The sequence below is a fragment of the Mesorhizobium sp. CA16 genome (assembly GCF_020165175.1).
In the GTDB taxonomy this organism is placed as follows: domain Bacteria; phylum Pseudomonadota; class Alphaproteobacteria; order Rhizobiales; family Rhizobiaceae; genus Mesorhizobium.
Window position 1 is genome coordinate 55,415 of sequence record NZ_JAIUHP010000015.1, and the last position, 113,067, is coordinate 168,481.

The following is a 113,067-nucleotide window of genomic DNA, read 5'->3' on the forward strand; positions in this document are numbered from 1 at the left end:
TCACGATCGGTCCGCCGGAGCTGGTCGGCATCGGCCATGGCTCGGCCATCCTGCGCCAGTTCGTCGAGGAGCTTTTGGAGGAAGGCGCGCCGCGCGTCATCATCGATCCGCATCCCGACAATGGCCGCGCCATCCGCGCCTATGAGAAGGCCGGCTTCAGGCCGATCGGGCGCAGGCATTCGCAATATGGGGACGTCGTGCTGATGGCCGTCGATTCGGCCAACGACGATGAACATCTGGGGGACTGATTGAATGACCGCATCCGGAGGGGACAAGACGCTTTCGGCCTATGAAGACAGCTGGCGCATGGGCCTGCTGCTCGTGCTCGCCTTTATCATATTCCAGGCAGGCGCCTTGTACGGCATGGGCCATCCGCCGATCTGCACCTGCGGTTACGTCAAGCTTTGGCATGGCGTGGTCAACAGTTCGGAGAACTCCCAGCACATCGCCGACTGGTACACCTTCTCGCACATCATCCACGGCTTCCTGTTCTATGCGCTGGCCTGGGCGCTGTTCCCGCGCTCGCCGGTGGGCTTAAGGCTCGCCTTCGCCGTCCTCATCGAAGGCGGCTGGGAGATCCTGGAAAACAGCCCCTTCATCATTGACCGCTACCGCGCCGGCACCATCTCGCTCAACTATTACGGCGACTCGATCATCAACTCGGTGTCCGACACGCTGTTCATGGCGCTGGGATTTGTGATGGCGCGAAAGCTACCTATATGGGTGGTCGTGGCCCTGGCGCTCATCTTCGAGTTCGGCACGGGTTACATCATCCGGGACAATCTGACGCTCAACGTGATCATGCTGCTGCATCCGTTCGAGTTTATCAGGCAGTGGCAAAGTGGAATTTGAGTAATATGAGCACATTTTCTCCCCGCGAAATCGTTTCGGAACTCGATCGCTTCATCATCGGCCAGAAGGACGCCAAGCGCGCCGTGGCCATTGCCTTGCGCAACCGCTGGCGCCGCCAGCAGCTGGAAGGCCAGATGCGCGAAGAGGTGATGCCGAAGAACATCCTGATGATCGGCCCGACCGGGGTCGGCAAGACCGAGATCTCGCGGCGTCTGGCGCGGCTCGCCGGCGCGCCCTTCGTCAAGGTCGAGGCCACGAAATTCACCGAGGTCGGTTATGTCGGCCGCGATGTCGAGCAGATCGTGCGCGATCTCGTCGAGGTCGCCATCGGCCTGACGCGCGAGAAGATGCGCGAGGACGTCGCCGCGCGCGCCCAGATCAACGCCGAGGAACGCGTGCTGGAAGCGCTGGTCGGCAAGACGGCGAGCCCGGCGACCCGCGACTCCTTCCGCAAGAAGCTGCGCGACGGCGAGCTCGACGACAAGGAGATCGAGATCGAGGTGGCCGACACCGGCACCGGCGGCATGCCGGGCTTCGAGATCCCCGGCATGCCGGGCGCCAATGTCGGCGTCCTCAACATCAACGACATGCTTTCGAAGGCGATGGGCGGCCGCAGGACCAAGACCCGCAAGACCACGGTGCGCGATTCCTATGCGCTGTTGGTCAACGACGAGTCCGACAAGCTGCTCGACCAAGACGAGGTGGTGCGCAGGGCGCTGGAATCGGCCGAGAATGACGGCATCGTCTTCCTCGACGAGATCGACAAGATCGCCGCCAGGAGCGACATTTCGGGCGGCCCGTCGCGCGAAGGCGTGCAGCGCGACCTGCTGCCGCTGGTCGAAGGCACCACGGTCGCGACCAAGTATGGGCCGATCAAGACCGACCATATATTGTTCATCGCTTCGGGCGCCTTCCATGTCTCCAAGCCTTCCGACCTGCTGCCGGAGCTGCAGGGCCGCCTGCCAATTCGTGTCGAGCTGCGCGCGCTGGAGAAGGCGGATTTCATCCGCATCCTCACCGAGACTGAGGCTAGCCTCATCAAGCAGTATATCGCGCTGATGAAGACCGAAGGCGTCGAGCTGACCTTCACCGACGACGCCATCGATTCGCTCGCCGGCATCGCCGTCGACCTCAACGCCAGCGTCGAGAATATCGGCGCCCGGCGCCTGCAGACGGTGATGGAGCGTGTGCTGGACGAGATTTCCTACGACGCGCCGGACCGCCACGGCACGGCGGTCACCATCGACGCCGCCTATGTCGAGAAGCATGTCGGCGACCTGTCCAGAAACACCGACCTGTCGCGGTTTATTCTTTAAGCTCTATCTGGGTTTCGGGCTGGCCTTCGAGCCGGCCTGAAACGCCCGCCCAATGCCCCGATTTCGGGCCGGCTCAGGCCGGCCTGAAACGCCCTTCGAATCCAAAGTGTGGCCAAATGGAAGCATCTGGCCACCATTTTCGCTGACAGCTCGAAGCCGTCTCTCGACTCTGCCATGCGCTTTACCTAGTTTGCCGCGCATTCGAAGGCGGCGGCGTATGAAGAAACTTATCCTGCTTTTTCTCGGCATGGCCCTGGCGGCGGCGGTGGCGACCGCCGATGCCGCGACCATCGTGCCCCCAGGCAACCGCAACAGCGTGCAGCCGGATATTCCAGGCGCCTCCAGCCGGCGCACTCAGGCCACCAACACCACCTTCCAGGCCAAGTACCGCAAGGTCTACGCGCTGTTGCAGAACGACGCCGAGCTGCGCGGCAAGATCAGGAAGGCGGCAGCAGCCTACGGTATCGATCCCATGCATATCGTCGGCGCCATCGTCGGCGAGCATACCTACAATGTCGACGCCTACGACCGTCTGCAGACCTATTACGTGAAGGCGATCTCCTATTTGTCGAGCAAGCTCTCTTTCGCCTATCACGGCGAGGACGTCTCGGATTTCATCCAGCGGCCGGAATTCGAGAAATGCGCCGGCATGGACGACAGCTACGACCTTTGGGAATGCCGCGAGCAGGTGTGGAACCGCGCCTTCCGCGGCAAGAGCGTCGGCGGCGAGGATTTCCCCAACGATCGCTTCGGCGCCACCTTCTTCCAGCCTTATTATGCCGGCCAGACCTTCGGCCTCGGCCAGTTGAACCCGCTGACTGCGTTGCAGATGAGCGACCTCGTGCACAAGGTCTCGGGCTTGCCCAGGCTCGACGTCGGCGATCCCAACGCGGTCTATAAGACTATCATGGACCCGGACCTGACGCTGCCTTACGTGGCCGCGACCATCAGGAAGTCGATTGACGCCTACCGCGGCATCGCCGGCTTCGACATCTCGAAAAATCCGGGCCTCACCGCCACGCTCTACAATGTCGGCAACCCCGAAGAGCGCGCTTATGCTCTGAAGGCCGAGAACGACAAGCGCCGCGCCGCCGGCGAGCCGGAAAGGCTGCCCGAGGAAAATTATTACGGCTGGCTGGTCAACGACAAGCTGGATGAGTTGAAGGCGCTGTTTTAGGGCGTCACATTCGCGCTGCCCCTCAAGACCCGCGACCCCATCCTTTCGTCATTCTAGGGCGGAGCAAGGAGCGAAGCGACGCGCGCAGACCCTAGAATCCATGCCGTGACATTGGCCGGAGAATGCAGCGGTCCAGAATAGCCGCCGATAACGGCGCCAGCTAAGATCGCCAGATGACCGGCTATGTCTACATGACCGCAAGCCAGAAAGGCGGCACGATCTATATCGGTGTCACCAACGACCTGGCGCGTCGGATGTCGGAGCACAAGACTGGCCAAGGCTCCAGCTTCACCAGCCGCTATGGTGTGCAGCGTTTGGTCTGGCACGAGGAGTATTTCGACCTCGCCGATGCCATTCAGCGTGAGACGTCGTTGAAGCGCTGGCCACGGCGATGGAAGGTCGAGCTCATAGAGAAAGCCAACCCGGAATGGTTCGAGCTCTTTCGCGGAATTGGCTGGTGATCGTTCTGCGCCGCTGCGGTGCTCGTGCGTCACGGCATGGATTCTAGGGTCTGCGCGCGTCGCTTCGCTCCTTGCTCCGCCCTAGAATGACGAAGGATATGCCGGCAGGCAGATGAGGGGCAGCGCGACCTCCCGCGATTAGGGAAAATCACGCCGCCAGCAGCGACTTCAGCTTGACCGCTTGCGAGCCGAGCGCTTCCGGCGCCGGGCTCGCCCGCTTGGCGATCAGCATTTCCGCCAACCGGATGTCGCGCGCCACCGCATTGCCGGGGCCGATGCCGCTGGCGGCCACCAGCCTGCCATCCTCGGCCAGATGGAACAGGATGAAGGCGCCGTCGTCGAGGTCGCGCCGCACGATACTCTTGCCTTCGTCCGACAGCCCGGCGATCTGCAGGGTCAGCCCATACTGATCCGACCAGAACCACGGCACGGCGGCATGCGCCTCGCCGGCGCCCAGCATGTTCTTCGCGGCCAAGGCGCCCTGTTCCTGGGCGTTGCGCCAGGCTTCGAGGCGCACGCGCCGTCCGCCATAGACGGCGAGCGGGAACGAGCAGCAATCGCCGGCGGCGAAGATATCCGGGTCGGCGGTGCGCAAATATTCGTCCACGGCGATGCCGTTGTCGATGGCCAGCCCCGCCTCAGCGGCAAGCGCGGTCACCGGCACGGCGCCGATGCCGATCACCGCGAGATCGGCGACGATGGCCTGCCCGTCGGCCAATGTGATGCCGACCTCCGCGCCGTCATCGGCAATCGCCGCGATCCCCTGGCCGGTGCGGATCGCAACGCCCTCGGCCTCATGCGCCTTGTGGATGATCTCGGCGATCTCGGCCGGCACGCCGCGCATCAGGATGCGCGGCTGCGCCTCGATGACGGTGACGGCCGCGCCTAGCTTGCGCGCCGCGGCGGCAAGCTCGAGGCCGATGAAGCCGCCGCCGATAATGGCGACGCGGTTGCCGGCGCCGAGATGAGCGCGAATGGCCAAAGCGTCGTTGAACGTCCTGAGATAGACGCAACGCCCCCCGAGACCCGGCATCGGCAGCGTGCGCGGCACGGATCCGGTCGCCAGCAAAAGCTTTTGATATGGCAGGGAGGATCCGTCCGACAGTTGCACGACATGCGCGGCACGATCGACCGCGACGGCCCGGACGGAATGGATGTGGCGGATCGAGCGTTCGGCGAACAGCGCGTCGGTGGCGATCGCCTTGATGGCCGGCGCCTCGCCGGTCATCGCTTCCTTCGACAGCGGCGGCCGCTCGTATGGCAGATGCGGCTCATCGCCGACCAGCGTCACCGGCCCCTCGAAGCCGAGATCGCGCAGGGCGAGCGCGGCGCGCCCGCCGCATTCGCCGGCTCCGATGACCACCATTCCTCCCGTCATCAGCGTCACCCGACCTGAACAAGAACTTTGCCGGCGTCGACCTTGACCGGATAGGTCTTGAGGTTGACGCAGACCGGCGCGCCGCGCGCGTCACCGGTCTTGTAATTGAAGCGGCCGTTGTGCTTCGGGCATTCGATGATGTCGTCCATCACCAGCCCGTCGGCCAGGTGCACCTTTTCATGCGTGCACAGCCCGTCGGTCGCGAAATATTCGTCGTCGGGGCTGCGGTAGATGGCGAAGGTGCGGCCGGCATGGTCGAACCGCATCACGTCCTCTTCGTCGATGTCTCCGGCCGCGCAGGCCTCGACCCAGTCGCTCATCTCGTTCTCCGCGAAAATCGGTTGGTTACGCTACTCGGCCGCGGCCGCCACCGGATTGTCGTTGTGCAGCTCTTCCCGGTAGGGCTTCGCCGTCGGCGGCAGCGCGCGCTTGAGGAAATAATCCTCGTTGCGCAGCTGGCGCAGGAAGGCCGGGATCATCTCGCGATAGCCGGCCAGGATCGACGGCGTCGGCGCCGGCAGATCGTGCTTGATCATCTCGTGCAGCTTCGGCAGCGCGTGATAGGGCACCATCGGGAACATGTGGTGCTCCACATGGTAATTCATGTTCCAATAGATGAAGCGGCTGATCGGGTTCATGTAGACGGTGCGGCTGTTCAGCCGGTGATCGATGACGTTCTCGGCCAGCCCGCCATGCTGCAGCAGTCCGGTCATGACGTGATGCCAGGCGCCGTAGAGGCGGGGCAGGCCGATCAGCAGCGGCGGCAGCCAGGAATGCAGATAGAGCGCCGGGGCGATCGTCGCGATATAGATGGTGAGCCATATGCGGGCGACGCGGATGGCCTTCGGCTGTTCCTGTTCGGGGATGAAGGTCTTTTCCGCCGCGCTGATGACGCCAGCAGCGTTGCGCAGCATGTCGGTCATGGCATGCGAGGCATCGAGAATGCCGAAGAAGTTCAAGACGACGCGCAGCAGATCCGGCGGCCGCATGACGGCGATCTCCGGGTCGCGGCCGACGATGATGGTGTCGGTATGGTGGCGTGTATGGCTCCAGCGCCATGTCACCGGATTGCGCATGATCATGAAGCAGGCGAGCTGGTAGACGGCGTCGTTCATCCACTGGGTGCGGAAGGCGGTGCCATGGCCGCATTCGTGCCAGCGGGAATCGGTCGAGGAGCCGTAGAGCGTGCCATAGACGAAGAAGAATGGCACGCACCACCAGCTGCCCCAGAACCAGGCACCGCCCGCGCCGCTGAGGATCAGCGCGCCGAGCCAGATGATGGTGTCGCGGATCGCCGGCTGGTCGGAGCGCTGCATCAGCTCCTTCATCTGCTTGCGCGGGATCTCGGTATGGTACCACTCGGCCGCCGCCAGCCCGTTCTCGACCGCGAGGTTGGCGTCGCGGCCGGTCAGGCTGTAGTCGCGTGGCGACGCCGACGAAGACGTCATGGCAGTCATTGAGCTTCCTCCAACAGCGCCTGGCGAACGGTTTAGCAGGTCTGGGCTCGTTCATGGCCGGCTTCCACTTCACCATACCGCCGGCTCATGATAGTCTCAACATCAGGAAGATAGTTTCTATCATTTCCTATCAGAGTGAGATATGCTGAGTCGGACAAGCAATGGAGCATTCATGGCAAAGCGGCCGACCATTAGCGATCTCGCGCGCGTCTCGGGCGTCAGCGTCGCCACCGTCGACAGGGTGCTGAACAGCCGCCTGCCGGTGCGCGAGGAGACGGCGCGCCGGGTGTATGAGGCCGCCACCGAGATCGGCTACCACGCGGCGGGGCTGATCAAGCAGCGCATGCGCCAGGAATTGCCGGAATACCGGCTCGGCTTCCTGCTGCTGAGGGGCAATGACGTCTTCTATGGCGATTTTGCCAGGGAGCTCGAGCTGGCGGTTTCGCAGTCGCAACGTTTCCGTGGCACTGCCGCGATCGACTTCGCCACGTCGCTGGCGCCCGATGAGATTGCGGGCCAGATGCGCAGGCTGGCGGCCAAGTCGAGAGCCATCGCCGTTGTCGGTCCGGATCACCCGACGCTGACGGCGGTGGTGGAGGCGCTGAAGGCGAGGGGGCAGCCGGTCTTCTCCCTGCTGTCCGATTTTGCCGCCGGCATCCGCGAGGGCTATGTCGGTCTCGACAACCGCAAGGTCGGACGCAGCGCCGCATGGATGATCGCCAAGGCCGCCAGGAAGCCGGGCAAGGTGGCGCTCTTCGTCGGCAGCCACCGCTTCCATGGCCACGAGCTGCGCGAGATCGGCTTCCGCTCCTATTTCCGCGAGCACGCGCCGGATTTCACCGTGATGGAGACGCTGGTCAACCTCGAGGCGAATGACGTGACGCATGACGCCATGCTCGATCTTCTGGCGCGCCATCCCGATCTTGCCGGTTGCTATGTCGCCGGCGGCGGCATGGAAGGCGCCGTCTCGGCGCTGAGAACGGCAAACCCGGCGGTTATGCCGGTCGTCATCTGCAACGAGATCAACGCCGTCTCGCGCGCAGCACTTGCCGACAACATCCTCACCATGGTGATCTCGACGCCGCTCGCCGCGCTCTGCCGGGAACTCCTGGGGCTGATGGCTCATGCCATCGAAAGCGGCGCCGCCAATGCGCCGGGGCAGACCTTCCTGCCCTTCGATATCTATCTGCCGGAAAACATCTAGAAGCTCCGCCGCAGGAATTGTGATCGGTCGCCCGTTTGCGTTGGCAGGCGGCACGCGTTGGAGATTGGTCGAAACGCCCATCGCGTCGATTCGCTCCTTGCTTCGCCATAGAATGACGAGGTTGGGGCGGCTTCAGCCAATTCCCGGCGTTTGCAATCGGGTCGATGTGAAAGAATCCATCAGGCTGATGGATTCTTTCATGGCGATTTGCTTCGATTCGGGCTCGGGTTTCGACGATCGGGACCGAAAAACCGGCCAATCTCGTCGGAATCGCCCTTGACGTTTCCAAAACGAAATGGAATGAATATTTCACTAACTAGGCTTTTTGGTTCTTTCGTTCCGGAACGCCTGTGCGAACGGAGGAAGAGGCGTTCCAGTCGAGTTGGGACGCCGTATGGCCGCAGGGAGAGATTCCCCGGGCAAACCGGGGATTCCGGTCCAAATGGGTGCAGCCGGACACCAAGTGGAGGAGAATAAAATGAAGAAACTGCTTTTGGGCGTCACGCTTTCGGCGCTGATGTGTTCATCCGCCTTCGCCGCCAAGATCGGCGTTTCGATGGCCAAGTTCGACGACAACTTCCTGACCGTGCTGCGCAACGGCATGATCGCGCAGGCCAAGGGCATGAGCGGCGTCGAATTGCAGGTCGAGGATGCGCAGAACGACGTGGCCAAGCAGCTCGACCAGATCAAGAACTTCGCCGCCTCGGGTGTCGACGCCATTATCGTCAATCCGGTCGATACCTCGGCCACCCAGGCAATGTCGGACGCGGCCGCCGCGGCCAAGGTCCCGCTGGTCTATGTCAACCGCCAGCCGGTCAATGTCGACTCGCTGCCGGACAACCAGGCTTTCGTCGCGTCGAACGAGGCGGAATCCGGCACCCTCGAGACCAAGGAAGCCTGCCGCCTGTTCAAGGAAGCCGGCAAGAAGGAAGCCAATGTCTACGTGATCATGGGCGAGCTCTCGAACCAGGCCGCGGTGCAGCGCACGAAGGACATCGAGGAAGTCATCGCCACGCCGGACTGCAGCTTCATCAAGATCATCGACAAGCAGACCTCGAACTGGGATCGTGACCAGGCGCAGAACCTGATGACCAACTGGTTGTCGTCGGGCAAGGCGTTCGATGGCGTCATCGCCAACAACGACGAAAGCGCCATCGGCGCCATCCAGGCGATGAAGGCCGCCAACATCGACATGAAGTCGGTGGTCGTCGGCGGCGTCGACGCCACCCAGGACGCGTTGGCCGCGATGCAGGCAGGCGACCTCGACGTGACGGTCTTCCAGGACGCTGCCGGCCAGGGCGCCGGTGCGCTCGATGCGGCGCTGAAGCTCGCCAAGGGCGAAAAGGTGGAACACAAAGTCTATATCCCGTTCCAGCTCGTCACTCCGGCGAACATCGACAAGTTCTTGAAGAAGAACTGAGGCGCGCCGGCGCAATTCCAGGAACGATTTTCGGTACGGAATTGCGTGAAGACAAACCGCGGGGTGGTGCCGCGACGCATCGGCCTGGCTGAAATCGGCTGCTGGCGAAGCGGCGCCGCTCTGTTCCTCTCCCGCCCGACAGGGCGGGAGAACGGGGCGCGGTCATTCGGAGGAAGAAGACGTGTCACAGACATCGCATGGCATTGGCGGGTTGAGCTATGACGCCAAGAAGCGTCCATGGCCGGCCGAGTTCAACGTGTTCCTGGCGCTGGTCATCCTCGTCGTCGCCTTCGAGCTGATCGGCCGCATCTTCCTCGGCGACAGCTTCCTGTTCAACACGCGCGAGAATGTGTCGGGCCTTTTCAACGAGCAGCGCCTGCAGATCATCATCCTGCAGGTCTCGATCGTCGGCATCATCGCCATCGGCGTCACCCAGGTGATCATCTGCGGCGGCATTGACCTGTCCTCGGGCTCCATCGTCGGCGCCACCGCCATGATCGCCATGAGCTTCGCGCAGGTTGCGACCGTCAACGGCAATCCCAATCCCAAGGCGATGTTCATCGACTATGGCTGGACCGACCTGCCGGTCATCGTGCCGGTGCTGGTCGCGATCGGCTGCGGACTGATCGCCGGCCTGATCAACGGCCTGTTGATCGCCTATACCCGCATTCCGCCGTTCATCGCCACGCTCGGCATGATGGTTACCGCCCGCGGCATCGCCAAATGGTGGTCGAAGGGCCAGCCGATCTCGTTCCCGACCGACAGCTTCGCGGCCATCGGCAAGGGCCTGATGCCTGTCGTCATCTTCATCTCGCTGGCGCTCCTGTTCCAGCTCATCCTGAGCTATACGAAATACGGCAAGCATTGCTATGCGATCGGCTCCAATGAGGATGCCGCGCGCATGTCGGGCATCAAGATTGCCAACCACAAGGTACTGGTCTATGCCATTGCCGGCATCCTGGCCGCCCTCGCCGCCGTGGTGCTGTCGTCCAAGAATCTCACCGCCCAGGCCGGCATGGGCGTCATGTACGAGCTCGACGCCATCGCCATGGCGGTCATCGGCGGCGTCTCGCTGTCGGGAGGCCGCGGCTCGATCATCGGCACCGTCATCGGCTCGCTGATCTTCGGCGTCATCATTTCCGGCTTCACCTTCCTGCGCCTCGACGCCTATTATCAGGAGATGGTCAAGGGCGTGATCATCGTCGGCGCGGTCGTTCTCGATCAATGGCGCCAGCGCCGCCGCGCGATAGGAGCTTGACCATGTCCGACATCGTTCTGAAGACCGAAAACCTCACCAAGCATTATGGCGGCGTGCACGCCTTGCAGGAGGCAAATTTCGAGCTGCGCAAGGGCGAGCATGTCGCCATCATGGGCGACAACGGCGCCGGCAAGTCGACCTTCGTGCGTCAGATCACCGGCGTCGAGCAGCGCACCGACGGCAAGATCTGGTTCGACGGCAAGGAGGTGAACTTTGCCGGCCCGATCGAGGCGCGCGAGGCGGGCATCGAGACCGTGTTCCAGAACCTTGCGCTGGCCGACGATCTCGACGTGCCGTCGAACCTGTTCCTCGGCCGCGAGAAGGTGCTCTTCAACCTCGGGCCGTTCTCGATTCTGGACCGCAAGGCGATGCGCAAGGCGACCGAGGCAGCGCTTGTCCGCACGGCGGTGAAGATCCCGAACCTGTCCAGCACCATCCGCCACATGTCTGGCGGCCAGCGCCAATGCGTCGCGATCGCCAGGACCGCGACCTTCGCCTCCAAGCTGATCATCATGGACGAGCCGACGGCGGCGCTCGGCGTGCAGGAAACCGCGCAGGTCGAAAACATCATCCGTACGCTGAAGGAAAACGGCGAGCCGCTGATCCTGGTCAGCCACAACATGCGCCAGGTGTTCGACCTGGTCGACCGCATCGTCGTCTTCCGCCGCGGCCGCATCGTCGCCAATTTGCGCAAGCAGGACACCGACGGCAACGACATCGTCGCCTACATAACCGGCGCCAAGACCGGACAGGCGGAACTGCAGGCCGCCTGACGGACGCCGCGACGGGATCAACCAATCATCCGCGCCGGCGCGCGGACAGCTTTCTGAACCATCTCGAAGGATATTCCATGACTCTCCGCTTCGCTCTTCTCGGCGCCGGTCGTATCGGCAAAGTGCATGCCCGCGCCGTCGGCTCAAATCCGCAGGCAAAACTGGTTGCCGTGGCGGATGCCTTCGAGAAAGCGGCGACTGAGCTCGCCTCCGCCTACGGCGCCGAAGTCCGCACGATCGATGCCATCGAGCAGGCCAAGGACATCGACGCCGTCATCATCTGCACCCCGACCGACACCCATGCCGATCTGATCGAGCGCTTCGCCAAGGCCGGCAAGGCGATCTTCTGCGAGAAGCCGATCGATCTCTCCGTCGAGCGGGTCGAAAAATGCCTGGCCGTTGTCGAGAAGACCAAGGCCACGCTGATGGTCGGCTTCAACCGCCGCTTCGACCCGCATTTCGCCGCCGTGCGCAAGGCGATCGACGACGGCGCCATCGGCACGGTCGAGATGGTCACCATCACCTCGCGCGATCCGGGCGCCCCGCCGCTCGACTACATCGCCCGCTCCGGCGGCATTTTTCGCGACATGACCATCCATGATTTCGACATGGCGCGCTTCCTGCTCGGCGAGGAGCCGGTGGCGGTCAGCGCGCACGCTTCAGTGCTGGTCGACAAGAAGATTGGCGAAGCCGGCGATTTCGATTCGGTCAGCGTCATCCTCGAGACCGCCTCCGGCAAGCAGGCCGTCATCTCCAATTCGCGCCGCGCCACCTATGGCTACGACCAGCGCATCGAGGTGCATGGCTCCAAGGGCATGGTCGCGGCCGAGAACCAGCGGCCGGTGTCGATCGAGCTCGCCAACGACAAGGGCTACACCCGCCCGCCGCTGCACGACTTCTTCATGACCCGCTACATCGACGCCTATGCCAACGAGATCGCCTCCTTCATCGCCGCGGCAACTGCCGGCAAGAAGGCGGCGCCGAGCGGCAAGGACGGGCTGATCGCGCTGAAGCTGGCCGACGCGGCCTTGCAGTCGGCCAAGACGGGCAAGACCATCCGCGTCGATTGACTTAATGAGGCAGGTATTTCGATGGCGGTCGGATTGTCCGTCTCCAGCGCTTGGCGATTAGCCGGAACGCTTATCACGTCGTCATCCTCGGGCGGAGCAAGGAGCGAAGCGACGCGGCGAAGACCCGAGGATCCATTCCGTGACGTTGAGGCGTTGCTTCGGTGCAGAATTCTGCGGCGCGGCACTCTTCGCGCGAGATCACGGAATGGATTCCAGGGTCTTCGCGACGGAGCTTCGCTCCTGCTTCGCCCTGGAATGACGAATCTCGCAAGACCATCGAAACGTAACCAAGGAGCACAGCGATGAACGGTTTGGCCGGTCGCAATTCGGAAACGCGCGCCATCGTCACCGGCGGCGCGCAGGGCATCGGCTTCGCGGTTGCGGAAGCCTTGGCCGACGAGGGCTGCCGCGCGCTGGCGCTGGTCGGCCGCTCGCAGGAGAAAGGCGACAAGGCGGTCGCGGCACTGAAGAAGAGCGGCGTCGACGCCATCTTCATCAGCGCCGATGTCGCCAAGGTCGCCGACTGCAAGCGCGCCGTCGAGACCGCGATCAAGCATTTCGGAACGCTGAACGCGCTGGTCAACGCCGCCGCCACTTCCGCGCGAGGCTCGCTGGTCGAGACATCGGAAGAACTCTTCGACCAGATCTTCGACACCAATGTCCGCGGCCCCTTCTTCCTGATGCAGGGCCTCGTCGCGCATCTCCTGGAGCGCAAGGCGCCGGGCTCGATCGTCAACGTGCTGTCGATGTCGGCGCATGCCGGCCAGTCCTTCCTGACCCCCTATTCGACCAGCAAGGGCGCGCTGATGACGCTGACCAAGAACGTCGCGAGCGCTTATCGGCGGAACCGCATCCGCTGCAATGCGGTGCTGCCGGGATGGATGGACACCGAGGGCGAGGCGATCGTCCAGAAAAAATGGCACGGAGCGTCGGATGACTGGTTGGAGAAGGCCGAGGCCGCGCAGCCCATGGGCCAGCTGGTCAAGCCCGCGCAGCTTGCCCGGCTGATCACCTATATGCTGAGCCCCCAGGCCGGTGTGATGACCGGCTCGTTGGTCGATTATGACCAGAACATTGCCGGCGTGATCGGGGAGTAGAGCAATTCCAGGAAAAGTGTGAGGCGGTTCCCGTTCGGAATTGCGTTGAACGAGACACGTGACAAGCGCTTCGGCATCGACTATATGAGCCGCATGATCCACCTGACCGCCTCGTTTTGGTACTTTAGCTACGGTAGCTCGCTGGCGGCGGGAGGATTGCGCTCGATCTGAAAACTCCAGATCGAAAATCCGACAAGCCGCCAGACCTGGCGGCTTTTTTTGTTTCAGCCGGCAGGTCTCCTAAACCAGGAGCAGAAAGCCGTGTTGACCACCACAGACGACCTTCGGGTCACCGAAATCAGAGCCTTGAGCACGCCGGACGAGGTGATGCGCGAGATACCGCGCTCGCTCACGGCGACGCGCACCGTTGCCGCTTCGCGCAACGCCATCCATTCGATCCTCTCGGGGGCCGACGATCGACTGCTTGTCATCGTCGGCCCATGTTCAATCCACGATCCGGTCGCGGCCGTTGACTATGCCAGCCGTCTGGCGGCGCTGCGCGAGGCCCTGGCCGACCGGCTCGAGATCGTCATGCGCGTCTATTTTGAAAAGCCGCGCACCACGGTCGGCTGGAAGGGCCTGATCAACGATCCCGACCTCGACGGCAGCTTCAACATCGAAAAAGGGCTGCGCATGGCGCGCAACGTGCTGTCGGCCGTCAACAATCTCGGCCTGCCGGCGGCGACCGAGTTCCTCGACATGACCATCCCGCAATACATCGCCGACCTCGTCGCCTGGGGCGCCATCGGCGCGCGCACCGCCGAAAGCCAGATCCATCGCGAGCTGGCCTCGGGCCTGTCCTGCCCGGTCGGCTTCAAGAACGGCACCGACGGCAATCTCAGGATCGCCGGCGAGGCGGTGAAGTCCGCCGCCCAGCCGCATCATTTCATGGCGGTGACCAAGGGCGGCCGCAGCGCCATTGCGGCAACCACCGGCAACGAGGATTGCCATGTCATCCTGCGCGGCGGCGTCGCGCCGAACTATGAGGCCGCAAGCGTCGAGGCCGCCGCGGCCGAGCTCGTCCGCATCGGCATCGCGCCGCGGCTGATGATTGATGTCAGCCACGCCAACAGCGCCAAGAAGCCGGAGAACCAGCCGAAGGTCGCGCATGACGTGGCGGGCCAGGTTGCCGCGGGCGACGAGCGCATCATCGGCGTCATGATCGAGAGCAATCTCGTCGCCGGCCGGCAGGACGTCGTGCCCGGCAAGCCGCTCGTCTACGGTCAGAGCATCACCGACGGCTGCATCGACTGGGCGACCACGGAAACGGTGCTGCACGGCCTCGCCGGCGCGGTCGAATGGCGCCGGTCGGTGAAGCGCGAGATGCTTGCCAGCCGGCAGGGCGCGGCTTGAGCGAAATGGAGAGAGGGGCGGCGATCACGCCGCCCTCAAACCTTCCCAGGCCGTGAATATCGAGACCGCGAACAGCAGCAGCCCTGCCATGCGCCCGGCGAGAACGGTCGCGCGGGGATTGGCCACAAGCATCTGCCTGCTGCGCCCCGCCGTGACGGCGAGCCCGCCATAGATCGCGGCCTGCGTGGCGACCGTCAGCAATCCCATGATCGTCGCCTGCATCCAGATCGGACCGTAGGCCGGCTTCAGGAATTGCGGATAGACGGCAAGGATGAAGAGATAGGCCTTCGGATTGATCAGGCAGGTGACCAGACCCTGGCGAAACGCCTTCCAGGCCGAGCGGCTCCCCATTGGTCCGTTGTCGCCGACGGTGATCGAGCTGCGCATCAGCGAAATGCCGATATAGGCCATGTAGGCGGCGCCGGCGACCAGCAGCGGCGTGAACAGGATCGGCACGAAATGCATGAGCAGGCCGACGCCGATCGCTCCGTTCAGCGTATGCACTGCACCGCCCAGCATGATGCCGGCAGTCGCTGCCAGGCCCCTGTTGCTGCCGCCGGTCAGCGCATTGGCCAGCACGAACAGCATATCCATGCCCGGAACGGCGATGATGCCGAACAGTAGCACGAAGAACAGCCAGAGATTTTCGCCATAGCTCATGTCAGTTGCCTGTCGCATTATCCGCCTGCACGCAAAGGAATCCGTTGATTTTCAAGCGGGTAGGCGGCCCTATAAGGCATTCCAACTGACGGGGCTGTGTCAGTTGCATTTCAGCCGGGTGAGAAAATGCGCAAGGCCTCGCGCCTGTTCGAGATCATCCAGATCCTGCGGCTGGCCAGGAAGCCGGTAACGGCGGCGACGATCGCCGAGCGGCTGGAAGTGACTGCACGCTCGGTCTATCGCGACATCGCGGCCCTGCAGGCAATGCGCGTGCCCATCGAGGGCGGGCGCGGCATCGGCTACATCCTGCGCCCAGGCTTCGACATGCCGCCGCTGATGTTTTCCATCGAGGAGATGGAAGCGATCGTCCTGTCGCTGGCGTTGCTGGAGCGCACGGGCGATGACGAGCTCAAGCAGGCCGCCAAACGTGTCGGCGCCAAGATCGCCGGCGCCGTGCCGCCGCCTTTGCGGCAGACGCTCGATGCCAACGCCCTCCATGCCTGGGGCTTTGCAGCACCCTCCGCGTCGGCCGTCGACCTCGCTCTGGTCCGCCGCGCCATCCGCGACGAGGAGAAACTCGACCTCTCCTATCGCGACGAGGCGGGACGTCCGACCGGCCGCATCATTCGCCCGGTCGCCCTGATCTACTATGCCGAAACCGCCAACATCGTGGCCTGGTGCGAGTTGCGGCAGGCCATCCGCAATTTCCGCAGCGACCGCATCGAGGATTGCCGGGCGGCCGGCCAATGGTTCAAGGGCGAAGGCGACCGGCTGCGGCAGGTGTGGGTTGACGGCTGGGAGATCAATGCCCCGGCGGCCGCCGGCAACTGACGCGTTGCCGCCTTACGTCTCAGGGAACGATGCCGCGGCAGGCCCAGGCGACATTGGCGAAGGATCGCGGGCCATCCGGTCGGCCGGCTTGATAGGCATCGCGGACGGCGGCCTCGACACGCTCCCGCTCGGCTGCATCCAATGTGGTCATATATTTGCCGAGCGGGCCTTCGCCAGCGCCGATCGGCGTCCAGAAGTCGTCGAAATCCGCGTAGTCCATGCGGATCATCAGCTCGGCCTCGGTGACATCGACGAGACCCTGCTCGACAAAGGTCCGCTTCATCTCGCCCGGCTGCATCATCGGCTGGAAGCAATAGCGGTTGCGCAGCTGACGCCCGCTTTCGCTGAGCGCCGCAACTGTGTCGATCATCATGCGCATGCCGGTCATGCCGCCGTAATGGTCCCAGACCACGGCCGCGACCACACCGCCCGGCCGCGTCACGCGGCGCATCTCGGCCACCGCCTTGCCGGCTTCCGGCACGAAGTGCAGCACCAGCAGCGCCAGCGCGCGGTCGAACGCATCATCGGCGAACGGCAAGGCGGTGGCATCCGCCTGCTGGATGGTGACGCGCGGATCGGTGTTCCTGTCCTTCGCCGCCGCGACGAAGACCGGCGAGAAGTCGATGGCATGGATATCGGTGAGATCGCCTGACTTCGCCAGCTCGAAGGTCAGGCTGCCGGTGCCGCAACCCACGTCGAGGACTTTTTCGCCGCCGGCCAGACCGGCGAAATCGATGAACTTGGGCGCGAGCCTGCGGCTCCAGCGCCCCATCAGTTGCTCATAGCCCGACGCCGCGTGAACGGTGAAACTTGATGTCATCTCGCCCTCCCTTCGTTGAAGTCAACCTAGACTTCCACGGAAGCCATGCCAAGCAGCCAAAGCAGCGGATCGTTCCGTGACCGCACACAAGCGGTGGGCCTGGCGGCCCGGCACGTTGCCGGGACTGTGCGCAGAAGCTAATATGGCGCCTAACCCTCGCGGATATTGGGGGACGGGGTGAGCAAAATCCTGATTTGCGGTGGAGGCGTAATCGGGTTGTGCACGGCGGCCATGCTTGGCCGCGATGGTCACGACGTGACGGTCCTCGAGGCTGATCCGGCGGACCGGCCTTCGAGTTCCAGTCAAGGATGGGACTGGGAGCGCCCCGGCGTTGCGCAGTTCAGGCAGCCCCACAACCTCAGCTCGCGTTTCCGGATGGTCGCCGATCAGGAGTTGCCGGGGCTGACGGATATTTTGCTGCGCGCCGGCTGCGTCTGGATGGATTTCTTCGACCCCCGATCGTTGCCCCCGACGATAACGGACAGGGCGCCCCGCCCGGGCGACGAAGCCATGCGCTTCGTTACCGGCCGGCGGCCGGTGATCGAGTGGGCCGTAGCCGAGATGGCGCAAGCTGCGCCCAATGTGACGGTCCGGCGGGGGATCAAGGTTCGCGAGCTGATCACGGGAGCCTCAGCCATTCCCGGCGTGCCGCATATTGCGGGCGTTCGCACGACGTCCGGCGAAGAGATTCGCGCCGACCTGGTGATCGATGCGATGGGGCGGCGAAGCCCTGCCTGCGAATGGATCGTTGCCGCCGGAGGCCGCAGTCCGAGCGAGGAAGCCGAGGACAGCAATTTCGTCTATTTCACTCGCTATTTCACGGGCAAGCAGCGGCCGCGCCGAAAGGGCCGCCTGCTCACTCCGATGGGGCTGTTCTCGATTCTCACCCTGGATGGCGACAACGACACCTGGTCGGTCACTCTGTTCACCTCCGCGAGAAACAAGGCCATGCGCGCTTTGCGCGACACCGCCACGTTCCACCGTGTCGTTACGGCATGTCCGATGCAGGCCCATTGGCTGGACGGCGAGCCGATCACGCACGTCCTGCTGATGGCGGGCGTTCTCGACCGCTACCGGCGGTTTGTCGTCGACGGCCAGCCTGTCGTCACCGGGTTTGCGGCTGTGGCCGATGCCTGGGCCTGCACCAATCCGTCCGCCGGGCGGGGGTTGAGCGTCGGCCTTCTGCACGCGCAGGTGCTCAGGAATATCGCTCGCCGGCACATCGGCGACCCTGCCGAATTCTCGCGGGAATACGATGTCGAGACCGAGCGCCAGGTCGGCCCGTTCTATCGCAACCAGATCGCCGCCGACCGTGCCCGGATCGCGGAGATGAACGCCTTGGCCGACGGCCTTCCTGTTCCGCCGCCGAATCCGGTCATGGCCCGGCTTTTCGCCGCCGCTAGCGAGGATGCCGACGTGTTTCGCGGCGTGATCGAGATCGCCATGTGCGTTTCGCTGCCGCAGGATGTCGTCGCCAGACCGCATATCGCGGCGAAACTGGCCGAACTGGACGGTCGCCCTTTGCCGCCGAATCCCAACATCATCGATCGCGACCGTATGGCATCGCTACTTGCCGGCTGATCTTTTCGCAATCCGGCGTCGACGCTCGGGGTTAAAAGCTCATCGCGGACGTCGACGACGAAGACTTCGCTCACGCAGGCGTCGTTTTGCCGGTCGAGAGGGCGTCGAACACTTCGCCCGTTTCGGCCACGAGCGTTCGCACCAGTTGCCCGGCCGGAAGCTCCCTGTTCAGGGCCGCCGCCTGCCCATAGAGATGGAAGGCGAAATCCTTGTCGCCGCCGAGCGGAGCGCTGAGCGCGACCATTTGCGGGAAGTCCGGAAGGGGCACCCTGCTCTCCTCCATTTCCAGGGCGTAGCGGGTGCGTCTCGCGCGCGCCGCGCGGCCGGTGAAGGCATCGGTGATCATCGTGTCCATGTCGGTCGCCGTGCGGATCAGGGCGCGGCGCGGTGCGTCCGTGCCGGCTTCGTCGCAGGACAGGAAGCCGGTGCCGATCTGCACGCCGCTGGCGCCAAGCGCGAAAGCGGCCGCTATGCCGCGGCCGTCGGCGATGCCTCCCGCGGCAATGACCGGGAGCTCGACGGCATCGACGACCTGGGGAACCAGCGCCATCGTTCCAACGCCGTCGCCAGGACCATTGGGAGCGTGCGAACCGCGGTGACCTCCCGCCTCCCAGCCCTGGGCTATGACCGCGTCGGCTCCACCGTCGGCGAGCTTGCGCGCCTCGGCGACATTCGTCGCGGTGCCGATGATTGCGATCCCGGCCTGCTTCAGCCTGCCGACGGCAGCCGCATCCGGAATGCCGAAATGAAAGCTCACGACCGGCGGCCGGATCTCGAGCAGCAGTTCAAGCTTTTCTTCATCGAAGCCCGGTCCGATCGGCGGAAGCCTCCGCGAGGGTTCGCCGAGCGACAGCTCCTCATAGTAGGGCCGCAACCTGTCAATGACCTGGGTCAGCACGGTGTCGCCGGTGTCGGGTCTGGGAAAAACAAAGAAGTTGAGGTTGAAGGGACGCACGGTCAAGGCGCGCATCTGGCGCGCAACGTTGCGCAGGCCATCCGGCAGCATCGATGCGCATCCGAGCGACCCCAGCCCACCGGCATTGCTCACCGCGGCGGCGAGTTCCGGCGTCGCCGAGCCCGCCATCGGCGCCTGGATGATCGGATGCTCGATCTTGAAAAGATCGCATAAACGGCGGTTCGGCCACATGAGCGTTTTTCCTGTTGGGAAGGAACACACGCTCACTCATCATAGGCCGGTCTCGGGGCCGGGTCATCGGAATTGTGCGGGTACACTCCCCACGCTCTCCCGCTCCACCAGCGGGCACTCCAGCTTGGTGATGGGATAGCGGCCGCGGCCAGGCGTCGGCGGCGTTTCGAGCTGCTCGATCGCCCATTGGCCCATCGCCAGATGCGGCAAGGTCGTCAGCGGCGGGAAGTGATGGCGGGCGATCTCCTCATCATGCAATGGCCTGCACAACTCGCCTCAAGTTTTCGAGAACAGCGCCTGTATCGTCTCGATCGGCATCAGCATGACGCGCTCGCCCAGCGGAGACATAGTGAAGCCGTGACGCTGGTAGAAACCAACGGCGTCGTCGTCGATGGCGTGTGCCACCACGGCACGAACCCCGGCAATGTCCGAAACCGCGAGGCAACGCCGCAGCGCATCGGAAAGCAGGTCGCCCCCGAGGCCCATTCCCTGGAACGCCTGATCGATCGCCAGACGGCCTATCAGCAGCAAAGAAACCTGTTCAGGCATGCCCCGGCGTAGCTTGGCGCTTGGCAGCGCGACCCGTTCTTCCATCGCCGTGGAGATCGCGTAGTAACCGACGACACGATTTTTCGTGCCCGCGTCGCAGACGACATAGGTTCGGGCAGACAATCCCTCGCCGGCGAGGGCACGGTTTCGCAGCCAGTCATCAAGGGTGGGATGCCTGCCGTTGCGAAATTCTGCGACATCATGACTGATGGTCAGCCGTTCCGGAGCGCGGACTCGCGGGCCATGCGATTGCCCAGCGGGCATCAGCGCTCCCAGGCTGGCTTGCGCGTCATGCGGGCGCGAAGCTCTTGCGACGGTTTGTTCGGAGCATCAAGCAGGTCAAGAAATTTCTCATGCGCGTCGGCATCGAGAAAGAAGGCACGCTGGTCCAGAATGGTCTCCTCGGCCTGCTTGCGCGCACTGTCCAGCATGAACTCCGACAGTTTTTGCCCGCGCAAGCTCGCGGCGCGGTTGAGAATGGCCTTCGTCTCGGCCGAAGCGCGGATCTGAATCATATCATCCTTGCGAACTGCGTTGCGATTGCTGCCAGCATGACTGGACTGCGCCATCGAAATCCTCCTGTGTCAGGGTCAGATATCTAGCGATTGTCAGTACAATGTCAATACGTTCCAAGTCTTGAAGCGGCGATCTGGGACATCCTATCCCTCCACGCCTGCCACGCTCTCCCGTTCCACCAGCGGGCACTCCAGCTTGGTGATCGGATAGCGGCCGCGGCCGGGCGTCGGCGGCGTCTCCAGTTGCTCGATCGCCCATTGGCCCATCGCCAGATGCGGCAGGATGGAGGTCGTCAGCGGCGGGAACAGATGGCGGGCGATCTCCTCATCGTCATAGCCGACCACGGAGATGTCCTGCGGGATGTGCAGGCCCGCTTCCTTCAGCGCCTCGTAGCAGCCGATCGCGGTGCGGTCGTTCTGGCAGAAGATGGCGGTCGGTCGCTCCTTGAGCCCGAGCAGCTTGACCGTCGCGGCATAGCCGGCGCTGGCCGACCAGTCGCCCTCCACCACCAGTTCCGGGTCGAACGGGATGTCGGCGGTGGCTAGAGCGCGGCGATAGCCCTTGAGCCGATCCTGAGCGGCCTGCATCCACGGCTCGCCGGTGATGGTGGCGATGCGGCGATGGCCATGGCCGATCAGGTGTCTCGTCGCGCTCTGGCCGCCGGCGATCTCGGAGGGAACCACGGCCGGGAAGGCATAATCGGCGGTGTAGCAGTTGAGCAGGATGACCGGCATCTCGAGGCTGTAGAGGAAATCCGGCGCGGCGATCTCGCGGGTGAAGATGGTCATATAGATCAATGCCGTGATGCCGCGCCCCGTCAGCGCCTGGATGGCGCGCGGCTCCATCACCGCGTCGCCCATGGTCTGCGCCACCAGAAGCACGTTGCCGGCGTTCCACGAGGCCTGCCGCGCGCCCTCGATGGCGACCACCGCCTCGGGGCTGGTGGCGAGCTGGTCGACCGCGAAGCCGATGACGCCATCCAGGCCTTCGAAGGGCGTCACCGGCGGCCGCAGCGCGGAAAAGACCGGCGGCGAATAGCCCAGCGCTCTGGCCGCCTCGATCACCCGGTCGCGTGTCTGTTGCGACAGCCTGATGCCCGGCGAATTGTTGAGCACGAACGAGACCGTCGCCTGCGAGCAGCCGGCGGCGCGCGCGATGTCGGTCATGGTGACACGTCCTTTGGGCTTGGCGGCCGGCTTGCGGCGCCTGGAAGCCCCGGGAGGATCACGCAGTTCCGTCGGTTCACTCATGGTCGATTCCCAAACCCGGCCGGCTCCAAAGCAAAGGCCGATTGCAATGGCAAGATGGTCGGCACGCTCATCTGAAACGCACTATTGATAATAAGTATTATCAAGCGCGACATGCAAATCGCCGGCCGCGCCGCGTCGCGACGAAATCAGTCCGATAAGGTCAGCAGCGCTGACAATTCCTACGGGTTTCCGTGCGGTAGAAAGCTTTTGCGCACGTGCTCTCCTCACTCCCGGCGCATCTTTCGACCAGCGTCTCCTCCGCTTCGAAAGCACGCGCCTCAGCCCAAAACTAATACTCTTTACTAATAGCTGTAAGCGTTCTACTGTCAACTCGTCGTAACCGTCCGGGCTTCCGCTCGGTGCCGGCAAAGTGCGAAGGATGCTCGCTCGAAAGCCGGCGGATCGCCGGTTGGGGCTCGTGTCCATCCTCACGAAAATGTCGGACAAATCGGACTATTTACGAATGCCACATGAGTGTCTAGTGTCTCGACCGCGGCCGGATCGGAACCGTTCTTAAGTCGGCGGACCTTTGCGCCACACCCTTGAGGAGGAGGGTTATCCGCGCCGCAGCCGAGACATCAGCGAAGAGTTCTACAAGGGAGGTTGAACTATGAAATCCATGATACGCAACGCATCAGTCGCCGCGGCGGCCTTGGCATTAGGCCTGTCGGTAAGCGCCAGCGTGCGCGCCGACGACAAGCCGACGCTGGCCTTCGTCGTCAACGGTGCGTCAGACTTCTGGAAGGCGGCGGAAGCCGGCGTGAAGAAGGCGCAGGGCGAACTGCCCGACTACAATCTCGAGCTCAAATATCCGGAACAGTCTTCGGTCGCCATCCAGCAGCGGCTGATGGACGATCTGGTGACGGCAGGCGTCAAGGGCATCATGGTCTCGGCCGTCGATCCCAAGACCTCGACCGACGGACTGAACAAGATCGCGTCGGAAACCGCGCTGTTCACCACCGACTCGGATGCCCCGCAGACCAAGCGCGTCGCCTATATCGGCTCGTCCAATGTCGATGCCGGCAAGCAGGCGGCCGAGATCGCCAAGAAGGCGATGCCCAACGGCGGCAAGTGCCTGGGCTTCGTCGGCCTGCTCGGCGCCGACAACGCCAAGGAGCGCATCCAGGGCATGAAGGACGGGCTCGCCGGCAGCAAGATCGAGCTGGTCGACGTACGCGGCGACGACATCGACCAGGCGCGTGCCAAGAAGAATGTCGAGGACGCGCTGGTCGCCAGCCCCGACATCACCTGCATGGTCGGCTTCTACTCCTACAACACGCCGCGCATCTATGAAGCGCTGCGCGACGCCGGCAAGCTCGGCCAGATCACCGTCGTCGGCTTCGACGACGATCCGATCACGCTGGGCGGCGTCAAGGAAGGCACCGTCGCCGCGACCGTGGTGCAGCAGCCGTTCGAATGGGCCTATCAGGGCATGAAGCTGATGGCTTCCTACCTCAAGGGCGACAAGTCGGGCATCCCGGCCAACAACCTGATCATCATCCCGACCAAGATCATCGGCAAGGATGATGTGGACGCCTACGCCGCCAACCTCAAGGCGATGCAGGGCAAGTAAGCTCAGCACAGTTGCGCCGGCTCAAGGTGCGCCTTGAGCCGGCGTTCGTATTGACGGACCCGCCAAGGCCCGTCAGTCTGTGGCCACCGGCTGTTGCCCCGTGCGGTAAACTATGGCGTGATGACCTCTACCGATTCCACTCAACCGACCACTGCTCCGTTCCTGAGCCTCGAGGCCGTGCGCAAGACCTATCCGGGCGTTGTGGCGCTGGACAGATTCTCGATGGAGGTCCGGCCCGGCGAGGTCATAGGCCTGGTCGGCGAAAACGGCGCAGGCAAATCGACGCTGATGAAGATCCTCGGCGGTGTGACGCGGCCGGACAGCGGCACCATCACCGTCGATGGCGCGGCGCACGATGCGCTGACCGTCGAGCAGAGCATCGGCTCCGGCATCGCCTTCGTGCACCAGGAATTGAACCTCTTCGAAAATCTCGACGTCGCCGCCAACATCTTCTTCGGCCGCGAGCCGCTGCGTGCCGGGCCGCTGAGGCTGGTCGACCGCGCGAAACTGCGCGAGATGGTGGCGCCGCTGCTAAAGCGCGTCGGCGCCAATTTCTCGGCCGACGCGCCGGTGGCGTCGCTGTCGCTCGCGCAGCAGCAGATGGTCGAGATCGCCAAGGCGCTGTCGATCAAGGCGCGCCTTGTCATCCTCGACGAGCCGACTTCAAGCCTGCCGATGGCAGAAACCGAAAAGCTGCTCGACGTCATCAAGGGCCTGAAGGCGCAAGGCATCAGCGTCATCTTCATCTCGCACCGGCTGCATGAGATCGAGCGCGTCGCCGACCGCGTGGTGGTGCTGCGCGACGGCACGCTGGCCGGCACCCTTCCCAAGAGCCACATCAACCACGACGAGATGGTCAGGCTGATGATCGGCCGCATGCTGAAGGAGCGCGAGAAGGCCGGCGAGGCCGCGCGGGCTCCGGGCAGCGTAGCCCTGTCGGCGGATGCGATCCGCACCAGCACCTATCCGGACCGGCCGGTCAGCATCGAACTGAGGCGCGCGGAGATCCTCGGCCTGGCGGGCCTGGTCGGCTCCGGCCGCACGGAGCTGGCGCGCGTGCTGTTCGGCATCGAAGAGCGGTTGGCCGGCAGCGTCACGCTCGACGGCAAGCCGCTGAATGTGACATCGGCGGCGGATGCGGTGGCGAATGGCATCTTCCTTGTGCCGGAGGACCGCAAGCTCACCGGCATACTGCTGGACCTGTCGATCGCGCAGAACATTTCATTGCCCAACCTGCCGGCCCATGCCAGGCGCTCGCTGGTCTCGGTCGGCGCCGAGCTCGCGACGGCCGAAAAGCAGAAGAAGAACCTCGGCATAAAGGCGCCGTCGGTGCTCACCCGCACCGGCACGCTGTCGGGCGGCAACCAGCAGAAGGTGGTCCTGGCCAAATGGCTGGCGATGAACCCCAAGGTGATGATCCTGGACGAGCCGACGCGCGGTATCGACATCGGCGCCAAGGCGGAGATCTACGGGCTGATGCGGGCGCTCGCCGATGCCGGCGTCGCCGTGCTGATGATTTCCAGCGACATGGAAGAAGTGATCGGCGTGTCGGACCGCATCGCGGTCATGCATGAGGGGCAGATCTCCGGCATCCTCGACAAGGACGATTTCAGCCAGGAGAACGTGCTTTTGCTGGCGGTCGGCAAGAAGCCGAAACTGCTGCAGGCGGCGGGAGGAGCGCAATGAGCAAGAAAGATCTCGGCCTGCTGATCCTGATCCTGGTGGTCGGCGCGGTGGTGACGGCCATCAACCCGCGCTTCCTGTCGGCGATCAATCTCGCCAACACCTCCAACCTGGTCGCTCTGTTCGGCATCCTTTCGATCGGCCAGGCCTTCGTCATCATCACCGGCGGCATCGAATTGTCGGTCGGCTCGGTGATCGCCCTGCTCGGCACGCTGTTCATCGACTTCATCGCGGTGCGCGAGGTGAGCTGGCCGCTTGCCTTCGTGCTGATCCTCGCGCTCGGCGCCATCATCGGCTTCGTGCATGGCTGGCTGATCACGCGGCTGAAACTGCAGCCCTTCGTGGTGACGCTGTGCGGCCTGCTTATCTATCGCGGCGTGGCGCGCTTCTATACCGCCGACGGCACGGCCGGCTTCGCCTTCGGGCAGAACTTCCCGACGCTCGAGTTCCTGACCGCGGGCCGCTCCTACGGCCTGCCGAACAGCTTCATCGCGCTGATCGTCATCGCCATCGTTATGTGGGTGGTGCTGCACCGCTCGGTCTTCGGCCGCTATCTCTATGCGATCGGCAAGAACGAGGAAGCGGCGAAATATTCCGGCATCCGCACGGGCCGGGTGATCATCGCCGCCTATGTCATCTGCGGCGTGCTGACGGCGCTGTCGGCGATCTATTTCGCCATGTACACGCGCTCGATCTCGCCCGCGAGCCACGGCCAGTTCTATGAGCTTTATGCCATCGCCGCGGCGGTGCTGGGCGGCTTCTCGCTGCGCGGCGGCGAAGGGTCGCTGGTCGGCGCTGTCCTCGGCACCGTGCTGCTGCAGGAGTTGCAGAACCTCGTCAACCTGCTCGGCATTCCTTCCTCGCTCAACTTCGCGGTGATGGGCGGCGTGATCCTGATCGGCGTGCTGGTCGACCAGCAATGGGGCGTCTTCCGCGCCCGGCGCCGGATGCTGGAGGCGTCTCGCAGGGGCGTCGCCGGCGCGCCGGCGGAGTAGTCTCGCTCTTCCGTCCACATCGGACCGGGTTCCGATTGGATCGATGCTCGCGGTGAAGCCGCGGGCAGGGCCGGATTCGTGGGCGGATTGCAACAACGCGTGAACCGGAAAACAGCCCTTGTCGCAGAATCGGGGCTGGGCTAAGCAAATGGTATCTGAGGGATCCAAGAACAAAATATGGGAGAAATTACCGTGACATCATCACGTTGGATCGCGTTCGCCGCGCTGGCGTTGACCTGCTCGACCCCGGCTATGGCCAAGGACTGGAAGACCGTGACGGTCGCGATGGAGGGCTCCTACGCTCCGTGGAACCAGACCGATGCCAGCGGCAAGATCGTCGGCTTCGAGGTAGACATCCTGAACGACGTCTGCGCCCGCGCGAAGCTGGAATGCAGCATCGTGGCGCAGGATTGGGATGGCGTCATTCCCGGTCTCACGGCCGGCAAGTTCGACATCGTCATGGACGGCATGTCGATCACCGAAGAGCGCATGAAGACCATCGACTTCTCGATCCCCTATGCCTCTTCGCCGGTGGCTTTCCTGGCCGACAAGAACGGCCCGCTGGCGCAGATGTCCAACACCGGCAAGATGATCGATCTGTCGAAGGACGACGCCGAATCCAAGGCGGCGCTCGACACGCTGCGCAAGGAGCTCACCGGAAAGAATGTCGGCCTGCAGGTCTCGACCACGGAGGCGACATTTGCCGACAAATATCTCAAGGATGTCGCAAACATCCATGAATACAAGACGACCGACGAGCACGACCTCGACCTGATGGCGGGCCGCATCGACGTCGCCTTCGCCGACACCACCTATTTCCTCGGCACGCTGGCCAAGCCCGATGCGAAAGACCTGGAATTCGTCGGCCCGCAATTCAAGGGTGGCCCGATCCTCGGGCCGGGCATCGGCGCGGCCTTCCGCAAGAGCGACAAGGACCTGCAGGACATCTACAACAAGGCGCTCAAGGCCGCGCTCGACGACGGCTCGGTGTCGAAATATTCCATGCAATGGTTCAAGATCGACATTACCAAGTAACGTCGCAACGGGAGCAGCCAAGGCTGCTCCCGTTTTGCATTGAGCGTAGACGTCGATGCCTATCTCGGCGCCCGCAGGAGCCGTAAGTGGAGTTTCTCAACGATCTCAAGGATCAGGTTTCGACGGCCTATGAGCTGTTGGCCGCCGGCTGGGGCGTGCAACTGCTGTGGGGCATCGGCTGGACGCTCGCCGTCACCGTCGTCTCGATGCTGATCGGCGCCGTGCTGGGCTCGCTGGTGGCGGCGGCCAAGCTTTCGCATCGCGGCGGATTGAGATTCATCGGCGAGAGCTACACCACCGTCTTCCGCGGCGAACCGGAACTCCTGATCATCTACCTGTTCTACTATGGCGGCACCCAGGTCCTGACCGGCGTGGCGCGCTCGACCGGATCGATCGGCTCGGCCGATATCTTGAACATGCCGAGTTTCCTTGGCGGCGTTCTCGCGGTCGGCATCATTTCCGGCGCCTATCAGGCCGAGGTTTTTCGCGGCTCGTTCCTGGCGATCCATCGCGGCGAGCTGGAAGCGGCGCGTGCCTACGGCATGTCGGCCTGGCTGCGTTTTCGCCTCGTGATCATGCCGCAGGTCCTGCGTCTCGCGGTGCCGGGGCTGGGCAATGTCTGGCAATTGACCATCAAGGACTCGGCGCTGATCTCGGTCACCGGCGTCGCCGAGCTGATGCTGACGGCCAACAAGGCGGCGCGCTCGACGCATCATTCGCTGCTTTTCTACACGCTCGCCGGCATCCTCTATCTGGTGATGACCTCGATCTCGACGCCGATCTTCGACAAAGCCGAGCGCTACACCTCCCGAAGCTTCACACGGCCGAAATAAGAGGTGGCGGTGGATTTCGACTTCTACCTTTCAACCATGTGGAGCGTGCTGAAGGCGCTGCCGCTGACGCTCGAGATCTGGTTCTTCGGCATCGCCTTCGGGCTCATCATCGCCACCGGCCTGACCTGGCTGCGGGCTTCCGGCTACAAATCGGGCGAGTATTTCACCCGCGCCTATGTTTTCGTCTTCCGCGGCTCGCCGTTGCTGGTGCAGCTCTATCTGGTCTATTTCGGGCTCTCCCAGTTCGACTTCGTGCGCCACAGCCCGATCCTGTGGCCGATCCTGCGCGATCCGATGTATTGCACGATCGTCGCCATGGCCTTGAATACTGCGGCCTATGAGAGCGAGATTTTCCGCGGCGCGCTGCGCGCGGTGCCTGTCGGCCAGATCGAGGCGGCCAAGGCGTTCGGCATGTCGGCCTTCACCCGCTTCCGCCTCGTCACGCTGCCGATCGCGCTGCGGCTTGCGTTGCCGGCCTATTCGACGGAAATCATCCTCATGACCAAGGCAACCGCGCTGGCGTCCGTGGTCACCATCATGGAGATGATGGGAACGGCGCAGAAGATCCAGCATGACACGTTCCGGCCGATTGAGGTGCTGACCTGCGCCGGCGTGATCTACCTGCTTCTCAACCTGTCGATCGCCCGGCTGTTTGCCTGGGTCGAATACCGGCTGTCGCCGCATCTGCGTCCCCCGCCCGAGCAGAGCCAGCAAGTCAAACCCGTACCGGAGGTGTTGTGATGTCGGCAAATGTCGCCGCTGCCGCGAAAGCCGCGCCGTCCTCCGATGAGACGCCAGCCATCAGCGTAAAGGATCTGCGCAAGTGCTTCGGCGATCATGAGGTGCTCAAGGGCATTTCGCTCGAGGCCCACAAGGGCGACGTCATCTCGATTCTCGGCTCCTCCGGGTCCGGCAAGAGCACGATGCTGCGTTGTATCAATCTCCTGGAGACCCCGGATTCCGGCGAAGTGCGGGTCGACGGCGAGCTCATAAAGATGAAGCGGGGTCGCGACGGCCACCAGATGCCCGCCGACATCCGCCAGGTGGAGCGGATCCGCGCCAACCTCGCCATGGTTTTCCAGAGCTTCAATCTATGGTCGCACATGACCGTGCTGGAAAACCTCGTCGCCGCGCCGACGCATGTGCTGAAGCGGCCGCGCGCCGAGTGCCTGGAGCAGGCCGAGGCATTGCTGAAGCGCGTCGGTATATGGGAGCGCCGCAACTACTACCCGCCGCATATGTCGGGCGGCCAGCAGCAGCGCGCGGCAATCGCCCGCGCCCTGGCGATGAATCCCAAGGTGATGCTGTTCGACGAGCCGACATCGGCGCTCGATCCGGAACTGGTGGGCGAGGTGCTGCGCGTCATGCGCTCGCTCGCCGAAGAAGGACGCACCATGCTGGTCGTCACGCATGAGATGGGTTTTGCCCGCGACGTGTCGAGCAAGGTGATGTTCCTGCACAAGGGGGAGGTGGACTCGGCCGGCGAACCGAAGGAGATGTTCGCCAGGCCGCCGACGCCGCAGTTCAAGCAGTTCATCGCCAACTTCAATAAGTGAGGCGCGGCGCCCCCTTCTCCCCTTGTGGGAGAAGGTGGCCGCGAAGCGGCCGGATGAGGGGTGCTGGAAGAAACGAGGCGCTGAAGAATAGGATGCGCACAGCGCTCATTTCGTCATCGCAGCGATCCTTCCAACACCCCTCATCCGTCTCGGCGCTGCGCGCCGATCCACCTTCTCCCACAAGGGGAGAAGGAGAAGGTCTTAGATCATGTCCGACAGATCCGAGAACGCCATCGCCTTGCGCAGCACCTCGGCGAAGCGTTCGCCGGCGATTTCCTTGTCGCCGCTGTTGTCGATCGAGGTCACGTCCGGTCCCGTCAGCTTTACGCTGGTGCTGCGCGCCAGGCGGGCAAGCACTTCGCCGCGCGATTCACGGCCGCGCGCCGCCAGCCGTTCGGCGAGGATCTCCGGCGTGGCGGTGATCTCGACCACGGCCAGATTGGCGTAGCGCTCGCGCAGCGCCGGGATGACCGCGCGGGAGACGTTCGCCACGGCCACGTGGCCATTCGCCACGGCCCAGTCGACATCGGCCGGCAGGCCATAGCGCAGGCCGTGCGCGTCCCAGCACAGCGAGAAGGCGCCGTCCGCCTCCGCCTCGGCAAAGGCGGCATCCGCCAGCGTATCGTGGTCCTCGCTTGCCGTGTCGCTCGGCCGGGTGATGACGCGGCGCACGAATTCCAGCCGCGTCTCGCCGGCAAAGCGCTGCTTGGCGTAGCCGATCACCGTGTCCTTGCCGGCGCCGCTCGGCCCCACCACCGCGACGAAGACGCCGTTGCGGATCGGCAGGCTGTCGGCCAGCTCGCGCTCGATGAGGGCCGAGACCATCATGCGACCCGGCCGCCCTGACGCCACACGGTGCGAACGACCGGCACATGGTCGTCCACGCGCACCCGCACCAGGTCGGCCCGGCGGCCGGGCTCGATGACGCCGCGGTCGGCGAGGCCGATCGCTTCGGCCGGGTTCTTCGAGACCATGGCGACCGCCTGCGGCAGCGAGATGCCCTCGACGACATCGCCGAGGAAGAAGGCCGACTGGATCAGACTAAAGGGGATGTAGTCGGACGACAGGATGTCGAGCAGGCCGTCAGCGGCAAGCGTGCGCGCCGAGACATTGCCGGAATGCGAGGCGCCGCGCATGACGTTCGGCGCGCCCATCAGCACGCCGAGGCCTGCGGCTTTCGAGGCCTTGGCCGCCTCTTGCGTCGTCGGGAACTCGGCGACGCGCACGCCCTGCTCGATCGCTTCGTCGACATGGCCGGCGGTCGCGTCGTCATGGCTCGCCAGCACGATGCCGCGCTCCTGGCAGGCGGCCGAGATGAAGACGCGGTTCGGACCGGAATTGCGGGCCGATTCGGCCATCCGCTTCTCGCAGAATTTCTGGAAGTCGCGGTCCGTCAGCTTCAGTTTGCGCTGGTAGTAGTAGGCATAGGTCTCGAGGTTGACGAACTGGCGCTGTCCGGGCGCATGGTCCATCAGCGAGGCGAGCTTAACCCGCTCGTCGGCCTCGAAATTAGCGAAAGCCTCGAGGCAGTCCGGCGCCGAGACCTCGCAACGCAGGTGGATGAAATGGTCGGCCCTGAGCCGATCCTGGCGCACGCTGTCCTCGATCGCGTCGGCCAGCTTGCGAACGTCGTCGGATTTCAGGTCGGCATCCTCGTCCATGCCGACGCGCAAGGCGTCGAGCACCGTGGTGATGCCGGCGGTCGCCACCTGGGCGTCATGGGCAAGCACGGCGGCGATCGGGTTCCAGCGCACTTTCGGGCGCGGCGCGTAGTGGCCTTCGAGGTGATCGGTGTGCAGCTCGACAAGACCTGGGATGATGTAGTCGCCGCCCATGTCCTCGCCGGCGCGGACGGCACCCGGCTCGACGGCGGCAATCAGGCCATCGCGCAACAACAGCGAGCCCTCGACGATTTCATCGGGCAGCACGATGCGGGCATTGGTGAGAACGGTTTCGGCGGTCATCTCGGGCGGTCCTATCTCAAGCAGTCGTTTCAGAGCAATTCCAGGAAAAGTGCTTTGCGGTTTTCCGTCCGAAATTGCGTAAACAAAAAGATGGGGCGGTTCAGCGTTTCCGCTGATCCGTCCTATGCGGTCTTGCGGGCAGGCCTGCGGCCAAGCGCATGATGGGAAAGCACCATGAACGGGGCGCCGGGCTCGCTTTCGACGAACAATGTCAGCGCATCCACCGGCACCGGCTGCCGCAGCACATCGGCGAACAGGCCGTCGATCGCTGCACGAAGACGTGGGCTTTCCTGTGGCCCGACCCGCCCCGATAGCGTCATGTGGAAGCGGAACGTGTCGAAGACGTAAGGGTAGCCCCATTGGCAGAGATTGCGGAACTCGTCCGGCTTCAGCGCATCGGGGCTGCGGCGCTCGATCTCGGCCTCCGTCAGCGGCGCGCGGAACGGATCGAAGGCGCGCACCACCTCGCCGGCGAAATCGTTGAGCGGCGCGAACTGCGTTTCCGGCACCAGCGCGAAGAAGCCGTCGATCTGGCCGACGACGAGACGTGGGATGATCACAGGCGGCGTCGCCTCGGCGAAAGCGTCGAGCGCGGCGCGCAGCGAAGCTTCCGTCTCGTTCGGCGCCAGCCGGAACGGGGCTTTCAGCGTCGCATGGAATCCGTAGCGCCGGGCAGAGGCAGTATGGAAAGCGACTTCCGCGGCCGAAAGATCGCCCACGGCCTCGACCAGCCGCGTCGCCGCGCCGAACGGGTCGCGGCCCAGCCAGTTGGCGGCAATGCGCGCCAGCTTCTCGTCCTGCCCCGGGGTGTAGTAGATCGCGTAGCGCATGGGCGTTCCTCGTCAAGCGCGCTGCGCGCCCCAAAGGAATATGCGACGCGCTTCAAGTCATTGTCTTGGCAAGTCGTGGCCCAAACGCCGGAGCGCTTGCGGCGACATGCACCGGAACCGCTGCCATAGGTGATTTCCATGACGGATTGACGAAGCTTTCGTGGGTTTTCGAAGGCAAGTCCAGCACGGAGCTCGTTAGCCGACGATTTTTCCGGGCTGGACCAACGGCTTTGCCGGCGTGCCGATCAGGCCTTCATCAGCCATTCATGCTCGGCCGCGTTGTGGAATTTCCACGTCCGCTTCGGTCCGGCCATGACGTTGAGGTAATAAAGATCGTAGCCGTGGCAGGCGGCGCAAGGGTGATAGCCCTTGGGCACCAGCACGACATCGCCGTCCTCGATCGCCATCGCCTCGTCCAGCTCGCGCACGCCGTTGCGGTCGGCATCGGTGTAGACGCGTTGGAAGGCAAAGCCCTGCGGCGGGCTGAGGCGGTGATAATAGGTCTCCTCGAGATAGGATTCGGCCGGTAGGTTGTCCTGGTCGTGCTTGTGCGGCGGATAGCTCGACGTGTGGCCGCCGGGCGTGATCACCTCGACCACCAGCAGCGAATCCGCCGGCTTGCCCTCGGGCAGGATGTTGGTGACGTAGCGCGTGTTGGTGCCCTTGCCGCGCACCTCCTGGCCGAGATCGTCAGGTCCGATGACGCGCACCGGCAGACGGCCACCGAGGCCGGGCGCCGAGCAGACGGCGAGTTCCAGCTCGGTATCGGCGGTCACCGACCAGTCGGCGCCTTGCGGCACATAGACCGACCACGGCTTGCCTTCGAAGGGCGACATGCGCTCGCCGAGCAGGCCGAGATCCTTGCCGCCGGCCGATGCCTTGCCCTTGCCGGTGACGAACACCAGGCAGACCTCGCGCTCGCCGGTTTTGCCGGACACCGTCTCGCCCGGACGAAGCCGATGCAGATCGAAACCGACATAGGTCCAGCCGGCGCTTTGCGGCGTGACATGAGCGACATGGCCGTGGCCCTTGTCGGCCTTGACGAGCAGTTTCGACATTTTTGTCTCTCCTATTCCGTTGGCCTTCGTTGGTTGCGGATCAAAGATCTTGCCGGCTGACAGAACCAGCACAACCTTCGAGATTGGCCGAGGCCTCCAAACTTCGTCATTCTAGGGCGAAGCAGGAGCGCAGCTCCGTCGCGGAGACCCTAGAATCCATGCCGTTACCTCAATCGAAGGGCGCTGCGGAGCAGAATTCTGTACCGCAGCGGCTGCTTCGAAGTCGCGGAATGGATCCTAGGGTCTGCGCTACGTCGCTGCGCTCCTTGCTCCGCCCTAGGATGACGAAGCGAGAGGCGTTTCGGCTAATCGCCAACGCATGCGATCCGCCATGCACGCAGTATCCGATCCGTAGACGCTTCTGAGCCATGGATTAGTCACTCCTTCGGTCCGGGTTCGGCCTTGTTCTCCTCAATCGGCTTATAGAGGTAGAAAAACTGCCACACGGCATAGCCGGCGAAGCCCAGCGCGATGACGCCCCAGAACGGCGTGCCGGACGCGAATTCGATCACCGACCAGACGAGGCAGACCGCGACGACCACGATACGGCGCCACAGCGGCCGGAAGAAGGGATGCTCATAGTCTTTCATCGCGCCAATCCAGGATTTGCCCAAAGCACAACGGATAAACCGGGCGCCCCGACTAATCCACTGCTCAGGCCGGAAAACCCTGCGTCTCGACCGTATAGCCGGCGGCCGTCATCACCCGCATAAGTTCCTTGTGGCCGACCTGGGCCATCTTGAGCGGCGGGTTCTTCTTCGGATCCTGCTCGGCCTCGACCACGAACCAGCCTTCATAGCCATGATCGGCGAAACGCTGGACAATCGCCCCGAAGTCGAGTGAGCCGTCGCCCGGCACGGTGAAGGCGCCGAGCGCCACGGCGTCGAGGAAGGACTGTTTCGTGCGGTCGAGCCTGTCGATCACGCCCATGCGAACATCCTTCACATGGACGTGGTTGATGCGCTTGTGGTGATTGTCAATGGCGCGCAGCACGTCGCCGCCGGCAAAGGCGAGATGGCCGGCATCGAGCAGCAGCGGAATGCCTTCGCCGGAGTTGCGCATGAAGGCGTCGAGCTCCGGCTCGGTCTCGACCACCGCCGCCATGTGGTGATGGTAGGAGAGCGGCATGCCTTGCTCAGCGCACCACTCGCCGAACTCGGTGACGCGCCGGCCATAAGCCTTCATCTCGTCGGCGGAAAGTTTCGGCTTGGTGGCCAGAGGCTTGGAGCGGTCGCCCTGGATGGACCGGCCGACCTCGCCATAGACGATGCAGGGCGCATCGACCGCCTTGAACAGGTCGATCATCGGCTGGATGCGGTCCTTGTTCCGGGAGATGTCCTCGTTGACAAGCGTGCCTGAGAACCAGCCGCCGCAAAGCGTGACGTCGGCCTCCTTCAGGATCGGCAGCATCACCTTCGGATCATTGGGGAAGCGGCGGCCCATCTCCATACCGGTGAAGCCGGCCGAGCGCGACTGGCGCAAACATTCCTCCAGCGACACATCATCGCTCAATTCCACGAGATCGTCGTTCCACCATGCGATGGGGGACATGCCCAGTTTGGCTTTCAAGTCGTCACTCCAATGTCGGTTCGTTGCGAGCCGGTTCAGCCCTGACGGCTGTCCACGGCTTCCTCGTATTTCTTGCGCGCGGCATTGACTTCGCGTCGCGACGAGACTTCCGGCACGGCGACATCCCACCAATGGCCGCCCGCCTCGGTCGAGACCAGCGGGTCGGTGTCGATGACCAGCACCGTCGTCTTGTCGTTCTTCTTCGCCTTGGCCAGTGCCGTCTCCAGCTCGGCGATCGACGCTACCTTCTCGGCCACGGCACCTAAGCTTGCCGCGTGCGCGGCGAAGTCGACGTCAGGCATCACCTCGTGGCGGGCGTCCTTCAAGAGGTTGTTGAAGTTGGCGCCGCCGGTCGCCATCTGCAGCCGGTTGATGCAGCCATAGCCGCGATTGTCGAGCAAAACGATGGTGAGCTTCAGGCCAAGCATCACCGAAGTGGCGATCTCGGAATTGAGCATCAGATAGGAGCCGTCGCCGACCATGACGACCACCTCCTGGTCGGGCTTCGCCATCTTGACGCCGAGCCCGCCGGCGATCTCGTAGCCCATGGTCGAGAAGCCGTATTCGGCATGGTAGGAGCCCGGCGCGCCGGCCTGCCAGAGCTTGTGCAATTCGCCGGGCAGACCGCCCGCGGCATGCAGCAGCGTGACGCCCGAGCCCATGGCGCGCTGCACGGCGCCGATCACTTGCGCATCGGACGGATAGGCGGCGTTGGTCGATGCCGTCACCTTGGCGGCGGCGGCCTGCCACTCCGTCTTGCCCTTCAATGCATTGTCGGTCCACGCGGCCGGCGCTTTCCAGCCCTTCAGCGCGGCGGACAGCTCGGCAAGCCCTTCGGCCGCGTCGGCGACCAGCGGCAGCGCCCAATGCTTGCCGGCGTCGAAACCTTGCGTGTTCAGGCCGATGATCGTGCGGCCGGCATTCTTGAACAGCGCCCAGGAGCCGGTGGTGAAATCCTGCAGTCTGGTGCCGACGGCGAGCACGACATCGGCCTCTTCCGCCAGCCGGTTGGCGGCCGACGTGCCGGTGACGCCGACCGCCGCCATGTTGAGCGGATGGTTGTCGGGCAACGAGGATTTGCCGCCCTGTGTCTCGCAGACCGGAATGCCAGCGCCCTGCACCAGCTTGGCGAGCTCGTCCGAAGCCTGCGAATACAGCACCCCGCCGCCCGCGATCACCAGCGGCTTCTTGGCGCCCTTCAGCGCCGCGACGGCTGCCGCCAGCTCGTTGCGGTCCGGGCGCAGCCGGCGCGGTGTCCAGACACGCTCGGCGAACAGGCTTTCGGGATAATCATAGGCCTCCGCCTGCACGTCCTGGCAGAGCGACAGCGTCACCGGGCCGCATTCGGCCGGATCGGTCAGCACCTGCATGGCGCGGTTCAGCGCCGGGATGATCTGCTCCGGCCGCGTGATGCGGTCGAAATAGCGCGATACGGGACGGAAGCAGTCATTGACGCTCGCCGTGCCGTCGGAGAAATCCTCGGCCTGCTGCAGCACCGGGTCGGGCAGGCGGTTGGCGAAGACATCGCCGGGCAAAAACAGGACGGGCAACCGGTTCACATGCGCGAGCGCGGCCGCCGTCACCATGTTCAGCGCGCCGGGGCCGATCGAAGAGGTCGCCGCCATGAAGCGGCGGCGGAAGTTCGCCTTGCCATAGGCAATCGCGGCATGCGCCATCGCCTGCTCGTTATGGGCGCGGAAAGTCGGCAGCTCGTCGCGGACCTGGTAGAGCGCCTCGCCAATGCCCGCGACATTGCCATGGCCGAAGATGGCCCAGACGCCGCCGAAGATCGGCACCTTCTTCCCGTCGATCTCGGTCATTTGCCGGCTGAGGAAGCGGGTCAGCGCCTGCGCCATCGTCAGGCGGATTGTCTTGCTCATGGTGTCTCCTCCGCAGTCCTTCAGCGGTCTGTTATGCGGCCTTGCGGCCGCGCGCGGCAAGCCATGCCTCGGTCAACTGCTCGAAACGCGCGGCCATGTCGGCGATCGCCTCGTCATCCGACATCCTGCCGGCCAGCCATCGTTCGGCGGCGTTGACGAAGATGGTGCGGCCGACGGCAAAGCCCTTGACGATCGGCGCATTGGCGGTGGCGGCAAACGCCGCGACCAACTCGTCCTGCGGCGCTTCCAGCCCGAGCAGCACCACGCCACGGCACCAAGGATCGTTCCTGACGATCACCTGTTCGATCTTCGCCCAGGCGCCTGCCGAAGCCTGCGGCTCGAGCTTCCACCAGTCCGGCTTGATGCCCAGCGCATAGAGCTCCTCCAGCGCGCGCGGAATGGTGGTGTCGTCGAGCCTGCCGTGCTTGCCGGCGATGATCTCGACCAGCAATTCGCGGCCGACTTTCCGCGCCGCTTCGAACAAAGCGCGCAGCTTCTGCTGCTGCTCGGTCTTTAGCGCTTCCGGGTCATCGGGGTGATAGAAGCACAGGCATTTGATGCAGTGGTCGACCGGCCATTCGGTGAGCTGCGAGCCTATGTCCTGCGAGAATTCGAAACGCAGCGGCCGCGACCCGGGCAATTCGACGGGGCGGCCGAGCCAGGCGAAGGGATGGCGGGCGAATTCGAACATGGCGTCGCGGCCATATTTCTCGTCGATCAGCATGCCGTAGCCATCGCGGCCGGCGGCGACCTTTGCCGCCGCCTTGACGGTGAGCACCTTGAAGTCGGGAATACGCGAAACATCTGCGCCGACCTTCGCGGCAACGTCTTCAAGCTGGACGCGATGATCGCAGGCCAAAGCCATCAGCGAGGGGATGTCGCGCCGCCGCGTCGTTGCCCAGTGGACGTGGTTGATCGCCTCGTCCTTGCGCAGCGCCAGGTGTTTGCTGCCGTTCTTTAAAAAGAACTGCAGCTCCTCGAAGGTCGGGTATTCCGGCGCGCAGAGCAGGCGCGACACCGCGAAGGCGCCGCAGGCATTGGCCCAGGTCGCGGCGGTGGCAAAGCTCTCGCCGCCGAGCCAGCCGCGCAGGAAGCCTGACATGAAGGCGTCGCCGGCTCCGAGCACATTGTAGATCTCGATCGGAAAACCCTTGCCGACGATGCCGTCCTCGAGGTCGTCGCTGATCGGCCCGTCATAGACGATGCAACCCTTGGCGCCGCGCTTCAGCACGATGGTGGCGGCGGACAGCGCGCGGATCGTCTTCAGCGCGCTCAGGCAATCGTCGGCGCCGGAAGCGATCATGATCTCTTCCTCGGTGCCGACGATGAGATCGCAATCCGGCAGCACCGTCTTCAACTGCGCCGAGACGCGGTCGGACTTGACATAGCGCTCGAAACCCTCCGCGTGGCCGGCGAGGCCCCAAAGGTTCGGGCGGTAGTCGATATCGAACACAACCTTGCCACCCTGGGCCTTCATCAGGCGGATCGCCTTGCGCTGCGCGGCATCGGAATTCGGCCGCGAGAAGTGCGTGCCGGTGACGACCACCGAGCGCGCCGAGGCGATGAAGGCCTCATCGATATCCTCCTCGGCCAGCGCCATGTCGGCGCAGTCCGAACGATAGAAAATCATCGGCGAGACGCCTTCGCTTTCGACCGAGAGCAGCACCAGCGCTGTCAGCCGCTCCTTGTCGGTCTTCAGCCCGTCGACCGAGACGCCCTCGCGCCGAAGCTGCTCGCGGATGAAGCGGCCCATCTGCTCGTCGCCGACGCGGGTGAGCAGCGCCGAGTGCAGGCCGAGCCTTGCCGTGCCGACGGAAATATTGGCCGGGCAGCCGCCGACGGACTTGGCGAAAGAGGTGATGTCTTCCAGCCGCGAGCCGATTTGCTGGCCATAGAGATCGACCGAGGCGCGGCCGATGGTGATGACGTCGAGCGGCGGGTATCTCCCTTCCACGGCTTCGCCCATTCGAACCTCCCATCGGCCTTGTTTTGCAGAGCAGCGTCGTTTTGGACAGCGCGCGCCGGCGACGGCGTGGTGTCGTCAATATGAAATATTAATTCCAATCTACAGTCAATATGGAATGAGTGTTCCCGAGCCGAAAAGCGCTCATTCGGGAGGCTCAGCCCTTGCGTCGGCGCCCGGTCTCGCGGCGTTTCTCGCCCACGGCGACAGTCAGCGCCATGGCCAGCGCCATCGTCGCCGAGATCGAGCGGAAGCCGCCGAAATCGGCCTCGGCGACCTCGAACCAGACCCTGGCGAATTGCGCCAGCGGCGAGAAGGACGAGTCGGTGATCGCCACGATCGGCACGCCCTGCTCGGCGATCGAGCGCGTCTCCTCGATGGTCGCCGGCGCGTAAGGCGAGAAGCTGATGGCGATGACGGCGTCGCGCGGCGTGGCGAAGCCGATCATCTCGGCGTTCAGCCCCGCGGCCGATTCCACCAGCTGGTTGCGGATCTTGAGCTTGCCCAGCGCATAGGCGATGTAGGACGCCACCGGATAGGAGCGGCGCTTGGCCAGCACATAGATCGTCTCGGCTTTCGCCAGAAGCGCCACCGCCTCCTCGAAATGGGCATCGTTGAGCGAACGTGAGATGTCGCCCAGCGAGGTGCTGGCGGCGGCGACGAAGCCGTCGAAGATCGCCCGGTGCCCGCGGCCTTCCTCGGCCTTGGCGCGCAACGCCGCCAGCCGCTCGTCATAAGAGGAGTTGCGCTCGCGCAGACGCTCGCGGAAAACCTGCTGCAGGCTGGTGAAGCCGTCGAAGCCGAGCTGCTGGGCAAAACGGATCAGCGTCGAGGGCTGCACGCCGGCCGAGGCGGCGATGCTCGCCGCCGTGCCGAAGGCGATGTCGTCGGGATTGTCGAGCGCATAGGCGGCGATCTGCGCGATGCGCTTGGGCAGGCTCGCGCGTCTGTCCAGGATCGTCGCGCGCAGCGTTTCGAAATCGCGAGGCACCCGTTCGTCCATCGTCGCTCCGCCCACGCTCATAAGGTTTGTCTCTCTCCTGCCTCATCATAGCGAGTTCGCGCAAGAACACCATAAAAAATGATTTAGATATTCCATTCTTTATCAAAATAGACTAATTCATCCACGCATACTTTCCTTTATCCTGGAGACAATCGACATGGTCGGAGTGGGCCTCATCGGCACTGGCTTCATGGGCAAGTGCCACGCCATCGCCTGGAACGCGGTGGGCACCGTCTTTCCCGATGTCGACAAGCCGAAACTGGTGCATCTGGGCGAGGTGAATGACGAGCTTGCCAAACGCAAAGCTGCCGAGTTCGGCTTCGCAAAAGGCTCCGGCGACTGGCGCGCCGTGGTCGAGGATCCGGACGTCGAGATCGTCTCGCTGACCACGCCGAACCAGTTCCACCCGGAAATGGCGATCGCCGTCCTCGAAGCCGGCAAGCATCTGTGGTGCGAGAAGCCGATGGCGCCGAGTTTCGCCGAGGCCGAGGCGATGGCGAAGGCCGCGAAGCAATCCGGCAAGGTCGCCGTGCTCGGCTACAACTACATCCAGAACCCCGCCATCCGCCATATCGGCGCGCTGCTCGAGGAAAAGATCATCGGCGACGTCAATCTCGTGCGCATCGAGATGGACGAGGATTTCATGGCCGATCCGGAGGCGCTGTTCTTCTGGAAACACGAGGCTTCGTCCGGCTATGGCGCGCTCGACGATTTCGCCGTGCATCCGCTGTCGCTGATCAAGGCGCTGTTCGGCCGCGTCTCGCGCGTCATGTGCGACATGGTCAAACCCTATCCCGATCGCAGGACCGCGTCCGGCGCCCGCCGCGCGGTGGAGACCTATGACATCGCCAGCGTCTTGATGCATCTCGAGAACGGCGTTGCCGGCACGCTGCTGGTCAACCGCTCGGCCTGGGGCCGCAAGGGCCGCATCGCCATCCAGATCTTCGGCTCGAAGGGCTCGATCCTCTACGACCAGGAGCGGATGAACGAGTTCCAACTCTACCTCACCGCCGACCGGCCGACCGAGCAGGGCTACCGCACCATCCTGGTGGCGCCGCACCACAAGCCCTACGATTCCTTCCTGCCGGCGCCCGGCCACGGCCTCGGCTTCAACGACCTCAAGATGATCGAATGCCGCGAGCTCCTGATGCGCACCGCCGGCAAGCCGGCCCGCATCATCGACTTCGACGAGGGGCTGGAGATCGAGCGCACCGTGCATGCCATGGCGCGCTCCTTCCAGGAACAGCGCTGGGTCGATGTGAGGTAGGGCTGGCGACCATCGAGACCGCAACGGGCGGCGATCACCTACCAATGCAGGACCGGATCTGAACAATTCAGGCCAGGTTAATGGCAACGTTGCGCAGCAGCGCCACGGATTTGCGCATGCCTTCCATCGGCGACAGCATCATGTCCTCGTGCTCGATCGACAGCACGTCGTCATAGCCGGCCTGCTTCAGCGCGGTGCAGAACTGCCGCCACCAGGTTTCACCGTGGCCGTAACCGAGCGTGATGTAATTCCAGGCCCTTTCGGCATAATGATTTGGCGGGCGCGCATCGAGCACGCCGTCGATGGCCGCCGGTATCGGTTCGATGCGTGTGTCCTTGGCGTGGACATAATATATGGCCGAGCCAAGCTTGCGCACGGCGGCGATAGGATCGGCGCCCATCCACATCGGATGGCTCGGATCGTAGTTCGCGCCGACCGTCTCGCCGACCGCATCGCGCAGCCGGAACAGCGTCTGGACATTGTACACGGCCTGATGCCCATGCAGTTCCAGGCAAAGCTTCCTGATGCCCAGATTGTTCGCAAATTCGATGAGATCGCGCCAATACGGGATGATGCAATCGTCCCACTGGTAGCGCTGGATGTCGGCGCATTCGGGCGGCCAGTCGGTGATGATCCAGTTGGGATTGGTGTCGCCGGGTCCGCCCGGCAGCCCGGACATCATCACCACCCGGTCGATGCCCATCAGGCTCGCCAGCCGGATCGTGTCCTCGGTCACTTGGCGATGCTGCTTGCCCTGCGGTCCCGGATGCAGCGGGTTGCCGGAGCAGTTAAGCGCCGCGATCGTCAGCCCGTGGTCGCGAACCTTGGCGACGAATTCGGTTCGGGTCGTCTTGCTGTCCAGCATGGCGGCCAGATCGATGTGCGGCGCCGACGACCAGTTGCCGCAGGCGAACTCCAGCGTCTCCAGTCCGAGATCGGCCGAGGCGCGCAGCATCTCGTCGAAGGACAGGTTGCCGAGGCTGTCGGTGATCATGCCAATCTTCATTTCGTAAACTCCCGCTTATTTCGGACCATCCGCTCACAGCTCTACGGGTTCGAACCTGCCGGACCGGGCCGACGCTAGCGCTGCCTCGCAGAGGATCATGGCCTTGCGCCCATCGCTGGCCGTGACCGCCGGACTCCTGCCCGTCTCGACACAGGTGATGAAGTGATCGATCTCGGCGGCGTAGGATTCCGCATAGCGTTCGACGAAGAAGTAGTAGGGCTTGTCGCGCGATATACCTTTGCCGCCGTACCTTTCCACAGAGGTCGGCAGCCGGTTGCCGGCCTGCAGCATGCCGTCGGCGCCGTGCACCTCGATGCGCTGGTCGTAGCCATAGGCGGCCCTGACGCTGTTGTTGATATGACATTGCCGGCCGGATGCCGTTCGCAGGATGAACATCGCCGTGTCGTAATCGCCGAGCTTCCTGTATTGCGGCGCCACCAGCGAGGAGCCGGTCGCGAAGAGCTCCACAGGCTCTTCGCCAAGCATGTTCCGCGCCATGTCGAAATCGTGGATAGTCATCTCGCGAAAGACGCCGCCGCCTCCGGCCAGCGCTTCCTCGGTCTCCGGTTCGGGATCGCGGCTGGTGATGATGACCTGCTCGACGGCGCCGATCTCGCCGCCATCGAGGCGCTCCTTCAGCGCCCGGAAGCTCGGATCGAAGCGGCGGTTGAAGCCGATCTGGAACGGCACGCCGGCTTTCGCGACAGCGGCCAGGCATTCATCCGTGCGCTTGAGGTCGAGGTCGATCGGTTTCTCGCAGAAGATCGCCTTGCCTTGCGCCGCCGCGGCCATGGCAAGCTCCGCGTGCGTGCGCGTGGCCGAGGCGATGAACACCATTTTCACTGCCGGATCGTTCATAACGGTCTCGGTATCCACGATCTCGGCGCCGGTTACGGCGGCGACCTTCTCGGCCGCCTCGCGATTGGGATCGACGACGTAGCGCAGCCGCACCTTCGGGTGGCGCGCGAGATTGCTCGCATGCACGCGGCCAATCAGCCCCACCCCGAACAGACAAACATCCATCATGCGTTCGACTTTCTCATCAGGCCGCTCCAGCGCTGCCGGCCGGTTCGTATATCCGAGCGGCAATCATTTCACCGCGCCCATGGTCAGCCCGCGCACCAGATGCCGCTGCACCAGGAGTGCGAAGAAGACGATCGGCAACGCGCCGATGACGCCGGCGGCCGCCATCGAGGCCCAGTCGGTATCGATGCGCCCGATGAGTGTGGCGGTGCCGCGCGGCATGGTCATCGCCCGCGGCGTCGCGGTCAGCGCCAGCGCGAAAAGGAATTCGTTGAAGGTGACCAGTACGGCGAAGATCGCGGTGGCCGCGAGCCCCGGTGCCGCCAATGGCAGCGTGATGCGGCGGAAGGCGCCGAAGCGTGAATCGCCGTCCACCATGGCCGCCTCCTCGAGATCGACGGGGATCTCGCGGAAGAAGCTCTCCATCATCCACACGCAGAAGGTGACGTTGAAGGCGGTGTAGGTGGCGATCAGGCCGAGCCAGCTGTCGAGCAGCCCGAGGCTCAGCATTAAGAGATAGACGGGTATCAGGATCACCACCGGCGGGATGATGCGCAGTGTCAGGAGGAAGAGACCGATCTTGCGCTCCGCGGCGAATGGCAGGCGGAACCTCGCGATCGCGTAGGCGCCCATCGCGCCGAAGACCAGCGCTATCGCGACCGAGAAGAAGGTCACCACCACCGAGTTCGTCAGGTAGGAGCCGAACTGCTTTTCGGTGAACAGCCTGACGTAATTGTCGAGCGTCGGCACATGCGGATAGAGCGTGCCTTCCTGCGTGATCTCGCGGTTGGATTTGAGCGAGGTGGACACCAGCCAGTAGATCGGCAGCAGCACCACTGCCAGCACGAAAATGGTGGTGAGGATGCGCGCCAGGCGGGTGCTCATGACGCGTCGATCCTGCGCAGGAGCCTGATGGCGCTGAAGGCGAGCGCGAGCACGACGAGGCCGATCGTCACGAACAGCGCCGCCGCGTATCCGGTCTGCTGGAATTTGAAAGCGGTGTCATAGCCATAGATCGAGATCAGCCTCGTCGCTTCGCCCGGCCCGCCCCGGGTCAGCACGAAAACCTGGTCGAAGGTGCCGAAGGCATCGATGGTGCGGAGCACGATGGCGACCGCCAGCACCGGCCGCATCATCGGGAAGGTGAGATCGGCGAAGACGCGCCAGGACCCGGCGCCGTCGACGCGCGCCGCCTCGAACGGCTCGTGCGGCAGCGACTGCAGGCCGGCGAGCAGGATCAGGAACATCAGCGGCGTCCACTCCCAGACGTCGAGCACGACAAGGCCGATGAAGGCATTGAGCGGGTTTCCGAGGATCTGGACCCCGCCGCCGCCCATGGCCTCTGAGAGCGCCGTCAGCATGCCGGCATCGCTGGCGTAGATCAGCCTGAACAGGATGGCGACGACGACCGGCGTGATCACCATGGGAATGATCAGCACCGTCCTGAGCAGCCGAATGCCGCGGAATTCGTGCAGGCAGAACAAGGCAAGCGCGAAGCCCAGCACTGCCTCGATCGAAACCGACAGCGCCACGAACTTGACCGTGACCCACAGCGAATTCAGGAACTGTGCGTCGCTCCAAAGCTGCACATAGTTCCGGAAGCCGACATGGGAGACCGGCGAGCCGTAGCGGTAAGCCCTGGTGCTGGCGCGCAGTCCGTCCCAGAGCGGATAGACAAGCACGCCGAGCACGATCGTCAGGCCCGGCGCCAGCATGAGATAGGGGAGGGCGAGGTCGAGCCCCGCCCCCTGCAGGCGATATTTGCGTGCCTGCATGCCGGTTTGCATCAGTAGTACCCGGCCGTGGTCAGATAGTCCTTGACCTGCTTGGCCGCCGTGTCCAGGGCCGCACCGCCGCCGGAGCCGGCCTGCAAAGCCTTGTTGAGCTCGATGCCGAGCAGTTCCTCGACCTTCGCCCAGTCGGGGGTGCGCGGCCGCGGCAGCGCGCCGGCGTCGAGCTGCTGCAGGGCGACCGGTATCAGACGGTTGCCGGGCTTGGCGATGCCGAAGGCGCTGCGCTTGACCGGGATCGAGCCCGCTTCCGAGAGCTTGGCCTGTGTTTCGGCGCTGACATACCACTTCACGAACTCGATCGAATTCGCCTTGTTGGGCGCTGATTTCGGCACGCCGGCGATGAAGATGCCCATCTGGGCGATCGCCTTTTCCTGCTTCGGCACAACGCCGAAATCGAGCTTGCCGGCCACCTTGGTCTGGGCGGGGTCGTCCGCCTTCAATGCGTTGCCCGAATATTGGATGATCGCCCCTGCCTCCCCGCCGAGGATCGCCGCGCCCTCTTGGTCGGAGTCGAACTCGACCACGCCGCTCGGCGCGTTCTGCTTCATCGTGCCGACGAAGAAATCGGCCGAGGCCTTGCCTTCGGCCGAATTGAAGATCGGGTTCCACTTGTCGTCGAAGAAGGAGCCGCCGAACGACAGGAAGACCGGATACCAGCTGGTGACGATCGGGTTGCCGGAAACGCCGCGGAAGACGACCGGGTATTTGATCTTGCCGGCCGCGACGCCTTCCTTGCCCTTGGCGATCACCTCGTCCCAGGTCTTGGGCGCACCGCCGGTGAAGACGTCGTTGCGATAGGTCAGCGTCTGCAGGTCGCCGACGAAGGGCACGCAGATCAACGTCGGCTTGGCGTTCTCGAAGCCCTTGACGCGCGGCCCCTTCTGCGGCGGCCAATAGCCCATGTCGATCATCGCGCCGATCCAGTCCTTGTCCGACCCATCGATGCCTCCGGCGCCAAGATCCTCGAGCACGTTGGCGGCGCCGAACTGCGGCACCCATGGGTCGTCGAGCAGGTAGAGGTCATACTGGCCGGCGCCGCTCTGGGCGTCGGCGAACCACTTCTCGAGCGTCACCCCGTATTCGTCCTCGAGGAACTGGATGTCGAAGCCCTGCTCCTTGGCCAGCGGGATGATCTTTTCCTTGAACGGCGTCAGGCCGCCATCGGCGAAGGCGCCGATGATCACCTTCTTTCCGGCGGCGCGGGCAGGCATCGGCAGGCCAAGCGTGGTGAGGGCGGTGGTCGCCAAAGCCAGGCCAAGCCCACCCTTGATGACGGAGCGGCGAGTAAGTCTGCTGGAATGCATCATGTCACTCTCCCATTGTTGTTGACCCTGTGGACGGCTGTCAGGCCGTCCGAATTGAAGAAACAGGCGTTCGCCGGGTCGAAGGCGACGCCGATGCTTTCACCCACTACGCCCCTGAAATCGCGGCCGGCCCGGACCGAGACGTTGCCGCCTTCGAGGCGGACATTGACCAGCGTCTCGTTGCCCATCGGTTCGACGACGTAGATTTCGCCGGGCAGGGCATCGGGCGTGGCGACGGCGGCAGCGCTGCAGTCCTCCGGCCGGAGGCCTATTTCGGCGACGGAGGCGGCGCGGCAGGCAGCAAGCCGCGCGGCGTCCAGTGGGACGACCTTGCCGGCCACGATGACGCCTTGCTCGCAAAGCGCTGCCGGCAGAATGTTCATCGGCGGGTTGCCGACGAAGGTGGCGACGAAGCGGTTTGCCGGGCGGTCGTATATCTCGATGGGCGGCGCCATCTGCTGCAGCTCGCCGCCATGCATGACGGCGACGAAGTCGGCCATGGTGAGCGCTTCGACCTGGTCGTGGGTGACATAGATGGTGGTGGCGCTGAGGCGCTGGCAGAGCCGCTTGATCTCGCCGCGCATCGTGAGCCTGAGCCGCGCGTCGAGATTGGAGAGCGGCTCGTCCATCAGGAAGGCCGCCGGGTCGCGCACGATGGCGCGGGCCAGCGCCACGCGTTGCCGTTGGCCGCCGGAAAGCTGGCGCGGACGGCGGTCGAGCAGATGGCCGATCTCGAGCACGGCGGCGACCTCGCCGATCTTGGCCTTTCGTCCGGCTTCGGGCGTGCCGCGTATCCACAGCGGGTAGCCGATATTTTCGGCGACCGTCATCTGCGGATAAAGCGCGTAGCTCTGGAAGACCATGGCGATGTCGCGGTCGCGCGGCTGCAGCCGGGTGACGTCGCGTTCGCCGATAAAGACCTTGCCGGCGGTCGGCATGTCGAGCCCAGCCAGGATGCGCAGCGCCGTCGTCTTGCCGCAGCCCGACGGGCCGAGCAGCGCGAGGAATTTGTGGTCCGGCACCGCAAGGTCAAGTGATCGCAGCACGTTGAGCGCGCCGAAGCTCTTGACCACCTTCTGGTACAGAACCGAGCTCATCTGCCTCCCCGGCGCCCCATGCTTTCTTCAGGCCTTGCGCTCGTGGACGTAGAAGCCCGCGCCCTCGGCCAGCCTCTTCAGATTCCGATACCCCATCGTCGCATAGGTCAAGGGATGCGCCTTGGCCGGATCCTGCTCGGCTTCCACAACCAGCCAGCCGGAATAGCCCTGGTCGGCGAGTATCTTTAAGAGCGTCGGATAGTCGATCGCGCCGTCGCCCGGCACGGTGAAGATGCCTTCCATCACCGCGCCCATGAAGCTCATGTCGGCCTCGCGCGCTTTCTTTAAGATGGCCGGGCGCACATCCTTGCAATGGACATGCACGACGCGCTCCACGTGCCGGCGCAGCAACTGCTCCGGGTCGCCGCCCGAAAAGGCGCAGTGCCCGGTATCGTAAAGCAGGCTGACCGCCTCGCCGGTGCTGTGCATCAGCCTGTCAATCTCCGCGTCGGTCTCGACGATCGTGCCCATGTGATGGTGGAAGGCCATGCCGACGCCGAAATCGGAAAACCGCTCGGCGAGCCGGGTGATCTTGGCGCCATAGGCCTTCCATTCCCCGTCCATCAGCTTCGGCCGCTGCGAGATCGGGTCGTGGATGGCGCCATGCCGGCCGCGCGAGGTGTCGGCATAGACGACGCGCCTGGCGCCGAGGTCGCGAAGCAGCGTCAGATGCGGCCGGATCGCCTCGAACTCCTCGTCCACCTCCTTCTCGCAGATGCGACCATCATACCAGCCGGAGACCAGCGCCAGTCCGTAATGGTCGAGGATCGGCCTCAGCGCACGGCTCTCGCGCGGGAACTTGCCGCCAAGCTCGGTGCCGGCATAGCCGGCCTCCGCGGTCTCGCTGAGGCAGGTCTCGAGCGGCGTGTCGCCGCCCAGTTCCGGCACGTCGTCATTGGTCCAGGTGATCGGGTTGATGCCAAGTCGAACTGTCGTCATTGCTCGCTTTCCGCCCCGCAGCCATGATGGCTGCGGGGTGTCCTGTCTCGGGAGGAGATGGCTGCGGTTGCCGGCGGCGGGGCGAAACCATGCCGTTTCGTTCGGCAAGACGCCCTCCCAGCGCCGCGCCTCACATGTCCCCTTACATGTCCTTGTCGACGTCTTGCCCCAACGTCAGTGCGCAAAGTCTACCCCGCTCTGTCTCCCTCGCGAGGGCCAGTTTTCTGGAAAATAAAGGAACCAGTTTGTGCGGAGAGGCGGGTGTGGCAGGATGGATAGATGGGCAACCTCGAAATCATTGATCGTCGGCGCGAGGCCCCCCTCTCTGGCCTGCCGGCCATCTCCCCCTCAAGGGGGGAGATCGGATGTCGCGCCGGCTTTCGCCAATCGCCGACGTCGCAAAGAAAAGCGAGACGCCTGAACTGCCAATCTCCCCCGTTGTGGGGGAGATGGCCGGCAGGACAGAGAGGGGGGCGAAGGAACTCGACCTTGCAGCACAAGCGTGTCGCGGCACGCCATTGCCATTGCATCCACGGGTGGGGATAAACGATGCGCTCCCACCCCAAACCCCAGGCGTTCCCGCTCGACATGCTGGCCGTGAACCGCTCGAGCCCCGAGCACCTTTCGCGTCAGCTCTATCACGGCCTCGTCGCCATCATCCGCAATCGCACGCTGGCGCCAGGCTCGGAGCTCCCGTCCACCCGCGCCTTGGCCGCCGAACTCGGCCTTGGCCGCAACACCATCGTCGCCGCATATGACCAGCTCGTCACCGAAGGCTATCTCGCCAATCGCCAGGGCGCCCGTCCGGTCATCGTCGACCTGCCCGAAGGCCCGCGCGAGACACCGGCCGAGGAGCCGCCCGTGCCGCTGCGCCAGCCCTCGCTGCGCGGCCAGCAGCTGCTGAGCCAGCCCTATCATCACGGCAGGCCGGGGCATGTCGCCTTCCACCCCGGCATGCCGGATGCGCAGAGCTTTCCCTTCGGCGTCTGGGGTCGGCTGGTCGCGCGCCGCGCCAGCCATGGCGGCGAGACGCTGTTCGGCACCTATGACGTCACCGGCCACCCGGCGCTGAAGGAGGCGATCGCCGGCTATCTTTATTCCGCGCGCGGCGTGCGCTGTCGTCCCGAGCAGATCGTCATCACCACCGGCGCGCAGGCCGCCTTCGATCTTCTCGCCCGGCTTCTGCTCGACCCCGATGACACGGTGTGGATGGAGGAGCCCGGCTATTACGGCGCCAAGGCCGCCTTCACCGTGGCCGGCGCAAGAATCCTGCCGATTGCGGTCGACCAGGAGCGCGGCTGGCGGCTCGATGCTCCGGATTTTTCGCCCCGTCTCATCTATGTGACGCCGGCCTGCCAGCATCCGCTCGGCATCACCATGCGCATGGAGGAGCGGTTGCGCCTGCTCGACATCGCCGAGACCGCTAACGCCTGGGTGATCGAGGACGATTTCGACGGCGAATACCGCTTTCAAGGGAGGCCCGTGCCGGCGATCCAGAGCATGGACCGCTCCGGCCGCGTCATCTATGTCGGCACCTTCGCCAAGCTGCTGTTCCCGGCGCTGCGCCTCGGCTTCATGGTGCTTCCGCCGGAGCTTGCCGGCCGCATCGTCAACGCGCTATCCACCACCGGCCAGTTTGCGCCGCTGCTGCTGCAGGCCGCCTTGGCCGACTTCATCACCGAAGGCCATATGAGCCGGCATCTGAAGCGCATGCGCCGCATCTACGCCCAGCGCCGCCAGCTTTTTCGCGAGATCGTGACCGAGCGCCTGCGCGACGAGATCACGCTGTCCCCCGCCGGAGCCGGCATCCAGGTGGTGGGCTATCTCAAGGATGGCATCGACGACATCAAGGTCAGCCAGGCCGCAGCAAAAAGGGCGATCAACGTCTCGCCGCTGTCGAAATATTTCCAGAACACGGCCCCGACGCAAGGCCTGGTGCTGGGCTATGCGGCGTGTGATGCCGCGCAGACGCGGGACGGGGTGGAGCGGCTGGCGCAGGCGATCCGCGAGACGCTGGGGTGAGGGTTTCGCGGCGCCGGTAAATGGCGCACCCGACGTCCTGCTTGGCTAGGTCGCACGAGGCGGCAAGCCTGCCGAGGAACAAATGGCCTCTTCGCGGCCGCTCAACCAAAAAGGTGCATGGAGTGCCGCCGCCGCATTGATTGAATCAATTATCCCGATATACAAGCTGATTTCGGGTGCAAATCGCATAGGCTGGCAATCCATTGAGTCGCAATTTTCTGGTGATCGACCCTGAGGAGGGCATGGCCGTCCTCAAGGGCCTTGCCTCTTCGGCGCGCATTTCCATGCTGAGGCTGCTGCATGAGAAGGGGCCGATGAATGTCAACGAAATCGCCTCCGTGCTGTCGCTGCCGCAGTCGACGGTCTCGACCAATATCCAGGTGCTTGAGGATGCGGGCCTGATCCGCACCGAGAACCAGAAGGCGAAGAAAGGCAGCCAGAAGATCTGCTATCCGACCGCCGAGGAAGTGCTCGTGGTCTTCAAGAGCGAGTATCGTGCGGTCAAGAACGACGCGATCGAAGTGTCGATGCCGATCGGGCTTTACACCGGCTTCGAGGTCACCGCGCCCTGCGGTCTCTGTTCGCCGGACGGGATCATCGGCCTGCTCGATGTGCCCAACACCTTCCTGGATCCGGACCGTATGAAGGCCGGTTTGTTGTGGTTCACGCGCGGCTTTGTCGAATATCAGTTTCCGAACAATGCCAAGCTCGCCAATACCGAGATTACCGAGCTCGAGCTGGTGGTGGAACTGTCCTCGGAAGTTCCAGGCACCAGCGCCGACTGGCCCTCCGACATCACGCTGACGATCAATGGCGTCGACGTCGGCACCTGGACGTCACCCGGCGATTTCGGCGACAAGCGCGGCGTTTTCACGCCCTCCTGGTGGAAGCTCAAGGGCTCGCAATATGGCAAGCTGAAGAACTGGCGGGTTTCCGCTGACGGAACCTATGTCGACGGTGTCAGGATTTCCGAGACCAGCCTCGCCGCCCTCGACCTCAAGGGCCATCATTCGATCCGGGTTCGTATCGGCGTCAAGGATGACGCCGAGCGCCCCGGCGGAATCAATATTTTCGGCAAGGGATTTGGAAATTACGATCAGGACATTCTGCTGAGGATCAAAACCGGTTGATATCATCAAATCGGGTCTCAAAAATAGTGCAATAATTTCAAACATTTGGCAGCATTTTCGGCTGAGGCTGCCGGTCAATTGTCAGACTTTTGGCGGTTTTTCGCTTGACGAACGGATGCTGTTTCCCTTTGATATCTAATAAGGTGATTTAAATCATCATTTATGATATTCTCGGAGGGAATGCATGAAGGCGGCCGTCACGGCGCATCCGCGTTATATCGTCTCGAAGATCGATCCTAGGCTCTATGGATCCTTCATCGAGCATCTTGGGCGGGCGGTCTATACCGGCATCTATGAGCCCGGCCATGCGACGGCGGATGACAATGGCATGCGTCGGGACGTCATCGATCTCGTCAGGGAGCTCAGAGTTCCGATCGTCCGCTATCCCGGCGGCAATTTCGTATCCGCTTACAATTGGGAAGATGGCGTCGGCCCCAAGGGAGGGCGCCCGGTGCGCCTTGACCTTGCCTGGCACACTTCGGAAAGCAATGAAGTCGGCCTGCATGAATTTGCCGACTGGTGCGCCTCGGCGAACACCGAGATGATGCTTGCCGTCAATCTCGGCTCGCGTGGGCTCGATGAAGCCCGCAACCTTCTGGAATACGCCAATCATCCCGGCGGCAGCGAGTGGAGCGACAAGCGCATCGCCAACGGCCGCAAGGAGCCCTTTGACGTCAAGCTCTGGTGTCTTGGCAACGAGATGGATGGCCCCTGGCAGATCGGCCACAAGACCGCCGACGAGTATGGCCGCCTGGCCCACGAGACCGCCAAGGCCATGCGTGCCTTCTCCAAGTCGCTCGAGCTCGTGGTCTGCGGCTCGTCAAATGCCAAGATGCCGACATACCCGGAATGGGAAGCGACCGTTCTCGATCATACTTACAACGAGGTGGATTACATCTCGCTGCACATGTATTTCGACAATGAAGCCAACGACGCGCCAAACTATCTAGCCATGAGCGAGAAGCTCGACGCTTACATTGTCTCGGTCGCCGGCGTCATCGATTATATCAAGGCCAAGAAGCGCTCCAAGAAGCAGGTCTACATCTCGTTCGACGAATGGAACGTCTGGTACCATTCCAAGGAGCAGGACAAGAAAATCCTTGGCGGCAATGAGGGCTGGCCCTTCGCTCCGCCATTGCTCGAAGACATCTACAATTTCGAGGACGTGCTGCAGGTCGGCCTGATCCTCAACACCTTCATCCGTCGTTCCGACGTGGTCAAGATCGCGTGCCTGGCGCAACTGGTCAACGTCATCGCGCCGATCATGACTGTTCCCAACGGCCCAGCATGGCGTCAGACGATCTTCTATCCTTATCTCTATGCCTCGAACTACGGCCGCGGCAATGCGCTGGATCTCAAGGTGGAAAGCCCGACCTACAGCTCCACCGTTGCCGGCGACGTTTCCCATGTCGACGTCGCCGGCGTGCATGACGCGGAAACCGGACATGTCACCTTCTTTGCCATCAATCGCCATTCGAGCGAGGAAATCGAAACCGCGATCGACATAGCGGGCTTCGGCGCGGCTGAGATCGTTGACCATCAGCTGATGGCGCATGCTGATCTGAAAGCCGTCAATTCGGCGCAGAACCCAAGCAATGTCAGTCCCAGGAAGGGGACCGGCGCGTCGGTGGTGGGCGGCAAACTGAGCCTGCCGCTGCCGCCCTATTCCTACCAGATGGTCCGCCTGAAGCTCTGACTTCAGGCGCATCGTCGTGCATGGGCTGAGGAGGAGGAGCCTCGACGTGACGGCCGATATCGAGATCAGGAATGTGAGCAAGCATTTCGGCGCCATGACGGTGCTGGATGATCTGTCTCTCTCCATCAAGGCACGCGAATTCATCGTGTTTCTCGGACCCTCCGGCTGCGGGAAATCGACGCTTCTGCGCATGATCGCGGGGCTCGAAACTGTCGATACCGGCGAGATAGCCATCAACAACGAACGTATCGATCATCTGCCGCCGGGCAAGCGCGGCATTGCCATGGTGTTCCAGTCCTATGCGCTTTATCCGCATATGAGCGTGCGCGACAACATGGCATTCGGGCTTGAGAATATCGGCATGCCGCGCGACGTCATCGATGCGCGCATAAAGGAGAGCGCCCGCATCCTCGAGATGGAGCACCTGCTCGAGCGCAAGCCGGGCCAGCTCTCCGGCGGCCAGCGGCAGCGCGTCGCCATCGGCCGTGCGATCGTCAAGGAGCCAAAGGCCTTCCTGTTCGACGAGCCGCTCTCCAATCTCGATGCGGCATTGCGGACCCGTACCCGCATCGAACTTGCCCAACTGCACCAGCGCCTGCAATCGACGATGATCTTCGTCACCCACGACCAGGTTGAGGCCATGACGCTCGCCGACCGTATTGTCGTCATGAACAATCGCAAGATCGAGCAGATCGGCTCTCCCATGGAGATCTACGACCGCCCCGCGACCAAATTCGTCGCAGGCTTCGTCGGCGCGCCGGCAATGAATTTTGTCGAGGCGACGCTCGACAGGTCGAGCCGGAATGCCACGGCCAGGTTTGCGGACGGCATAGCGGTTCAGACCGAGATTGCTTCCGGCCAGACGACCGATGGCAAATACACTTTCGGTATCCGTTCGGAAGACGTGCGCATCGCTCCCGCCGGGCAGGGCAATGCCGATGGCGTGGTCGATGTGCTTGAGCGGCTCGGCGAACGCACCTTGGTCTACGCCCGGCTTGGCGACGGCCAGCAGATCGTCGCCTCGGATGCTGGCAACAGCCGCGTTGCGGTCGGCGACAAGGTCGGGCTCGCCTTCGATGGCCGGAAATCGCATCTGTTCGGCGAGACCGGTCGCGCCTGGCACGCGAGGGAGGTCTGACATGGACGACCGACGGGCGACCCCGCGCACCGCGCTTCCGGCCGCCGGCGCCAGAGCCGCGAGCGTCGATATCTACGCGCCGCAATGGCGAAACTTCATTTTCGTCGCGCCGTTCCTGTTCTTCTTCACGACGCTCCTGCTGGTCCCGCTGTTCTGGGGAATGTGGCTGAGCTTCCACAAGGCTGACACGTTCTCGTCCGGAAATTTCGTCGGTTTCGGCAACTATATCAGGCTGTTTCACGACAAGGTGTTCCTGCAATCGGTCTGGAATACCTTCTACTTCGTGCTTCTGACGGTGCCGACCCTGGCACTGATCGGCCTTTTTCTCGCGCTTTGCCTCAACCGCCGCACGCGCACCGCCGCGGTGCTGCGGACCCTGTTCTTTTCTTCCTCCGTGCTGTCGGTCACGATCGTCACGCTGATCTGGCGCATCGTGTTCATTCCGAATGTCGGCCTTCTGTCGACGATCTACGGATGGTTCGGCGCAACCGCCCCGGCTTTCATTTCCGATCCCAGCCTGGCGATGATCGGCATCGCCATTGCCACCGTCTGGTGGTGCATCGGCCTGCCGATGATGCTCTTTCTCTCCGCCCTCCAGCAGATTCCGCAGGATATTTACGAAGCGGCAGCCCTGGACAATGCCAATCGCTGGCAGACGTTACGCTCGATTACGCTGCCGTCGATCAAACGCACCTTCGTCCTGGTGGTCATCGTCCAGATCGTGCTGCAGTTCCAGCTGTTCGGCCAGGCCTGGCTGATGACACGCGGCGGTCCGAACAACCTGACTAAGCCGATCGTGCTCTACATCTATGACACCGCGTTCCGCCGCTGGGATCTCGGCATGGGCGCCGCGGCTTCGGAGGTCCTGTTCATCCTGATCCTGATGGCGGCCATGGCCCAGTACCTGGTCACGCGCAACAAGGCAGGTCAGGCATGAGGGCTCCAGCCATCTCCATCAAGGGACGCGCATTCGGCGACCGCGTGTTGCTGGCTCTGGTCATCCTGCTTTCCCTGGTCATGGTCGCGCCGGTCCTGTGGGTTATCGGCCTGTCGCTCAAGGAAAATGCCGAGCTGATGGCAAATCCGAATTCGGTGTTTCAGGCGCCCTATACGCTCAAGAACTACATCAACACCATCGGCACCTCGTCGGTGTTCGTCTGGGTGCTCAACAGCATCATCGTCTCCGGAGGATTGACGCTCGGAACGCTGATCCTGTCATCGCTTGCCGGCTATGGCTTTGCACGGCTGAATTTCCCTGGCCGAAACATCCTGTTCGTGATCGTCCTCTTCGGCCTGGCGGTTCCGGAACAGGCCGTGCTTGTCGCCCGCCATCAGATCTTCAGCATGCTGAACTTCCACAACACCTATCACGGGCTCATTCTCCCGGGCCTGTCGGCTTCTTTCGGCGTCTTCCTGATGACCCAGTATTTCAAGGCCATCCCGAAGGAGCTGGATGAAGCCGCCATGCTGGACAATGCCGGCCGGTTCAGGACGTTCTGGAAGGTTCTTTTGCCGCTCACGGTGCCCGCCCAGGCAACACTCGGCATCTTCACCTTCCTCGGCGCGTGGAACGACTACTTGTGGCCGCTGATCTCGGCAACCAAGAAGGATATGTACACGCTGACGGTCGGCATGGCCTCGACGCAGACCAATTTCGCCCAGTCGGAAGGCATCGGCTTCTTGATGGCACAGGCGGTGTTCGCAGGCGCGCCGATCCTGATCGTCTACCTGTTTTTCCAGAAATACATCGTCACGGCCGTCTCGGGCGCCGCGGTGCGATGACGAGATGGCCTGACGGCGGGCGTCGCAGCGATTGAAGCATGAAGCCAGTCCAGCGTGGAGTGGCGCAGACTCAGGAGGAGGAACTGATATGAAAATGAAGAAAGTCCTGTTTGCAGCGGTCTCGGCGGGCGTGCTGATGCTCGCAAGCCCGAGCCTTGCAGCGACGGAATTGACTGTGCAGCGGTTTTTCGGTGCCTGCGATGCCGATTTCGGCACCAACACCGATGTCGCCAAGGCAGTAGGCGAATGCGGCATCATCACCTCGCTGATCAACAAGTTCAACGCCGACAACCCCGATGTCCACGTCAGTGTCAGCACTGTGGAATGGCCGGGCTATGACCAGCTGACCGCACAGTTTGCTTCGGGCGATGCTCCCGACATCGTCACGATCCATGAATCCGCGCTTTCGGATTACCAGTCCAAGGGGCTGTTGATGCCGCTTGACGATCTGTTGAAATCCGTCGGCGTCACACCCGATTCCTTCACGGACGCGGCGCGCAACGGCGCCACCAAGGACGGCAAGATCTATGGCCTGCCGATCGACAGCTGGACCATGCTCTATCACATCAACATGGATCTCTTCAAACAGGCTGGCCTCGTCAATGCCGACGGCACGCCGATCCTTCCGACGTCGCCCGAGGAGCTGCTCGCCCAGGCCGAGCAGTTCAAGCAGAAGACCGGCAAGCCTTACTTCGTTCAGAACCTGGCCAACGAGACCGCGCTCTACACGCGCAATCTCTACACCTATCTCTTCCAGCAGAATTCTGACTTCTTCGCCGATCCAAAGCATGTGAAGCTGAACACGCCGGAAGCCAAGAAGGTCGTCGAGATGTACAAGGCGATCTTCGACAAGGACTACACCACCAAGGACCTCGATTACGGCGGCGCGATCAACGCCTTCCTTGCCGGTGGAGGTGGCGTGCAGCTCAACGGCACGTGGGTCGTCGGCGACAACAACGCGCAGTCCGAAACCAAGGGCACGGCCCTTAACAAGGGCGGCTATGCGGTTTATCCGTATCCGCAGCTATTTGCCGGCGCCCACGCGCAATATGCCGATGGCCACACCTGGGCAGTCTCGCAGAAGGACCGCACACCCGAACAGACCGCGGCTATCGGCAAGTTCCTGAAGTTCTTCGCCGACCATGACTTCGATTGGTCGCGCACCGGCCACCTGCCGGCCTACAAGGCCATTATCGCCTCGGACGCCTTCAAGGCACTGCCGCATCGCAACACCATCGCCGCGGTCGCCGATCTCGGCAGGCCGCTGCCGTCTGCGGTACAGCGCCAGTTCGCGATCCAGGACATCGTGGGCGAAGAGATGAGCGCTGCAATCACCGGCCAGAAGGACGTCGATGCCGCGCTTGCCGGCATGGAAAGCCGCGTCAACGAATTGCTCGCCAACATTTGACTGCAGGTTTCTCGAAAACGCTCTCGATGCCCGCGGCTGAAGGCCGTCGCGGGCATTCTTGGTCAATGAAGCAGCACCGCTTCTTCGGACCGTGCGGAAATTTTCAGGCCACATCCCGCCGATTTGGCTTGCGATCGTCAGCCGCGAACACCGCGCTCGCCTCACTGACGATAGAGACATGGTCCCTGGCGGCCTTGCCCGCAGCCACGCTGTCTCCGCGCATGATTGCGGTGACGATCAGGTCGTGTTCCTGCCAGGATTTGGCCAGCCGTCCGGGCAGCATGAACTGGGCGCGGCGGAAGGGTGCCAACCGGCTGCGGGTCATCACGGTGAGTTCGTGGATATGCGCATTGTGGGCGCCACGATAAAGCCGGCTATGGAACTCGGTGTTGAAATACTCATAGTCCTCCTCGGCGCCCAGCTGCACCATCCGCGCCGAAGCCTGGTGCTCGATCTCGAGCCCGCGACGCTCGCTGCTGGTCATGCGCTCGGCCGAGAAGCGCGCGCAGATCGCTTCCAGTTCGGCCATGCTCTCGAACATCGAGGCGAGATGCTCCTGCGTCACGACGGCGACTATAGCGCCCCGGTTGGGCCGCCTCTCGACCAGGCCCATGGCGCTGAGCTGGCCGAGCGCCTCCCTGACAGGGGTGCGTGATACGTCGAAGCGAGCGGCGAGCGCGGTCTCGTCCAGCTTTTCGCCCGGGCGCAGGTAGCCGGTGACGATCCGGTCGCCGATCGCCCGAACCATCTGATCCACGGTCGTGCCCGACCTGATCAAGCTGCGCTTCCCCGACAATTTCCCTCCGTCGCGTCTTCTCGTGGAGTCGGCCGACTCATTGGCCCTCCAACTCGGATATGCCCTCTATGCCTCTATTTTAATCTGCCTGTCAAACTGGCTACTTTCGAGGCAAAAAGTGCATGCAATTGCCTCCGGCATAGGCATAAGCGCTCGAGCTGGTGGCTGATTTTATTGAATAAATTTCAAGACACAAACTGGCACGGCGGTTGCATGCACTTTCTTGGACGGCATGTTAACCGACCCGGAAAAGGGTCCCAAAGGGGAGCATTCACCATGACCGACAGATTCATGCTTAACCGCCGCCAACTGCTCAAGACCTCCGCCGCGGGAGCCGCGCTCGGCCTCGCCTCGGCATCCTTTCCGATCAGCCGTGCCTTCGCCGCCGCCGCCACTGTCGGCTTCATCTATGTCGGCCTGAAGGACGACTATGGCTACAACCAAGCGCATGCCGAGGGGGCGGCCGCGCTGAAGGGCATCGAAGGCATCTCCGTCGTCGAGGAGGAAAACGTTCCCGAGACGGTCGACGTCCAGAAGACGATGGAATCGATGATCAACCTCGACGGCGCTTCGCTGATCTTCCCAACCTCCTTCGGCTATTTCGATCCGCACATGCTGGCCATGTGCGCGAAATTCCCCGACGTGCAGTTTCGCCATTGCGGCGGCATGTGGGACAAGGCCAAGCACCCGATGAATGCCGGCTCCTATTTCGGCTATATCGGCATGGGCCAGTACCTGAACGGCGTCGTCGCCGGCCACACATCGAAGTCGAAGAAGCTCGGATTCGTCGCCGCCAAGCCCATTCCGCAGGTGCTGCTCAACATCAATTCCTTCCTGCTCGGCGCGCGCTCGGTCGATCCGTCGATCACCTGCCAGGTCATCTTCACCGGCGAATGGTCGCTGGCGGTGAAGGAAGCGGAAGCCACCAACGCGCTGGTCGACCAGGGCGCCGACGTCATCACCTGCCACGTCGACAGCCCGAAAGTGGTGGTCGAGACGGCCGCGGGCCGCGGCGCCTTCGTCTGTGGCTACCACGCCAACCAGAGCCCGCTGGCGCCGGAAAAATACCTCACCGGGGCCGAGTGGAACTGGGCCAAGGTCTACAAGATGTTCGTCGACGATCTCATCGCCGGCACCCCCCTGCCCAATTTCACCCGCGGCGGACTGGCCGACGGCTTCGTCAAGATGAGCCCGCTCGGTCCCGCCGTCGGCGAGCCGGCCCGCAAGCAATTCGACGCCACCCTGGCCGAAATGATGAAGGGCGGCTTCTCCGTCATCAAGGGCCCGCTGAAGAGCAACAAGGGCGCCGTCGTGGCGACGGAGGGCCAGGCCTTCGTCGAGACCGCCATCGAGCTCGAAAGCATGGACTATCTCGTCGAGGGCGTCGTCGGCTCGACCGCCTGAAGCCGAGCGGAGACGGGGACCATGACCGATACGGTCAGCAGTGCGGAGGCGCCGGCCCTGCTCGGCGCCAGGGGATATCCGGCGGCGCTGGAATGGATCGCGCGGCGGGCGGAGGCTTTCGTCATTCCGCTCGCGGCCCTTGTCGTCGGCATGGCGCTGTTCAGCCTGTTCATTGCCCTGGTCGGCAAGTCGCCGGTCCTGCTCTACGAGACCATGTGGCGGGGCGGCTTCGGCTCGTGGTTCTCCATCCAGAATTCGCTGTCGCGGGCCGCACCGCTGCTGCTGGCGGCGCTGTGCGTGGCACTGCCGGCGCGGCTCGGCCTCGTCGTCATCGGCGGCGAGGGCGCCATCGTGCTCGGTGGCGTCAGCGCAGCTGCCATAGGCGTGATGCTGAGCGGCGCGCCTTCCTTCATCGTCATTCTTGCCATGGGCGTGGCGGGCCTGGCCGCCGGCGGCATCTGGATCGGTGCCGTCGGCGCGCTCCGCCACTACCGGGCCGTCAACGAGACCATTTCCAGCCTGCTGATGGCCTACATCGCCATCGCCCTGATGAACCAGCTGGTGGAAGGGCCGCTGCGCGACCCAGCCTCGCTCAACAAGCCCTCGACCCAGCCGCTCGCCGACATCTACCGCATCGGCAACATTCCGGGCATGGAGGTGCATTGGGGGCTTGCCGTCGGCGTCGTCGCCTGCGTGCTCTCCTGGGTGCTGATCGAAAAGACCCGCTGGGGCTTTGCCGCCCGCATTGCCGGCGGCAATGTCAGGGCAGCGCAGGTGCAGGGGCTGGCCGTCGGACCGCTCATCGTCGGCTTTACCGCGCTTGCGGGCGGCTTTGCCGGTCTTGCCGGCATGCTGGAAGTCGCAGCCGTGCAAGGCAGCGCCAATGGCTCGCTCGCCGCCGGCTATGGCTACACCGGCATCCTCGTCGCCTTCCTCGCCCGCCACAACCCGCTGGCCATCATCCCTGTCGCCATCCTGCTTGGCGGCATCGACGCATCCGGCGGGCTGATCCAGCGCCGCATGGACCTGCCCGACGCCACCGTGCTGGTGCTGCAAGGCATGCTGTTCATCGTCATCCTGCTCAGCGAAACCCTGTACGGCCGCTTCAAGGCCTTCGATCCCGATTTGTGGCGGAGGGCCTCGTGATGGATGCGACCGGGATCGGCCTCTGGGGCGTGCCGCTCGCCATCCTCGGCGGCGCGATCCGCGTGTCGACGCCCTTCATCTTCGTTTCGCTGGGCGAAGCCATCACCGAGCGCTCCGGCCGCATCAATCTGGGGCTGGAAGGCACGCTCGTCTTCGGCGCCATGACCGCATATGCGGTCGCGGTCATGACCAGCTCGCCATGGCTCGGCCTGCTGGCCGCCGCGGCCGCCGGCCTTTGCTTCGGCCTGTTCCATGGCTGGATCTGCAAATTCCCGAAAGTCAACGACATCGCCATCGGCATCGCGCTGATGCTGTTCGGCTCGGGGCTCGCCTTCTTCTTCGGCAAGCCGTTCATCAAGCCGAAAGCGCCCAATCTTCCGGCCATTCCCTTCGGCGCCTGGTCCGACATTCCGCAGGTGCAGGCGGCACTCGACGTTAACGTCCTGTTCCTGATCGGTGCGGTGCTTTCGCTGGTCCTGTGGTGGGCCTTCCGCAATACCCGCGCCGGCCTCATCGTGCGCGTCGTCGGCGACAGTTCCGATGCCGCGCGCGCCATGGGCCTCAACCCGAACACAGTGCGCCTCATCGCCACCGGCGTCGGCGGCGCGCTGGCCGGCATCGGCGGCGCCTATCTATCGCTCTACTATCCCGGCAGCTGGACCGAGCGCATCTCGTCCGGTCAGGGGCTGATGGCGGTGGCGCTGGTCATCTTCGCGCGCTGGAATCCGATCGGCTGCTTTGCCGCCGCGCTTCTGTTCGGCGGCGCCGGAGCGCTCGGACCGGCGCTGCAGTCGGTCGGCGTCACGCAAGGCTACTATTTGTTCTACGCCGCCCCCTACATCCTCACCCTCATCATCATGATCGCCACCTCGTCGCCGACACGCTCGCTGGCGGGTGCGCCGGGCGAATTGTCGATCACCAAATAGCTAGAGTTTTTGCCATGAACGCCAGAGCCGAAATCACCCAGCGCTATATCGACGCCGACCCGTATCCATGGCCCTATAATGGCGAGCTTCGCCCCGACAATACGGCGTTGATCGTCATCGACATGCAGACCGATTTCTGCGGGCCGGGCGGCTATGTCGATCATATGGGATACGACCTGTCGCTGGTTCGCGCGCCGATCGAGCCGATCAAGTCCGTGCTGTCGGCCATGCGCGCGAAAGGCTACACCATTATCCACACCCGCGAGGGCCACCGGCCCGACCTCGCCGACCTGCCCGCCAACAAGCGTTGGCGCTCGCGCCGCATCAATGCCGGCATTGGCGACCCCGGCCCCTGCGGGCGCATCCTGGTGCGCGGCGAGCCGGGTTGGGACATTATCCCCGACCTCTACCCGATCGACGGCGAGCCGATCATCGACAAGCCCGGCAAGGGCTCGTTCTGCGCCACCGACCTGGAGCTGATCCTCAACCAGCGCGGCATCAAAAACATCGTGCTCACCGGCATCACCACCGATGTCTGCGTGCACACCACCATGCGCGAGGCCAACGACCGCGGCTTCGAATGCGTGATGCTGGAGGACTGCTGCGGCGCGACCGACTACGGCAATCATCTTGCCGCGATCAAGATGATCAAGATGCAGGGCGGCGTCTTCGGCGCGGTGTCGAGCTCGGCGTCCTTCGTCGCCCAGCTGCCGTAAGGAAACCAGGATGAGCGCGATCACCGGCAACAAGGCCGTCGGCGTCGAGACGATCGGCATGACCATGCGTTTCGGCGCCTTCACGGCGTTGGGCGACGTCTCCATCAAGGTGCCGGCCGGATCTTTCCACGCGCTGCTTGGCGAAAACGGCGCCGGCAAGTCGACGCTGGTCAAATGCATGATGGGTTTTTATCACCCGACCGCCGGCGACATCCTCGTCGACGGCCGCGAGGTGGCGATCGCCAGCCCCAGGGACGCCTCGGCGCTCGGCCTCGGCATGGTCTACCAGCATTTCACGCTTGTCCCCTCGCTCACCGGCGCCGAGAATCTGGTCATTTCGCGTGAGAAGGTTCCCGGCGTGATCGACTGGCGCAAGGAGCACGGCGAGCTTGCCGCGTTCATGGATCGAATGCCGTTCAAGCTGCCGCTCGACGTCAAGGTGGCCGAGCTCGCTGCCGGCGAGAAGCAGAAGCTGGAGATCATCAAGCAGCTTTATCTCGGCCGCTCCTTCCTCGTGCTGGACGAGCCGACCTCCGTGCTCACTCCCGGCGAGGCGCAGGAAGTGCTTGGCCTGGTGCGCGCCATGACCAGGGCTGGCGATCTGACCGTGCTGATGATCTCGCACAAATTCCACGAGGTGACGGCATTCGCCGACGACGTCAGCGTGCTGCGCAAGGGCAGGCTGACCGGCACTGGCCGCGTCGTCGACCTCGACCGCAAGGCCATGGCGGCGATGATGATCGGCGACCAGCCGATCGCGGTCCTCGACAGCCGCGCCGAGCCCAGGCCGGACGCCGAGATCGTGCTCGAGGTCAAGGCGCTGAAGGCGCCGGACCGCACCGGGTTGAAGTCGATCCGGATCGAGGATCTCGGCGTGCGTGCCGGCGAGATTGTCGGCATCGCCGGCATTTCCGGCAACGGCCAGAAGGAATTGCTCGAAGTGCTGGCCGGGCAGCGCCCCCGCGATGCCGGCGAGGTCATGGTGCGCGGCACCGCCTATGCGGCAACGCGGGCCGAGGCGCGCGCTCTCAATGTGCGGCTCATTCCCGAGGAGCCGCTGAAGAATGCCTGCGCGCCGAAAATGACGGTGGCCGAAAACATTTCTTTCCGCACCTTCGATATCGACGCCAACGGCAAACCGGTGAGCTGGATCAGTGCCGGCGCCATCAGGGCATTCAGCGCCAGGCTGGTCGAGCAGTTCAAGGTCAAGACCGCATCGCTTGCCTCGCCGATCGCCTCGCTGTCGGGCGGCAATGTGCAGCGCGCCGTGCTTGCCCGCGAGCTCACCGGCAAGGTCGACCTTCTGATCGTCTCCAACCCGTGCTTCGGCCTCGACTTCTCGGCCGTGGCCGAAATCCGCGCCCGCATCATGAAGGCGCGCAATGCCGGTGCCGCCGTGCTTCTGATGTCGGAGGATCTTGACGAACTGCTCGAGCTCTCGGATCGCATCTTCGTCATGTCGGACGGTGCGCTGGTCTACGAGACGCCGATTGCGCAGGCCAGTGTCCAGACTATCGGCGAGCACATGGCGGGACATCACTAATGGCGGAAATCGCAGCGCAGCCATTTCCGTTCGCCTTCAAGCCGCGGACCATGGCGCTGGTCGTCATCGACATGCAACGCGACTTCGCCGAGCCCGGCGGCTTCGGCGCCAGCCTCGGCAACGACGTCAGCCGGGTGACCGCGATCGTGCCGACGGTGAAGCGGTTGATCGACGGCTTTCGCGCCGCCGGCCTTCCGGTGATCCACACGATGGAGTGCCACCGGCCCGACCTTTCCGACCTGCCGCCGGCCAAGCGCAATCGCGGCAATCCGTCGGTTCGTATCGGCGATGCCGGGCCGATGGGCCGCGTGCTGATCGCCGGCGAGCCGGGCACCGCGATCCTCGACGAGCTTGCGCCGCTGCCCGGCGAGATCGTCATCGAGAAGCCGGGCAAGGGCGCCTTCTATGCGACCTCCTTCGGCGATGACCTGAAAAGGCTCGGCGCCGAGCAGCTCGTCTTTGCCGGCGTCACCACCGAAGTCTGCGTGCAGACGACGATGCGCGAGGCCAATGATCGCGGCTATGAGTGCCTGCTCGCCGAGGACGCCACGGAAAGTTATTTTCCCGAGTTCAAGGCGGCGGCGATCGCCATGATCAGGGCGCAGGGGGCCATCGTCGGCTGGACGGCGACGACCGACCAGGTGCTCGAGGGAATTGCCAATGCCTAATCTTGCCTTTGCCGGCCTGCTCGACGGCGGCTGGCGCGATCTGGCGTTTGAGCCTTTCCGCGACGGCATCGGCGTGCACTGGTTGCTGAAAGGCGGGCCGGTCGAGCCGTCCGTCGCGATCCTGAAATACCGGCCCGGCGCTGGCGTGCCGCGCCACCGCCATGCCGGCCTGGAGACCATCGTCGTGCTGGAAGGCACCCAGAGCGACGAGAACGGCGACTATCCTGCCGGCAGCGTGATCCTCAATCCGGTCGGAACCGAGCATTCGGTGTGGACGAAGGACGGCTGTGTCGTGCTGATCCAATGGGACCTGCCGGTGATCATTCTGGGGGAGACGAAATGAGCGATGTCCACTTCGACATAGCGAGCCTGCGCGCCGCCTATCGTGGAGGTGTCGGCGTTGGCGATGTGATCGCGGCGATTTATGCCCGCATCGAGGCTGCCGACGATCCGGGCATCTTCATCCATCTCGCCGCCAGGGCGGATCTGCTTGCGGCGGCCGAAGCGCTCGGCCCGTTCGACCCGGTGGCAAAACCGCTGTGGGGCATTCCCTTCGCCGTCAAGGACAACATCGACGTCGCCGGCATGCCGACGACGGCGGCTTGCGCGCAATACACCTACTGGCCCGACAAGGACGCCGCCGTGGTGGCACGGCTCAAGGCGGCCGGCGCGCTGGTCGTGGGCAAGACCAATCTCGACCAGTTCGCCACCGGCCTCGTTGGTGTGCGCACGCCTTGGCCGATCCCGCGCAACGCCATCGACGCGGAGCTGGTGCCGGGCGGCTCCTCCTCGGGCTCGGCGGTGGCGACGGCGCGCGGCATCGTCTCCTTCGCGCTTGGCACCGACACCGCCGGCTCCGGCCGCATCCCGGCCGGCCTCAACAACATCGTCGGGCTGAAGCCGACCGTCGGCGCGTTGTCGACGGGCGGCGTCGTTCCGGCCTGCCGCACGCTCGACTGCGTGTCGGTGTTCGCGCTGACCGTCGACGACGTCTATGCAGTGTTCTGCGTCGCGGCAGCGCGCGATGCGGCCGATCCTTATTCGCGCGACATCGCCGTCCGGCCGCTCGCCGCTCGCCCGCCTGTGCCGAGCGTCGGCATCCCGGCAAGAGCCGACTGGAAATTCTTCGGCGATGCGGCGATGCAGGCCGGCTTCGAGGCCTCGCTCGCCATGCTGTCGCGGCTCGGCTGCCGGCTGGTCGAAATCCCGTTCGGCGACTTCTACGCCACCGCCAACCTCCTCTATGAGGGCGCCTGGGTGGCCGAGCGCTATGCCGCGATCCGCGATTTCATGGAAGCCAACGAAGCCGCCATGCATCCGGTGACGAGCAGGATCATCGGCGGCGCCAGGAAGCTGTCGGCGGCGGACGCCTTCCGCGGCCTTTATGCCTTGCAGGCCTACCGGGCCAAGCTCGCCCCGCTCATCGCCTCGGTCGACCTGTTCTGTGTGCCGACCGCGCCGACGCATTACACCACCGCCGCCGTGCTCGCCGATCCGGTCGAGACCAACAGCCGGCTCGGCACCTACACAAATTTCGTCAACCTGCTCGACATGTGCGGCATCGCCGTGCCGACCGGCACGCGCGACGACGGCCTGCCGATGAGCGTGACACTGCTTGCGGCCGCCGGACTGGACGGCTTTGTGGCGTCCATCGCGCGCGATCTCCATGCCGCGAGCGGTCTCACCCTCGGCGCGACCGGCTGGCGCCAGCCGAGCGTGCAGCCTGTCGGCGCGTCGGCCGAAGACGGCACGATCGAATTGGTGGTGGTCGGCGCTCACCTCTCGGGAATGCCGCTCAATGGCCAGCTCAAGCAGGCCGGCGCCCGGTTCTGCCGGGCGATGAGGACGGCTTCTTCATACAAGCTTTACCAGCTCGCCGGCCAAGCCACGCCCAAGCCCGGACTGGTCCGTGTGGAGAGCGGCGGCACTGCGATCGATGTCGAAGTCTGGCGGCTGCCTGCCGAGGCCTTCGGCCACTTCGTGGCCGCCATCCCGCCGCCGCTGGGCATTGGCAACATAGAGCTTGACGACGGCAGCAGCGCCAAAGGCTTCCTGGTGGAATCCGTGGGCTTGCTGGGCGCTTCCGACATCTCGTCATTCGGCGGCTGGCGCCGCTTTCTGTCTGGATCGCGTTCCCATTTGAACGCGTTGTCAACGGCCTCTGCGAAGCAAGAGTAGCAGGCGGCACCGACCGAGGCAGTTTGAACTTCTGATATCCTTCGTTGCGAAGTCGGCAATGCGCCATTCCGCTTGCGGCCCACTCACGACGTTGGCCATGCTGTCACTAAGCGTCTGCAATTGGGCAGCCGCGACGCACATCGGAGTTATATGGCGCCCTTCGCCGGGGGCTGTCGGTCCCGCATCCCGCCTTACGGCGGCGCTATGCGGCGCGAAAAATCATAGCTAGAGATCTCAGGTCGCTTCGGCCCGACGAAGCAGAACCTGCGCCGCTGGAAACCAATACGCTTATAAAGCCCGCTTCCCAGATGTGCGACCAACGCGCTCCGCCGGGAAATGCATGCAGGTGTCTCCTAGCTTATCGGATTCGCATGATAATGCTCATCCTCGATGTTCCGCCAGCAGGCATCCGAGGGACGACGTCACTTATGAAAATCGTCGAAATTGATGGGTATAGAGAAGCCGACCTTCACACGATCCATGATGACCATCGTCTTGAATCCCTTGATGTCCGGATTCTCGTAAAAGAACTTCCGCGTGAAGGCCTCATAGTCTTCCATGCTTCGGGAGGTCACAATGAGGACGAAATCCGATTCCCCTGTTACATAGTATCCGTTCATCACTTCCGGCGTCTGGCGGATTGATTGCTTAAAACGGTCGACAATGTCAGCCCGTTCGCGCTCCAGCGAGACCAGCACCAGCATCGCAACAGGCCGGCCAACCATTTTAGGTTTCACGATCGAGACGTCTGCCTCGATTACACCTCCGTCACGAAGCCGCTTGAGACGACGCTGGACGGCAGTTGCCGAGAGTCCCACCATCTGGCCAAGCTCTTCTGTGCTGGAGCGGTTGTGGGTTTGCAAAATGTCGAGCAAGCGGGAATCCAGCCGATCGAGTTTCATGGGTCTCCGCATATTTTCCTCTCTTGGGCCTAAACTAAGCAGAAATACTGCGAAATTTTATCCGAATAAGCGGAAAATTCCCGCCGCATGTACATAGCCTTAACTCATGAACGCAGCCGTTAAGAGGGGAAGGCGAATCACTGCAACGAAAGCGCAGGCAGCACTCGGCCAATTCGAAGTCCCGGGCCTGGGCTCGCAACGATCGACCTGTCCTGAAGGTCGCGGCCCGGATCTCGCCGATGGCGCATGATCGCGATTTAATTTGCCTGCGCCCTGCCGCATGGGGGCATCTACGGTTTGCGCCGCCTCCGAAATTGACGAGATTGTCTCGATCTCCAAGGCAGCCGTAAACGAAGTCGCGCAACCGATCGAAGGCTAAGGCGCAGAGCAACGGGGGAGTGGTGGAAACGACAAGTATGCAAGACGCCTCCACGATTTCGCCTGTTCTGAAAGTTCACGACCTTCGCAAAGCCTTCGGCGCGACCAGCGTTCTCAACGGGCTGAGCTTCCAGATGGGACAAGGCGAGGTCATCTCCCTCGTCGGTTCTTCCGGCTCAGGAAAGAGCACGGCGCTGCGATGCATTAATTTCCTGGAGACCCCGAGCTCGGGCGAAATCGAGGTGATGGGCGACGCGATTTCGGCCGTCCAGAACGAACGCTACGAAACGGAAATCGTCAATGCGGTCAATATCAGGGTTTTTCGCCGCCGCATCGGCATGGTGTTTCAGAGCTTCAATCTGTGGCCCCATCGGACCGTGCTCGGGAATGTGACCGAAGCACTGATTTACGTGATGCAGCAGGACAAGCGGGAAGCGGAAGAAGCAGCGCTTTACGCGCTCTCGAAGGTGGGCATGGCCGACTTTAGGCACCGATATCCAAGCCAGCTTTCGGGCGGCCAGCAGCAGCGCGTGGCAATCGCGCGCGTCCTGGCGATGCGGCCTAAACTGATGCTTTTTGATGAGCCAACCTCCGCGCTCGATCCCGAACTGGTCGGCGAGGTCTTGAAGGTCATCAGAACGCTTGCCGGCGAGGGGGCGACCATTCTTCTCGTCACGCATGAAATGAGGTTCGCAAGGGAGGTGTCGAACCGAATGATATTCCTGCACAAAGGTACCGTTGAGCAGGATGCCGTGCCGGAAGAACTGTTTTGCAGCCCCGCATCAGAGGCGGTGAAGCGGTTCCTCTCCAGCGTTACTTTAACCGCCGCCTGATGGCGGCCATCAACCAAAAACAAAAGGGGAAATTACATGCTAGCAAAGAACACATATCGTCTTGTCTGCGCGTCCGGCGTCGTCCTGATCGCTGCAATGAGCACTGCATGGGCAGAGGACGGCGTCTTGCGCGTAGGCACCGAAGGCGACGCGCCGCAGTTCAGCATGGCCGACGCCAACGGCAACGTCACTGGCTTCGACGCCGATATCGCCAACGGCATCTGCGCCGAACTCAAGGTCAAGTGCAAATTCGTGGTTCAGACGTTCAGTTCCCTGGTTCCATCAATGGACAGTGATCGCTTCGATGTCATCATCTCGGGTCTCGGCATCACGAACGAGAGAAAGAAGAAGATCGACTACTCCATCCCTTACGCTACCACTCCCCAGTATTTCGTGGTTCCAAAGGATTCCGCGTTGACTGGGCTGAAAAGCCTTGCGGAAATTGAGAAGGCTTTGGCCGGCAAGACCATAGGCGTCGTGAATGGCACCACATACGCGCAGTTCATCAAGAAACATATTCCAACCGCGGACCTGAAGACCTACGACGCCACGACGCAGCAGAATTCCGATCTTGGGGCAGGCCGGCTCGACGCTGCCTTCGGCGATTCCCCGACCTGGGTCGACTTCCTCAGCACTCCGGAAGGCGCCAACTTTGCCCGCATCGACGTCAAGGTCACCGGCGCGGACGATCACGACACGCTGGGTTATGGCATGGGCGTCGGCCTGCGCAAGGGCAATACCGAGCTGAAGGCCAAGCTGGACCGCGCGCTCTGTGACATGATCAACAGCGGGAAGGTAAAGGCGGCGTCGGAAAACTGGTTCAAGGACGACTACACCATCGCCTGCAACAAGTAGTCCCGATGGGCAACAGATCGTCGCGGCAATGCCGCGGCGGTCTGATGGAATGTTTTTCATGGTGCACGATATCTGGGTGCTGATGATCGATAAGGGTTGGCTGCTTGCGCTGCTCCGCGGCGCTGGCATCACGCTTCTGATCGGTTTTCTTGGCGTGGTCATAGGGTTGGCGGCGGCAATACCGCTCGCCATCCTTCGCTGGCGTCGGGTCCCGGTGCTGTCGCAGCTTGTTGATGCCTACAGCATCGTCATTCGCGGCGTTCCAGGACTGCTTGTCATCTATCTGCTGTTTTTCGGGTCCGTCGACTGGGTGCAGAAAATTGCCTCGGCCTTCGGCTATGCGAATAGCGCCGAGAACGCCTATCCTTTCATCGTCGGCATTTTAGCAATCGCCGCGATCTCCTGCGCGTATTCGATCGAAGTCATACGAGGCGCACTGCAGTCGGTCCCTGTTGGCGTGCTTGAGGCGGCTCGATCGCTTTCGTTGTCGCCACGCGTGACCTTTTTCCACGTGACCCTACCACTCGCCCTCCGGTTGGCGCTGGGTGGCATCAACAACGTATGGCAAATGACGATCAAGGATACGTCGCTCGTTTCCGTCGTAGGCATGCAGGAGCTGATGCGCGGGGCCGCGGTCGCCGCGGGGATTACGCGCTCGCCGCTCTTGTTCTATTGCCTGGCGGCCGCGATGTTTTTCGTCATGACCGCAGTGAGCCAGGTTCTGTTTAACCGCGCCGAAAGACATTTCGACCGCGGCTTCAGTAGAGGTTAGGATGGACTTCAGCATCGTCGCATATGCGGTCCCATTTCTCCTCGTTGGCGCTAAGACGACCCTGCTGATTGCAGCTTTCGGCGTCGGTCTTGGGTTGCCGTTCGGCATCGTGCTGGCAACAGCCCGCACATCCCAGGTCAGCACGATTCGCAAATGCGCCGACTTCTACTGTGCGGTCTTCAGAGGCACGCCGATGCTGGTCCAGATCTTTGTGATTTATTACGGCCTCGCCCAGATAGGTTTCATACGCCACAATCCGGTTTTGTGGTGGCTGATCGGCGACAGTCTGCATGCCGCCATCCTTGCTGTCATTCTCAACACGGGTGCCTATACCGCGGAGATATTCCGGACTGCCCTTTTCTCGCTGCCGCGCGGGCTGATCGAGGCGGCGGAGGCGTGCGGCATGTCACCTTGGGTGGTCTTCCACCGTATCAAATTTCCTTTGGCGCTGCGTCAGGCCCTACCTTCCTACAGCACCGAGGTCGCCGTGATCGTCAAGGAATCGAGCCTTGCCTCCACGATAACGGTGCTCGAAATTACCGGCTTTGCCAAACGGCTGATGAGCGAGACTTTCGCCATCATGGAAATCTTCGTCATCACCGCTGTCTTCTATCTTGTCATCAACGTCGTCTGTCTGACTGCTCTGAACGCCATCGAAAGGCGACTGTCTTTCGCGCGGCATTCCGCACGCTGAAAGGGTGCCTCATGTCCAAGCTTACATTTATCGATCAGAACAATCTTCCCGAACCCAGAAGGGGGGAACCGCTGGCTGAACGGCGCGTGGAAGGCGATCCCCGTTTTCTGACCTGGGATATCGCGCACACCGACGACGGACAGGTGCAGGCTGGCGTCTGGGAGGTCACGCCAGGAGCCTATCGATCCGTCAAGGGCGGGACCTTTGAGTTTTGCTACATCCTTTCGGGAGTCTCGGAACTCGTCGAGGATGGGTTCGAGCCGCGCCGAATTGCAGCAGGCGATGCGTTCGTCATGCACCCAGGATTCACCGGGGTCTGGCGAGTGATCGAGACCACCCGGAAGCTCTGGGTCTCCCGCGATTGAGCGCGTTGATTGAACCAAAGATGCACGACATGGATAGCATCTCCCCGCGCCCCTTTAAGTCCATGCCGTATTGGTGGGACGACTGCGCTTTTTCTGCTTTGCCGGTGAGGCCGGTAAGCCCTCGATGCGACGTCGCCATCGTTGGCGGCGGCTATGCGGGCCTGTCCGCAGCCATCGAGCTTGCGAGGGCTGGGCGCAGCGTTCAGCTTTTCGACCGGATGCCGATAGGGCAAGCCGCATCCAGCAGGAACGGCGGCATGGCGAGCGGCAGCATCAGGCCGGGCCGTAATCAGTTGATCAGGAGGTTTGGAGAAGCTCGCGCCAACGGCATCTTGATGGAGGGAAAGGCTGCCCGGGAGGATCTTTGGAGTTTCCTTCAAGAGGAGGAGGTGGACTGTGACTTTTTCCTGTCTGGCCTTTTCGATGGAGCGATAAATCAACACGAATGTGACGAACTGAGCCGGTACGCCGAGTTATTGCAACGTTTTTTGGGGATTGAGGCGTTTTCAGTCCCCCGCGCAGACGTATCGCGTTACATCGGAACGGACTTCTATGCGGGTGGCTTCGTGCGCATGGATATTGGTGGGCTTCACCCCGCCAAGCTGCTTTCCGGCATACTGCGAGTCACACAGATGACAGATGCGGTCATTCATGAGAACACTGCGGTTGTGGCGACGAATGCGGAGGTGGGTGGCGTGCGTGTCGTCACATCGCGCGGCGAAGTGTTTGCGAAAAAGGTTCTGGTATGCACCAACGCCTACACGGATGGCTTCGATCCCTGGCTTCGCCGTCGTCTCGTGCCGGTGCGTAGTCGCATCGTCGCCACTGAGCCTCTAAATGATGGCGTGATGGATCGCCTGATGCCTAAGCGCATGATGTATGGCGACACGAGGCATCTCAGCTACTACTACCGTCCGTCGCCAGACGGCTCGCGCATTCTCTTTGGCGGGCGCGATGGCACCACGGACGGGGACCCACTTGCCCCCACCACACACCTGCGCTCCGAGCTTGGCCGCATATTCCCCGAACTGGCGGGTATTGGTCTTACGCATAGCTGGTTCGGTCAAGTTGCGATGAACCGTGACATGATTCCACGGATATTCACGTCGGGGGACACAGTCTACGCCACTGGCTTCTGCGGCTCTGGCGTGGTTTGGGCGCGCTGGCTCGGCAAGAAGGCAGCCTTCAAACTTCTTGGCGAGAGGGAGAATGCCCAATCGGCCTTCGACTTCGATCCGGGGCCGAAGGCAGTGCCCTTCTACCGAGGCAGGCCTTGGTTCATCCCGATCGTCTATTCACTCTACGAGTGGAAGGACAAACGCGCCATGTTCCGACGGAATCGAAAGCAAGGGCGGACATGACCTTTGATCCCGCTGCGATCGCAAGAGCGGAGGGATTTTCGCCAAGGTCCGATTTCGACACAAGCCGGTTTTTTTTCAGACTAACATTGAACGCCCGAAGACGAGGCATTCGTTTCCAGCCACTCCCATGACACGATCTGAATCAGATCGGGCTTGCTCGCGGAACGGCAGCTTCTACAAAGAAGCGGCCCGATAGCCGGCTAGGCCGCTTCCGGCACCGTTCCAGCTATTGACGTCGAAAAACACACACAAGGTGCTGGCTGCGACGGTTCGACTTTCCATACTCTCGGCTCAAGCCATTTTTCGCTTTTCCAACAATCAGTAAAAGACTTCTTGCGAGCTGGTCATCACATAGACGCCGTTAGTCGTCGCGGCAGACGCCTGCTGACGATCTGGTGTCTTCGAGACGTTCACGGACAGTTAGTAGGTCTCGATTACCTTGCAGTGATCTTTGTTCGTTCTCGGCCAATGCTATTTAATCAGCAGGCCGAACCGGAGGAATTTAGTTTGGCCGCGAAATCATCCAGGCGCACCGCCAATGCCACGGATCAGGCCGGCCTGGCCACACTGTTGAAACTGGCCCTAGCCTCCTATGAAAACCTGGAGCGCGAGCTTCGAACCACGAACGCGACGCTCGAAGCACAGGCACGGCGCTTCGAGACAGCGATCGACAACATTTCGCAAGGCATCTGTTTTTTCGACGCCGACGAACGGCTGATCCTGTGCAATCGCCGCTACGCGGAAATCTATGGCATCCCGACCGAGAAACTGCATGCAGGCGGGATGCTCAGTGAAATCGTCGAGCTGAGGCTTGCCACCCAAACGTTCAAGGCGGAGCTTGAGCTCATCCGTCCGCTCGATTCCGAGGATGCATTCAGGGCCGTGTCCAAGGTGCTGGCCCATCATGTCGAAGAAGGACAGATGCACAAGGTCTGGGACTCCCTGCCAGGAGAGATCAGACGGGTCGCCGAAGCTCAGCAAGCGGCGTGAACGGCGCCGGCGCGGGTTTCTCGGTCGCAATCTCCTGGGGAAATAGCAATGCCACTCACCCTTATCAGCCCGGCGTTCCCGGCAGGCGGAAAAATTCCCGAAAAGTACGCGCGCGACGGCCAGAACGTCTCGCCGCCGCTGAAGTGGTCCGGTGTTCCTGACGGTACCAAGAGCCTTGTTCTAGTCGTGCAGGATCCCGATGCGCCAAGCGGGACGTTCGGGCACTGGGCGGTCTTCAATATCCCGCCGGATGCCGGCGGACTCGCCGAAGCCGAAGATGGCAAGCCCGGTCCGTCGGCACTCAGGCAAGGCACCAACGATTTCGGCAATGCCAATTACGATGGTCCGCAGCCTCCTGCGGGGCATGGTGTCCACCATTACCACTTTCGGCTGGCCGCGCTCGACGTACCGAGCCTCGGCGTACCGGGACAGGCGGGCGTGCATCAGGTCTGGAAGCAAGCCCAGAAACACGCATTGCAGGAGACGGAGTTGGTCGGAACCTACGAACGGCCAGCATGAGGCCGGCGGCATTGGTCGCCGCCTTCACAGCTGCCGCTTTCACAATGCAATCTGGGCAAGCGGTTTTCGGGCGGGGCCGTGGATGACCGAACCGTCGGCGGCAAAGATCGAGCCGTGGCAGGGACAATCCCAGGTGCGGTCGGCATTGTTCCAGGATACGGTGCAGCCTTTATGGGTGCAGGTCGCCGAAACCGCCCGGAGTGTTCCTTCGGTGTCTCTCCACGCCGCAATCTTTTCGTCTCCCCTGACGATCACGCCACCCATGCCCGGCGCGATATCGTGCGTGCTCGAGACGATCGATTGACTGCGGCCATTCTTGTGGAAGTCCTCGGGATAGGGCCGCGCCGGATCGTAGAGTTTTTGCCATCGGCTTGGGCGGCCGCAGATCAGGTCGGCGATCATCGTGCCCGCGACCGTTCCGTTGGTGATGCCCCAGGCGTTAAAACCAGTGGCAATGTGGAAGCCGGCCGCCTTGGTGGGATCGGGTTCGCCGGCGTATGGGATCCTGTCGGCCGTGTCATAGTCCTCATTGCACCAGCGCCACGCAACGTCACCGACGGGAAGGTTCTTTCTCGCCCATTTTTCCAGTTCGATGAACCGCTTCGCCACGTCGCCATCCCAGCCGGTGTTGAATTTGGGGCCGAGCGCGACCAGCAGTGGACCTTCGGCGTCACGGCCCGTGCGGATGGAGTGCGTCGGATCGTCGATGCCGATGAACATGCCGTCGACAGGGCGGGGATCATCGATCCGAAAGGCCATGGCGGTGTGGCAGCGCGGTTGCGTCCGGTTCGCCATGCCGACGGGACTCTTCACCGTCATGTTGGTGGCCACGATGACGTCCCCGGCATCAACGGCGCCGCCATCGGTGACGACGCGCCAGCGGCTTGCCTCGTCGATCGAGGTGGCGCGGCTGTTTTCGAAGATACGACCACCATGGGCTGTCACCGCTGCCGCCAAGCCAATCAGATACATCGTTGGATTGAACTGCGCCTGGTCGGGAAACCGTAATGCTGCGGCCGTTTCGAAAGGCAGCGGCGCGCGATCGAGGAGATCGGCCTCCAGCCCGACCTGGCGCGCGGCCTCCGCCTCGGCCACGACCTCCGCGCGCCGGCTTTCACTGCACGTGTAGGTATAGGCGTCCTTGCTCTCGAGATCGCAGGCGATGTCGTGGTTGTTGACCCAATCGCGGATTTGTTGCGCGCCAGCGGAATTCGCGTCGGCGTAATCCTGGGCCAACTCCAGGCCGACAGTGTCGATGAGATGACGATAGATCAGCGCATGCTGCGTGGTGATCTTGGCCGTCGAGCGGCCGGTGACCTGGCCGCCTGTCCGCAGGCCTTCGAGGACGACCACCGATCGGCCCGCCTCGCAAAGGCGAAGCGCCGTCGTCAGGCCGACAATTCCAGCCCCCACGACAACGGCGTCCGCACGGAGCGAACCTTCGAGCCGGGGAAAGTTGGTGGCGGTGGCTGCCGCAACCCAACAGCTTCCCGGTTTTCCTAAGAGAATGGCCATTTCAACCGTGTCCCTTGCGTCTCGATGCGCTTCCATCGACAACCGGGTCGGCGGAGGAACGTTCCCGGGGTCCGTCGCTTTCAGTCGATCCCTCGCCACCCCTGGCCAGAAAAGCACCGGGAAGGTGCGAGGTGCAGGCCATCACCCAAGTGATCGCCTCGCGGTCGTATTCGTCGCCCGAGCGCCAGTCCTCGAAGAAGGCGTTCAGCCTGTCGATACGCCCCGGCCAGATACCGGCGGCCTGCAGGCCGAGTGAAACGCCGTAATTGGTGAAGGCGAACTTGGTATCGCCCAGCCATGGGGCGCGGCTGAAATAGCCGGGCGGGTCGACCCACATCGTTTCCAGGGTTCGCAGCGAACGCCTCGTCTGCGCCTCTGCCCACGGCTCGTCGGGAAAGAAATGGGCGAGCCACAGCATCATGCCCAGGCCGAGGTCCTGCTCGATGTCGAGGGTGCGCCAATCCCGCTCCATCAGGTCGCGCATTTGCGCGATCTCGACCGCCAGCGCGTCCTCACCGAGCATCCGGTAAGAGACGTAGCCGTCATAGGCATCCATGCTGCCGAGACCGTAGCCAGGATATGGGCTGCTCAGATCCTCCTGCATCTTCCAGATCACGCCGCGGCCGGGGATCACGAAGGCTGGGTGAATGTCACGCGCCAGCGCAATGCCCCGCTTGCGGTATTCCGGCTTCAGATCGCCCAGACGCGCCAAGGCGAACAGCCACATCGCCAGATAATGGAAATACTGGCCATCGCGATCCGCCGCCTCGCCGATCCTCAATCCACGCCGGCGGCCGAGCACACGCTCGACATCGGCCACCAGCCGGTCGGCCGCGCCCAGCCAGCGCTCTTCGCCAGTTTCTGTGTAAAGCGAGACATAGAGCACGACGCCGAATGCATCGGTCCAAAGATACCGCAAGCCGTTGGGCCAGATGCCTTCGGCGCGCAGCCAATCGAGTTTTCGCAGGACATAGTCGACGTCATGCAACATTGAGCCAAAGCCCTAAAACTGGCGGAACTGGCCGGTATTCGGCACCGCGCGACTGCGAGCATGCCGAATTTCGAGTTCTCCTCGGTCCGGTTGATCTGGCCAATATCGCGAAACGATCTGATCGGCGGCGGGTTCCTTGGCCGCTTTGCCCGGCGACCGGATATCCTCGTCCTGATCACGAGTTTCGGGTCCAGGCACTCATGGCGGGATGTGCGAGGTTGCCAGGCGTTTCGGGCGTTTCGATCGGGGAGGCAAAGTTGCGACGCCGCCAAATTCGAATTGAGGCTGGCGAGGCCGCAGCCGAGCGCGGTTCTCAGCGCTTACGCCGCTCAACCCCGAACGACTTCAGCTAAGCAAAGCCTAGTTCTAACTACCTGTTATACAATGAGAAATTGGCGCACCCGACAAGATTCGAACTTGTGACCTCTGCCTTCGGAGGCCGATTTAGCCAGTCTTTTCAATAGCTTCTGTTTCTACGATATCGTTCGCTAAGCTACTACGACGACTGACTTTTTGTCGACCCAAAAACCGAAGCCAGTATCCTACCGCAGGCCGGAGTTTCCGTCCGGGTGCTTCCGTGGTGCTTCCGCGGGATCACTTCGACAGAACCCTGAGGTGTGCGATGGCTAAGCTGAACAAACGAACCGTGGATCAAGCGGGACCGGGAAAGTCGGACTACTTCCTTTGGGATGATGAGTTGCCTGGCTTTGGGCTGCGCGTGTTTTCATCCGGTAAGCGCAGCTACCTCGTGCAATATCGAGCTAAAGGTCGGACCCGCCGGTTCACCATCGGTCCCCACGGGGTCTGGGCACCAGATGCGGCCCGAAAGGAGGCCCGCATATTGATCGGTCGGATCGCGCAAGGCGACAATCCTGCGGAAACGAAACTTCTCGACGCCAAAACGATTACCGTCAGAGAGCTTTGCACCCGATATTTGGCTGATTGTGAAGCCGGACTTGTACCTGGCAAAGGCGGTCGCCCCAAGAAGCCGTCGACTATGGAGATCGACCGTAGCCGTATAAAGCGCCACATCCTTCCGCTCCTCGGGAACCGGAGAGTGACCGAGATCACCATGGCAGACATTGCCAAATTTCTGCGCGACGTTGCCAACGGCAAGACCCGAACCGACATCAAAACGAAGAAGCGTGGCCGAGCGATCGTTCGCGGAGGCATTGGCACCGGCTCGCGCGGCGTCGGTCTTCTCGGCGGCATCTTCTCCTATGCAGTTAGAGAAGGGATCATCGAAAAGAATCCGGTTCACGGCTTTCGTAAGCCAAAAGATCGCGTCCGTGACCGTCGCCTAACCGAGCGTGAGTATAGAGCGTTAGGCAAGATTCTCGCGGACGCCGCTCTCGACCCGCAGTTTTCAACGGCCACGAAAATGGTTCGAGCCCTCGCTATGACAGGATGTCGACGAGGCGAGATCATCAATCTTCGAATGGGCGAGATCGATGTTCAGCGCAGTTGCATCAGGCTTGAGGACTCCAAGGAAGGTGCGTCGACTCGGGCTATCGGCCTGCCTGTGGTCGAGTTGCTCAAGCCACTATTGTCCGGCGATGAGGCTGATTTTGTTTTTCCTGGCACGGAGGAAGGGAAGCCATTGGTCGGCTTCCCCAAGCTATGGCAAAAGCTCGTCAAAGACACACCGCTTGAAAGCGTGACACCCCACGTGCTTCGTCACAGCTTCGCGAGCGTGGCAAACGATCTCGGCTTTACCGAGTCGACCATAGCTGCATTGGTGGGACATTCTCGCGGAACGATCACGAGCCGCTACATCCACACGGTAGACACTGCGCTCGTAATGGCAGGTGACACAGTCGCTAGCTACATTCAGGCTTTGCTCGATGGAGCGAAGTTCGAGCGCGCAAATTATGCGCTCGATCACAGTGCGCGCAAGGATGCCATGCGGAAGTTCTTGACGACGGCTGTAGGGTCCACCGGTACTAAGATGTCGTGACGGTGCAATTGCGCAACATCTTACGAGTTGGTTGTCGCTTTGCGTACATGCACTTCGTGACAGGGACCCAGAGGTCGCCTCCCGAGGCATTATCTTTGCTCGATTCGACCTCGTCGCGATTCGAGCGTTGGAAAGAACGCCGTGACGATGCCTCAACATTTGAAATGTCTTGCTGGATGGGCACGGGGAGCCGCGACCCGAAGACGTAATTGACAAGGACGGCGAGGTCGTAGGGACTTGGTCACGTGTCGAAGACGTCTTCTACAGTTTCACCTCAAAGGGAGCAGCGGAACACCTCCTCTCTCGCCGTTCACTAAGCCGGGATTGTCGGAATTTGGTCAGCCTCTAACCGCGACCTTGCCTTGAGCAGCCGTGAGGGCGGCCATCAAGGCCACTTCTTCGTCACCGTGGCTGGCCTGACGCAGCGCCGCGTCAGGAAACGGCCACTGCAACGAAAAGCGATTGTCCTTGCCTTTCGATGCGGAACAAGATGGGCTTTTTCTGCTGGCGGGATTTGGTCCACTCTTGCTGGATATCAGAAGGCTGCGTCACGTTGCGGTTGTTGGCCGAGATGATGACGTCCCCAGGCCGAAGGCCGTTCTCCGCGGCGAGGCTATTTGGCGCCACTTCCTGGATGAAGACTCCGGTCGTACCCGGCTGGAGACCGAGTTGTTGACGCGCTTCGTCAGGAATGGGGCTGAGCGACAATCCGAGCGGTTGGTCCGCCGCTTCCGGACTCGGAACTGCACCGGTCTGCACCTCCTCGTTCTTGCGTTGACCCACAGTGAGCTCCACCTCCTGCTGGGAGCCGCCGCGGTTCCTTGTCAACGTCGCTTTCGACCCTGGCTTTTCGTTCGCTGCCGCCAATGTCAAGTCATGGACGCCCTGGATATCTTTGCCGTTGAACCGGGTGATCACGTCCCCCGATTGCAAGCCGGCCTTCTCCGCCGGACTGCCGGGCTCGACCGAGGCGACCAGCGCTCCCTTGGTGCTTGATATGCCAAGTGACTGGGCAAGCGGCGGCGTCACCTCCTGGAGACGCACTCCGATGAACCCGCGCTCGATGCGGCCGGTGCGGATCAGCTGATCAGCAACGCTTCGTGCAGTTCGGGAGGGCACGGCGAACCCGATGCCTATGCTGCCGCCGGACGGAGAGACGATGGCCGTGTTGACCCCGATCACTTCGCCGCGCGCGTTAAACAGAGGGCCGCCGGAATTGCCTCTATTAATCGAGGCGTCTGTCTGAAGGAAATCGTCGTAAGGGCCGGCTTGGATGTCGCGCGAGCGGGCGGAAAGAACGCCGACGGTAACGGTTCCCCCGAGCCCGAAGGGACTGCCAATCGCGATCGTCCAGGCCCCCGGCTGCATTGCGTCAGAGTCACCCCAGGCGGTGGCCGTCATGTTGGGGCGTGGATCGACCTTCAGCACCGCAATGTCGGTCGCTGGATCGCGGCCCACAAGTCGCGCGGGCGAAGTCTCCCTATCGGAGAATACGACGTGGATTTCGGTGGAGTCGGCCACGACATGATTGTTGGTGACGATGTAGCCCTCGGGACTGACCACGAAGCCGGAGCCAAGAGCTTCTCGCACCTGCGGCTGGGCAGGCCCGCGGCTGTCGAAGGGGTTGAGAAAGTCGTCGAGCATCGTTTGGTCCTGGATGATCTGCCTCGTCGTGATCGCGACCACGGCCGGCAGTTTCTGACGCACGATTGCGCTGAAGTCGTTCGGAATTTCCTGTGCTGAAACTGGAGCAAAGCCGGCAGCCGTGAGCATCAAAATTCCTGCCACGAAGCCAATGCAAAGTCGCTTCCCGGAAATGTAAGACATGATTGGTTCTCCTGCCCGACCGCCCTGGCGCTGCTGCGCGAACCCAAGAACTGACATTCACGCCGATTGTTTCACCGGTTTGAAAAAATGTTTATGGTGGGCTGAACTGCGGGGATGTGGCCTTGCGGGGCCATTGAAATTTGCTCGAAACTCTCCAAAATTTCAGCTGGTGGAAATCGCGAGAGAGCCACCAAATATGACGTCAACAGAGGAGACTGTTCAAAGCGGAGAACTATCGATGGAAGGAGCCATTTCGACGAGTTTTCCCCCGATCGGGCCCGTGGGCTCTGATGCTTTTCTTGACCGGTTACTCCATCCGGCACGGCATTTCGAGCGACCCCAGGACGTGCTGACCGACGTGACGCTGGACGTCCAGGAGAAGCGTGCAATCCTTTCGTCATGGGCATCGGATGCATGTGCAGTGGAATCGGTGCCGGCGCTGCACATGCCGCCGGGAGCAACCGAACCGGTCAGCTTCGATGCCATCATGGATGCGTTGCGCCAATTGGATCAGTTGGAGAAGCTTCCCGGCACCGGTCGCGGTCGTGAGATCGACAGCATTGCGGTCACCAGTCTTGCAGCATCCGTCGATCGACTTTGAGTGGGGCGCAGCCACGCTCTTCATCCGAGGCATCCGCCCGCCGGCGAGGATTCGCTGGCGGGGATAGACGTGTTCTCTCAGCGACCATTCGTCTGGCTGAAAATTTTCCTATAGGCCCCTTGAACGTGTAAATCACTGTTATAAATGTTGATCACCGGCCGCCACATGGGGCCGGCACAAGTCCAGGAGGCGCCAAGGCTCTTGGCGTCTCCTTGTATCCATGTTGCTCGAAGGAGGATGTGGCTATGAGGACAAACCTCGATTTCACCCCTCTGTTCCGGTCCAGCATCGGCTTCGACCGGATTTTGAACATGCTGGAAAATGCGAGCCGTGTCACTGCGATAGACAATTGGCCGCCCTATGACATCGCCAAGGCTGGTGAGGACGCCTATCGCATCACCATGGCGGTTGCCGGCTTCTCGCAGGAACAGCTGACTATCACTCATCAACCTAACCTGCTGGTTGTGAGCGGGTCGCAATCTAGCGATGATGACGGCCAGTATCTCTATCGCGGCATTGCCGGGCGTGCCTTCGAGCGTCGGTTCGAACTGGCCGACCATGTGCAAGTCGTCGGCGCCAGCTTGGACAATGGGCTGCTGAACATCGATCTCAAGCGCGAGCTTCCCGAAGAGATGAAACCGCGCCGGATCGCCTTAGCAGGCAGTCCGGCAAAGGCAGCGCCGCGGCAGATCGACGCCGAAAAGAACGCTGCCTGAAATCAGAGTGAATCAGAAGCGACAGGCACCGGTAATCGCCCGGTGCCGCGCGGTTGAACGTGGAGGTGAATAACCATGAACGTGCGTGACCTTATTCCGTGGGGCCGCAACAGCAACAACCAGGCCCCTAGCATCTATAGCGGTGGCGACCCGTTCCTGTCGCTTCACCGCGAGGTAAACAGGCTCTTTGATGATATGTTGAGGAGCTTCGAGACGCGCTTGCCTGCTGTGGGACAGCTTTCGCCCTTCGATGGGGGCTGGCCGAAGGTGGAGATTTCGGAGTCGGACAACGAGCTTCGCGTCACCGCCGAGGTTCCCGGCATGGAAGAGAAGGACATCGAAGTCCTGCTCGACGAAGATGTGCTGACTCTGCGTGGCGAAAAGCGGTCGGAAACCGAGGAGAAGGATTACTCCGAGCGCTTCTACGGTCGCTTCGAGCGGCGCATACCCCTCGGCTACGAGGTCGAGGACGACAAGGTCAAGGCGTCCTTTGCCAATGGCGTCCTGATCCTGACGCTGCCGAAGAACCCGAACGCGCAGTCGAAGGTGAAGCGCATCCCGATCACCCACTGACGCATGGACCAAGTCGGAGGCGGCAGCCCGCTGCCTCCGGCGCATCCTTCGCCAAAAATGGGAGGGATGAGTGATGCAGAAGCAAGAAAGAAAAGTCACACCAGTCGTAGAAAATCTCGGACCGGCAAACGAGAAACGCGGGCGAGCGCCGTCGCTCGGGCGATCCGAGTTCCCGCGTGATGCCGTCGCGCGGATCTACAAGCCTTGCCGCTCAGTCATGACCTCAAGCCGTGCGCGGCCGAAAGGGTGGCGGCTGTTGTTCGAGCGGCGTACTGCGCCGGTCATTGAACCGCTGATGGGCTACACCGCAAGTGGTGACACGCTGACCCAGGTGGAGCTCGATTTTCCAACGGCTCAGGCGGCCATCGACTATGCCGAACGGCAGGGGCTTGCCTACGCTGTTCAAGGAAGCCCGGCGGCCGAAAAGTCCAGTGTCGAATCGTCTGACGCGGACAACCCGCTGCAGGCCGGCGCAGACGTTGTCTGGAACCGCCTCCAGTTGGCTTTGCTGCAAAGCAGCCACGGCGCAGTTTCGCAGGCGCCGCATTATGGACCGGCGCTGACGGACCCGGAGGCGCTTTATGCATCGCCGATGGACGTGGTCGTCGATCCTCTTCTGACAGCCGACGAGAAACGCGCAATCCTGCGAAACTGGGCGTGGAACGAGTATCTGGTCGATCTCGCCACGGCCGAGGGGATGCCGGAAAACGCGCGTCCGACGCGGCTGGACGAAGTGGAATTGGCCCTGCTCGCGCTGGAGCCAGTTACGGCAGCGAACCTGGCCGTTTCTATTCCTGAACAGAAGCAGAAGGCAATGTGAGGGTCGTCATGGATCGGCTGACTGTGCTCGATTGTGAAAATACGGTGCCGAACCGTTTCGCACTGGCCGTCGCCGTGGCGGGGCGCGCTCGTGCGCTCAGCCGGGGTGCTGAGCGCCTGACCGACGAAGCGACGGCGCCCGTCGAACTCGCCCTGCGCGAGATCGCCGGCAACCGCTTCCAGCTCGACGAGATCAAGTCCTTTGTTCTGGCCGGTCGGTTCCGCGCGATGGCTGGGTACGGCCCGGCCGACGAAGAAAGCTTCGCGGTGGCTAAGGTCAATCCATGGCTGCCGCACCCGCCGTCGCTCAGAGGGCGGCGCACTCACCATGTCAGGAAAGGAGGATGAGCAATGGAGAAATGGCTGAAAACTGAAAGTCGTCCGGCGATCGATATCGTCAATGTGATCGCCGGCATAGCGCTGGTACTGTCGCCTTGGTATTTTGGATTTGCGGCTGAAACCTATGCGGCCTGGAACGCCTGGATCGCCGGTGCGGTGATTGCCCTGATCGCCGTGGGTGCGCTGGTTGCGTTCCATGCCTATGAGGAATGGGCAAACCTGGTGGTTGGGCTGTGGACGCTGATCTCGCCCTGGGCCCTCGGTTTCTCGGCCCTGACAACGGCCATGTGGGTACATGTGGTCGTGGGAGTGATCGTAGCGGCCTTGGCTGCCGGAAGCCTCTGGTTCTTCGGCGACCGTCCGCTTTCAACGGCCTGACCAGCATCTCTGGCGGGCCCGGATCTCCGGGCCCGCTTTTTTCAACCGCTACGGGTGCGGTCTGCCGTTGTAGGCGTTGCGGCCAGGTACATCGGCAGCCGAAACACAGGCCGCTTTTTTCACCGACGTGTGTTGAGCCTGATCTCGCCCTGCATTTGCAGTTCCTCATTTCCTGTGCTTGGCGCGCGGGGAAGAAAGAGATGAACGCTTGTTCCCTCGCCGACCGCACTCTCGATCCTAACATGCCCCCCGGACTGCTTGATGAAGCCGTAAACCTGGCTAAGCCCAAGTCCGGTTCCCCGGCCATCGGCCTTGGTCGTAAAGAACGGCTCAAACACGTGGGCCAGGACCTCCTTGCTCATCCCGCAACCCGTATCGCTGACCGTGACCCGAACAAAAGAGGCAGCCGGAGCGGGCACGTCTTCGATGTTGCCGGGAGTACCGCTGGTCTCGATCGCCAGCGTGCCCCGGCCGGCCATCGCGTCCTTGGCATTCACAGCCAGGTTCAGGATGGCGACGTCTAGCTGATTGGCATCGACAACGACGGGGCCAAGTGCCGGATCCAGCTCAAGCCTGATGCTGATCCCGTTCCCCAGCGTCCGCTCCAGCAGCATCGTGACGGCTTCGATACGTCCATTCAGGTCGATTGTCTCCGGATACAGCGACTGTGCGCGAGAGAACGCGAGCAATTGCTGCGTCAGCGCACTGCCGTTTTGCGTTCGTTTGAGCAACTCTTCGATCAGCATCGCCGCGTTCGGATTCGCAGGATTCTCGCGCAGCTGCTTCTGAAGCAGTCGCAGCCCCGATTCGAACACCGCGAGCAGATTGTTGATGTCGTGAACGATGCCGGCAGCGAGCCGGCCGATCGCTTCGAGCTTTTGCGATTGACGCCGACGCTCCTGCTGCGCGCGTTGCGCGGAGACGTCGCGAAGACTGGCAAGCAGCGCCGGCCTACCGTCCCAGCTAAGTTCAACCGTCCGTATTTCCACTTCGGCTGGTGCTCGATTGGGTCTGTGGACGGTGATTTCCGTGGTTTCACCCGATATGACCGGCCGGCCGAGGGGGATGTGGACGAGATCGGCAGCCGGATAACCGAAGATCGCGGCGGCCGCCGGATTTGCATAAAGCACCGTTCCCGACAGATCGACAACCAGAACCCCGTCGGCCGTGGTTTCGATCAGCCGTCGAAAGTCGAGTTGGCTGATGCCCGTCAGATTTGCGTCGCCGTGTTGGTCGGAGATTTCGGCTGCGCCGCACGCCATCTCAACGCTCCTCACGCCAAGACGCGGCGGAGTCGCCGAACACGTCGGGTGCGCCGTCGAAGGGCTGACCGAGATGCATGCCGGTGCCGTCGATTGTGAAGCGCCGAATCTGCTTGTCATGCTCGCTGCCGCGCATTTTCAGCACCATGATCCCCCGATGCATGAAATCCCCTTCCTGGATGTACCGCAATAAGATGATCGAGTCCGTGAGGGTTGAAATATGCTGTTCGCTAGCACTCTGGCCGCCGACGAGCGATTTGTTGGTGGCCGTGCAAAGGCCAGCGATCTCGTGTTTCTTGATGAAGGAAGTGAGGCTGATTAGGAATTCCCGGAAACCGGTCTCTGGTGCGATCCGTTCCAATGCCGACAGGCTGTCGATAGCGATCCGGTCAGGCTTGAACTCTTCAATTAGCTCGCGGATCATCAACAGGTGGTCCGGCAAGTTCTGCGCTTCCGGGTAAATGCAAACGACCTTCAGCCGGCCATCCGCCTCCATGGCCTCGAAGTCGACGCCCCAGCCGCGCGCATTGCGGAACATCTGGCCGCGGCTCTCTTCGTAGCCGACCAGCAAGGCACGTTCGCCAGCCGCCGCGCCGCCTGCCAGAAAGTTTGTCACCAGCAGGGTCTTTCCGGTGCCCGTCGCACCGCTGACGAGGGTGATGCTGTCGCGGAAAAATCCACCGCCACACATCCTGTCGAGTTCCGGATTGCCGCTCGTCACCCGCTTGGTGCTGGATTGCTGCTCGAGCCGCAGTGAAGACAGTGGCACTGCCACTATGCCTTGCTTCACCACAAGCGTGATCGGCACCTCGCCCTCCACGTGGCGGCTGCCCCGCATCTTGAGAACTTCGATCGTACGCCTGCGTCGCTCGCGGTCGAGCGCGTTGCGCAGGATTACGACGTTGTCGGCAACAAACTCCTCGATCCGGTGGCGGGAGATCTCGCCATACTCGCTGTTGCGTTCGGCGGTCATTAGCACCGTCAAACCATCCCTCTTTAGCGCTGTCGCAATGCGAAGGAGTTCCCGACGGACCGATGTCTGCTCCGCGACGAAGTGGTCGAAGAGCTGGGTGACGGAATCCAGCACGATGCGCTTCGCCGCGGCGTTTCGCGCAGCGTGCAGGACACGCGTCAGCAAGCCTGACAGATCGAAATTGCCGACAACCATCTGGTCGTGGTCACGCGGGCTGGCGTCGACGAAGACCAGCTTGTTCATCTCGCGCCAGCGACGGATGTCCCAGCCGAAGCTAGCCATGTTGACCTCGATCTCGACCGGCGATTCCTCGAACGTGACGAAGACGCCGGGCTCGTCGAGCACGGTGATGCCGTGGGCCAGAAACTGCGTCGCAAATACAGTCTTGCCACTGCCGGGCGTGCCTCCGACGATGGTGGTGCGCCCGCGCGGCAGGCCGCCCATCACAAGATCGTCGAAAGCCTCGATACCGGTCCTGACGCGTTCGAGCGCGGGATCGATGAGGATCTCTTCAGCTGTGGTCATAGCCACTGTCCTTCTTGCGATAACCGAAATAGTCGAGAACCTGAGCGATGTTGCTGATGTCGCCAATCAGCCGTCGTGGAGGGATGGTTGACTCATCCGAGAGCGTCGGCGTCGCTAGAATGCCGGCCCTTTCCGCCTCGTCAGGATCCGCGACGACGTCGACGACCTGGATTTCGATACCGCCGGCCAACTCCTCCACTATCCTCAGACGGCTTGCCAGCGCCCGACGGGCGCCCGGCCCATCGCCGGCGACATACAGGCGAAGCAGGCCGTTGGCCTCTGGATTGGACCGATGACTGACGCTCATGTTCACGCCTTGCCGCAGGGAGTTGCAGTTTTCGACGTGCACGAGGCGCCACGCCGCGGAATCCAGCCGCCGTTCTTCCCTCAGCAGCCGTCGGTCTGCCTGGAAGCCGATGCACCACGGCTTGCGCTCGGTGAGGCCTGGATCAGCGCCCCCGTGCAATTTGTAGATAGCCGCGCCCGCCGCGTCTGCGCACTTGTGAACATTTCTTCGCGCCGGTCGTTGTAAACGCCGCCATTTGAAACGGAGGAGTGCGATGGAGAACCCTCGAAAGCGATCAGACCCGATCGGAAACAACCTGCTTCGGGCCCTCAGAGCCGACGACTGGGAGATCCTGCAACCGAGGCTCGAACAATGGTCGGCGCCTGCCGGGACTTTGCTGCACGAGCCAGGCGATGCAGTCCGTTACGCCTATTTCCCTTGCGGATCGGCCCTGGTCTCCTACCGCGTCGTGTTGAGCGACGGGCGAGCGATCGAGACTGCGCTCATCGGACGTGAAGGAGCGGTCGGCGGCATCGTCAGCCAAGGCAGACTTCCAGCGTATGCGCGGGCCGAAGTTCAACTTGGCGATTCATTCTTCAGGATCGACCTGCAACATCTCGAAGAAGCCAAATTGCGTTCCTTGACATTGCGTCACCTGTTTGCCCGCTACGCTGATTGCCTGATGGCGCAGGTATTCCAATCCGTCGCCTGCAGCGCAGCGCATTCGATCGAACAGCGCGCGGCAAGATGGCTGTTGGCCGTGACAGAACGGACGGGAGCCGAAAACCTTGCGGTGACGCAGGAACAGCTTGCTACAATGCTGGGGGTCGGCCGCTCCTATCTGAGCCGGGTCATTCGAGACCTGAGGCAGCGCGGCGTCATCGAAACCCGGCGCTCCCGGCTTGCTGTACGCAGTCCAGAAGGGCTGCGCTCGCTTGCCTGCGAGTGCAATGCGGCCGTCAGCCATCATTTCAACGACGTTTTGAAGGGGGTCTATCCGGCGGAGGAAAACGGCATGACAGGTGCGCTGGGCATGCCGCATAGGAAAGGACAGTGACAGACCCATTGTCGCCGGCCGGTCTGGGGCCTCCCACTTTTTTGCCCCGGACCTGGCCTACACCGATGCCGCGCGGACTGGGCGACCTATATCCGTTCCCCTGTGGAGGCCGCCATGGACATGAGCAACAGAAAGACGCAGTTCAATATCTGGTACTGGATTGCGGCGTTCGTGGGCGTGATGGTCGTCCAGTACATCTATGCCACGACGCAACACGTCGCCCAGATACCGTACAGCCAGTTCGAGACCCTTCTGAATGCCGGCAAGATCGCTGAGGTGCAGGTTTCGGACCGCTTTATCCAGGGCCGCTTCAAGGAGCCGCAAAACGGCAGGCCGCTGTTTATCACTACACGCGTCGAGCCGGACCTCGCCCGTGACCTGCAGGAACACGGTGTCACTGTGACTGGCCAGGTCGAAAGCACCTTCCTGAGCGACCTGCTTTCCTGGGTTGTGCCGGTGCTCGTCTTCTTTGGCCTGTGGATGCTGCTTCTAAGACGCATGGACGGCGGCGTCGGCGGTTTGATGCAAATTGGCAGGAGCAAGGCCAGAATCTATGTCGAAGCCAATACCGGCGTGACGTTCGACGATGTGGCGGGGGTCGACGAGGCCAAGGCCGAGTTGCAAGAGATTGTGGATTTTCTGAAGAACCCGGGCGAATACGGCCGCCTCGGAGGACGCATGCCCAAAGGCGTGCTGCTGGTCGGACCGCCAGGCACCGGCAAGACTCTCCTCGCCAAGGCCGTCGCGGGCGAGGCCAAGGTGCCGTTCTTCTCGATCTCCGGTTCGGAGTTCGTCGAGATGTTCGTAGGGGTCGGGGCCGCGCGCGTGCGCGATCTTTTCGAACAGGCGCGATCCAAGGCTCCCGCCATCATATTCATCGACGAGCTCGACGCTCTTGGCCGCGCCCGTGGGACCGCGGTCGGCGGCCACGACGAAAAGGAGCAGACGCTCAACCAGCTTCTGGTCGAACTCGACGGTTTTGATCCGCAGATCGGCGTCGTGCTGCTGGCCGCGACGAACCGTCCTGAAATCCTTGACCCGGCACTTCTGCGCGCCGGCCGTTTCGACCGCCAGGTATTGGTCGACCGGCCCGACAAGAAGGGTCGCATAAAGATCCTGCAGGTTCACATGAGCAAGGCCAAGCTGGCGAGGGATGTCGATGCGGAAAAAGTGGCGGCGCTGACGCCCGGGTTCACCGGTGCTGACCTGGCCAATCTTGTGAACGAGGCGACGTTGCTCGCCACGCGCCGCAAGGCGGATGCGGTAACGATGGACGATTTCAACAATGCGGTGGAACGCATCGTCGCGGGACTGGAGAAACGCAATCGGCTCCTGAACCCGAAGGAGCGCGAGATCGTCGCCTATCATGAAATGGGTCATGCGCTGGTAGCCATGGCGCTGCCTGGCGTCGACCCGGTGCACAAGGTGTCGATCATACCACGCGGCGTCGGCGCGCTCGGCTATACTATCCAGCGTCCGACCGAGGACCGCTTCCTGATGACGCGTGAGGAGCTGGACAACAAGATGGCGGTGCTGCTCGGCGGCAGGGCGGCCGAATGGATCGTATTCGGCCATTTGTCCACCGGAGCCGCCGATGACCTTGCCAAGGTAACCGACATAGCGCGCGCCATGGTGACGCGTTACGGCATGTCGGCAAAACTCGGGCACGTGGCGCTGGAAAAGGACCCGCGCTCCTTCCTGAGCCCTAACCCGCTCGCCGGCGGACCGCGCGAGCACGATTACGGCGAAGCCGCCGCCGACGCCATCGACACGGAAGTACGCGACATTGTGGCGGCCGCGTTCGAACGAACCGTCGGCCTCCTCACCGAGCGGCGCGACGTGCTGGAAAGGGCGGCACGCAGGCTGCTCGAGACCGAGACGCTCGACGAGACCGAACTTGCGTCGCTGGTCGGAGACGTCTCGGCGGATGGTGCTGTACGGGACGGGTCTGGTCAGTCGTCGGACAAGAGGCAGCCTACGCTGCAGCCGGCCAGGACCGCGGCCGCAATCCCCACGCCCGGATCGGGGAAATTCAGGACGCAATAGTGATGCTTCGGACTGCTCCCGACGGCATAGATCGCTCGTCGAAAGCCGTGTCGCACGCTGCAACGGCGACACGCGAGATTGATATCGATCGCTAGGCTTTCGAAACCAGTATATGTCGGTCACCAGCCAAGCGTTCTCGATGCCATTTGCTGGTCGCCCTAGGTGATATTACGCGAGACGGGTGACCTTGCCTCGCGCAGCCTTGAGCGCGACCTTTTCTTCCTCACTGCGCCCGGCTCCGCTGCAGGGGTAAAACCCGCATGGCACAAGTGATCGTACAGGGAACTTATCGCCAGCCCTTTCCAGAAGCATCATGAAACCTCCTTGGTTTTGACCCGTGAACGGCAGCGCCATCCGGCCAGCGTCGGACAAGTTCGAAAGTCACCGTTCCGGCACGTGCGTTACTCCGGCAAAGGCGATAACGACATCGAGGTCCGGCAGATCAACCGCCTGCGGTGCATCACCGGATACCACTTCGACCTGGGCATAATGAGCAAGATTGCTTGCGCGCGCCGCGCGAATTCTTCGTCGATCTCATAGGCGATCACGCGTCCTCCAGAATCCGTCAGCTCAGCGAGGATGGCGGTGAAATAGCCGGCACCGGCGCCCACCTGAAGCACGGTCTGGCCAGGAGCGGTGTTCAGATGGTCGAAAACCAAGGCCCAAAGCGACGGCAAGCCGCTGTTAGTCCGCGTCTTTCGTCAAGCGAGACCAGAACGTCATGGTAAATCTCATGAAGTGCGGCTGAAGGGCTGGTATGGCTCGCTCCGATTTGCAATCGCGAATGGATACGCCATGCCCGTTGCCAAGGTAATGTTCGCGCGGAACCTTTGCGAAGGCCTCGATGACCGCAGGATTGTGCAAGACAGGTGACGAGACACGCAGGTCTTCGGCAAACCACCGGCGCGCTTCACTAGCATCGATTCTTGTCGGCATGGATATCGGGTCCCGTGTTGCGCGTACTGATGGCCCAACTGGTAGGCGCCAGCTTTGCCGGCCCAGCGAGGGAGTCGCACGACTTTCACGGGGTTGTCATGGAAGCTGTGCGTCAGCTGAACGGCGAGGGCCTGAGCAAGCTTTAGGCAGACGGGCAACGCGAAACGCTGATCCAGAGTTATTGTTGGACATTGGTGGACGAGTACCAAGACATCGGTATCTGCCGTTGCGGGTCGCTCAATGGTCGATAAGGAGCCCCACGTCTGTTCGAGGACCTTGCGCCCGCCTGTCTCAATGGCGGCCAAACGGGCCCTGTCATTTGGCGATGCTGATGTACTTCATTCATTCTCGAACGCCTGCTTTCCCTTTGCTGCCCAGAGCGCCCGCGCCTGTGCCCCTTGATGGCTTTTGAGCTTGTCGGCCATCCAGAGCAGCGCGCCATAGATGGTGGCACGATCATCGCCGGTCAGGTCGACGATCCCGGCCTTGATGACGAGACCGCCGAGTTCGATCAGATGGCGCGTGCGCTTGCGGCGCTCGACCTGCCATATGCGCATGTCATGCCGCGCCCGCGCCGCCTGATGGCGACTGCGCGCCGCCCGGTTGCCTTTGAGCGCTGCCGTTGTCGCGGTTAAGCGCTGACCCAGATCGCCGCGCCCGCCCTTGAAAGAAAGCGGCCCCGCGCTTCGCCCATGCCTCCCTTTTTCCGGCATCCTTCGCCTCGGCGATGGCGACCAATGCGCCCGCCAGTTCATCGGCGGTGAGCGCATCGGCTCCGGTCGAGATGACCAGTTCGCCGAGTTGCTGCACTTTTCGCGTTTTGAGTTCCCGCGCCTTTTCTTCCAGTGCCTTCAGTTCCGCGTCGAAATCCCGTGGTTTACGCATGGCCGTCTCCATCTGACGTCAATGCGGCGATGATAGACGAGCACTTGCCTGAAGGCTTCAGGGTTGCCGAGACAGCCCGGGACGGGCTGGTCGCTCCCGAGATTTTTTCGAGGGAGGGCGCGCTTATACGTCGTGCCGACGTTCGCTTTGCCGTGCAAATGATCTGGTCGCGATGGCGATCTATCATCTTCACGTCAAGGTCATTGGCCGCAAAGCTGGCTCAAGTGCCGTGGCGTCGGCCGCCTACCGCTCGGCCTCGCGGCTGCGCGACGAGCGCATCGAACGCAGCCATGACTTTTCGGCTAAGCGCGGTGTCGTCCATTCCGAGGTGATCTTGCCAGAGAATGCACTGGGCGCCTGGAGCGACCGCGAACGGCTGTGGAACGACGTCGAGGCTTTCGAGGTGAGGAAGGATGCGCAGCTTGCCCGCGAGGTGGAGTTTGCCCTTCCACGCGAACTAAGCCACGCGCAAGGCATCGGACTGGCGCGCGACTTCGTGCAGGCCGAGTTTGTCAGCCGGGGCATGGTCGCCGATCTCAATGTGCATTGGGACAGGGCACAGGATGGCAGTCCAAAACCTCATGCTCATGTCATGCTGACCATGCGGTCGGTGGACGAGAACGGCTTTGGTCCGAAAGTCCGCGACTGGAACAGCACTGAGCTGGTCGAGCGCTGGCGCGAGCGATGGGCCGAGCTTGCCAATGAGCGGCTTGCCGAACTCGACATAGACGCCCGCATCGACCATCGCAGTCTGGAAGCCCAGGGCATTGCCCTTGAGCCGCAAACCCAGATTGGTGCACCGGCGCAACGCATCGAGGGCGGTGGCCTTGACGCTGCCGGCATTGAAGCGGATCGCGCCGAACTGCACCGCCAGATCGCGCGCAACAATGGCGATCGCATTATTGCCGATCCATCCGTGGCGCTGGATGCCATCACGCATCAGCAATCGACCTTCACCCGAAAAGACATTGCGAAGTTCTCGCACCGACACAGCGACGGGATGGAGCAGTTCAACACGGTGGCGGCAGCCATCGGCAACGCACCCGATCTGGTCGAACTCGGCAAGGACGGACGCGGTGCCGATCGCTTCACCACCCGGCAAATGATCGAAACGGAACAGCGCCTGCATCGCGCGGCAGAACGCATGGCCGGCGAGCGGCAGCATGCTGTGAGTGACCGGGATCGTGCGACGGCGTTGGCGGATGCCAAGCATCGTAGCCTTGTTCTCTCTGACGAGCAGACCGATGCACTGGATCACATCACAGATGACCGCGGTCTTGGTATCGTTGTCGGTTTTGCCGGTACCGGCAAGAGCGCCATGCTGGGTGTTGCGCGCCAGGCATGGGCAGCCGCCGGCTATGAGGTCCGAGGCGCGGCACTTTCCGGCATTGCGGCCGAGAATCTCACAAGCGGTTCGGGCATCTCGTCGAGAACCATCGCCAGCATGGAACACAGCTGGGGACAGGGCCGCGATCTGCTCAAAGCGCGTGATATCCTGGTGATCGACGAGGCAGGCATGGTCGGCACGCGCCAGTTGGAGCGCGTGCTCTCCCACGCCTCGGACGTTGGCGCAAAAGTCGTGCTGGTCGGCGATCCGCGGCAGTTGCAGGCGATCGAGGCGGGCGCCGCATTCCGTTCGATTCATGAGCGCCATGGCGGCGTCGAAATCGGTCAAGTGCGCCGGCAGCGCGAGGAGTGGCAGCGTGACGCCACGCGCGATCTGGCGACCGGCAGGATCGGCGCTGCGATCGGCGCTTATGACGACAGAGGAATGGTGCACCGGGCTGCCTCGCGCGATGAGGCCCGCAGTGATCTGGTCGAACGCTGGGATCGCGACAGGCAGGCAGACCCAGAGGCAAGCCGCATCATCCTCACTCACACAAACGACGAAGTGCGCGCGCTCAACAAGGCAGCGCGCGAGCGCATGCGCGTTGCTGGAGATCTCGGCGACGATGTTCACGTGGGTGTGGAACGCGGCGCGAGAAACTTTGCCAGTGGCGACCGGGTGATGTTCTTGCGGAACGAGCGGTCGCTCGGCGTCAAGAACGGCACGCTCGGTGTGATCGAAGAGGTCAGCACGCAGAGCATGACGGCTCGCACTGACGACGGCAGGTCGGTGCGCTTCGACCTGAAAGACTATGCCCACATCGACCACGGCTATGCCGCGACCATCCACAAGGCTCAGGGCATGACCGTCGACCGGACCCATGTGCTGGCAACGCCGGGCATGGATGCCCATGGCAGCTACGTTGCCCTGTCGCGGCATCGCGACGGGATGGAACTGCACTACGGCAGCGACGACTTCGCGACACGAGACCGGCTCGTCCGCACGCTCTCACGCGATCGCGCCAAGGACATGGCGTCGGATTACGACCAGGTCGACCCGGCGCAGAGCTATGCCGAGCGACGCGGGATCACCTTTCGACAGCGTGTGGTCGAAATCGTGCGCCGGATCGTTCCGGAGAAGCTGCGTGACAGGATTGGCGGGCTGCTGGACGGGTTGCGCTCTCCCGAAGACGGCGAGCCGATGCAGGAACGTGGACCTGGGCCGGCAAGGCAAAGTGTTGGCGCGCGGATCGGAGATGCAGGCCGGACGCCCGGCGGAGGAAATCTCGCCACAGGCGTGCCGCCCGACGTGAATGTGCCGGTGGACGCGGAAGCGGCATTGCGCAGCGCTCGCACGAAGGCGCTTGTTCGGCACGCGCGTGCGCTCGACGCGATCCTCAGTACTGGAAATGCAGACGGGCAGGGCAGTCCCGAGCAGATGCGCGAATTGAGAGATGCGCGTAGCGCTTTCGAGAAGGTGCGGCCGCATGGCTGGCGCGATGCCGAAGCGGCATATGTGAAAAATCCCGAACTTGTCCGCGAGGCGGGTGCCGGCCGCGTCAACCGCATCGTGCTTGCTCTCCAGCTTGAGACGGAAATCCGCACCGGGATGGACATCGATCCCGGCCGCCGCGCCGACCTGTTCATGGAACGTTGGCAAAGACTCGATCGGACGGCACAGCAGCAATATCAGGCCGGCGACATGTCCGGCTACAAGTCAACGCGTGCGGCCATGTCCGATATGGCCAAGAGCCTTGAACGCGATCCCCAACTGGAATCGCTACTCGCCAATCACAAGAAGGTGCTCGGCATCCAAGTCGAATCCGGCCGCCGTCTGGGTGTGGAACTCGCGTTCAACCACGGCATTGGCAGCGGGCGTGGCATAGGAATCTAAACATCCGATTTGCCGCCGTTCCGACGCCCCAAATCGATCAGATGACAAATCTGATTGCCTGCGAGCCTTGGGTTGTCCTGTTTGGTTCCAACAGGTGCCAAATGCTCTCAGCGAAGGCAACGCAGTCATGCCTGAACCGGATCGTATCATTCGCCTTAGAACCGTCCTGGCGCGGACCGGCCTGTCCCGCTCAACGATGTACCGCAAAATCGCCGAAGGCACATTCCCGGCTCAGATCAAGATCAGCGTCAACGGTGCGGGTTGGCGGGAATCAGACGTAAATCAATGGATCGAAAATCCCGTCGCATGGCGAACAGAAGATCAGTGATTGCGTGACAAGCGCACGCCCGGGCCGCCACCATTCTCTGGAATGAATTCTATTCCGGCAGCTTCGAGTGACAGCTTCAGCGCTTGGAGGATTGATTCAGATGCGGGTTTCGAACCACGTTCGAATTGCACGATCGTCCTCAAACTCACCTTGGATAAATCCGCCAGTTCCTGCTGAGAAATGTCGAGGAGCCCACGGGCCGCGCGAACTTGGGCCGCACTTACCTTCATTGTTCAAATGCCCTGTTGCGCAAAAAGCGCAAATATGCTTGTTTTAGGAAACGACAGTTGGAAGTGGTGCGTCCGCCTCCAACGGTCTGACCACGCCTAGGCTTTGCGGAGCTCGGATCATGGCTGATTCCGACCATAGCACGACTATGCCTCCCGTCACGAATGGCAAGACTGCCAACGCGTTGGACCGGTTGCCGGATGCAGACCCTGCAATTCAACTGCTGCGAGATTGGGCGCGGGCGCAGCATGTCTCGCATGTCCTTTGCCGACTTCAACAGCGCCTAGAGAGGCGCGTTCTCGGCGCTGCAGACCCAAAAGCGATCGATGAGAAAGTCGGCTATTCGATCGCTTGCCAAGCGGAGGTCGAGGCCACAACGGCGGTTTTAAAGCTTCAGGACAAACTTCCCCACATACAGGCGCGGTCGCTTCTTGGCATCGTCGCCAAGCTCGAAATCATCGCTGGCGCAGATCGCGATATCGATGATCCAACAGACTTTCCCTGGCCGCATATTGCTTCGATCCTCGACGACTTGAAGAAAATCGCCGGCAGCCTACCGCTTGGGCGGCCTGAGCGATCCGTCGTTCAGGCGAACTGCAGGCAATATCAAGCGATCGCGGCCAACCTCATCGGTCTGGAAAACCGGGCCGCCAACCTTCAATTGGGGTTCTCCGTGCACCCCTCCCGTGTCATTCAATCCCCAAATGAATGCCAAGTCATGTCAACTTCGGCCCATTCTTCTGATGCCTAGGGAGAATGGCACGTGGCTGCCATTTGGTCTTGAATAGTTCGTCTACCTTGCGGGAGTTTTCGGCTAGATCAGCATCCTCATGCCACTTCTCCACCAGCGGGAGGGCCGCATCGACAGGCGCTGATGTGCTGATGTCGTCCACGATGACGTACCATCGATCTCGCTTCGAATCGTACTTGTGTTTTTGGCCGATTGCCTCAGCGGCCAGCCATATTTTGTCGTTCAGAGTCCGGCAAGCCAAGTAGGTAAGACCGCCTGTTTCTGTTAGAATCGAGAACGATTTCATCTCCTTGCCCGCCGCAACTTCTTCTCGGATTGCCAGCACGGTTTTAGATAAGTCCGTCAGCGAGCCATAGGAAAAATCGTAGAGGTCGATGACTACCGATGCCAGTTCGGGGGGTGCCGTCTTCAGGCTCTTGAACAATTCGGAGATAACCGGAATGTCCAACCGCTCAAGGATGCTAACTGGGCGAACCGTCTTCACCCCGACGTCCCTCGGCATCATAAAATCCTCGACGATTTCGGCAAAATCCTTCTCAAGATGCATGAAGTCATATTCAGGATCCATCGCCAGTTTGTATTTCAAATGATAGCCGAGAAAATTGTATTCACTATCCGAATGCATCTTATCAAAAACGTCCGAGCGGCACTTAAGGTAGTAAAGAAACTCGATGGGCGTTGGCAGCATGCGCGCCACACAATCGAGAACGCCTAGGTCCCAAATGACGGGCGCGATCCTGTCGCTTCTCTTCAGCATGATGTTTGAGAGAAACGTCGCAGCAGGAAAAGCGTCGCTCAATATGACGGCAGGGAACACCCGCACCGTTGGTGGGAATATCAGTGCTTTGCCGTCTTTCGTTTTGCATTCCGCTCCGGCCTGGACTAGCTCGGCAAACTCGTAGGCTTGGCGGTATGGGGCTTGAATGGCGCCTTCGAAATCCTTGTTTAATGCCTCTTCATCACCCGCTCTTGCCGTTAACGTCACACGCTTGGATTTCGCCTGCACGACGATCACGAACTCGCCGTAAACTATGAGCGCGTCGGCTTCGCCGGCTGTCTTCTTTTTGCTTGGCTGGATCGTGACGTTCTCATACACATTCGCCGTACGGAATACCGATCGAAAGAGGTCAGCAGCTGCTTTCTCCAGAAAGGCACCTCGATGCTTGGCTGCTATGTCGACATATGTCTTGTCGGCTATCATCCAATAGGTCGGGCTCTCGTAGACGCTCTCAGCCAGCCTGTATGCGTTTGGTGCATAGAGATGCTCCCCAATATCGATCAGCGGCGCAAGATTGGCTTGATTCACAACAAACGCAGACGTGAAGTTGGCATTTGCGTTTGTGACAGGGGTTGCGAACTTGGCCATGAAGGCCTTCGCCTTGCTGGCACCGAATTTCTTGATCAGCTCGGCTTTGGCGATCAAGAGGCTGTCCGTTAAATCTGCCTTGGTCGGAACCGTTCCATCCTCCTTCCTCGCGTTGATCGCTGACATCTGCCGCGATGTATGCTCCATGATGAACCGTGCAATTTCGACCATTGGACGCGCTGAAAGCCCAGCATTGCGGATCAGCCATTCAAAATCATCGCGATATCGGTCTCGGGCAAAACGCTCTAGCTGATGGAGAAAGAAGCTGTCAGCACCGTAATAAATGGCTTCCCGAGCCGCGGCGCCCAGAGCCCTTTCGATCTTTCCAGGATCACTGAAATCCGGCATCGAATCCAATGTGAGCCGGTCGTGGAATTCCCTGAGAAGTCTGTCAGCTTTGTCTGCAAAATCGATGTCAGTATTGACGATGGAGTAAGTGCAATCCGACGCGGACTGAACCATCAGCCCGAGCAAGAGCATGAACTCATTGCTGTTTAGCTTGGTGGTAGACCAGCGCTTTTCTGGATCGTCGGCAACTTTAGCTTCTCGCAAATCAATAGCAACGATCCAGTCGCGATACATGATGGCGGAAATATCATGCAATGTCCCGGGGCTCTGCGCGAGAACACGCAAGTCGTCGAATATATTTTCGAGAGAACGCGCCTTTGGTCGCCCTGGGTTTCCCAATTCCATGTTTGTCATGTCGCGCCAATTCTTATGTGGGCTAGAGCTATTGGGCCAAAGAATCGACTCACTCACCACTTAACAACGAGGTCGTCGTCGTAGAGCACACTTGGCAACATACCCATCATCACATGGTCGGGCAGGATGCGAGTAGCCCGCTTCTTATGGACTTCGAACCCGGGGTATGCATCCCCAATGACTTGCTTGAAGAACGTCTGCGTGCGAGGCTTCAGGCATTCCGTAATTTCCCACAGAAATGCGTGGACGGCTTCGTAATCGGACACGATCTCTTCGGGTCGATGAATCGCTTCGAGATGCTCGAAGAACCTTTCGACATGGTTTCCTGGCATATTGAAGAGCGGGCGTCTGCCGTCGAAATAGACCACCTCGATCTGCTCGCGGATAGGATCGACATTACCGTGCAATGCGAAATTTCTCTTATCGATGACTCGCATGAAATGCGCATAGGCATTGGTGCTCTTGTCGATATCGCGTGCAAAGCCATCGCAATGCTGGCTGAGCAGCGCGAGGCGGTCGGGAATCTTAGCCCGGATGAAGGCCTGATAGGCTTCAGGGGCATTCCGGATTTCATCGCGGGTGAACATGAGGATCACCATATTGATGAAGGCCTCGGCCATAACCGGCATCAGAAGGTGAAGCTTTAGACAGTTCCCGAAGAGGTCGTTCGCACGTGTGGATACTCCTTGCATGGCTTTTTCCAAAGTTTTCAGCCGCGATTTGGCACCTGGCGATCTTTCTGGAAAAGCCGTCTTTGCCGGGGCATCGATAATAGCTGCGTGCAAGTCGGCGCACAGGCCCGCGATACTGACAAACTTATTCTGAAAGACGACGAATTTTTCCAGGCTCTGCAGTACGGCAGATTTCTGCGGACCGATCCTCGCATAGTCCGTTCTAATACCGACAATCAGGTCCCGCCACTGCTGGTGCGTGAGCGCCTCGCCGACCATGATATGAATCTCGCGCGACATGCCCAAGATATACACGTCGGTCTCGCCGGCCTTGAGGCTGTAGTCCCAGTGTATCCAGTTATCGCTGTCATCCTTGCGCAGAAAGTTTTGAAAACCGTTCGGTTCGCCAAAGCGAGCTTTCAGATAACAGTAGATATCCACCGGCCTAAGCCGTGACCTGACCGCGAGAATGGCGCCGCCTTTCTTCTTCTTAGGTTTCCTGTCGCTGTTACCCATTCCACCACTTCCTGCCGGGTAGCTGCCCGCCATTCACTGATGTTGAGGCAAGCAGGCTCTTTGACAGCCTGCCTCTTCTTTCGATGGGATTTACGCACGATCGTCACAAATATTCAGCGTGTAACGTGTGTGTCGGAGTTCACCAGCTCTTATCAGCGCACTCTTGGCAACGAGATCCTGCAGGTCCCTCGTCGCCGTAGCGCGCGACGCCTGGGTGATGGCGATGTAATTCTCGGCGCTAAGACCGCCCTTGAAGCCGTCGATACCTTCGCGGAACATTCGAGCGATGACTTTTTCCTGGCGCTCGTTGAACTGATCCCGATGGCGCTCGTAGAATTTGGCCTTGGCGACGGAGAATTCGACACGAGCAAGCGTTACGCGCTGCGCTTCGAGGATCGTGTCGGCGAAATATAGCAGCCAGTCGGTAATCGCGTTGCTTTTGTTGCTGGCTTCCAGCCGGTCGTAATAAGCCTTGCGATGACGTTCGATCGTATAGGCCAACGCGATGAGACTCGGCTCGCCCAGATTTTGCGCCATCGCCTTTTCGCAAAGCGCGCGTCCTATGCGGCCGTTGCCGTCTTCGAACGGATGTATGCTCTCGAAATAAAGATGCGCGATACCGGCGCGCGTCAGCGCGGGAAGCGGAGTCTTACCCTTGGGCGCGGTATCGTTGAACCAGATGGTAAAGGCGTCCATCTCGGCTTTCACGCGCGATGAGGGCGGCGCCTCGAAATGCACTTTGGGTTTGTCCAGCCGGTTAGAGACGATCTGCATGGCATCGGCGTGCTGGCGATAGTTGCCGATCGTCTCGATGCGTCGCTCTCCGGACATCACCATCTTGTGCCAGGCATAGAGCGTGCGATGCGAGAGCGGCTTGGCAAAATGCAGATACACGTCGGCCATCATTTCGGCGATGCCCCGCTCGGCGGGCGGTATGCGCCTATTCTCGCCTCCGAGCCCAAGCTGCTGCCGCAAGGATGATTGCAGGCTTTCCCGGTTGAGATACTCACCCTCGATCTCGGATGTCTTCAAGGCCTCTTCGCTGATTAGATCGATGCGGATCTGGTCGCGGTCATCGGGGCCGACATGGCGAAACACGCCCAGGAACTCGCCCGATCGCAATAGGAACTCGCTTTCCAGCGGGTCCAATGCCATCTTGTCGTAGGTAAAATGCGGCCAGTCGGCCTGCTCCCAATTCCATGCCATGAGCTATAGAGCCCCTTTCTATAACTCATGATATCGAAAAAGGTGAGCTATAGCAATCTGATCTATGCCTCAGCCAGCACCCGTTAGACAGTCTCCGGCCGCCCCCGCAGAAAATTCGACATATTGACCGTGAAGAAACCACAGTCCCATGAGTAGAGTTGGGCCTTAGCCGGAGCCACAAGCTGCACCCGGCCGCGACCAGTGGTAAGTTGGCGCGGAATGGGCGTCTGACTCCACAGTGATCGGTCAAAGCCTAGCCCGAATACATGTCCGACTGCTTCCGTGGTGCTTCCGCGACGCACTTCCCGACCTCGTCTCGCGGGAAAAATACCTTGCTAACCACCTGTTTTGACAGTATAAAAATGGCGCACCCGGCAGGATTCGAACCTGCGACCTCTGCCTTCGGAGGGCAGCGCTCTATCCAGCTGAGCTACGGGTGCTTCCCGGGAAAACGAACCGGCCGGTGAGCCGGCCAGCCACGGCTTCATAGCCGAAGCCGCCCGTGGCTTCAACGGCCAATTGGCGATTGGGTGGGAGGCTGCGGGTTGATTGTCTGACGGAGGATTGTCGGATAGGGCGCTCCCCTCTCCGTCTCGGCTTCGCCGAGCCACCTCTCCCCGCCTCTGGCGGGGCGAGGAATTGGCCTAACCTTCCGCCCCCGCCTTCGCCGTCTTGCGCCGCACCGCCCGTGTCGCGCGTTTCACCTTCTTCGCCGCGGTCAGCTCGTGCATGGCATCGAGCTGCATCTGCTGCATTTCGGCCAGGCGCTGCCATTGGCGCGAGATGAGGTAGTCGAGCTTTTCGTGCAGGTGCCGCACTTCCAGCTCGGCCTTGAGGTTCACCCGGTAGTCGTTGAAGGAGCGCAGCCGGTCTTTGGCTTCCTGCCGCTTCTGGCTCATCATGATCACCGGCGCCTGGATGGCGGCGATGCAGGAGAGCAGAAGGTTGAGCAGGATGAACGGGTAGGGATCGAAGGCGTGCGCCAGGCCGGCGATCAGGTTGATGCCGATCCAGACCAGAAGCACGGTGCCGAACGAGATCAGGAACCACCAGCTGCCGCCGAACTCGGCCATCGTGTCGGAGACGCGGTCGGCGAAGGAGCGGTGCTCCTCGAACTCCTCTTCCGAGTTTTCCGAGATCGTGTCTTGTCTCGCGATCGATTCAACTACCTGGCGGTCGAGCTCGGAGAATTCCCCATGCTCCTGCTGCAGCAACTCCTCCATGTAGCGCATGCGGTAGCGGCCGAGCTCCTCGCGGCTGATGCGGGCGCCGCGCGGCAGGTCGGGATGGTCGGAGCGGATGCGGTCGGCAAGGCTGGGCCTGAGATCGTCGATGCGCACCAGGTCGCGCTTGCGGAATTTCCGGCCGCTGATCGCCGAGGGTTTTTTCTTCGGCTTGATCCGGCCGGGCACATGCGGTTCGGAATCCGGCACCTCCGGCGCTTCGAGGATCTCGTCGGCTCCGTGCTGGGCATCCTCCAACACGGTTTCCGCCTCGAGATATTCGCCGGCGACGTCGTTCTCGTTGTCTGCCTGCTTCTGCGCGGCTGCCTTCGGGTCGCTGGCCATGGTCGGTGCTCCTGTTCGAGGCTTTGCGATACGATACGCCAAGCCGGCGCGGCATATCCATGGTCAGTATGAAAAGTGTGTGACGGAACAAGTTCTTGTGATTGGGCGGGCGTTGCTTTCTCCGCCGACCTTCGCGCTGCAATCGCACCTGGCGGCGCAGCCCCCTCTCCGTCTCGGCGCTTCGCGCCGATCCACCTCTCCCCCGCTTTGCGGGGGCGAGGAAACGCCAATCGCCATTGCCGCGCCGTTCGCAATCCTGGGTTCCTCGCCCCCGCCGGAGGCGGGGGAGAGGTGGCTCGGCGAAGCCGAGACGGAGAGGGGGAGCGCCGTCGGCAATTTCTCACCACCCTGGAGCAATCGTCTCCGCCCCCTGGCCTTGATCCGGATCAACCTGGCCCCTGTGGCGGGCCTGATAGGCTGACTATATCGACATCAGGCCTGACCGTTCAGGCTCCCGCCACCTGGGCCGCGCGCAGCGCCCCGCAAATGAGGGATCGCCACCATGTACAAGACAATCCTGATTGCCACCGACGGTTCGGAACTCGCCCAAAAGGGCGTCGCCCACGGGCTGGAGCTGGCCGTGGGCCTTGGCGCCGCCGTGGCTTTCGTCACCGTCTCCGAGCCGTTCCCGACGCTGGCCTGGGGCGGTGCCATGGCCGGCTATGTCGCCGCCGACGAGCTCTCCAATTACGAGGAAAGCGCGCGCAAATATGCAAGCGAGGTGCTCGACAAATGCAAGGCCGAAGCCGAGGCCAAGGGTGTGGCCTCCAAGGGCGTCCACGTCGAGAACAAGGCGCCGGCCGAGGCGATCCTTGAAGTTGCGGGCGCCGAGGGCAGCGACCTCATCGTCATGGCCTCGCACGGCCGCCGCGGCCTCGGCCGCCTGATGCTTGGCAGCCAGACGGCGGAGGTGGTGTCGCTGACGCGGATCCCGGTGCTGGTGGTCCGGTAGGCTCCGCCGATATTCAGGTGATGCCGGCCTGCGAACGACGATTTCCTGCGCTTCCGGTGCTCACGTGCTTAAAGTACGCTCCGCTCGGTTCTCGGAAACCATCATTCTCGGCGCGGCCTGGCCTGAATCTCGACAGACCCGGGCCGTCGGGCGCCGTTTCTATCGGTTCGTCATTCTAGGGTCTGCGCGCGTCGCTTCGCTCCTTGCTCCGCCCTGGAATGACGAGCCGACAAGGGCGCCGCGCTACTGCGCCGGCAGCAGCAGCGGCGAAGTGGGCGACGCCAGATCCGGCGACGGCAGGTCGGACGCCGGCTGGCCAGCCTGCATCGACGCAGGGGGCGCGGAACCCGGTGCCGGCAGCCCTGGCAAAGCCGAGTCGGGCGGCGCCATGCCGGGCAGGGGCGAAGCCGGCTGCTGCCCGGAATACATCAGCCTGGGCTGGCCGGGATCGGCTGTCGTCGGCCCCAGGCTTCGCTGGATCAGCGCCTCGACATGGTTGTTGCGCTGGCGCGCGCTGTCGGCGCCCATCACCACCACGATCAGATGCCTGCCGTCGGCATTGTAGGAGGTGACGATGTTGTAGCCGGAGGCACGAATGTATCCGGTCTTGATGCCGTCGACGCCGCGCACGCGGCCCAGCATGTCGTTGTGGCCGCGCACCAGCCGGCCGCGGAACATGAAGTCGCTTTCGGAGAAATAGTGGAAATGCTGCGGAAAGCGCTTTTCCAGCGCCATGCCCAGCACCGCCATGTCGCGCGCCGTGGTCACCTGGCCGTCATCGGGCAGGCCGCATGCATTGCGGAAATTGGTGGCGGTCATGCCGAGTGCGCGCGCCTTGGCAGTCATCATGGCGGCGAACTGATCCTCTGAGCCGCCGCCCAGATACTCGCCCACCGCCACCGCCACATCGTTCGCCGACTTCACCACCATGGCGCGGATGGCGGAATCGACGTCGATCGTCTCGCCGCGCCGGAAGCGCAGCTTCGTCGGCGGCTGCGAGGCGGCGTGGTCGGAAACCGGAATCTGCGTCTGCTTGGTGACGCGCCCGGACTCCAGCGCCTCGAACAGCATATAGAGCGTCATCATCTTGGTCAGCGAGGCGGGATAGCGCTGCGACCTCGAGTTCACCTCGAACAAGGTCTTGCCGGTCGAGGCATCGACCACGATCGCCGCATATTTCTGCGGCTTCGCCGGCACGGCAAGCACGCTTTCAGGCGGCGCGGCCGTGGTGCAGCCGGCGACCAGCAGGAGCAGGGCCATCGCGGCGATGAGTTTCTGGAGGAGCGGGAAGGGACGGGGCAAGACGGTTCTAAAGCTGTTGCTGAGATGCGGCGAAGCTAACGTACCGCATATGCCGCGTCCAATGGGTTAACGGCCGCAATAAGGCATTTGCCCAGGTTTTCGGGGTGCTGCCGGCGAAGCGGCCAATCTCCCCCCTTGCGGGGGAGATGCCCGGCAGGCAGAGGGGGTGCTGTCCCGCCGGCGTGGCCGTCATGAGAAATAGGCCCTCGGACGCAGGCTGATTGAACATCGGTCATTCTGCAAAGCCGCGTTCCTTCGCACCCCCTCTGTCCTGCCGGACATCTCCCCCGCAAGGGGGGAGATCGGATGCTGCTTGGCTTTCGCCAATCGCCGGCCCCTGCTTACCCCCGTTTTGCCTTCCGCCCCACCTTTCCGTTAATATGCCCGCGGCTTGGTTTTGGGGGGATCGGCAATGTCGGAAATCGCCACGGGCACCACCTCGCTTCTGCGGGCATCGCTCAGCCGCACCGGCAAATGGGCGGCGAGCTTCGCCTTTGTCAGCGGCGCGGTCGGCGACGTGCTCAACCCGCTCGGACCCTTTGCCGCCTATATCGCGCTCGGCGCCGCGGTCGCGGCGTTGATCATCGCCATCGCCATGGTGCTGCGCCTGGTGCTGGCGGCAAAGGCCATGCCGGCGCTGATCTTCGCCACCAGCGCGGCGGCAATCGCCGGCGGCGTCTACGGCATCCAGCAGCAAACGAATTCGCAGAATGGCGTGATCGCCGGCCTCGTGCCGGCGGTGGCCGAGCTGCAGCAGTCGCTGGGCATCGTCTCGCAGAAAGTGGCGAAGATCGAAAAGACCGTCACAGAGACGCAGAAGACCGTCGAAGCGGTCAAGAAGTCCACCGACACGGTAGCGAAGACGACCGAAGAGATCGCGCTGACGCAGACCAGGCAGACCCAACAGGGCACCGAGACGCAGAAGACCGTGGAGGCGGTCAAGCAGACCACCGACAGCTTGGCCGCGGGCCAAGAACAGCAGCAGGCGCAGGCCGAAAAGCTGCAGGCGACCACCGAGCAGATCGCCGCTTCTATCGACACCATCGCCAAGGGCTTTGCGCAGCTTGCGGCGCAAGGCGGAACGATCGCCGATCCGAAGCGCCCGGACGAGTTCTATCACAATGCCCGCGTCTACGAGCTGGCCGGCGACATGCTCAACGCCCGCCGTTCCTATCTTGCCTTTGCCGGCTTCGATGTCGATGCGATCGACCCCTATACGCGCTTTGCCACGCTGCTCAGGGTCCAGGACGGCAAGGCGAGCGCCCGCGAAGTGTTCGGCCAGCTCGCCGAAAAGGCCAAGGCGCCCTCGCTCAAGCTCGTCCATCTGTTGCAGTTCGACGACGCGCAGCGGCTCGACAAGCTAAACGCCTTCATCGCGGCCAACCCGGATTACGCGCCGGCTTATTTCCTCCTGGCGCAGGAGTTTTCGGAAGACCGCCTGGGCAGCCAGACGCTGGCCGACAAGCGCAGCGAGGCGACCGCGCTGACCAAATTCGTTTCGTACGAAAAAGACGGCGGCCTGCTCAAATATTTCGTCGATCAGACCCAACTGGCCGACTGGCTCGACCGCAGCCGCGCCCGGCTGACGGCATTGGGCGACGTGCTCGACCCGTCGCGCTTCGTGCCGACGCTGACGCCGACGCGCTCCAACGCCGGCTGGTCGATGACGATCTCGCTGCCCGAGCCGGCGACGGCGATTTCCTGGCGGCTCGGCGCCAATGGCCCGTTCACCGAGACCGGCATGCTGGCGATGAACGACCAGCGCACCGGCAAGCCGATGCCCAATCCGAGCTTCGAATTGCCGGACAGCACCGCGGCGACCAATATCGGCATCAAATATCTCGACATCCGCGGTCGTGAGACCGGCCCGTTCGACATCCGCTTCGATCCAGATTCAGCGCTCCAGCAGGGCAACAAGCAGATCCTCGACCAGTTCTGGACGTCGTGGATCGCCTTCGATGCAGGCGGCAATCGCGGCCTGGTCTATTTCACCCAGATGCTCTCCTTCCGCTGCGCCATCAGGCAAGTGCATTACAGCCTGAACGGAACCGCGCTCGACAAGGAGATCAAGATGCCGCCCTGCGACGCCAAGGACCCTTATGCAATTCCTTCCGACTACCAACCCTATTTCAAGGTCAAGGACGACGTGAAATCGATGGCGGTGCAGGTGACCTATACCGATGGCACCAAGTCGCCGGTCAGGGAGTATAAAAGGCAGTAGGGTCGTTTTCAGCGTGGCGCTGTTCCCCTCTCTTGCGATTTTTTATCGCGCGTGAAGCGGCGACCTATCCTTCGTCATTCTAGGGTATGCGCGCGTCGCTTCGCTCCTTGCTCCGCCCTAGAATGACGAAGGATAGGTTGGCGGGGGCGAAAACGCCTGATGCAAATTGCCAGCCATCACGCTTGCGTATCCGGTGCCGGACAGGCTTTGCTGCCGCGAGAAGAGATTCGGGAAGCATTCATGGACACGCTCACCATCGGCGCAAAGGGCATCTCGGTTTCGCTCGATCTTGCCGTCGGTCACATCAGTGCCATGGAGGTCGAGGCCGAAGGCCGCATCCTGAAGCCCCTGCACCGCGCGCCCTGGGTCGGCTCGCCGCGCGAGAGCCTGCCGGAAACCCTGCCCGAAGGCACGGTGCGGCTCTCAGGCGATTTTCTCTGCGCGCCTTTCTCCACCAGTGACGTCGAGACCGCGCCCCTGCATGGCTGGCCGGCCAACAGTGAGTGGGACGTCGTCGACAACGGCGCGGTTCCCGGCGGCTGGCGCGCCGTCGTCCGGCTGCGCCGCAAGGTCATGGGCGCCACTGTCGACAAGGTCTTCACACTGCGCGACAGCCATCCCTTCCTCTACCAGGAGCACATCTTTTCCGGCGGCGCCAGCGCGATTTCCGTCGCCCATCATCCGATGACGGCGATGACGGGCGGCGGCCGGCTCGCCTTCTCTGCGAAGCGCATGGCCGTCACGCCGCCGATGCCGCCGGAGCCCGATCCGGCGCGCGGCCGCTTCATGCTGGCCTATCCGGCTCGCGCCGCCGACCTCACAAAATTCCCGCTCGCCGCCGGCGGCACAACCGACCTCACCGGCTACCGCATGGAAGACAGGCGCGAGGATTTCATCACCCTGGTCGAGGCGGACCACGGCGGTCCGGGCTGGACGGCGATTGCCCGCCGCGCCGAGCAGGATCTGGTTCTGGTGCTGAAGAACCCGGCCGAGCTGCCGGTCACCATGCTGTGGTTCTCGAATGGCGGCCGCGACTACGCGCCCTGGAGCGGCCGTCACGTCGGCGTGCTCGGCATCGAGGACGGCCGCACGGCCGTCGGCCACGCCGCTTCGCTCGGCGACAACTGGTTGAAGCATGAAGGCGTGGCCACAGCCTTTGCGCTCGCCGAGGGGCGGTCGGTGTCGTTTCGCCATGTCATCGGTGGGGTTCCGCTCGCGGACGTGGAGCCGCCGAGCGGTCTGCAATCGGCGCCCGACCGCCTGCGTGTCCTCGCTGCCGGCGGGGCAGCGCGGGAGGTGCCGTTCGACGGCGGGTTCCTGCGCATCGGCGGCTCGGTTCCTGATTGAGACGTCGGCCAGCGCCTGAGAGTTCGTTATTCCAGGGCGACGAGGATGGACGCCTCGGCTAACCTCGAAGGTGCGCAGGCCGCCTGAACTTCGGAACGAGGTTTGAATTTTCCGCCGACACCCGCCAAGATGTCGGCTGAACCGCAGCCGGAAAGCCGCCGATGTCCGAGATCGCCCATATCACAGCCGCCATCTTCAAGCGCGCCGGCGGAGCCAGGCGCTTCGTTGTCGCCATCGCCGGTCCGCCCGGCTCCGGCAAGTCGACGCTGTCAGCTGCATTGCATGAACTGCTGCCGGAAGGCACATCCGAGGTCGTACCGATGGACGGCTTTCATTATGACGACATCATTCTCAACCGCCGCGGCCTGCGCCCCCGCAAGGGCGCGCCGGAAACGTTCGATTTCGCCGGTTTCGAGACGCTCTTGAAGCGCATCCGCTCCGGCGAACCCGATATCGCGATTCCCGTGTTCGACCGCAGCATGGAACTGTCGCGCGCGGCGGCCGAAATCGTCGGCACCGACACCAAGTTCATCCTGGTCGAGGGCAACTATCTGCTGCTCGACGAGGAGCCGTGGTCGCGGCTGGCGCCTTTGTTCGATTTCACCATCTTCGTCGACGTGCCGCGGGCCGAGCTCGAAAGCCGCCTGATGGAGCGCTGGCGCGAACATGGCAAGTCCGACGAGGACGCCCGCGCCTGGATCGCCTCCAATGACATGCCCAACATCGAGCGGGTGCTGGCGCGGCGCCGGCCTGCCGACATGGTCGTTGGTTCCTTGGTTATTGGTTAACCTGCTCAATTTTCAATAGTTTTGGGCGGGAACCTTAAGGTTTTCGCGCCGTTATGACCCTATCCCGAATTGTCCGGCGCCGGAGCAATTCCAGGAAGGCGGTGGACGCTTTCCCTCCGAAACTGCGACCGAGAATGCAGGAGCCGTCAGATGGCAACGAACAGCAGAAAAACCGCGCCCAAGAAGGCCAGGGCTAGCCAATCCAGGACGACGCAAGCCCAAGCCGGCCCGGCGGCGGCCGAACGATCGAAGGACGCCAAGCCGACCTTCGGTAAGGCAGCGCCGAAGAAAGTGACGCCCGGCGCGGCCCACAAGGTCGCGGCCAAGAGCGCGAAACATGCCAAGTCGCCGGCAAGCAAATCGGGGCCGATCCGCACCGTGGCCAGCGTCGCCACAGGAGCAGTCGTCGCCACCGCGCGCCTCGCGGCTTCCGTGTTCGGTCGCGGTGATGCCAAGGCCAAGGCGAAGTAGCCCCTTTACGCGATTCCGGACGGCGAAGTCGCCGAGCCGGACCTTCGCGATTGGCCACCACGACAGCACGGTCGTCATTCTAGGGCGGAGCAAGGAGCGAAGCGACGCGCGCAGACCCTAGAATCCATGCCGTGACGCTAAGGCGTTGCTGCGGTTACAGAATTCTGCACCGTTGCACTCTACGGCAAGGGCCACGGCATGGATACTCGGGTCAAGCCCGAGTATGACGACGACACGGGGGTTTCGGCTAATCTCCAACGCAGGCGCTAGCCGCGCCCGCTTAGCCACCGCCATCTTCAGCCAAAGCGCCTTTTCCGAGCGTCGAACCAGCCCGGCATGGGCCGCGCGATCAACCTCGGTCAAGCGCGCCCGCAGGGCTTTTTTTGTTGCGCCCACCGCTGCACGTTTCCCGAAGCTACTTCAGCCCTTCGCCGGGATGGTCAGGCCCCTCTTCACCGCAGGCCGTGCCAGGCCGCGCTCCAGCCATTCGGCAACGGTCGGGAAATCGTCGAAACCGACCAGGTCGCGCGCCTCGTAGAACCCGATCAGGTTGCGCACCCAGCCCAGCATCGAGACATCGGCGATGGTGTAGTCGTCGTCCATGATCCACTTGCGGCCCTTCAGGCGCGTTTCGAGCACGCCGATCAGCCGCCGCGACTCGTCGCGGTAGCGCTCCAGCGGCCGCTTGTCAGCAATTTCGCGCCCGGCGAATTTGTGGAAGAAGCCGACCTGCCCGAAGATCGGGCCGATCGCCGCCATCTGGAAGAACACCCATTGGATCGCCTCGTAGCGGCGCGCCGGATCGGCGGGAATGAGCTTGCCGGTCTTGTCGGCCAGATAGAGCAGGATGGCGCCGGACTCGAACAAGCCGATCGGCTTGCCGCCCGGACCGTCCGGATCGATGATCGCCGGTATCTTGCCGTTCGGATTGAGCGACAGGAATTCCGGCGTCCAGCTCTCATTCTTGCCGATATCGACATAATGCGGCTCATAAGGCAGGCCGATCTCCTCCAGCGCGATCGACGCCTTCACGCCATTGGGCGTCGTGGCGGAATAAAGCTGCAGGCGCTCGGGGTGCTTGGCCGGCCAGCGCTTGGCGATCGGAAAGGCGGACAGGTCGGTCATCGCAAACTCCGGATGCGGATCGGCGGCGGGCGGCGCTCATGGCGGGTCAGGGAGAATTAGGATGCCGGCCGGCCGGGATCAATACACCGGCAAGCGGCTTGGCATGGACACACAGTCAATCGGTCGGCCGCGGTCAGACCGCCTTGAAGGCCAGCACCGCATTGGTTCCGCCGAAGGCGAAACTGTTGCTGACCGCCGCGCGCACCCTGCGCTCGCGCGCCGTGTTCGGCGTCACGTCGAGATCGCATTCCGGGTCCGGCTCGCGGTAATTGGCGGTCGGCGGCACGATGCCGTCGCGGATCGCCATCACGCAGGCGATCATCTCCAGCCCGCCCGAAGCGCCGAGGCAATGCGCATGCATCGACTTGGTCGAGGACACCGAAAGCGAACGGGCATGCCCGCCGAATACGCGCTTGATCGCCGCGGTCTCGATCTGGTCGTTGGCCTTGGTGCCGGTGCCGTGCGCGTTGAGGTAGTCGACATCTTCCGGATTGAGCCCGGCATCCGCCATGCAAAAACGCATTGCCGCTTCCGGTCCCTCGATGGTCGGCGCGACGATGTCGGAGGCATCGGCCGAAAGCCCGACGCCGGCGATCTCGGCCAGAATCGTGGCGCCGCGCGCCATCGCGTGATCGTAGCTTTCGAGCACCGCCATGCCGGCGCCTTCGCCGAGCACCAGCCCGGCGCGATCGGCCGAGAACGGCCGGCAGGTGTCTGGCGAAAGCACCCTGAGCGCCTCCCAGCCCTTAAGCACGCCCCACACCAGCGGCGCTTCGGTGCCGCCGGCGACCATCACGTCGGCGCGACCGAGCCTGATCTGGTCGACCGCCGAGGAAATCGCATGGTTGGCCGACGAGCAGGCCGAGGTGGCGCCGAAAACAGGGCCGCGCAACCCGAGATTCATGCTGACCTGGCCGGCGGCCGCGCCCGGCATCACTTTCGGCACGGTGAAGATGGCGGCGCGGTTGCGCCCTTCGAGCAGGATGGCGCGGTAGTTCTCCTCGATCGTCTCGAAGCCCGCGACGCCGATGCCGACGATTGCGCCCATCCGGTAAGTGTTGTCGGCATGCGCGGTCAAGCCCGATTGCTGCATGGCTTCCCGCGCCGCGATCACGGCCAGCAGGCTGAAGCGGTCCATCGACACGACCTGCTTGCGGTCGATGCCATGGTCCGGCAATTGCTTGATTTCGCAGCCGGTCTTGACCTTGAGGTCATGCAGCGACGGATTGTCGATAGGGCCGATGGCCGAGCGGCCGGCGCGCATGGCGTCCCATATCGCCGCCGCATCGTTGCCGAGCCCGCAAATCCCGCCAATACCGGTGATGACGACGCGTTTTTGCATGCAGTCAGGCTTTTTTCGCGATCAGTTCGCGAACCGCCTCGACCATGTCGCCGACGTTCTTGAGGTTGCTCCAGGCATCGACCGTGTTCATCTCGATCTCGATGCCGTACTTTTCCTCGAGATCGAAGATGATCTCGGTCAGCTCCAGCGAATGGATGCCGAGCGTGCCGAGATCGGTGCTGGCGGTGATTTCCTCGCCGCCGGTATCGGCATGCGCCTTGATCTTTTCGATGATCTCGGTCGTCAGCTGGTCAGCCATTCGGTTCCTTCCCTGTCGTTGCCCGACGCCAACTGATCAGCGCCTCTTTTTTTGATCCCCGGACCCAACAAACGCCGTTGCCCTTACCTCGCCAGGCACCGCGCGACCGCTCCAAGGTGGCTTCCCTCTATAGAAACCGAAACGATGTCAAGCAACAAGCGATATCGACAAAGCCGCCGGAGTGCTTAACCTGGGATCATGGACATGATCGGCAACACTTTGACATCCCAGCCTGCCTCGCCTTTGGCCGCCCCT

Annotated in this window: 108 protein-coding genes, 1 tRNA gene and 2 pseudogenes (2 of these 111 only partly in view); 64 read left to right on the forward strand and 47 right to left on the reverse strand. The window is 62.7% G+C overall.

All coding sequences use genetic code 11. The features are described from left to right. From LB525_RS20495 to LB525_RS20515, 5 genes are all read left to right on the forward strand, one after another. Positions 1 to 248, forward strand: the 3' end of a protein-coding gene (locus LB525_RS20495) for a GNAT family N-acetyltransferase (RefSeq protein WP_224546349.1). Its footprint begins 316 nt before the window's first position; the window shows 248 of its 564 coding nt (coding positions 317-564); its start codon lies beyond the left edge, outside the window; it ends in the stop codon at positions 246 to 248. Positions 249 to 252: 4 nt separating this feature from the next. Further along, the gene (locus tag LB525_RS20500; RefSeq protein WP_224546351.1) at positions 253 to 852 is read left to right on the forward strand and encodes a DUF2585 domain-containing protein; all 600 of its coding nucleotides are present in this window, start codon (positions 253 to 255) and stop codon (positions 850 to 852) included. 5 nt (positions 853 to 857) lie between these two features. Continuing rightward, complete coding sequence (gene hslU, locus LB525_RS20505) at positions 858 to 2,168, forward strand: ATP-dependent protease ATPase subunit HslU (protein ID WP_224546353.1); 1,311 nt, start codon at positions 858 to 860, stop codon at positions 2,166 to 2,168. 142 nt (positions 2,169 to 2,310) lie between these two features. Beyond that, positions 2,311 to 3,345 carry a DUF1402 family protein gene (locus LB525_RS20510; protein WP_411971035.1) on the forward strand — a complete coding sequence of 345 codons (1,035 nt, stop codon included), beginning with the start codon at positions 2,311 to 2,313 and terminating at the stop codon, positions 3,343 to 3,345. 173 nt (positions 3,346 to 3,518) lie between these two features. Further along, on the forward strand, positions 3,519 to 3,806 hold the full coding sequence (locus LB525_RS20515; protein ID WP_224546357.1) for a GIY-YIG nuclease family protein: 288 nt from the start codon (positions 3,519 to 3,521) through the stop codon (positions 3,804 to 3,806). A gap of 148 nt (positions 3,807 to 3,954) precedes the next feature. On the opposite strand, the gene LB525_RS20520 is transcribed toward LB525_RS20515, so the two are convergent. From LB525_RS20520 to LB525_RS20530, 3 genes are read right to left on the reverse strand one after another with little or no spacing between them, the layout of a single operon-like run. Next, the gene (locus LB525_RS20520; RefSeq protein WP_224546359.1) at positions 3,955 to 5,184 is read right to left on the reverse strand and encodes an NAD(P)/FAD-dependent oxidoreductase; all 1,230 of its coding nucleotides are present in this window, start codon (positions 5,182 to 5,184) and stop codon (positions 3,955 to 3,957) included. A 5-nt stretch (positions 5,185 to 5,189) separates the two neighbouring features. Then, positions 5,190 to 5,504 carry a MocE family 2Fe-2S type ferredoxin gene (locus tag LB525_RS20525; protein WP_140674315.1) on the reverse strand — a complete coding sequence of 105 codons (315 nt, stop codon included), beginning with the start codon at positions 5,502 to 5,504 and terminating at the stop codon, positions 5,190 to 5,192. A 30-nt stretch (positions 5,505 to 5,534) separates the two neighbouring features. After that, complete coding sequence (locus LB525_RS20530; protein ID WP_224546361.1) at positions 5,535 to 6,641, reverse strand: fatty acid desaturase family protein; 1,107 nt, start codon at positions 6,639 to 6,641, stop codon at positions 5,535 to 5,537. A gap of 172 nt (positions 6,642 to 6,813) precedes the next feature. Between LB525_RS20530 and LB525_RS20535 the strand changes: the two genes are divergently transcribed. From LB525_RS20535 to LB525_RS20565, 8 genes are all read left to right on the forward strand, one after another. Then, complete coding sequence (locus tag LB525_RS20535; RefSeq protein WP_224514940.1) at positions 6,814 to 7,845, forward strand: LacI family DNA-binding transcriptional regulator; 1,032 nt, start codon at positions 6,814 to 6,816, stop codon at positions 7,843 to 7,845. A gap of 478 nt (positions 7,846 to 8,323) precedes the next feature. Further along, positions 8,324 to 9,265: a sugar ABC transporter substrate-binding protein gene (locus LB525_RS20540; RefSeq protein WP_224546363.1), complete on the forward strand. Its 942-nt coding sequence runs from the start codon at positions 8,324 to 8,326 to the stop codon at positions 9,263 to 9,265. A gap of 181 nt (positions 9,266 to 9,446) precedes the next feature. Beyond that, the gene (locus LB525_RS20545; RefSeq protein ID WP_224546365.1) at positions 9,447 to 10,523 is read left to right on the forward strand and encodes an ABC transporter permease; all 1,077 of its coding nucleotides are present in this window, start codon (positions 9,447 to 9,449) and stop codon (positions 10,521 to 10,523) included. Between the two features lie 2 nt (positions 10,524 to 10,525). Further along, positions 10,526 to 11,296 (forward strand): ATP-binding cassette domain-containing protein, encoded by a 771-nt coding sequence (locus tag LB525_RS20550; protein WP_095768022.1) that lies wholly within the window; start codon positions 10,526 to 10,528, stop codon positions 11,294 to 11,296. 77 nt (positions 11,297 to 11,373) lie between these two features. After that, positions 11,374 to 12,366 carry an inositol 2-dehydrogenase gene (iolG, locus tag LB525_RS20555; protein ID WP_140843573.1) on the forward strand — a complete coding sequence of 331 codons (993 nt, stop codon included), beginning with the start codon at positions 11,374 to 11,376 and terminating at the stop codon, positions 12,364 to 12,366. 302 nt (positions 12,367 to 12,668) lie between these two features. Further along, positions 12,669 to 13,463, forward strand: a complete 795-nt coding sequence (locus LB525_RS20560) for an SDR family oxidoreductase (RefSeq protein ID WP_224546367.1) — start codon at positions 12,669 to 12,671, stop codon at positions 13,461 to 13,463. Positions 13,464 to 13,508: 45 nt separating this feature from the next. Beyond that, a complete protein-coding gene (locus LB525_RS28585) occupies positions 13,509 to 13,634 on the forward strand; it encodes a hypothetical protein (RefSeq protein ID WP_263492840.1) in 126 nt (41 codons plus the stop codon). Positions 13,635 to 13,724: 90 nt separating this feature from the next. Then, positions 13,725 to 14,816 carry a 3-deoxy-7-phosphoheptulonate synthase gene (locus LB525_RS20565; RefSeq protein WP_224546369.1) on the forward strand — a complete coding sequence of 364 codons (1,092 nt, stop codon included), beginning with the start codon at positions 13,725 to 13,727 and terminating at the stop codon, positions 14,814 to 14,816. Positions 14,817 to 14,840: 24 nt separating this feature from the next. Here LB525_RS20565 and LB525_RS20570 read toward each other — a convergent pair whose 3' ends face one another. Beyond that, positions 14,841 to 15,476 carry a LysE family translocator gene (locus tag LB525_RS20570; RefSeq protein WP_224546371.1) on the reverse strand — a complete coding sequence of 212 codons (636 nt, stop codon included), beginning with the start codon at positions 15,474 to 15,476 and terminating at the stop codon, positions 14,841 to 14,843. Between the two features lie 126 nt (positions 15,477 to 15,602). On the opposite strand from LB525_RS20570, the gene LB525_RS20575 reads away from it, so the two are divergent. After that, positions 15,603 to 16,307: a helix-turn-helix transcriptional regulator gene (locus LB525_RS20575; protein ID WP_224546373.1), complete on the forward strand. Its 705-nt coding sequence runs from the start codon at positions 15,603 to 15,605 to the stop codon at positions 16,305 to 16,307. Positions 16,308 to 16,326: 19 nt separating this feature from the next. Here LB525_RS20575 and LB525_RS20580 read toward each other — a convergent pair whose 3' ends face one another. Next, positions 16,327 to 17,127, reverse strand: coding sequence for a class I SAM-dependent methyltransferase (locus LB525_RS20580; RefSeq protein ID WP_224546375.1), 801 nt, complete (start codon positions 17,125 to 17,127; stop codon positions 16,327 to 16,329). A 177-nt stretch (positions 17,128 to 17,304) separates the two neighbouring features. On the opposite strand from LB525_RS20580, the gene LB525_RS20585 reads away from it, so the two are divergent. Continuing rightward, a complete protein-coding gene (locus tag LB525_RS20585; RefSeq protein ID WP_224546387.1) occupies positions 17,305 to 18,708 on the forward strand; it encodes an FAD-dependent oxidoreductase in 1,404 nt (467 codons plus the stop codon). A gap of 70 nt (positions 18,709 to 18,778) precedes the next feature. On the opposite strand, the gene LB525_RS20590 is transcribed toward LB525_RS20585, so the two are convergent. The 5 genes and pseudogenes from LB525_RS20590 to LB525_RS20610 all read right to left on the reverse strand — a co-directional run bounded on the left by LB525_RS20590 (position 18,779) and on the right by LB525_RS20610 (position 22,170). Beyond that, complete coding sequence (locus LB525_RS20590) at positions 18,779 to 19,855, reverse strand: NAD(P)H-dependent flavin oxidoreductase (RefSeq protein WP_224546406.1); 1,077 nt, start codon at positions 19,853 to 19,855, stop codon at positions 18,779 to 18,781. Between the two features lie 63 nt (positions 19,856 to 19,918). Beyond that, positions 19,919 to 20,107: pseudogene (locus LB525_RS20595) on the reverse strand (LacI family transcriptional regulator); the annotation flags it as partial. Positions 20,108 to 20,131: 24 nt separating this feature from the next. Next, positions 20,132 to 20,668, reverse strand: coding sequence for a GNAT family N-acetyltransferase (locus tag LB525_RS20600; RefSeq protein ID WP_224546408.1), 537 nt, complete (start codon positions 20,666 to 20,668; stop codon positions 20,132 to 20,134). Further along, complete coding sequence (locus LB525_RS20605) at positions 20,668 to 20,973, reverse strand: DUF1778 domain-containing protein (protein ID WP_224546410.1); 306 nt, start codon at positions 20,971 to 20,973, stop codon at positions 20,668 to 20,670. The genes LB525_RS20600 and LB525_RS20605 overlap by 1 nt, the downstream gene beginning before the upstream one ends. 90 nt (positions 20,974 to 21,063) lie before the next feature. Next, on the reverse strand, positions 21,064 to 22,170 hold the full coding sequence (locus tag LB525_RS20610) for a LacI family DNA-binding transcriptional regulator (RefSeq protein ID WP_224546412.1): 1,107 nt from the start codon (positions 22,168 to 22,170) through the stop codon (positions 21,064 to 21,066). Between the two features lie 610 nt (positions 22,171 to 22,780). Here LB525_RS20610 and LB525_RS20615 point away from each other — a divergent pair. The 7 genes from LB525_RS20615 to LB525_RS20645 all read left to right on the forward strand — a co-directional run bounded on the left by LB525_RS20615 (position 22,781) and on the right by LB525_RS20645 (position 29,845). After that, positions 22,781 to 23,743 carry a sugar-binding protein gene (locus tag LB525_RS20615; protein ID WP_095768035.1) on the forward strand — a complete coding sequence of 321 codons (963 nt, stop codon included), beginning with the start codon at positions 22,781 to 22,783 and terminating at the stop codon, positions 23,741 to 23,743. Between the two features lie 120 nt (positions 23,744 to 23,863). Continuing rightward, positions 23,864 to 25,429 (forward strand): sugar ABC transporter ATP-binding protein, encoded by a 1,566-nt coding sequence (locus LB525_RS20620; protein ID WP_224546414.1) that lies wholly within the window; start codon positions 23,864 to 23,866, stop codon positions 25,427 to 25,429. Next, positions 25,426 to 26,421, forward strand: coding sequence for an ABC transporter permease (locus LB525_RS20625; RefSeq protein ID WP_095768037.1), 996 nt, complete (start codon positions 25,426 to 25,428; stop codon positions 26,419 to 26,421). Before LB525_RS20620 ends, LB525_RS20625 begins: the two co-directional genes overlap by 4 nt. 192 nt (positions 26,422 to 26,613) lie before the next feature. Further along, positions 26,614 to 27,456: a transporter substrate-binding domain-containing protein gene (locus LB525_RS20630; RefSeq protein WP_224546417.1), complete on the forward strand. Its 843-nt coding sequence runs from the start codon at positions 26,614 to 26,616 to the stop codon at positions 27,454 to 27,456. Between the two features lie 86 nt (positions 27,457 to 27,542). Continuing rightward, positions 27,543 to 28,289 carry an ABC transporter permease gene (locus tag LB525_RS20635; RefSeq protein WP_224546419.1) on the forward strand — a complete coding sequence of 249 codons (747 nt, stop codon included), beginning with the start codon at positions 27,543 to 27,545 and terminating at the stop codon, positions 28,287 to 28,289. Positions 28,290 to 28,298: 9 nt separating this feature from the next. Further along, complete coding sequence (locus LB525_RS20640) at positions 28,299 to 29,030, forward strand: ABC transporter permease (protein ID WP_224546421.1); 732 nt, start codon at positions 28,299 to 28,301, stop codon at positions 29,028 to 29,030. Next, positions 29,030 to 29,845 carry an ABC transporter ATP-binding protein gene (locus LB525_RS20645; protein ID WP_140633717.1) on the forward strand — a complete coding sequence of 272 codons (816 nt, stop codon included), beginning with the start codon at positions 29,030 to 29,032 and terminating at the stop codon, positions 29,843 to 29,845. The genes LB525_RS20640 and LB525_RS20645 overlap by 1 nt, the downstream gene beginning before the upstream one ends. A 201-nt stretch (positions 29,846 to 30,046) precedes the next feature. On the opposite strand, the gene phnN is transcribed toward LB525_RS20645, so the two are convergent. From phnN to LB525_RS20690, 9 genes are all read right to left on the reverse strand, one after another. Beyond that, positions 30,047 to 30,673 carry a phosphonate metabolism protein/1,5-bisphosphokinase (PRPP-forming) PhnN gene (gene phnN / locus LB525_RS20650; protein ID WP_224546423.1) on the reverse strand — a complete coding sequence of 209 codons (627 nt, stop codon included), beginning with the start codon at positions 30,671 to 30,673 and terminating at the stop codon, positions 30,047 to 30,049. After that, a complete protein-coding gene (locus tag LB525_RS20655; protein WP_224546433.1) occupies positions 30,670 to 31,809 on the reverse strand; it encodes an alpha-D-ribose 1-methylphosphonate 5-triphosphate diphosphatase in 1,140 nt (379 codons plus the stop codon). Before LB525_RS20655 ends, phnN begins: the two co-directional genes overlap by 4 nt. 122 nt (positions 31,810 to 31,931) lie before the next feature. Beyond that, complete coding sequence (locus LB525_RS20660; RefSeq protein WP_224546435.1) at positions 31,932 to 32,639, reverse strand: DUF1045 domain-containing protein; 708 nt, start codon at positions 32,637 to 32,639, stop codon at positions 31,932 to 31,934. A gap of 245 nt (positions 32,640 to 32,884) precedes the next feature. Further along, on the reverse strand, positions 32,885 to 33,697 hold the full coding sequence (gene iolB / locus LB525_RS20665; RefSeq protein ID WP_224546437.1) for a 5-deoxy-glucuronate isomerase: 813 nt from the start codon (positions 33,695 to 33,697) through the stop codon (positions 32,885 to 32,887). Positions 33,698 to 34,074: 377 nt separating this feature from the next. After that, positions 34,075 to 34,287: a DUF3329 domain-containing protein gene (locus tag LB525_RS20670; protein WP_224546448.1), complete on the reverse strand. Its 213-nt coding sequence runs from the start codon at positions 34,285 to 34,287 to the stop codon at positions 34,075 to 34,077. 64 nt (positions 34,288 to 34,351) lie between these two features. Continuing rightward, positions 34,352 to 35,266 (reverse strand): myo-inosose-2 dehydratase, encoded by a 915-nt coding sequence (iolE, locus tag LB525_RS20675; protein WP_224525906.1) that lies wholly within the window; start codon positions 35,264 to 35,266, stop codon positions 34,352 to 34,354. A gap of 35 nt (positions 35,267 to 35,301) precedes the next feature. After that, positions 35,302 to 37,146 carry a 3D-(3,5/4)-trihydroxycyclohexane-1,2-dione acylhydrolase (decyclizing) gene (gene iolD, locus LB525_RS20680; protein WP_224546450.1) on the reverse strand — a complete coding sequence of 615 codons (1,845 nt, stop codon included), beginning with the start codon at positions 37,144 to 37,146 and terminating at the stop codon, positions 35,302 to 35,304. Positions 37,147 to 37,177: 31 nt separating this feature from the next. Further along, on the reverse strand, positions 37,178 to 39,112 hold the full coding sequence (locus tag LB525_RS20685; protein WP_224546452.1) for a bifunctional 5-dehydro-2-deoxygluconokinase/5-dehydro-2-deoxyphosphogluconate aldolase: 1,935 nt from the start codon (positions 39,110 to 39,112) through the stop codon (positions 37,178 to 37,180). Between the two features lie 154 nt (positions 39,113 to 39,266). Next, entirely contained in the window at positions 39,267 to 40,112 is an 846-nt protein-coding gene (locus LB525_RS20690; RefSeq protein ID WP_224546651.1) for a MurR/RpiR family transcriptional regulator, read from the reverse strand. Positions 40,113 to 40,269: 157 nt separating this feature from the next. Between LB525_RS20690 and LB525_RS20695 the strand changes: the two genes are divergently transcribed. Next, on the forward strand, positions 40,270 to 41,379 hold the full coding sequence (locus LB525_RS20695; RefSeq protein ID WP_224546464.1) for a Gfo/Idh/MocA family protein: 1,110 nt from the start codon (positions 40,270 to 40,272) through the stop codon (positions 41,377 to 41,379). Positions 41,380 to 41,446: 67 nt separating this feature from the next. Here the strand turns inward: LB525_RS20695 and LB525_RS20700 are convergent, their stop codons facing one another. From LB525_RS20700 to iolE (LB525_RS20730), 7 genes are all read right to left on the reverse strand, one after another. Beyond that, the gene (locus LB525_RS20700; RefSeq protein ID WP_224546466.1) at positions 41,447 to 42,385 is read right to left on the reverse strand and encodes a sugar phosphate isomerase/epimerase family protein; all 939 of its coding nucleotides are present in this window, start codon (positions 42,383 to 42,385) and stop codon (positions 41,447 to 41,449) included. Positions 42,386 to 42,418: 33 nt separating this feature from the next. After that, positions 42,419 to 43,411 (reverse strand): inositol 2-dehydrogenase, encoded by a 993-nt coding sequence (gene iolG / locus LB525_RS20705; RefSeq protein WP_224546468.1) that lies wholly within the window; start codon positions 43,409 to 43,411, stop codon positions 42,419 to 42,421. A gap of 63 nt (positions 43,412 to 43,474) precedes the next feature. Further along, complete coding sequence (locus LB525_RS20710) at positions 43,475 to 44,293, reverse strand: carbohydrate ABC transporter permease (RefSeq protein ID WP_095768049.1); 819 nt, start codon at positions 44,291 to 44,293, stop codon at positions 43,475 to 43,477. Continuing rightward, entirely contained in the window at positions 44,290 to 45,183 is an 894-nt protein-coding gene (locus tag LB525_RS20715) for a carbohydrate ABC transporter permease (protein WP_176477056.1), read from the reverse strand. Before LB525_RS20715 ends, LB525_RS20710 begins: the two co-directional genes overlap by 4 nt. 11 nt (positions 45,184 to 45,194) lie before the next feature. Then, the gene (locus LB525_RS20720; RefSeq protein WP_224546471.1) at positions 45,195 to 46,508 is read right to left on the reverse strand and encodes an extracellular solute-binding protein; all 1,314 of its coding nucleotides are present in this window, start codon (positions 46,506 to 46,508) and stop codon (positions 45,195 to 45,197) included. Continuing rightward, positions 46,505 to 47,602, reverse strand: coding sequence for an ABC transporter ATP-binding protein (locus LB525_RS20725; protein WP_224546473.1), 1,098 nt, complete (start codon positions 47,600 to 47,602; stop codon positions 46,505 to 46,507). The genes LB525_RS20720 and LB525_RS20725 overlap by 4 nt, the downstream gene beginning before the upstream one ends. 27 nt (positions 47,603 to 47,629) lie before the next feature. Continuing rightward, positions 47,630 to 48,541 (reverse strand): myo-inosose-2 dehydratase, encoded by a 912-nt coding sequence (gene iolE / locus LB525_RS20730; protein WP_224546475.1) that lies wholly within the window; start codon positions 48,539 to 48,541, stop codon positions 47,630 to 47,632. A 549-nt stretch (positions 48,542 to 49,090) separates the two neighbouring features. Between iolE (LB525_RS20730) and LB525_RS20735 the strand changes: the two genes are divergently transcribed. The 7 genes from LB525_RS20735 to LB525_RS20765 all read left to right on the forward strand — a co-directional run bounded on the left by LB525_RS20735 (position 49,091) and on the right by LB525_RS20765 (position 57,717). Then, a complete protein-coding gene (locus LB525_RS20735; protein WP_224546477.1) occupies positions 49,091 to 50,563 on the forward strand; it encodes a PLP-dependent aminotransferase family protein in 1,473 nt (490 codons plus the stop codon). A 203-nt stretch (positions 50,564 to 50,766) separates the two neighbouring features. Beyond that, the gene (locus tag LB525_RS20740) at positions 50,767 to 51,693 is read left to right on the forward strand and encodes an ArsR/SmtB family transcription factor (protein ID WP_140545631.1); all 927 of its coding nucleotides are present in this window, start codon (positions 50,767 to 50,769) and stop codon (positions 51,691 to 51,693) included. A 184-nt stretch (positions 51,694 to 51,877) separates the two neighbouring features. Continuing rightward, positions 51,878 to 53,389, forward strand: a complete 1,512-nt coding sequence (locus LB525_RS20745; RefSeq protein WP_224546479.1) for an alpha-N-arabinofuranosidase — start codon at positions 51,878 to 51,880, stop codon at positions 53,387 to 53,389. 46 nt (positions 53,390 to 53,435) lie between these two features. Continuing rightward, positions 53,436 to 54,527 carry an ABC transporter ATP-binding protein gene (locus LB525_RS20750; protein ID WP_224546491.1) on the forward strand — a complete coding sequence of 364 codons (1,092 nt, stop codon included), beginning with the start codon at positions 53,436 to 53,438 and terminating at the stop codon, positions 54,525 to 54,527. 1 nt (position 54,528) lies between these two features. Beyond that, positions 54,529 to 55,464: a carbohydrate ABC transporter permease gene (locus tag LB525_RS20755; protein ID WP_224546493.1), complete on the forward strand. Its 936-nt coding sequence runs from the start codon at positions 54,529 to 54,531 to the stop codon at positions 55,462 to 55,464. Then, positions 55,461 to 56,309, forward strand: a complete 849-nt coding sequence (locus LB525_RS20760; protein WP_224546494.1) for a carbohydrate ABC transporter permease — start codon at positions 55,461 to 55,463, stop codon at positions 56,307 to 56,309. The genes LB525_RS20755 and LB525_RS20760 overlap by 4 nt, the downstream gene beginning before the upstream one ends. A 94-nt stretch (positions 56,310 to 56,403) precedes the next feature. After that, positions 56,404 to 57,717 carry an ABC transporter substrate-binding protein gene (locus LB525_RS20765; RefSeq protein WP_411971036.1) on the forward strand — a complete coding sequence of 438 codons (1,314 nt, stop codon included), beginning with the start codon at positions 56,404 to 56,406 and terminating at the stop codon, positions 57,715 to 57,717. A gap of 103 nt (positions 57,718 to 57,820) precedes the next feature. Here LB525_RS20765 and LB525_RS20770 read toward each other — a convergent pair whose 3' ends face one another. Then, positions 57,821 to 58,465, reverse strand: a complete 645-nt coding sequence (locus LB525_RS20770; RefSeq protein ID WP_224546653.1) for a GntR family transcriptional regulator — start codon at positions 58,463 to 58,465, stop codon at positions 57,821 to 57,823. Between the two features lie 324 nt (positions 58,466 to 58,789). On the opposite strand from LB525_RS20770, the gene LB525_RS20775 reads away from it, so the two are divergent. From LB525_RS20775 to atzF, 8 genes are read left to right on the forward strand one after another with little or no spacing between them, the layout of a single operon-like run. Then, positions 58,790 to 59,917 carry a BMP family ABC transporter substrate-binding protein gene (locus LB525_RS20775; protein ID WP_224546498.1) on the forward strand — a complete coding sequence of 376 codons (1,128 nt, stop codon included), beginning with the start codon at positions 58,790 to 58,792 and terminating at the stop codon, positions 59,915 to 59,917. 21 nt (positions 59,918 to 59,938) lie between these two features. Next, positions 59,939 to 61,063, forward strand: coding sequence for an ABC transporter permease (locus tag LB525_RS20780; protein ID WP_224546500.1), 1,125 nt, complete (start codon positions 59,939 to 59,941; stop codon positions 61,061 to 61,063). Next, a complete protein-coding gene (locus tag LB525_RS20785) occupies positions 61,063 to 61,989 on the forward strand; it encodes an ABC transporter permease (RefSeq protein WP_224546503.1) in 927 nt (308 codons plus the stop codon). The genes LB525_RS20780 and LB525_RS20785 overlap by 1 nt, the downstream gene beginning before the upstream one ends. A 14-nt stretch (positions 61,990 to 62,003) precedes the next feature. Continuing rightward, positions 62,004 to 62,705, forward strand: a complete 702-nt coding sequence (locus tag LB525_RS20790; RefSeq protein WP_140843641.1) for a cysteine hydrolase family protein — start codon at positions 62,004 to 62,006, stop codon at positions 62,703 to 62,705. Positions 62,706 to 62,715: 10 nt separating this feature from the next. Then, positions 62,716 to 64,248: an ABC transporter ATP-binding protein gene (locus LB525_RS20795; RefSeq protein WP_224546513.1), complete on the forward strand. Its 1,533-nt coding sequence runs from the start codon at positions 62,716 to 62,718 to the stop codon at positions 64,246 to 64,248. Continuing rightward, a complete protein-coding gene (locus LB525_RS20800; protein ID WP_140655605.1) occupies positions 64,248 to 64,916 on the forward strand; it encodes a cysteine hydrolase family protein in 669 nt (222 codons plus the stop codon). Before LB525_RS20795 ends, LB525_RS20800 begins: the two co-directional genes overlap by 1 nt. Further along, positions 64,909 to 65,259 (forward strand): cupin domain-containing protein, encoded by a 351-nt coding sequence (locus LB525_RS20805; protein WP_224546516.1) that lies wholly within the window; start codon positions 64,909 to 64,911, stop codon positions 65,257 to 65,259. The genes LB525_RS20800 and LB525_RS20805 overlap by 8 nt, the downstream gene beginning before the upstream one ends. Continuing rightward, entirely contained in the window at positions 65,256 to 67,094 is a 1,839-nt protein-coding gene (atzF, locus tag LB525_RS20810; RefSeq protein ID WP_224546518.1) for an allophanate hydrolase, read from the forward strand. The genes LB525_RS20805 and atzF overlap by 4 nt, the downstream gene beginning before the upstream one ends. Positions 67,095 to 67,516: 422 nt before the next feature. Here atzF and LB525_RS20815 read toward each other — a convergent pair whose 3' ends face one another. After that, a complete protein-coding gene (locus LB525_RS20815; RefSeq protein WP_224546519.1) occupies positions 67,517 to 67,996 on the reverse strand; it encodes an Lrp/AsnC family transcriptional regulator in 480 nt (159 codons plus the stop codon). A gap of 416 nt (positions 67,997 to 68,412) precedes the next feature. Here LB525_RS20815 and LB525_RS20820 point away from each other — a divergent pair, with 416 nt between their 5' ends. The 8 genes from LB525_RS20820 (at position 68,413) to LB525_RS20855 (ending at position 74,763) form a co-directional block, all read left to right on the forward strand. After that, positions 68,413 to 69,207: an amino acid ABC transporter ATP-binding protein gene (locus tag LB525_RS20820; protein ID WP_224546521.1), complete on the forward strand. Its 795-nt coding sequence runs from the start codon at positions 68,413 to 68,415 to the stop codon at positions 69,205 to 69,207. A 96-nt stretch (positions 69,208 to 69,303) separates the two neighbouring features. Next, a complete protein-coding gene (locus LB525_RS20825) occupies positions 69,304 to 70,062 on the forward strand; it encodes a transporter substrate-binding domain-containing protein (protein WP_411971037.1) in 759 nt (252 codons plus the stop codon). Between the two features lie 58 nt (positions 70,063 to 70,120). Continuing rightward, on the forward strand, positions 70,121 to 70,834 hold the full coding sequence (locus LB525_RS20830; RefSeq protein ID WP_224546534.1) for an ABC transporter permease: 714 nt from the start codon (positions 70,121 to 70,123) through the stop codon (positions 70,832 to 70,834). 1 nt (position 70,835) lies between these two features. Beyond that, the gene (locus tag LB525_RS20835) at positions 70,836 to 71,528 is read left to right on the forward strand and encodes an ABC transporter permease (protein ID WP_224546536.1); all 693 of its coding nucleotides are present in this window, start codon (positions 70,836 to 70,838) and stop codon (positions 71,526 to 71,528) included. An 11-nt stretch (positions 71,529 to 71,539) separates the two neighbouring features. Further along, entirely contained in the window at positions 71,540 to 71,893 is a 354-nt protein-coding gene (locus tag LB525_RS20840) for a cupin domain-containing protein (RefSeq protein ID WP_224546538.1), read from the forward strand. A 29-nt stretch (positions 71,894 to 71,922) separates the two neighbouring features. Further along, the gene (locus tag LB525_RS20845) at positions 71,923 to 73,254 is read left to right on the forward strand and encodes an NAD(P)/FAD-dependent oxidoreductase (protein WP_224546540.1); all 1,332 of its coding nucleotides are present in this window, start codon (positions 71,923 to 71,925) and stop codon (positions 73,252 to 73,254) included. 507 nt (positions 73,255 to 73,761) lie between these two features. Next, the gene (locus LB525_RS20850; RefSeq protein ID WP_224546542.1) at positions 73,762 to 74,244 is read left to right on the forward strand and encodes a PAS-domain containing protein; all 483 of its coding nucleotides are present in this window, start codon (positions 73,762 to 73,764) and stop codon (positions 74,242 to 74,244) included. Between the two features lie 48 nt (positions 74,245 to 74,292). After that, on the forward strand, positions 74,293 to 74,763 hold the full coding sequence (locus LB525_RS20855) for a YbhB/YbcL family Raf kinase inhibitor-like protein (protein ID WP_095768074.1): 471 nt from the start codon (positions 74,293 to 74,295) through the stop codon (positions 74,761 to 74,763). Positions 74,764 to 74,802: 39 nt separating this feature from the next. On the opposite strand, the gene LB525_RS20860 is transcribed toward LB525_RS20855, so the two are convergent. Then, on the reverse strand, positions 74,803 to 76,278 hold the full coding sequence (locus LB525_RS20860; protein ID WP_411971038.1) for an FAD-dependent oxidoreductase: 1,476 nt from the start codon (positions 76,276 to 76,278) through the stop codon (positions 74,803 to 74,805). Position 76,279: 1 nt separating this feature from the next. Continuing rightward, on the reverse strand, positions 76,280 to 77,269 hold the full coding sequence (locus LB525_RS20865) for a hypothetical protein (RefSeq protein ID WP_224546544.1): 990 nt from the start codon (positions 77,267 to 77,269) through the stop codon (positions 76,280 to 76,282). 622 nt (positions 77,270 to 77,891) lie between these two features. Between LB525_RS20865 and LB525_RS20870 the strand changes: the two genes are divergently transcribed. Beyond that, on the forward strand, positions 77,892 to 79,226 hold the full coding sequence (locus LB525_RS20870; RefSeq protein WP_224546546.1) for a tyrosine-type recombinase/integrase: 1,335 nt from the start codon (positions 77,892 to 77,894) through the stop codon (positions 79,224 to 79,226). A gap of 432 nt (positions 79,227 to 79,658) precedes the next feature. Here LB525_RS20870 and LB525_RS20875 read toward each other — a convergent pair whose 3' ends face one another. Next, entirely contained in the window at positions 79,659 to 81,053 is a 1,395-nt protein-coding gene (locus tag LB525_RS20875) for a Do family serine endopeptidase (RefSeq protein WP_224525820.1), read from the reverse strand. Positions 81,054 to 81,291: 238 nt separating this feature from the next. Between LB525_RS20875 and LB525_RS20880 the strand changes: the two genes are divergently transcribed. From LB525_RS20880 to LB525_RS20905, 6 genes are all read left to right on the forward strand, one after another. Next, the gene (locus LB525_RS20880; RefSeq protein WP_140715326.1) at positions 81,292 to 81,654 is read left to right on the forward strand and encodes a hypothetical protein; all 363 of its coding nucleotides are present in this window, start codon (positions 81,292 to 81,294) and stop codon (positions 81,652 to 81,654) included. Between the two features lie 245 nt (positions 81,655 to 81,899). Then, the gene (locus LB525_RS20885; RefSeq protein ID WP_224525817.1) at positions 81,900 to 82,370 is read left to right on the forward strand and encodes an Hsp20 family protein; all 471 of its coding nucleotides are present in this window, start codon (positions 81,900 to 81,902) and stop codon (positions 82,368 to 82,370) included. Positions 82,371 to 82,445: 75 nt separating this feature from the next. Further along, positions 82,446 to 82,943 carry an Hsp20/alpha crystallin family protein gene (locus tag LB525_RS20890; RefSeq protein WP_140715330.1) on the forward strand — a complete coding sequence of 166 codons (498 nt, stop codon included), beginning with the start codon at positions 82,446 to 82,448 and terminating at the stop codon, positions 82,941 to 82,943. 73 nt (positions 82,944 to 83,016) lie between these two features. Beyond that, on the forward strand, positions 83,017 to 83,763 hold the full coding sequence (locus LB525_RS20895) for an NADH dehydrogenase ubiquinone Fe-S protein 4 (RefSeq protein ID WP_224525814.1): 747 nt from the start codon (positions 83,017 to 83,019) through the stop codon (positions 83,761 to 83,763). An 8-nt stretch (positions 83,764 to 83,771) separates the two neighbouring features. Next, entirely contained in the window at positions 83,772 to 84,110 is a 339-nt protein-coding gene (locus tag LB525_RS20900; RefSeq protein ID WP_224525810.1) for a DNA-directed RNA polymerase subunit omega, read from the forward strand. Between the two features lie 3 nt (positions 84,111 to 84,113). Further along, positions 84,114 to 84,479: an SPW repeat protein gene (locus LB525_RS20905; RefSeq protein ID WP_140715336.1), complete on the forward strand. Its 366-nt coding sequence runs from the start codon at positions 84,114 to 84,116 to the stop codon at positions 84,477 to 84,479. Between the two features lie 119 nt (positions 84,480 to 84,598). On the opposite strand, the gene LB525_RS20910 is transcribed toward LB525_RS20905, so the two are convergent. The 3 genes from LB525_RS20910 to LB525_RS20920 are packed head-to-tail and all read right to left on the reverse strand — an operon-like array spanning position 84,599 to position 87,705. After that, entirely contained in the window at positions 84,599 to 85,741 is a 1,143-nt protein-coding gene (locus tag LB525_RS20910; protein WP_140715338.1) for a two-component system sensor histidine kinase NtrB, read from the reverse strand. Between the two features lies 1 nt (position 85,742). Next, on the reverse strand, positions 85,743 to 87,239 hold the full coding sequence (kaiC, locus tag LB525_RS20915) for a circadian clock protein KaiC (protein ID WP_224546549.1): 1,497 nt from the start codon (positions 87,237 to 87,239) through the stop codon (positions 85,743 to 85,745). Then, complete coding sequence (locus LB525_RS20920) at positions 87,226 to 87,705, reverse strand: circadian clock KaiB family protein (protein WP_224525806.1); 480 nt, start codon at positions 87,703 to 87,705, stop codon at positions 87,226 to 87,228. Before LB525_RS20920 ends, kaiC begins: the two co-directional genes overlap by 14 nt. Positions 87,706 to 87,799: 94 nt before the next feature. Between LB525_RS20920 and LB525_RS20925 the strand changes: the two genes are divergently transcribed. Next, entirely contained in the window at positions 87,800 to 88,582 is a 783-nt protein-coding gene (locus LB525_RS20925) for a Crp/Fnr family transcriptional regulator (protein ID WP_140715342.1), read from the forward strand. 114 nt (positions 88,583 to 88,696) lie between these two features. Then, positions 88,697 to 90,628: an ATP-dependent zinc metalloprotease FtsH gene (gene ftsH, locus LB525_RS20930; RefSeq protein WP_224546551.1), complete on the forward strand. Its 1,932-nt coding sequence runs from the start codon at positions 88,697 to 88,699 to the stop codon at positions 90,626 to 90,628. A gap of 401 nt (positions 90,629 to 91,029) precedes the next feature. Here ftsH and LB525_RS20935 read toward each other — a convergent pair whose 3' ends face one another. From LB525_RS20935 to LB525_RS20945, 3 genes are all read right to left on the reverse strand, one after another. After that, positions 91,030 to 91,305 (reverse strand): rRNA adenine N-6-methyltransferase family protein, encoded by a 276-nt coding sequence (locus tag LB525_RS20935; RefSeq protein WP_224546553.1) that lies wholly within the window; start codon positions 91,303 to 91,305, stop codon positions 91,030 to 91,032. Positions 91,306 to 91,902: 597 nt separating this feature from the next. Next, the gene (locus LB525_RS20940) at positions 91,903 to 92,121 is read right to left on the reverse strand and encodes a conjugal transfer protein TraD (RefSeq protein ID WP_224546555.1); all 219 of its coding nucleotides are present in this window, start codon (positions 92,119 to 92,121) and stop codon (positions 91,903 to 91,905) included. Between the two features lies 1 nt (position 92,122). Then, positions 92,123 to 92,449, reverse strand: coding sequence for a conjugal transfer protein TraD (locus LB525_RS20945; RefSeq protein WP_224546657.1), 327 nt, complete (start codon positions 92,447 to 92,449; stop codon positions 92,123 to 92,125). A gap of 172 nt (positions 92,450 to 92,621) precedes the next feature. On the opposite strand from LB525_RS20945, the gene traA reads away from it, so the two are divergent. Together traA and LB525_RS20955 are read left to right on the forward strand one after the other, a co-directional pair. After that, positions 92,622 to 95,669 (forward strand): Ti-type conjugative transfer relaxase TraA, encoded by a 3,048-nt coding sequence (gene traA / locus LB525_RS20950; RefSeq protein ID WP_224546557.1) that lies wholly within the window; start codon positions 92,622 to 92,624, stop codon positions 95,667 to 95,669. 127 nt (positions 95,670 to 95,796) lie between these two features. Next, entirely contained in the window at positions 95,797 to 95,997 is a 201-nt protein-coding gene (locus LB525_RS20955) for a helix-turn-helix transcriptional regulator (RefSeq protein WP_224525796.1), read from the forward strand. Here LB525_RS20955 and LB525_RS20960 read toward each other — a convergent pair. After that, on the reverse strand, positions 95,991 to 96,227 hold the full coding sequence (locus tag LB525_RS20960) for a helix-turn-helix domain-containing protein (protein ID WP_224525795.1): 237 nt from the start codon (positions 96,225 to 96,227) through the stop codon (positions 95,991 to 95,993). The two genes, LB525_RS20955 and LB525_RS20960, sit on opposite strands and share 7 nt — an antisense overlap. Positions 96,228 to 96,346: 119 nt before the next feature. On the opposite strand from LB525_RS20960, the gene LB525_RS20965 reads away from it, so the two are divergent. Beyond that, positions 96,347 to 96,976 (forward strand): hypothetical protein, encoded by a 630-nt coding sequence (locus tag LB525_RS20965; RefSeq protein ID WP_224546559.1) that lies wholly within the window; start codon positions 96,347 to 96,349, stop codon positions 96,974 to 96,976. Here LB525_RS20965 and LB525_RS20970 read toward each other — a convergent pair. The 5 genes from LB525_RS20970 to LB525_RS20990 form a co-directional block, all read right to left on the reverse strand. Next, positions 96,942 to 99,044 (reverse strand): nuclease-related domain-containing protein, encoded by a 2,103-nt coding sequence (locus tag LB525_RS20970; RefSeq protein ID WP_224546561.1) that lies wholly within the window; start codon positions 99,042 to 99,044, stop codon positions 96,942 to 96,944. The genes LB525_RS20965 and LB525_RS20970 overlap by 35 nt on opposite strands. Before the next feature lie 53 nt (positions 99,045 to 99,097). Further along, positions 99,098 to 100,231 (reverse strand): hypothetical protein, encoded by a 1,134-nt coding sequence (locus LB525_RS20975; protein ID WP_224546574.1) that lies wholly within the window; start codon positions 100,229 to 100,231, stop codon positions 99,098 to 99,100. Between the two features lie 90 nt (positions 100,232 to 100,321). Continuing rightward, positions 100,322 to 101,437 (reverse strand): Fic family protein, encoded by a 1,116-nt coding sequence (locus LB525_RS20980; protein WP_224546577.1) that lies wholly within the window; start codon positions 101,435 to 101,437, stop codon positions 100,322 to 100,324. A gap of 363 nt (positions 101,438 to 101,800) precedes the next feature. Continuing rightward, a tRNA-Arg gene (locus LB525_RS20985) sits at positions 101,801 to 101,877 on the reverse strand. 204 nt (positions 101,878 to 102,081) lie between these two features. Beyond that, entirely contained in the window at positions 102,082 to 103,005 is a 924-nt protein-coding gene (locus LB525_RS20990; RefSeq protein ID WP_224546579.1) for a DUF1003 domain-containing protein, read from the reverse strand. 502 nt (positions 103,006 to 103,507) lie between these two features. Between LB525_RS20990 and LB525_RS20995 the strand changes: the two genes are divergently transcribed. Then, positions 103,508 to 103,957 carry a universal stress protein gene (locus tag LB525_RS20995; protein ID WP_224546581.1) on the forward strand — a complete coding sequence of 150 codons (450 nt, stop codon included), beginning with the start codon at positions 103,508 to 103,510 and terminating at the stop codon, positions 103,955 to 103,957. A 411-nt stretch (positions 103,958 to 104,368) separates the two neighbouring features. On the opposite strand, the pseudogene LB525_RS21000 reads toward LB525_RS20995, so the two are convergent. After that, a pseudogene (locus tag LB525_RS21000) lies at positions 104,369 to 105,217 on the reverse strand (D-alanyl-D-alanine carboxypeptidase family protein); the annotation flags it as partial. Positions 105,218 to 105,671: 454 nt separating this feature from the next. On the opposite strand from LB525_RS21000, the gene LB525_RS21005 reads away from it, so the two are divergent. The 4 genes from LB525_RS21005 to LB525_RS21020 all read left to right on the forward strand — a co-directional run bounded on the left by LB525_RS21005 (position 105,672) and on the right by LB525_RS21020 (position 110,086). Next, a complete protein-coding gene (locus LB525_RS21005) occupies positions 105,672 to 107,480 on the forward strand; it encodes a methyl-accepting chemotaxis protein (RefSeq protein ID WP_224546592.1) in 1,809 nt (602 codons plus the stop codon). A 240-nt stretch (positions 107,481 to 107,720) separates the two neighbouring features. Next, on the forward strand, positions 107,721 to 108,827 hold the full coding sequence (locus tag LB525_RS21010; protein ID WP_224546603.1) for a hypothetical protein: 1,107 nt from the start codon (positions 107,721 to 107,723) through the stop codon (positions 108,825 to 108,827). Positions 108,828 to 108,988: 161 nt separating this feature from the next. Then, positions 108,989 to 109,615: a nucleoside triphosphate hydrolase gene (locus LB525_RS21015; protein ID WP_140843669.1), complete on the forward strand. Its 627-nt coding sequence runs from the start codon at positions 108,989 to 108,991 to the stop codon at positions 109,613 to 109,615. 150 nt (positions 109,616 to 109,765) lie between these two features. Next, positions 109,766 to 110,086 carry a hypothetical protein gene (locus tag LB525_RS21020; protein WP_224546614.1) on the forward strand — a complete coding sequence of 107 codons (321 nt, stop codon included), beginning with the start codon at positions 109,766 to 109,768 and terminating at the stop codon, positions 110,084 to 110,086. Between the two features lie 420 nt (positions 110,087 to 110,506). Here LB525_RS21020 and LB525_RS21025 read toward each other — a convergent pair whose 3' ends face one another. The 3 genes from LB525_RS21025 to LB525_RS21035 form a co-directional block, all read right to left on the reverse strand. After that, positions 110,507 to 111,211 (reverse strand): glutathione S-transferase family protein, encoded by a 705-nt coding sequence (locus LB525_RS21025; protein WP_224525761.1) that lies wholly within the window; start codon positions 111,209 to 111,211, stop codon positions 110,507 to 110,509. A gap of 133 nt (positions 111,212 to 111,344) precedes the next feature. Further along, positions 111,345 to 112,553, reverse strand: a complete 1,209-nt coding sequence (locus LB525_RS21030; RefSeq protein ID WP_224546616.1) for a beta-ketoacyl-[acyl-carrier-protein] synthase family protein — start codon at positions 112,551 to 112,553, stop codon at positions 111,345 to 111,347. Between the two features lie 4 nt (positions 112,554 to 112,557). Then, a complete protein-coding gene (locus tag LB525_RS21035; RefSeq protein WP_041003067.1) occupies positions 112,558 to 112,812 on the reverse strand; it encodes an acyl carrier protein in 255 nt (84 codons plus the stop codon). 204 nt (positions 112,813 to 113,016) lie between these two features. On the opposite strand from LB525_RS21035, the gene LB525_RS21040 reads away from it, so the two are divergent. After that, on the forward strand, positions 113,017 to 113,067 hold the beginning of the coding sequence (locus tag LB525_RS21040) for an urease accessory protein UreD (RefSeq protein WP_224546627.1). 831 nt of this gene lie beyond the right edge of the window; 51 of the gene's 882 nt are visible here — the first part of the coding sequence; its start codon is at positions 113,017 to 113,019; the stop codon falls past the right edge of the window.

Bases quoted from the DNA above. Each gene is read 5' to 3' on its own strand.
- LB525_RS20580 (WP_224546375.1), bottom strand. From the start codon at position 17,127: ATGACATCAAGTTTCACCGTTCACGCGGCGTCGGGCTATGAGCAACTG.
- LB525_RS20765 (WP_411971036.1), top strand. From the start codon at position 56,404: ATGAAGAAAGTCCTGTTTGCAGCGGTCTCGGCGGGCGTGCTGATGCTC.
- LB525_RS20805 (WP_224546516.1), top strand. From the start codon at position 64,909: ATGCCTAATCTTGCCTTTGCCGGCCTGCTCGACGGCGGCTGGCGCGAT.
- LB525_RS20690 (WP_224546651.1), bottom strand. From the start codon at position 40,112: ATGGACGAACGGGTGCCTCGCGATTTCGAAACGCTGCGCGCGACGATC.
- LB525_RS20970 (WP_224546561.1), bottom strand. From the start codon at position 99,044: ATGACAAACATGGAATTGGGAAACCCAGGGCGACCAAAGGCGCGTTCT.
- LB525_RS20960 (WP_224525795.1), bottom strand. From the start codon at position 96,227: ATGAAGGTAAGTGCGGCCCAAGTTCGCGCGGCCCGTGGGCTCCTCGAC.
- LB525_RS20795 (WP_224546513.1), top strand. From the start codon at position 62,716: ATGAGCGCGATCACCGGCAACAAGGCCGTCGGCGTCGAGACGATCGGC.
- traA (WP_224546557.1), top strand. From the start codon at position 92,622: ATGGCGATCTATCATCTTCACGTCAAGGTCATTGGCCGCAAAGCTGGC.
- LB525_RS20885 (WP_224525817.1), top strand. From the start codon at position 81,900: ATGAGGACAAACCTCGATTTCACCCCTCTGTTCCGGTCCAGCATCGGC.
- LB525_RS20520 (WP_224546359.1), bottom strand. From the start codon at position 5,184: ATGACGGGAGGAATGGTGGTCATCGGAGCCGGCGAATGCGGCGGGCGC.
- LB525_RS21035 (WP_041003067.1), bottom strand. From the start codon at position 112,812: ATGGCTGACCAGCTGACGACCGAGATCATCGAAAAGATCAAGGCGCAT.
- iolG (WP_224546468.1), bottom strand. From the start codon at position 43,411: ATGATGGATGTTTGTCTGTTCGGGGTGGGGCTGATTGGCCGCGTGCAT.
- LB525_RS20645 (WP_140633717.1), top strand. From the start codon at position 29,030: ATGTCGGCAAATGTCGCCGCTGCCGCGAAAGCCGCGCCGTCCTCCGAT.
- LB525_RS20600 (WP_224546408.1), bottom strand. From the start codon at position 20,668: ATGCCCGCTGGGCAATCGCATGGCCCGCGAGTCCGCGCTCCGGAACGG.
- LB525_RS20660 (WP_224546435.1), bottom strand. From the start codon at position 32,639: ATGCGCTACGCGATCTACTACACCCCGGGGCAGGACGAGAAGCTGGCG.
- LB525_RS20770 (WP_224546653.1), bottom strand. From the start codon at position 58,465: ATGGTTCGGGCGATCGGCGACCGGATCGTCACCGGCTACCTGCGCCCG.
- LB525_RS20940 (WP_224546555.1), bottom strand. From the start codon at position 92,121: ATGCGCATATGGCAGGTCGAGCGCCGCAAGCGCACGCGCCATCTGATC.
- LB525_RS20715 (WP_176477056.1), bottom strand. From the start codon at position 45,183: ATGCAGGCACGCAAATATCGCCTGCAGGGGGCGGGGCTCGACCTCGCC.
- LB525_RS20610 (WP_224546412.1), bottom strand. From the start codon at position 22,170: ATGAGTGAACCGACGGAACTGCGTGATCCTCCCGGGGCTTCCAGGCGC.
- LB525_RS20685 (WP_224546452.1), bottom strand. From the start codon at position 39,112: ATGGGCGAAGCCGTGGAAGGGAGATACCCGCCGCTCGACGTCATCACC.
- LB525_RS20955 (WP_224525796.1), top strand. From the start codon at position 95,797: ATGCCTGAACCGGATCGTATCATTCGCCTTAGAACCGTCCTGGCGCGG.
- LB525_RS20670 (WP_224546448.1), bottom strand. From the start codon at position 34,287: ATGAAAGACTATGAGCATCCCTTCTTCCGGCCGCTGTGGCGCCGTATC.
- LB525_RS20775 (WP_224546498.1), top strand. From the start codon at position 58,790: ATGACCGACAGATTCATGCTTAACCGCCGCCAACTGCTCAAGACCTCC.
- LB525_RS20880 (WP_140715326.1), top strand. From the start codon at position 81,292: ATGGAAGGAGCCATTTCGACGAGTTTTCCCCCGATCGGGCCCGTGGGC.
- LB525_RS20590 (WP_224546406.1), bottom strand. From the start codon at position 19,855: ATGTGGCCGAACCGCCGTTTATGCGATCTTTTCAAGATCGAGCATCCG.
- iolG (WP_140843573.1), top strand. From the start codon at position 11,374: ATGACTCTCCGCTTCGCTCTTCTCGGCGCCGGTCGTATCGGCAAAGTG.
- LB525_RS20625 (WP_095768037.1), top strand. From the start codon at position 25,426: ATGAGCAAGAAAGATCTCGGCCTGCTGATCCTGATCCTGGTGGTCGGC.
- iolD (WP_224546450.1), bottom strand. From the start codon at position 37,146: ATGAGCAAGACAATCCGCCTGACGATGGCGCAGGCGCTGACCCGCTTC.
- LB525_RS20745 (WP_224546479.1), top strand. From the start codon at position 51,878: ATGAAGGCGGCCGTCACGGCGCATCCGCGTTATATCGTCTCGAAGATC.
- LB525_RS20825 (WP_411971037.1), top strand. From the start codon at position 69,304: ATGAGCACTGCATGGGCAGAGGACGGCGTCTTGCGCGTAGGCACCGAA.
- kaiC (WP_224546549.1), bottom strand. From the start codon at position 87,239: ATGACCACAGCTGAAGAGATCCTCATCGATCCCGCGCTCGAACGCGTC.
- LB525_RS20720 (WP_224546471.1), bottom strand. From the start codon at position 46,508: ATGATGCATTCCAGCAGACTTACTCGCCGCTCCGTCATCAAGGGTGGG.
- LB525_RS20735 (WP_224546477.1), top strand. From the start codon at position 49,091: ATGCGCTCCCACCCCAAACCCCAGGCGTTCCCGCTCGACATGCTGGCC.
- LB525_RS20845 (WP_224546540.1), top strand. From the start codon at position 71,923: ATGGATAGCATCTCCCCGCGCCCCTTTAAGTCCATGCCGTATTGGTGG.
- LB525_RS20855 (WP_095768074.1), top strand. From the start codon at position 74,293: ATGCCACTCACCCTTATCAGCCCGGCGTTCCCGGCAGGCGGAAAAATT.
- LB525_RS20995 (WP_224546581.1), top strand. From the start codon at position 103,508: ATGTACAAGACAATCCTGATTGCCACCGACGGTTCGGAACTCGCCCAA.
- LB525_RS20975 (WP_224546574.1), bottom strand. From the start codon at position 100,231: ATGGGTAACAGCGACAGGAAACCTAAGAAGAAGAAAGGCGGCGCCATT.
- LB525_RS20945 (WP_224546657.1), bottom strand. From the start codon at position 92,449: ATGCGTAAACCACGGGATTTCGACGCGGAACTGAAGGCACTGGAAGAA.
- LB525_RS20700 (WP_224546466.1), bottom strand. From the start codon at position 42,385: ATGAAGATTGGCATGATCACCGACAGCCTCGGCAACCTGTCCTTCGAC.
- LB525_RS20525 (WP_140674315.1), bottom strand. From the start codon at position 5,504: ATGAGCGACTGGGTCGAGGCCTGCGCGGCCGGAGACATCGACGAAGAG.
- LB525_RS20695 (WP_224546464.1), top strand. From the start codon at position 40,270: ATGGTCGGAGTGGGCCTCATCGGCACTGGCTTCATGGGCAAGTGCCAC.
- LB525_RS20870 (WP_224546546.1), top strand. From the start codon at position 77,892: ATGGCTAAGCTGAACAAACGAACCGTGGATCAAGCGGGACCGGGAAAG.
- LB525_RS20865 (WP_224546544.1), bottom strand. From the start codon at position 77,269: ATGTTGCATGACGTCGACTATGTCCTGCGAAAACTCGATTGGCTGCGC.
- LB525_RS20540 (WP_224546363.1), top strand. From the start codon at position 8,324: ATGAAGAAACTGCTTTTGGGCGTCACGCTTTCGGCGCTGATGTGTTCA.
- LB525_RS20550 (WP_095768022.1), top strand. From the start codon at position 10,526: ATGTCCGACATCGTTCTGAAGACCGAAAACCTCACCAAGCATTATGGC.
- LB525_RS21030 (WP_224546616.1), bottom strand. From the start codon at position 112,553: ATGCAAAAACGCGTCGTCATCACCGGTATTGGCGGGATTTGCGGGCTC.
- LB525_RS20780 (WP_224546500.1), top strand. From the start codon at position 59,939: ATGACCGATACGGTCAGCAGTGCGGAGGCGCCGGCCCTGCTCGGCGCC.
- LB525_RS20615 (WP_095768035.1), top strand. From the start codon at position 22,781: ATGAAATCCATGATACGCAACGCATCAGTCGCCGCGGCGGCCTTGGCA.
- LB525_RS20655 (WP_224546433.1), bottom strand. From the start codon at position 31,809: ATGACCGCCGAAACCGTTCTCACCAATGCCCGCATCGTGCTGCCCGAT.
- LB525_RS20890 (WP_140715330.1), top strand. From the start codon at position 82,446: ATGAACGTGCGTGACCTTATTCCGTGGGGCCGCAACAGCAACAACCAG.
- LB525_RS20710 (WP_095768049.1), bottom strand. From the start codon at position 44,293: ATGAGCACCCGCCTGGCGCGCATCCTCACCACCATTTTCGTGCTGGCA.
- LB525_RS20725 (WP_224546473.1), bottom strand. From the start codon at position 47,602: ATGAGCTCGGTTCTGTACCAGAAGGTGGTCAAGAGCTTCGGCGCGCTC.
- LB525_RS20900 (WP_224525810.1), top strand. From the start codon at position 83,772: ATGGATCGGCTGACTGTGCTCGATTGTGAAAATACGGTGCCGAACCGT.
- LB525_RS20840 (WP_224546538.1), top strand. From the start codon at position 71,540: ATGTCCAAGCTTACATTTATCGATCAGAACAATCTTCCCGAACCCAGA.
- LB525_RS20560 (WP_224546367.1), top strand. From the start codon at position 12,669: ATGAACGGTTTGGCCGGTCGCAATTCGGAAACGCGCGCCATCGTCACC.
- LB525_RS20755 (WP_224546493.1), top strand. From the start codon at position 54,529: ATGGACGACCGACGGGCGACCCCGCGCACCGCGCTTCCGGCCGCCGGC.
- LB525_RS20905 (WP_140715336.1), top strand. From the start codon at position 84,114: ATGGAGAAATGGCTGAAAACTGAAAGTCGTCCGGCGATCGATATCGTC.
- LB525_RS21015 (WP_140843669.1), top strand. From the start codon at position 108,989: ATGTCCGAGATCGCCCATATCACAGCCGCCATCTTCAAGCGCGCCGGC.
- LB525_RS20980 (WP_224546577.1), bottom strand. From the start codon at position 101,437: ATGGCATGGAATTGGGAGCAGGCCGACTGGCCGCATTTTACCTACGAC.
- LB525_RS20515 (WP_224546357.1), top strand. From the start codon at position 3,519: ATGACCGGCTATGTCTACATGACCGCAAGCCAGAAAGGCGGCACGATC.
- LB525_RS20500 (WP_224546351.1), top strand. From the start codon at position 253: ATGACCGCATCCGGAGGGGACAAGACGCTTTCGGCCTATGAAGACAGC.
- LB525_RS20820 (WP_224546521.1), top strand. From the start codon at position 68,413: ATGCAAGACGCCTCCACGATTTCGCCTGTTCTGAAAGTTCACGACCTT.
- LB525_RS21005 (WP_224546592.1), top strand. From the start codon at position 105,672: ATGTCGGAAATCGCCACGGGCACCACCTCGCTTCTGCGGGCATCGCTC.
- LB525_RS20860 (WP_411971038.1), bottom strand. From the start codon at position 76,278: ATGGCCATTCTCTTAGGAAAACCGGGAAGCTGTTGGGTTGCGGCAGCC.
- LB525_RS20570 (WP_224546371.1), bottom strand. From the start codon at position 15,476: ATGAGCTATGGCGAAAATCTCTGGCTGTTCTTCGTGCTACTGTTCGGC.
- LB525_RS20620 (WP_224546414.1), top strand. From the start codon at position 23,864: ATGACCTCTACCGATTCCACTCAACCGACCACTGCTCCGTTCCTGAGC.
- iolE (WP_224546475.1), bottom strand. From the start codon at position 48,541: ATGACGACAGTTCGACTTGGCATCAACCCGATCACCTGGACCAATGAC.
- LB525_RS20535 (WP_224514940.1), top strand. From the start codon at position 6,814: ATGGCAAAGCGGCCGACCATTAGCGATCTCGCGCGCGTCTCGGGCGTC.
- LB525_RS20925 (WP_140715342.1), top strand. From the start codon at position 87,800: ATGGAGAACCCTCGAAAGCGATCAGACCCGATCGGAAACAACCTGCTT.
- atzF (WP_224546518.1), top strand. From the start codon at position 65,256: ATGAGCGATGTCCACTTCGACATAGCGAGCCTGCGCGCCGCCTATCGT.
- LB525_RS21025 (WP_224525761.1), bottom strand. From the start codon at position 111,211: ATGACCGACCTGTCCGCCTTTCCGATCGCCAAGCGCTGGCCGGCCAAG.
- LB525_RS20965 (WP_224546559.1), top strand. From the start codon at position 96,347: ATGGCTGATTCCGACCATAGCACGACTATGCCTCCCGTCACGAATGGC.
- LB525_RS20575 (WP_224546373.1), top strand. From the start codon at position 15,603: ATGCGCAAGGCCTCGCGCCTGTTCGAGATCATCCAGATCCTGCGGCTG.
- LB525_RS20830 (WP_224546534.1), top strand. From the start codon at position 70,121: ATGGTGCACGATATCTGGGTGCTGATGATCGATAAGGGTTGGCTGCTT.
- LB525_RS20895 (WP_224525814.1), top strand. From the start codon at position 83,017: ATGCAGAAGCAAGAAAGAAAAGTCACACCAGTCGTAGAAAATCTCGGA.
- LB525_RS20785 (WP_224546503.1), top strand. From the start codon at position 61,063: ATGGATGCGACCGGGATCGGCCTCTGGGGCGTGCCGCTCGCCATCCTC.
- LB525_RS20910 (WP_140715338.1), bottom strand. From the start codon at position 85,741: ATGGCGTGCGGCGCAGCCGAAATCTCCGACCAACACGGCGACGCAAAT.
- phnN (WP_224546423.1), bottom strand. From the start codon at position 30,673: ATGATGGTCTCGGCCCTCATCGAGCGCGAGCTGGCCGACAGCCTGCCG.
- LB525_RS21010 (WP_224546603.1), top strand. From the start codon at position 107,721: ATGGACACGCTCACCATCGGCGCAAAGGGCATCTCGGTTTCGCTCGAT.
- LB525_RS20605 (WP_224546410.1), bottom strand. From the start codon at position 20,973: ATGGCGCAGTCCAGTCATGCTGGCAGCAATCGCAACGCAGTTCGCAAG.
- LB525_RS20875 (WP_224525820.1), bottom strand. From the start codon at position 81,053: ATGTCTTACATTTCCGGGAAGCGACTTTGCATTGGCTTCGTGGCAGGA.
- LB525_RS20815 (WP_224546519.1), bottom strand. From the start codon at position 67,996: ATGAAACTCGATCGGCTGGATTCCCGCTTGCTCGACATTTTGCAAACC.
- hslU (WP_224546353.1), top strand. From the start codon at position 858: ATGAGCACATTTTCTCCCCGCGAAATCGTTTCGGAACTCGATCGCTTC.
- LB525_RS21020 (WP_224546614.1), top strand. From the start codon at position 109,766: ATGGCAACGAACAGCAGAAAAACCGCGCCCAAGAAGGCCAGGGCTAGC.
- LB525_RS20530 (WP_224546361.1), bottom strand. From the start codon at position 6,641: ATGACTGCCATGACGTCTTCGTCGGCGTCGCCACGCGACTACAGCCTG.
- LB525_RS20760 (WP_224546494.1), top strand. From the start codon at position 55,461: ATGAGGGCTCCAGCCATCTCCATCAAGGGACGCGCATTCGGCGACCGC.
- LB525_RS20990 (WP_224546579.1), bottom strand. From the start codon at position 103,005: ATGGCCAGCGACCCGAAGGCAGCCGCGCAGAAGCAGGCAGACAACGAG.
- LB525_RS20835 (WP_224546536.1), top strand. From the start codon at position 70,836: ATGGACTTCAGCATCGTCGCATATGCGGTCCCATTTCTCCTCGTTGGC.
- LB525_RS20800 (WP_140655605.1), top strand. From the start codon at position 64,248: ATGGCGGAAATCGCAGCGCAGCCATTTCCGTTCGCCTTCAAGCCGCGG.
- ftsH (WP_224546551.1), top strand. From the start codon at position 88,697: ATGGACATGAGCAACAGAAAGACGCAGTTCAATATCTGGTACTGGATT.
- iolB (WP_224546437.1), bottom strand. From the start codon at position 33,697: ATGTCGAAACTGCTCGTCAAGGCCGACAAGGGCCACGGCCATGTCGCT.
- LB525_RS20790 (WP_140843641.1), top strand. From the start codon at position 62,004: ATGAACGCCAGAGCCGAAATCACCCAGCGCTATATCGACGCCGACCCG.